Source organism: Amycolatopsis tolypomycina (genome assembly GCF_900105945.1).
Taxonomy (GTDB): domain Bacteria; phylum Actinomycetota; class Actinomycetes; order Mycobacteriales; family Pseudonocardiaceae; genus Amycolatopsis; species Amycolatopsis tolypomycina.
The window spans coordinates 8,058,647-8,169,269 of the sequence record NZ_FNSO01000004.1; the positions used below are offsets into that span (position 1 = coordinate 8,058,647).

113 protein-coding genes and 2 tRNA genes (1 of these 115 only partly in view) are annotated in these 110,623 nt (G+C 71.2%); 59 read left to right on the forward strand and 56 right to left on the reverse strand.

The window, feature by feature from the left end:
- Positions 1-590: 590 nt before the first annotated feature.
- The 3 genes from BLW76_RS46920 to BLW76_RS46930 all read right to left on the reverse strand — a co-directional run bounded on the left by BLW76_RS46920 (position 591) and on the right by BLW76_RS46930 (position 4,837).
- Positions 591-2,468, reverse strand: coding sequence for a glycosyltransferase family 39 protein (locus BLW76_RS46920; RefSeq protein ID WP_208613518.1), 1,878 nt, complete (start codon positions 2,466-2,468; stop codon positions 591-593).
- A 148-nt stretch (positions 2,469-2,616) separates the two neighbouring features.
- Positions 2,617-4,110 carry a sensor histidine kinase gene (locus tag BLW76_RS46925; protein WP_091319110.1) on the reverse strand — a complete coding sequence of 498 codons (1,494 nt, stop codon included), beginning with the start codon at positions 4,108-4,110 and terminating at the stop codon, positions 2,617-2,619.
- On the reverse strand, positions 4,088-4,837 hold the full coding sequence (locus tag BLW76_RS46930; protein ID WP_091319112.1) for a response regulator transcription factor: 750 nt from the start codon (positions 4,835-4,837) through the stop codon (positions 4,088-4,090). The genes BLW76_RS46925 and BLW76_RS46930 overlap by 23 nt, the downstream gene beginning before the upstream one ends.
- Positions 4,838-5,005: 168 nt before the next feature.
- Between BLW76_RS46930 and BLW76_RS46935 the strand changes: the two genes are divergently transcribed.
- The 4 genes from BLW76_RS46935 (at position 5,006) to BLW76_RS46950 (ending at position 7,907) form a co-directional block, all read left to right on the forward strand.
- Complete coding sequence (locus tag BLW76_RS46935; RefSeq protein WP_091319114.1) at positions 5,006-5,611, forward strand: hypothetical protein; 606 nt, start codon at positions 5,006-5,008, stop codon at positions 5,609-5,611.
- 260 nt (positions 5,612-5,871) lie between these two features.
- Positions 5,872-7,026: a sensor histidine kinase gene (locus BLW76_RS46940; protein ID WP_091320747.1), complete on the forward strand. Its 1,155-nt coding sequence runs from the start codon at positions 5,872-5,874 to the stop codon at positions 7,024-7,026.
- Positions 7,023-7,688, forward strand: coding sequence for a response regulator (locus BLW76_RS46945; RefSeq protein ID WP_091319116.1), 666 nt, complete (start codon positions 7,023-7,025; stop codon positions 7,686-7,688). The genes BLW76_RS46940 and BLW76_RS46945 overlap by 4 nt, the downstream gene beginning before the upstream one ends.
- 9 nt (positions 7,689-7,697) lie before the next feature.
- Complete coding sequence (locus BLW76_RS46950; RefSeq protein WP_091319118.1) at positions 7,698-7,907, forward strand: hypothetical protein; 210 nt, start codon at positions 7,698-7,700, stop codon at positions 7,905-7,907.
- On the opposite strand, the gene BLW76_RS46955 is transcribed toward BLW76_RS46950, so the two are convergent.
- Positions 7,897-8,343 (reverse strand): nitroreductase family deazaflavin-dependent oxidoreductase, encoded by a 447-nt coding sequence (locus BLW76_RS46955; RefSeq protein WP_091319120.1) that lies wholly within the window; start codon positions 8,341-8,343, stop codon positions 7,897-7,899. The genes BLW76_RS46950 and BLW76_RS46955 overlap by 11 nt on opposite strands.
- Positions 8,344-8,470: 127 nt before the next feature.
- Between BLW76_RS46955 and BLW76_RS46960 the strand changes: the two genes are divergently transcribed.
- The gene (locus BLW76_RS46960; RefSeq protein WP_091319121.1) at positions 8,471-9,139 is read left to right on the forward strand and encodes a TetR/AcrR family transcriptional regulator; all 669 of its coding nucleotides are present in this window, start codon (positions 8,471-8,473) and stop codon (positions 9,137-9,139) included.
- 37 nt (positions 9,140-9,176) lie between these two features.
- Positions 9,177-10,700, forward strand: coding sequence for a 3-hydroxyacyl-CoA dehydrogenase (locus tag BLW76_RS46965; RefSeq protein WP_091319123.1), 1,524 nt, complete (start codon positions 9,177-9,179; stop codon positions 10,698-10,700).
- A 15-nt stretch (positions 10,701-10,715) separates the two neighbouring features.
- On the opposite strand, the gene BLW76_RS46970 is transcribed toward BLW76_RS46965, so the two are convergent.
- From BLW76_RS46970 to BLW76_RS46980, 3 genes are all read right to left on the reverse strand, one after another.
- The gene (locus BLW76_RS46970; RefSeq protein WP_167384955.1) at positions 10,716-11,249 is read right to left on the reverse strand and encodes a L,D-transpeptidase; all 534 of its coding nucleotides are present in this window, start codon (positions 11,247-11,249) and stop codon (positions 10,716-10,718) included.
- 92 nt (positions 11,250-11,341) lie between these two features.
- Positions 11,342-14,494, reverse strand: a complete 3,153-nt coding sequence (locus BLW76_RS46975; protein WP_091319126.1) for a PQQ-dependent sugar dehydrogenase — start codon at positions 14,492-14,494, stop codon at positions 11,342-11,344.
- Between the two features lie 110 nt (positions 14,495-14,604).
- A complete protein-coding gene (locus tag BLW76_RS46980; protein WP_091319128.1) occupies positions 14,605-15,264 on the reverse strand; it encodes a L,D-transpeptidase in 660 nt (219 codons plus the stop codon).
- Between the two features lie 218 nt (positions 15,265-15,482).
- Between BLW76_RS46980 and BLW76_RS46985 the strand changes: the two genes are divergently transcribed.
- Positions 15,483-15,968, forward strand: coding sequence for a hypothetical protein (locus BLW76_RS46985; protein WP_091319130.1), 486 nt, complete (start codon positions 15,483-15,485; stop codon positions 15,966-15,968).
- On the opposite strand, the gene BLW76_RS46990 is transcribed toward BLW76_RS46985, so the two are convergent.
- Both BLW76_RS46990 and BLW76_RS46995 read right to left on the reverse strand, forming a co-directional pair.
- Positions 15,958-16,848 carry a serine/threonine-protein kinase gene (locus BLW76_RS46990; protein ID WP_091319132.1) on the reverse strand — a complete coding sequence of 297 codons (891 nt, stop codon included), beginning with the start codon at positions 16,846-16,848 and terminating at the stop codon, positions 15,958-15,960. The genes BLW76_RS46985 and BLW76_RS46990 overlap by 11 nt on opposite strands.
- Positions 16,849-16,856: 8 nt before the next feature.
- Positions 16,857-18,548 (reverse strand): HsdM family class I SAM-dependent methyltransferase, encoded by a 1,692-nt coding sequence (locus tag BLW76_RS46995; RefSeq protein WP_091319133.1) that lies wholly within the window; start codon positions 18,546-18,548, stop codon positions 16,857-16,859.
- A gap of 78 nt (positions 18,549-18,626) precedes the next feature.
- On the opposite strand from BLW76_RS46995, the gene BLW76_RS47000 reads away from it, so the two are divergent.
- From BLW76_RS47000 to BLW76_RS47030, 7 genes are all read left to right on the forward strand, one after another.
- Entirely contained in the window at positions 18,627-19,370 is a 744-nt protein-coding gene (locus BLW76_RS47000; RefSeq protein WP_208613519.1) for a PP2C family protein-serine/threonine phosphatase, read from the forward strand.
- Positions 19,371-19,414: 44 nt separating this feature from the next.
- Positions 19,415-19,499, forward strand: a tRNA-Ser gene (locus tag BLW76_RS47005).
- A gap of 152 nt (positions 19,500-19,651) precedes the next feature.
- Positions 19,652-20,350 carry a GAF and ANTAR domain-containing protein gene (locus BLW76_RS47010; RefSeq protein WP_091319137.1) on the forward strand — a complete coding sequence of 233 codons (699 nt, stop codon included), beginning with the start codon at positions 19,652-19,654 and terminating at the stop codon, positions 20,348-20,350.
- Between the two features lie 434 nt (positions 20,351-20,784).
- A complete protein-coding gene (locus BLW76_RS47015; RefSeq protein WP_003056176.1) occupies positions 20,785-21,045 on the forward strand; it encodes a hypothetical protein in 261 nt (86 codons plus the stop codon).
- A gap of 4 nt (positions 21,046-21,049) precedes the next feature.
- Positions 21,050-21,295 (forward strand): hypothetical protein, encoded by a 246-nt coding sequence (locus tag BLW76_RS47020; protein ID WP_086849216.1) that lies wholly within the window; start codon positions 21,050-21,052, stop codon positions 21,293-21,295.
- A 33-nt stretch (positions 21,296-21,328) separates the two neighbouring features.
- Entirely contained in the window at positions 21,329-24,058 is a 2,730-nt protein-coding gene (locus BLW76_RS47025; protein ID WP_091319139.1) for an FtsK/SpoIIIE domain-containing protein, read from the forward strand.
- Positions 24,055-24,459 (forward strand): hypothetical protein, encoded by a 405-nt coding sequence (locus BLW76_RS47030; RefSeq protein WP_091319141.1) that lies wholly within the window; start codon positions 24,055-24,057, stop codon positions 24,457-24,459. Before BLW76_RS47025 ends, BLW76_RS47030 begins: the two co-directional genes overlap by 4 nt.
- A 6-nt stretch (positions 24,460-24,465) precedes the next feature.
- On the opposite strand, the gene BLW76_RS47035 is transcribed toward BLW76_RS47030, so the two are convergent.
- The 6 genes from BLW76_RS47035 to BLW76_RS47060 form a co-directional block, all read right to left on the reverse strand.
- Positions 24,466-24,891, reverse strand: a complete 426-nt coding sequence (locus BLW76_RS47035) for a YbaB/EbfC family nucleoid-associated protein (RefSeq protein WP_091319143.1) — start codon at positions 24,889-24,891, stop codon at positions 24,466-24,468.
- A 411-nt stretch (positions 24,892-25,302) separates the two neighbouring features.
- On the reverse strand, positions 25,303-25,626 hold the full coding sequence (locus tag BLW76_RS47040; protein WP_091319145.1) for a hypothetical protein: 324 nt from the start codon (positions 25,624-25,626) through the stop codon (positions 25,303-25,305).
- Positions 25,623-26,198, reverse strand: a complete 576-nt coding sequence (locus BLW76_RS47045) for a hypothetical protein (protein WP_244170644.1) — start codon at positions 26,196-26,198, stop codon at positions 25,623-25,625. Before BLW76_RS47045 ends, BLW76_RS47040 begins: the two co-directional genes overlap by 4 nt.
- Complete coding sequence (locus BLW76_RS47050) at positions 26,198-27,400, reverse strand: putative T7SS-secreted protein (RefSeq protein ID WP_091319148.1); 1,203 nt, start codon at positions 27,398-27,400, stop codon at positions 26,198-26,200. Before BLW76_RS47050 ends, BLW76_RS47045 begins: the two co-directional genes overlap by 1 nt.
- Positions 27,397-27,948, reverse strand: a complete 552-nt coding sequence (locus tag BLW76_RS47055) for a hypothetical protein (protein ID WP_091319150.1) — start codon at positions 27,946-27,948, stop codon at positions 27,397-27,399. The genes BLW76_RS47050 and BLW76_RS47055 overlap by 4 nt, the downstream gene beginning before the upstream one ends.
- A 127-nt stretch (positions 27,949-28,075) precedes the next feature.
- Entirely contained in the window at positions 28,076-30,544 is a 2,469-nt protein-coding gene (locus tag BLW76_RS47060) for an endonuclease/exonuclease/phosphatase family protein (RefSeq protein ID WP_091319152.1), read from the reverse strand.
- 126 nt (positions 30,545-30,670) lie between these two features.
- On the opposite strand from BLW76_RS47060, the gene BLW76_RS47065 reads away from it, so the two are divergent.
- Positions 30,671-31,588: a CapA family protein gene (locus BLW76_RS47065; protein WP_091319154.1), complete on the forward strand. Its 918-nt coding sequence runs from the start codon at positions 30,671-30,673 to the stop codon at positions 31,586-31,588.
- Between the two features lie 292 nt (positions 31,589-31,880).
- On the opposite strand, the gene BLW76_RS47070 is transcribed toward BLW76_RS47065, so the two are convergent.
- The gene (locus tag BLW76_RS47070; protein WP_208613520.1) at positions 31,881-32,318 is read right to left on the reverse strand and encodes a limonene-1,2-epoxide hydrolase family protein; all 438 of its coding nucleotides are present in this window, start codon (positions 32,316-32,318) and stop codon (positions 31,881-31,883) included.
- A 16-nt stretch (positions 32,319-32,334) separates the two neighbouring features.
- Entirely contained in the window at positions 32,335-33,255 is a 921-nt protein-coding gene (locus BLW76_RS47075) for a TauD/TfdA dioxygenase family protein (RefSeq protein ID WP_091319157.1), read from the reverse strand.
- Positions 33,256-33,562: 307 nt separating this feature from the next.
- On the opposite strand from BLW76_RS47075, the gene BLW76_RS47080 reads away from it, so the two are divergent.
- Together BLW76_RS47080 and BLW76_RS47085 are read left to right on the forward strand one after the other, a co-directional pair.
- Entirely contained in the window at positions 33,563-33,874 is a 312-nt protein-coding gene (locus tag BLW76_RS47080) for a hypothetical protein (protein ID WP_244170645.1), read from the forward strand.
- A complete protein-coding gene (locus tag BLW76_RS47085; protein WP_091319161.1) occupies positions 33,871-34,443 on the forward strand; it encodes a hypothetical protein in 573 nt (190 codons plus the stop codon). Before BLW76_RS47080 ends, BLW76_RS47085 begins: the two co-directional genes overlap by 4 nt.
- Here BLW76_RS47085 and BLW76_RS47090 read toward each other — a convergent pair.
- The 6 genes from BLW76_RS47090 to BLW76_RS47115 form a co-directional block, all read right to left on the reverse strand.
- Entirely contained in the window at positions 34,436-35,218 is a 783-nt protein-coding gene (locus BLW76_RS47090) for an SDR family oxidoreductase (protein WP_091319163.1), read from the reverse strand. The genes BLW76_RS47085 and BLW76_RS47090 overlap by 8 nt on opposite strands.
- A gap of 17 nt (positions 35,219-35,235) precedes the next feature.
- Positions 35,236-35,715: a hypothetical protein gene (locus BLW76_RS47095; protein ID WP_143060808.1), complete on the reverse strand. Its 480-nt coding sequence runs from the start codon at positions 35,713-35,715 to the stop codon at positions 35,236-35,238.
- A gap of 56 nt (positions 35,716-35,771) precedes the next feature.
- Positions 35,772-35,859: transfer RNA gene (locus tag BLW76_RS47100), tRNA-Ser, on the reverse strand.
- Positions 35,860-35,892: 33 nt separating this feature from the next.
- On the reverse strand, positions 35,893-36,108 hold the full coding sequence (locus BLW76_RS47105; protein ID WP_091319167.1) for a CsbD family protein: 216 nt from the start codon (positions 36,106-36,108) through the stop codon (positions 35,893-35,895).
- A gap of 20 nt (positions 36,109-36,128) precedes the next feature.
- Positions 36,129-36,557 (reverse strand): nucleoside deaminase, encoded by a 429-nt coding sequence (locus tag BLW76_RS47110; protein WP_091319168.1) that lies wholly within the window; start codon positions 36,555-36,557, stop codon positions 36,129-36,131.
- A 23-nt stretch (positions 36,558-36,580) separates the two neighbouring features.
- Positions 36,581-37,063, reverse strand: coding sequence for a tRNA adenosine deaminase-associated protein (locus BLW76_RS47115; RefSeq protein ID WP_199198884.1), 483 nt, complete (start codon positions 37,061-37,063; stop codon positions 36,581-36,583).
- Positions 37,064-37,140: 77 nt separating this feature from the next.
- Between BLW76_RS47115 and BLW76_RS47120 the strand changes: the two genes are divergently transcribed.
- The gene (locus BLW76_RS47120) at positions 37,141-38,370 is read left to right on the forward strand and encodes a M20 metallopeptidase family protein (protein WP_091319170.1); all 1,230 of its coding nucleotides are present in this window, start codon (positions 37,141-37,143) and stop codon (positions 38,368-38,370) included.
- On the opposite strand, the gene BLW76_RS47125 is transcribed toward BLW76_RS47120, so the two are convergent.
- Positions 38,367-40,316 (reverse strand): phosphocholine-specific phospholipase C, encoded by a 1,950-nt coding sequence (locus BLW76_RS47125; RefSeq protein ID WP_091319171.1) that lies wholly within the window; start codon positions 40,314-40,316, stop codon positions 38,367-38,369. The genes BLW76_RS47120 and BLW76_RS47125 overlap by 4 nt on opposite strands.
- An 86-nt stretch (positions 40,317-40,402) precedes the next feature.
- Here BLW76_RS47125 and BLW76_RS47130 point away from each other — a divergent pair, with 86 nt between their 5' ends.
- Positions 40,403-40,870, forward strand: coding sequence for a heme-degrading domain-containing protein (locus BLW76_RS47130; protein WP_091319173.1), 468 nt, complete (start codon positions 40,403-40,405; stop codon positions 40,868-40,870).
- Between the two features lie 473 nt (positions 40,871-41,343).
- Entirely contained in the window at positions 41,344-42,555 is a 1,212-nt protein-coding gene (thrS, locus tag BLW76_RS47140) for a threonine--tRNA ligase (protein WP_279627732.1), read from the forward strand.
- A gap of 254 nt (positions 42,556-42,809) precedes the next feature.
- Here thrS and BLW76_RS47145 read toward each other — a convergent pair whose 3' ends face one another.
- From BLW76_RS47145 to BLW76_RS47165, 5 genes are all read right to left on the reverse strand, one after another.
- On the reverse strand, positions 42,810-43,652 hold the full coding sequence (locus BLW76_RS47145; protein ID WP_091319176.1) for a MerR family transcriptional regulator: 843 nt from the start codon (positions 43,650-43,652) through the stop codon (positions 42,810-42,812).
- A gap of 113 nt (positions 43,653-43,765) precedes the next feature.
- The gene (locus BLW76_RS47150; RefSeq protein WP_091319178.1) at positions 43,766-44,593 is read right to left on the reverse strand and encodes an ABC transporter permease; all 828 of its coding nucleotides are present in this window, start codon (positions 44,591-44,593) and stop codon (positions 43,766-43,768) included.
- Positions 44,590-45,483, reverse strand: coding sequence for an ABC transporter permease (locus tag BLW76_RS47155; RefSeq protein WP_091319179.1), 894 nt, complete (start codon positions 45,481-45,483; stop codon positions 44,590-44,592). Before BLW76_RS47155 ends, BLW76_RS47150 begins: the two co-directional genes overlap by 4 nt.
- A gap of 139 nt (positions 45,484-45,622) precedes the next feature.
- A complete protein-coding gene (locus BLW76_RS47160; RefSeq protein ID WP_091319181.1) occupies positions 45,623-46,666 on the reverse strand; it encodes an ABC transporter ATP-binding protein in 1,044 nt (347 codons plus the stop codon).
- Entirely contained in the window at positions 46,663-47,889 is a 1,227-nt protein-coding gene (locus BLW76_RS47165) for an extracellular solute-binding protein (RefSeq protein WP_208613521.1), read from the reverse strand. Before BLW76_RS47165 ends, BLW76_RS47160 begins: the two co-directional genes overlap by 4 nt.
- Positions 47,890-47,951: 62 nt before the next feature.
- On the opposite strand from BLW76_RS47165, the gene BLW76_RS47170 reads away from it, so the two are divergent.
- The 3 genes from BLW76_RS47170 (at position 47,952) to lysA (ending at position 51,043) form a co-directional block, all read left to right on the forward strand.
- Positions 47,952-48,656, forward strand: a complete 705-nt coding sequence (locus BLW76_RS47170; protein WP_091319184.1) for a GntR family transcriptional regulator — start codon at positions 47,952-47,954, stop codon at positions 48,654-48,656.
- Complete coding sequence (locus tag BLW76_RS47175) at positions 48,653-49,558, forward strand: dihydrodipicolinate synthase family protein (protein WP_091319185.1); 906 nt, start codon at positions 48,653-48,655, stop codon at positions 49,556-49,558. Before BLW76_RS47170 ends, BLW76_RS47175 begins: the two co-directional genes overlap by 4 nt.
- A gap of 141 nt (positions 49,559-49,699) precedes the next feature.
- Positions 49,700-51,043, forward strand: coding sequence for a diaminopimelate decarboxylase (gene lysA, locus BLW76_RS47180; RefSeq protein ID WP_091319188.1), 1,344 nt, complete (start codon positions 49,700-49,702; stop codon positions 51,041-51,043).
- On the opposite strand, the gene BLW76_RS47185 is transcribed toward lysA, so the two are convergent.
- A complete protein-coding gene (locus tag BLW76_RS47185) occupies positions 51,021-52,568 on the reverse strand; it encodes an APC family permease (protein ID WP_091319190.1) in 1,548 nt (515 codons plus the stop codon). The genes lysA and BLW76_RS47185 overlap by 23 nt on opposite strands.
- A 264-nt stretch (positions 52,569-52,832) precedes the next feature.
- Between BLW76_RS47185 and BLW76_RS47190 the strand changes: the two genes are divergently transcribed.
- Entirely contained in the window at positions 52,833-53,309 is a 477-nt protein-coding gene (locus tag BLW76_RS47190) for an Lrp/AsnC family transcriptional regulator (RefSeq protein ID WP_091319192.1), read from the forward strand.
- Positions 53,310-53,358: 49 nt separating this feature from the next.
- On the opposite strand, the gene helR is transcribed toward BLW76_RS47190, so the two are convergent.
- Positions 53,359-55,563 (reverse strand): RNA polymerase recycling motor ATPase HelR, encoded by a 2,205-nt coding sequence (gene helR, locus BLW76_RS47195; protein ID WP_091319194.1) that lies wholly within the window; start codon positions 55,561-55,563, stop codon positions 53,359-53,361.
- A gap of 100 nt (positions 55,564-55,663) precedes the next feature.
- Positions 55,664-57,481 (reverse strand): laminin G domain-containing metallophosphoesterase family protein, encoded by a 1,818-nt coding sequence (locus tag BLW76_RS47200; protein WP_091319196.1) that lies wholly within the window; start codon positions 57,479-57,481, stop codon positions 55,664-55,666.
- A gap of 80 nt (positions 57,482-57,561) precedes the next feature.
- Here BLW76_RS47200 and BLW76_RS47205 point away from each other — a divergent pair, with 80 nt between their 5' ends.
- Positions 57,562-57,945 (forward strand): VOC family protein, encoded by a 384-nt coding sequence (locus BLW76_RS47205; protein WP_244170646.1) that lies wholly within the window; start codon positions 57,562-57,564, stop codon positions 57,943-57,945.
- Here the strand turns inward: BLW76_RS47205 and BLW76_RS47210 are convergent.
- Complete coding sequence (locus BLW76_RS47210; RefSeq protein WP_091319200.1) at positions 57,921-58,409, reverse strand: DUF6328 family protein; 489 nt, start codon at positions 58,407-58,409, stop codon at positions 57,921-57,923. The two genes, BLW76_RS47205 and BLW76_RS47210, sit on opposite strands and share 25 nt — an antisense overlap.
- Positions 58,410-58,534: 125 nt before the next feature.
- Between BLW76_RS47210 and BLW76_RS47215 the strand changes: the two genes are divergently transcribed.
- Complete coding sequence (locus tag BLW76_RS47215; protein ID WP_091319201.1) at positions 58,535-59,098, forward strand: superoxide dismutase; 564 nt, start codon at positions 58,535-58,537, stop codon at positions 59,096-59,098.
- Here BLW76_RS47215 and BLW76_RS47220 read toward each other — a convergent pair whose 3' ends face one another.
- From BLW76_RS47220 to BLW76_RS47230, 3 genes are all read right to left on the reverse strand, one after another.
- Complete coding sequence (locus BLW76_RS47220) at positions 59,099-59,488, reverse strand: TIGR03667 family PPOX class F420-dependent oxidoreductase (protein ID WP_091319203.1); 390 nt, start codon at positions 59,486-59,488, stop codon at positions 59,099-59,101.
- Positions 59,489-59,556: 68 nt separating this feature from the next.
- Complete coding sequence (locus tag BLW76_RS47225) at positions 59,557-61,455, reverse strand: DUF2339 domain-containing protein (RefSeq protein WP_244170647.1); 1,899 nt, start codon at positions 61,453-61,455, stop codon at positions 59,557-59,559.
- A 59-nt stretch (positions 61,456-61,514) separates the two neighbouring features.
- Positions 61,515-62,480, reverse strand: coding sequence for a Gfo/Idh/MocA family protein (locus tag BLW76_RS47230; RefSeq protein WP_091319206.1), 966 nt, complete (start codon positions 62,478-62,480; stop codon positions 61,515-61,517).
- Between the two features lie 1,170 nt (positions 62,481-63,650).
- Between BLW76_RS47230 and dusB the strand changes: the two genes are divergently transcribed.
- Positions 63,651-64,790: a tRNA dihydrouridine synthase DusB gene (dusB, locus tag BLW76_RS47235; protein ID WP_091319207.1), complete on the forward strand. Its 1,140-nt coding sequence runs from the start codon at positions 63,651-63,653 to the stop codon at positions 64,788-64,790.
- On the opposite strand, the gene BLW76_RS47240 is transcribed toward dusB, so the two are convergent.
- Positions 64,711-65,112, reverse strand: a complete 402-nt coding sequence (locus BLW76_RS47240) for a hypothetical protein (RefSeq protein ID WP_091319209.1) — start codon at positions 65,110-65,112, stop codon at positions 64,711-64,713. The two genes, dusB and BLW76_RS47240, sit on opposite strands and share 80 nt — an antisense overlap.
- Positions 65,113-65,221: 109 nt before the next feature.
- Here BLW76_RS47240 and BLW76_RS47245 point away from each other — a divergent pair, with 109 nt between their 5' ends.
- The 11 genes from BLW76_RS47245 to phoU all read left to right on the forward strand — a co-directional run bounded on the left by BLW76_RS47245 (position 65,222) and on the right by phoU (position 76,302).
- Positions 65,222-65,875, forward strand: coding sequence for a VC0807 family protein (locus BLW76_RS47245; protein WP_091319210.1), 654 nt, complete (start codon positions 65,222-65,224; stop codon positions 65,873-65,875).
- Positions 65,876-65,907: 32 nt separating this feature from the next.
- Complete coding sequence (locus tag BLW76_RS47250) at positions 65,908-66,600, forward strand: GntR family transcriptional regulator (RefSeq protein ID WP_167384957.1); 693 nt, start codon at positions 65,908-65,910, stop codon at positions 66,598-66,600.
- Complete coding sequence (locus tag BLW76_RS47255) at positions 66,597-67,592, forward strand: ADP-ribosylglycohydrolase family protein (protein ID WP_091319214.1); 996 nt, start codon at positions 66,597-66,599, stop codon at positions 67,590-67,592. The genes BLW76_RS47250 and BLW76_RS47255 overlap by 4 nt, the downstream gene beginning before the upstream one ends.
- Positions 67,589-68,464: a PfkB family carbohydrate kinase gene (locus BLW76_RS47260; protein ID WP_091319216.1), complete on the forward strand. Its 876-nt coding sequence runs from the start codon at positions 67,589-67,591 to the stop codon at positions 68,462-68,464. Before BLW76_RS47255 ends, BLW76_RS47260 begins: the two co-directional genes overlap by 4 nt.
- Positions 68,461-69,894 carry a purine-cytosine permease family protein gene (locus tag BLW76_RS47265; protein ID WP_091319218.1) on the forward strand — a complete coding sequence of 478 codons (1,434 nt, stop codon included), beginning with the start codon at positions 68,461-68,463 and terminating at the stop codon, positions 69,892-69,894. The genes BLW76_RS47260 and BLW76_RS47265 overlap by 4 nt, the downstream gene beginning before the upstream one ends.
- A complete protein-coding gene (locus BLW76_RS47270; protein WP_091319220.1) occupies positions 69,891-70,421 on the forward strand; it encodes a cysteine hydrolase family protein in 531 nt (176 codons plus the stop codon). The genes BLW76_RS47265 and BLW76_RS47270 overlap by 4 nt, the downstream gene beginning before the upstream one ends.
- A 10-nt stretch (positions 70,422-70,431) precedes the next feature.
- The gene (locus tag BLW76_RS47275) at positions 70,432-71,265 is read left to right on the forward strand and encodes an alpha/beta fold hydrolase (RefSeq protein ID WP_091319222.1); all 834 of its coding nucleotides are present in this window, start codon (positions 70,432-70,434) and stop codon (positions 71,263-71,265) included.
- A gap of 86 nt (positions 71,266-71,351) precedes the next feature.
- Complete coding sequence (gene idi / locus BLW76_RS47280) at positions 71,352-71,915, forward strand: isopentenyl-diphosphate Delta-isomerase (RefSeq protein WP_091319224.1); 564 nt, start codon at positions 71,352-71,354, stop codon at positions 71,913-71,915.
- 120 nt (positions 71,916-72,035) lie between these two features.
- A complete protein-coding gene (locus BLW76_RS47285; protein ID WP_091320749.1) occupies positions 72,036-72,719 on the forward strand; it encodes a GGDEF domain-containing protein in 684 nt (227 codons plus the stop codon).
- A gap of 1,455 nt (positions 72,720-74,174) precedes the next feature.
- On the forward strand, positions 74,175-75,554 hold the full coding sequence (locus BLW76_RS47295) for an LCP family protein (protein WP_425266052.1): 1,380 nt from the start codon (positions 74,175-74,177) through the stop codon (positions 75,552-75,554).
- An 82-nt stretch (positions 75,555-75,636) separates the two neighbouring features.
- Positions 75,637-76,302 (forward strand): phosphate signaling complex protein PhoU, encoded by a 666-nt coding sequence (phoU, locus tag BLW76_RS47300; protein ID WP_091319227.1) that lies wholly within the window; start codon positions 75,637-75,639, stop codon positions 76,300-76,302.
- A gap of 63 nt (positions 76,303-76,365) precedes the next feature.
- Here phoU and pstB read toward each other — a convergent pair whose 3' ends face one another.
- The 6 genes from pstB to BLW76_RS47335 all read right to left on the reverse strand — a co-directional run bounded on the left by pstB (position 76,366) and on the right by BLW76_RS47335 (position 82,270).
- The gene (gene pstB / locus BLW76_RS47305) at positions 76,366-77,142 is read right to left on the reverse strand and encodes a phosphate ABC transporter ATP-binding protein PstB (protein ID WP_091319229.1); all 777 of its coding nucleotides are present in this window, start codon (positions 77,140-77,142) and stop codon (positions 76,366-76,368) included.
- 10 nt (positions 77,143-77,152) lie between these two features.
- On the reverse strand, positions 77,153-78,070 hold the full coding sequence (gene pstA / locus BLW76_RS47310; RefSeq protein WP_091319231.1) for a phosphate ABC transporter permease PstA: 918 nt from the start codon (positions 78,068-78,070) through the stop codon (positions 77,153-77,155).
- 2 nt (positions 78,071-78,072) lie between these two features.
- Positions 78,073-78,993 (reverse strand): phosphate ABC transporter permease subunit PstC, encoded by a 921-nt coding sequence (gene pstC / locus BLW76_RS47315; RefSeq protein WP_091319233.1) that lies wholly within the window; start codon positions 78,991-78,993, stop codon positions 78,073-78,075.
- Between the two features lie 194 nt (positions 78,994-79,187).
- Positions 79,188-80,318, reverse strand: coding sequence for a phosphate ABC transporter substrate-binding protein PstS (gene pstS, locus BLW76_RS47325; protein WP_091320751.1), 1,131 nt, complete (start codon positions 80,316-80,318; stop codon positions 79,188-79,190).
- Positions 80,319-80,546: 228 nt separating this feature from the next.
- On the reverse strand, positions 80,547-81,446 hold the full coding sequence (gene mshD / locus BLW76_RS47330; RefSeq protein ID WP_091319236.1) for a mycothiol synthase: 900 nt from the start codon (positions 81,444-81,446) through the stop codon (positions 80,547-80,549).
- 68 nt (positions 81,447-81,514) lie between these two features.
- Positions 81,515-82,270 (reverse strand): winged helix-turn-helix transcriptional regulator, encoded by a 756-nt coding sequence (locus tag BLW76_RS47335; protein WP_167384958.1) that lies wholly within the window; start codon positions 82,268-82,270, stop codon positions 81,515-81,517.
- Positions 82,271-82,422: 152 nt separating this feature from the next.
- On the opposite strand from BLW76_RS47335, the gene BLW76_RS47340 reads away from it, so the two are divergent.
- The 9 genes from BLW76_RS47340 to BLW76_RS47380 all read left to right on the forward strand — a co-directional run bounded on the left by BLW76_RS47340 (position 82,423) and on the right by BLW76_RS47380 (position 88,443).
- Complete coding sequence (locus BLW76_RS47340; RefSeq protein WP_091319239.1) at positions 82,423-83,322, forward strand: LmeA family phospholipid-binding protein; 900 nt, start codon at positions 82,423-82,425, stop codon at positions 83,320-83,322.
- A gap of 9 nt (positions 83,323-83,331) precedes the next feature.
- Positions 83,332-83,757 (forward strand): TlpA family protein disulfide reductase, encoded by a 426-nt coding sequence (locus tag BLW76_RS47345; protein ID WP_091319241.1) that lies wholly within the window; start codon positions 83,332-83,334, stop codon positions 83,755-83,757.
- Between the two features lie 261 nt (positions 83,758-84,018).
- Entirely contained in the window at positions 84,019-84,450 is a 432-nt protein-coding gene (locus tag BLW76_RS47350; protein WP_091319243.1) for a DUF4395 domain-containing protein, read from the forward strand.
- A 31-nt stretch (positions 84,451-84,481) separates the two neighbouring features.
- Positions 84,482-85,318 (forward strand): sulfurtransferase, encoded by an 837-nt coding sequence (locus BLW76_RS47355; protein WP_091319245.1) that lies wholly within the window; start codon positions 84,482-84,484, stop codon positions 85,316-85,318.
- Positions 85,318-85,629 carry a DUF1416 domain-containing protein gene (locus BLW76_RS47360; protein WP_167384959.1) on the forward strand — a complete coding sequence of 104 codons (312 nt, stop codon included), beginning with the start codon at positions 85,318-85,320 and terminating at the stop codon, positions 85,627-85,629. Before BLW76_RS47355 ends, BLW76_RS47360 begins: the two co-directional genes overlap by 1 nt.
- Before the next feature lie 231 nt (positions 85,630-85,860).
- Positions 85,861-86,475: a heme-binding beta-barrel domain-containing protein gene (locus BLW76_RS47365; protein ID WP_091319249.1), complete on the forward strand. Its 615-nt coding sequence runs from the start codon at positions 85,861-85,863 to the stop codon at positions 86,473-86,475.
- 5 nt (positions 86,476-86,480) lie between these two features.
- On the forward strand, positions 86,481-87,077 hold the full coding sequence (locus BLW76_RS47370) for a 5-oxoprolinase subunit B family protein (RefSeq protein ID WP_091319251.1): 597 nt from the start codon (positions 86,481-86,483) through the stop codon (positions 87,075-87,077).
- The gene (locus tag BLW76_RS47375) at positions 87,074-87,919 is read left to right on the forward strand and encodes a 5-oxoprolinase subunit C family protein (RefSeq protein WP_208613522.1); all 846 of its coding nucleotides are present in this window, start codon (positions 87,074-87,076) and stop codon (positions 87,917-87,919) included. Before BLW76_RS47370 ends, BLW76_RS47375 begins: the two co-directional genes overlap by 4 nt.
- Positions 87,920-88,017: 98 nt before the next feature.
- Positions 88,018-88,443, forward strand: a complete 426-nt coding sequence (locus BLW76_RS47380; protein WP_208613523.1) for a hypothetical protein — start codon at positions 88,018-88,020, stop codon at positions 88,441-88,443.
- Here the strand turns inward: BLW76_RS47380 and BLW76_RS47385 are convergent.
- A complete protein-coding gene (locus tag BLW76_RS47385; protein ID WP_091319254.1) occupies positions 88,422-89,270 on the reverse strand; it encodes an aminodeoxychorismate lyase in 849 nt (282 codons plus the stop codon). The two genes, BLW76_RS47380 and BLW76_RS47385, sit on opposite strands and share 22 nt — an antisense overlap.
- Before the next feature lie 31 nt (positions 89,271-89,301).
- On the opposite strand from BLW76_RS47385, the gene ygfZ reads away from it, so the two are divergent.
- From ygfZ to BLW76_RS47400, 3 genes are read left to right on the forward strand one after another with little or no spacing between them, the layout of a single operon-like run.
- The gene (gene ygfZ, locus BLW76_RS47390) at positions 89,302-90,432 is read left to right on the forward strand and encodes a CAF17-like 4Fe-4S cluster assembly/insertion protein YgfZ (RefSeq protein WP_091319256.1); all 1,131 of its coding nucleotides are present in this window, start codon (positions 89,302-89,304) and stop codon (positions 90,430-90,432) included.
- Positions 90,433-90,481: 49 nt separating this feature from the next.
- On the forward strand, positions 90,482-91,045 hold the full coding sequence (locus tag BLW76_RS47395) for an RsiG family protein (protein WP_091319258.1): 564 nt from the start codon (positions 90,482-90,484) through the stop codon (positions 91,043-91,045).
- The gene (locus BLW76_RS47400; protein ID WP_091319259.1) at positions 91,042-91,974 is read left to right on the forward strand and encodes an asparaginase; all 933 of its coding nucleotides are present in this window, start codon (positions 91,042-91,044) and stop codon (positions 91,972-91,974) included. The genes BLW76_RS47395 and BLW76_RS47400 overlap by 4 nt, the downstream gene beginning before the upstream one ends.
- A gap of 601 nt (positions 91,975-92,575) precedes the next feature.
- On the opposite strand, the gene BLW76_RS47405 is transcribed toward BLW76_RS47400, so the two are convergent.
- Positions 92,576-93,472, reverse strand: coding sequence for a DUF8083 family protein (locus BLW76_RS47405; protein WP_167384960.1), 897 nt, complete (start codon positions 93,470-93,472; stop codon positions 92,576-92,578).
- A 207-nt stretch (positions 93,473-93,679) separates the two neighbouring features.
- Between BLW76_RS47405 and BLW76_RS47410 the strand changes: the two genes are divergently transcribed.
- The 3 genes from BLW76_RS47410 to BLW76_RS47420 all read left to right on the forward strand — a co-directional run bounded on the left by BLW76_RS47410 (position 93,680) and on the right by BLW76_RS47420 (position 95,826).
- Positions 93,680-93,874, forward strand: coding sequence for a DUF3073 domain-containing protein (locus BLW76_RS47410; RefSeq protein WP_091319261.1), 195 nt, complete (start codon positions 93,680-93,682; stop codon positions 93,872-93,874).
- Positions 93,875-93,980: 106 nt separating this feature from the next.
- A complete protein-coding gene (locus tag BLW76_RS47415; protein ID WP_279627733.1) occupies positions 93,981-94,835 on the forward strand; it encodes a 3-hydroxybutyryl-CoA dehydrogenase in 855 nt (284 codons plus the stop codon).
- 172 nt (positions 94,836-95,007) lie between these two features.
- Complete coding sequence (locus tag BLW76_RS47420) at positions 95,008-95,826, forward strand: alpha/beta fold hydrolase (protein WP_091319265.1); 819 nt, start codon at positions 95,008-95,010, stop codon at positions 95,824-95,826.
- On the opposite strand, the gene BLW76_RS47425 is transcribed toward BLW76_RS47420, so the two are convergent.
- The 4 genes from BLW76_RS47425 to BLW76_RS47440 form a co-directional block, all read right to left on the reverse strand.
- Positions 95,808-96,638 (reverse strand): ECF transporter S component, encoded by an 831-nt coding sequence (locus BLW76_RS47425; RefSeq protein WP_091320756.1) that lies wholly within the window; start codon positions 96,636-96,638, stop codon positions 95,808-95,810. The genes BLW76_RS47420 and BLW76_RS47425 overlap by 19 nt on opposite strands.
- Before the next feature lie 283 nt (positions 96,639-96,921).
- A complete protein-coding gene (locus tag BLW76_RS47430) occupies positions 96,922-98,520 on the reverse strand; it encodes an ABC transporter ATP-binding protein (RefSeq protein WP_091319267.1) in 1,599 nt (532 codons plus the stop codon).
- On the reverse strand, positions 98,517-99,578 hold the full coding sequence (locus BLW76_RS47435) for a CbiQ family ECF transporter T component (RefSeq protein ID WP_167384961.1): 1,062 nt from the start codon (positions 99,576-99,578) through the stop codon (positions 98,517-98,519). The genes BLW76_RS47430 and BLW76_RS47435 overlap by 4 nt, the downstream gene beginning before the upstream one ends.
- A complete protein-coding gene (locus tag BLW76_RS47440) occupies positions 99,568-100,194 on the reverse strand; it encodes a hypothetical protein (protein WP_091319268.1) in 627 nt (208 codons plus the stop codon). Before BLW76_RS47440 ends, BLW76_RS47435 begins: the two co-directional genes overlap by 11 nt.
- A gap of 65 nt (positions 100,195-100,259) precedes the next feature.
- Between BLW76_RS47440 and BLW76_RS47445 the strand changes: the two genes are divergently transcribed.
- From BLW76_RS47445 to BLW76_RS47455, 3 genes are all read left to right on the forward strand, one after another.
- Complete coding sequence (locus BLW76_RS47445) at positions 100,260-101,168, forward strand: Gfo/Idh/MocA family protein (RefSeq protein WP_091319270.1); 909 nt, start codon at positions 100,260-100,262, stop codon at positions 101,166-101,168.
- A gap of 267 nt (positions 101,169-101,435) precedes the next feature.
- A complete protein-coding gene (locus tag BLW76_RS47450) occupies positions 101,436-102,092 on the forward strand; it encodes a VanZ family protein (RefSeq protein ID WP_091319272.1) in 657 nt (218 codons plus the stop codon).
- Positions 102,093-102,269: 177 nt separating this feature from the next.
- Positions 102,270-103,013 (forward strand): GNAT family N-acetyltransferase, encoded by a 744-nt coding sequence (locus tag BLW76_RS47455; RefSeq protein ID WP_091319273.1) that lies wholly within the window; start codon positions 102,270-102,272, stop codon positions 103,011-103,013.
- On the opposite strand, the gene arfB is transcribed toward BLW76_RS47455, so the two are convergent.
- The 6 genes from arfB to BLW76_RS47485 form a co-directional block, all read right to left on the reverse strand.
- On the reverse strand, positions 103,010-103,441 hold the full coding sequence (gene arfB, locus BLW76_RS47460) for an alternative ribosome rescue aminoacyl-tRNA hydrolase ArfB (protein ID WP_091319275.1): 432 nt from the start codon (positions 103,439-103,441) through the stop codon (positions 103,010-103,012). The two genes, BLW76_RS47455 and arfB, sit on opposite strands and share 4 nt — an antisense overlap.
- 2 nt (positions 103,442-103,443) lie before the next feature.
- A complete protein-coding gene (gene purM, locus BLW76_RS47465; RefSeq protein WP_091319276.1) occupies positions 103,444-104,514 on the reverse strand; it encodes a phosphoribosylformylglycinamidine cyclo-ligase in 1,071 nt (356 codons plus the stop codon).
- 28 nt (positions 104,515-104,542) lie between these two features.
- The gene (purF, locus tag BLW76_RS47470; protein ID WP_091304777.1) at positions 104,543-106,069 is read right to left on the reverse strand and encodes an amidophosphoribosyltransferase; all 1,527 of its coding nucleotides are present in this window, start codon (positions 106,067-106,069) and stop codon (positions 104,543-104,545) included.
- Between the two features lie 118 nt (positions 106,070-106,187).
- Positions 106,188-106,493 (reverse strand): hypothetical protein, encoded by a 306-nt coding sequence (locus BLW76_RS47475; RefSeq protein ID WP_091304778.1) that lies wholly within the window; start codon positions 106,491-106,493, stop codon positions 106,188-106,190.
- On the reverse strand, positions 106,480-106,719 hold the full coding sequence (locus tag BLW76_RS47480; protein WP_091304779.1) for a DUF397 domain-containing protein: 240 nt from the start codon (positions 106,717-106,719) through the stop codon (positions 106,480-106,482). The genes BLW76_RS47475 and BLW76_RS47480 overlap by 14 nt, the downstream gene beginning before the upstream one ends.
- Before the next feature lie 263 nt (positions 106,720-106,982).
- Positions 106,983-107,861, reverse strand: coding sequence for a helix-turn-helix domain-containing protein (locus BLW76_RS47485; protein ID WP_091319277.1), 879 nt, complete (start codon positions 107,859-107,861; stop codon positions 106,983-106,985).
- A gap of 200 nt (positions 107,862-108,061) precedes the next feature.
- Between BLW76_RS47485 and BLW76_RS47490 the strand changes: the two genes are divergently transcribed.
- Positions 108,062-108,859: an SAM-dependent methyltransferase gene (locus BLW76_RS47490; RefSeq protein WP_167384554.1), complete on the forward strand. Its 798-nt coding sequence runs from the start codon at positions 108,062-108,064 to the stop codon at positions 108,857-108,859.
- Positions 108,860-108,881: 22 nt separating this feature from the next.
- On the opposite strand, the gene BLW76_RS47495 is transcribed toward BLW76_RS47490, so the two are convergent.
- Positions 108,882-109,262: a sterol carrier family protein gene (locus BLW76_RS47495; RefSeq protein WP_167384481.1), complete on the reverse strand. Its 381-nt coding sequence runs from the start codon at positions 109,260-109,262 to the stop codon at positions 108,882-108,884.
- 56 nt (positions 109,263-109,318) lie between these two features.
- On the opposite strand from BLW76_RS47495, the gene BLW76_RS47500 reads away from it, so the two are divergent.
- Positions 109,319-110,026 (forward strand): type VII secretion system-associated protein, encoded by a 708-nt coding sequence (locus BLW76_RS47500; RefSeq protein ID WP_091304784.1) that lies wholly within the window; start codon positions 109,319-109,321, stop codon positions 110,024-110,026.
- A 104-nt stretch (positions 110,027-110,130) separates the two neighbouring features.
- A protein-coding gene (locus BLW76_RS47505) for a lysozyme (protein WP_091304785.1) crosses the window boundary here: on the forward strand, positions 110,131-110,623 show its 5' portion. Its footprint extends 308 nt past the window's final position; 493 of the gene's 801 nt are visible here — the first part of the coding sequence; it begins with the start codon at positions 110,131-110,133; its stop codon lies off the right edge, out of view.

The window sequence follows — 110,623 nt, forward strand, 5'->3', positions numbered from 1 at the left end:
CGGGGCTACAGGTGGTGACGACGGGGTGGTCGTTCGGGTGGAGCTGCGCTACCGCGCACGGTCATCGCTGCTCACTTCCGGCCGCACCTGATCGGGTCATCGCGAGAGAACGCGGACAGGAAGCACTTACACCAAGTGAAATACCAGCACTCACCGTACTGGCGCAGCCACCCCTGTCCCTCTCCCGGCGGAGAGCCTAGCGACTAGCACAAGATCCCCACAACGTCCGGGCTTTGCATCCAAACGAGTGACCGCCGCCCGGGTCAGCCTGCGACATCGATGTGTTCGAGGTCGCTTTACCCGTAATTTCGGTCGGCCGACCGGCCAATATTCCGGCGCGCGTGTGCGGGGAGCGCGTGCAAGTGCACGCCCCGAAGTCCCTAGTCGTTACGGCGACAGCGGGCGGTGCCGAGATCATCACCGAGAGCGAGTCGATGGCGCCGAACGGTCGTCCGGAATGAACCGGACACGCTCCGGAAATTCGAACACCTGTCCGAAACCGCCGTTATCGCATCGGGCCGGAACGAGCCGGATGATTCCCAGACTGTTAACACGCTCGAAACAATTCGAGCGGGCCTCTCTAATTTCTGTCAAACGACAGATTTAGTGAGGTCGTAAACGGTCGTGCCGCCGACGGACATCGGCGTGAAGTTCTGCTCGACCCAGGCCTGGATTTCCCCCGCGGTCCCCCGGCCGCCGCCGAAGCCGCCCCGGCCGCCGGCGACGTAGTAGCGGATGTCGCCGTCGGCGACGTACTGCCGGAACCGCGTCAGGGTCGGCGCCGGGTCGCTGCCGCTGAAGCCGCCGATCGCGAGCACCGGCCGTCCGCTGGCCAGCGCCAGGCCCGCCGACTGCATCGCGCCGCTCTGCGCCGCGGCCCACTTCGTCGTCGTGCCCTTCAGCAGGTCGATGACGGCGGTGTCCGGCTCCCCCGCGCCGAAGCCGCGCGGGCCGCCGAAGCCGCGTCCGCTCGCGACGGCCGGCCCGGACGACGGCTGCCCGCCCGAGTGCGCGGTCGCCGCCGTCGCCAGCGTGAAGGCCGTTGTCCCGAGCAGCGCGCCGCAGAGGCCGAGCACGGCGACGACCGGACTGAGCCGCCGGAACCGGTCGGCGCCGAAGAGCAGGCCCACGACGGCGGCGGCCCCGGACACCAGGAGCGCGTACCGGACCCACGGCTGCCAGTCCGGCGTCCGCGCGAGGAGGACGAAGGCCCAGACGGCGGTGACCGCGAGCATGACGGCGAGCACCGCGCGGGCGGTGAAGTTCGCCCTGCCGCGCCAGAGTTCGCGGGCGGAGATCGCCAGGGTGGCGACGATCCCGGGGGCCAGCGCGACCGTGTAGTACGGGTGGATGATGCCGCTCATGTAGCTGAGCACCAGCGCGGTGACCACCAGCCAGCCGCCCCACAGCAGCAGCGCCGCCCGCGTGCGGTCGGTGCGGGGCGCGCGGCGCGTGAACCAGAGACCGGCGACCAGCCCGACGAGCGCCGCGGGCAGCAGCCACGACGCCTCGCCGCCGAACTCGCCGCCGAACAGCCGGGTCAGGCCGGCCTGGCCGCCGAAGCCGCGGCCCCCGGCGGGCAGTTCCATCCCGGCGGGCGGCGTGAACGTCCGGCCGCCGCCACCGCGTCCTTCGCCGAAGATCCGGCCCAGACCGTTGTAGCCGAAGGCCAGCTCCAGCACGGTGTTGTCGGTCGAGCCGCTGATGTAGGGCCGGTCCGCGACCGGCCACAGCGCGACGGCGGCCACCCACCACCCGGCGGAGACGACCACCGCGCCGGCCGCGGCGCACAGCTGGCCGATCCGGCGGCGCAGCGACGTCGGCGCCGCGACGGCGTACACCAGCACGAAGGCGGGCAGCACGAGGAAGGCCTGCAGCATCTTGTCGAGGAAGCCGAAGCCGATCGCGACCCCGGCGAGCACCAGCCACTTCGTGCTCGCGTGCTCCAGCGCCCGCACCACGCAGTAGGCACCGGCGACGAGGAGGAGGACGAGGAAGGCGTCGGGGTTGTCGAACCGGAACATGAGCGCGGCGACCGGCGTCAGGGCGAGCCCGGCCCCGGCCAGCAACCCGGCACCGGGCCCGGAAAGCCGCCGCACGGCGAGGTAGAGCAGGCCGACCGACGCGACGCCGGCGAGCGCGTCCGGCACGAGCAGGCTCCAGCTGGAGAAGCCGAAGAGCCGGCCGGACAGTCCCATGACCCACAGGGAGAACGGCGGTTTGTCGACGGTGACGACGTTGCCCGGATCGAGCGAGCCGAAGAACAGCGCCTTCCAGCTCCACGTGCCGGCCTGCACGGCCATCGCGTAGAAGTCGTTGCCCCAGCCGTTCTTCGCCAGGTCCCACAGGTAGAGCACCCCGGTGCCGAGCAGCAACGCGGCGACGGAAGGGTTGACCCACCGCGGTTTCCGGGCGGGCGCGGGCGGCTGGGGCTGGGCGTGTTCGGGCGCCGACAACGTGGTCGTCATGAAGATCACCGTGTCCGCGGTGCATGTGGTGAACTTGTGGCGAACCTGTGCGCCGGCTGTGCATGCGCCCCAATGTGGCGTTGGTTGCGTCCAACGCACCGAACGCCACATTGGGTGCGTCTGACGCACCCAACGCCACATTGGGGCGCTAGGGCGTCGGCGCCTCGGGGAACGTGATCTCGAACTCCGTCCGCCCCGGCCGGCTCTGCACCCCGACCCGGCCGCCGTGCGCCCCGACCACCGCGGCCACGATCGCCAGCCCCAGGCCCGTGCTCCCCGCCGCGCGCGAGCGGGAATTGTCCCCGCGGGCGAAGCGCTCGAAGATGTTCGGCAGGACTTCCGGCGGGATGCCAGGGCCGTCGTCGGCCACCCGGAGCCGGACAATTCCGTCCGAAGTGGACAGTGTGGTCGTCACCGTGGTGCCCGGCGGCGTGTGCGTGCGCGCGTTGGCCAGCACGTTGATCACCACCTGGTGCAGCTGGCCCGCGTCGCCGAGGACGCCGATCGGCTCGCCGGGGACGTCCATCAGCCACTTGTGGTCCGGGCCCGCGACGTGCGCGTCCGCGACCGCGTCGGCCACCAGGCGGCACAGGTCCACCCACTCGGGCACCACCGGCCTGCCCGAATCGAGCCGGGCGAGCAGCAGCAGGTCCTCGACCAGCGTCGTCATCCGGCGGGACTCGGACTCGACGCGGCTCATCGCGAACGCCACGTCCGGGGGCACCTGCTCGCCGCCGCGGCGGGTCAGCTCGGCGTAGCCGCGGATCGCGGCGAGGGGCGTGCGCAGCTCGTGGCTGGCGTCCGCGACGAACTGGCGGACGCGGTTCTCGCTCGCGTGCCGCGCGGTCAGCGCGTTCGCGACGTGCTGCAGCATCCGGTTCAGCGCCGAACCGACCTTGCCGACCTCGGTGTTCGGGTCGGTGTCGGCTTCGGGGACGCGTTCGGACAGCGCGACCTCGCCGCGGTCCAGCGGCAGCTCGGAGACGCGGGTCGCGGTCGCCGCCAGCCGGTCGAGCGGCTGCATCGTGCGGCGGATCGTCGCCGCGCCGACCGCGCCCGCCACCACGATCCCGGCGAGCGCGACGCCGCCGAGGATGAAGCCGAGCTGCCAGAGCGTCTCGTTGAGGTCCTTCAGCGGCAGGCCGATGACCGTCTTGTCCCCGCGGGGCGACGTCGTCGAGACGACCCGGTACTCGCCGAGGTTGCCGCCGAGGTCGATGCTGTGGGCCCGGCCGTCGGCCGCGAGCCCGAGCAGCGCCTTCACCTGCTCCGCGGTGATCGGCTTGAGCGGCGGCTTCTTGCCCTGCCCGGTGGCCCCGCCGGCGAAGTCCAGGACGCTGGCCCGGACCACCGAGCCGGTCACCGTGACCGCGAGCGTGCCGTCACCCTGGCCGAGTACCCGCAGCGGATCGGGCGGCGGCGTGTCGCCGTACACCCACGGCGGCCGCTCGCCGGGGTGCTTGCCGCGTTCGCTCGCCGCGGCCAGGCGCTTGTCCTGCTGGCCGATGAGGAACTCGCTCAGCGCGAACTCCGTGACGACGCCGACGACCACGCACACCAGGGCGAGCAGCGCGGCGAGCTGGACGATCAGCCGTCGCCGCAGCGACCAGCGCTTGCGGTCAGCCGGCGGGTTTGAGGACATACCCGGCGCCCCGCATGGTGTGGATCATCGGCTCGCGGTCGGCGTCGATCTTCTTGCGCAGGTAGGAGATGTAGAGCTCGACGATGTTGGCCTGGCCGCCGAAGTCGTAGCTCCACACGCGGTCCAGGATCTGCGCCTTCGACAGCACGCGCTTGGGGTTGCGCATGAGGTAGCGCAGCAGCTCGAACTCGGTCGCGGTCAGCGGCACGAGGTCGCCGCCGCGGTGCACCTCGCGGCTGTCCTCGTCGAGGGTGAGGTCGCCGACGACCAGCGTCGACCCGCTCGCGCCGGTGACCCCGCCGGCCCGGCGCAGCAGCGCGCGCAGGCGCAGCGCGACCTCCTCGAGGCTGAACGGCTTGGTGACGTAGTCGTCGCCGCCCGCGGTGAGCCCGGCGATGCGGTCCTCGACCGCGTCCTTCGCCGTGAGGAAGAGGACGGGCAGGTTCGGCGCCTCGGCCCGCATCCGGCGCAGCACCTCGAGACCGTTGAAGTCGGGGAGCATGACGTCGAGGACGACGGCGTCGGGCCGGAAGTCGCGCGCGATCCGGACGGCCTCCGTGCCGTCGCCCGCGCTGCGCACCTCCCAGCCCTCCATCCGCAGGGCCATCGACACGAGCTCGGCCAGCGTCGCCTCGTCGTCGACGACGAGGACCCGCACCGGGCTCCCGTCGGCGCGGCGCAGGTCGGCCTTGCCAGGGCCGGGTGACGTGGCGTTCATAGCGGTCATAGTGCCACCTTCCCGGCCCGGCGTCGGTGTTCGCTGTGCGGCCGCTGTGCATTTGCTGTGAAGGTTCGCGCGTTCGAGGCACAGCGCCCGCTGACGCTCCGCACAGCTCAAACACAGCCGCGGCGGTGAACCTGAGCTGGACCAGTGTGGGCACCACCGGAGGACACGATGACGACCGAGCCGATGCCGAACACCCAGCCCGAGGGCGCCAACTGGGGCGACCCCGCCCCGGCCACCGCGCCGAAGAAGGGCTGGTCCGGCAAGAAGACGGCGATCGCGGCCGGCATCGCCGTGGTGATCGCGGCGGGCGGCGGCGCGGCGATCTGGGCGGGCACCAGCAGCGCGGACAACACGGCACAGGGCCCGGGCGGCTTCGGCGGTCCGGGCGGCGGTCCGGGCGGCGGCCAGTTCCGCGGCCAGGGCGGCTTCGGCGGCGGAATGGCGGCCCTGCGCGACGCCCTCCACGGCGACTTCGTGGTGTCGGACGGCAGCGGCGGCTACACGACCGAGCGCCTGCAGACGGGCGACGTGACGGAGCTGAACGCAACCTCGGTGACGCTGACCAGCAAGGACGGCTACAAGCAGACGTACACCCTCGACGGCTCGACCCAGAAGACGGGCGACGTGAAGCAGGGCGACACGAACGTGACGGTGGTGGCGAAGGTGTCGGGCCAGACGGCAACGGCGACATCCCTGGGCAAGGGCTTCGAGCCGGGCCAGCGCCAGCCGGGCCAGCGCCGCGGCGGCGACTACCCGGGCCGCCCGACGAACTGACCCCAGCGCCCCAATGTGGCGTTGGTTGCGTCCAACGCACCGAACGCCACATTGGGTGCGCTGGACGCACCGAACGCCACATTGGGTGCGTCCAATGCACCGAACGCCACATTGGGTGCGCTGGACGCACCGAACGCCACATTGGGGCGTTCGGCCGCCGTTACCCCCTGACTGGGAACGCCCCGGTGCCGCGCACCCCCCTCCGCCGCATCGGGGCGTTCCCTCCCTTTTCCGCGCCGCCTTAGGGCACAGTGGCGGGTGTGCAGGACGTCCGGGGGTCGCTGAGGCGGCAGTCGCTGCTGGTCGCGCTCGTCTGTGTCGTCTGCGACGCCGCCCTCTTCGTGCTGCGCGGTCCGCTCGGCGAGGCCGGGTGGCGGGCCTGGGTGATCCTGCTCGGCGGGGTCGCCGTCAACGCCGCGCTCGCCGGCGCCGCGCGGTACTCCGGGTGGGTCGCGCTCGCCCACGCCGTGCTGTTCGCCGGTGCCCCGCTCCTGCTCTGCACCTGCCAGGGGTACATCACCGGCAACAACGCCGGCATCCTCATCGCCGGCTACCGGGCCGGGGCGTGGCTGCGGACGAAACCCGCCGTGCTCACGCTCGGCGCCCTGCTCGCCGGCGTCACCCTCGGCTGTCTCGAAGGCGGCGGCCGGACCGCGAACGACTGGCGGCTCATCGCCATCAACGTCGGCGTCTCCGCGCTGCTGCCGTGGCTCGTCGGCCGGTACACCACCGCCCGGCGCGCCTACATCGCCGACCTCGAGCGCGAAGCCGACGAGCGCCGTCAGCACGAAGAAGAAGCCGTCCGGCGGGCCGTCCTCGAGGAACGCACGACGATCGCGCGCGACCTCCACGACGTCATCTCCCACCACGTCAGCGCCATCGGCGTGCACGCCGGCGCCGCCCGGCTCGGCCTCCCGGACGGTGCCGAACCGGCGCGGAAGTCGCTCGGCGCCGTCGAGTCGGCGAGCCGCTCGGCAATGGCCGACCTGCGCCGGCTGCTCGACCTGCTGCACGCCGAAACCCAGGCCGAACAGCCCGGCCTCGACAACCTCGACGAGCTGGTCGAGACCGTCCGCGCGGCCGGCCTGCCGACCCGGCTGACCCTGCGCGGCGAGTCCCGCGAACTGCCGGGCTCGCTCGACATCGCGCTCTACCGGATCGCCCAGGAAGCCCTCACCAACGCCCTGCGCCACGGCCAGGGCCCGGTCGAGGTCGAGCTGCACCACGGCCGCACCGAGGTCGTGCTCACGGTGACCAACGGCCTGCGTGCCGGCCGCACCCCGCAGAAGGAGCACGTCCACCGCGGCCTGGCCGGCATCCGGCAGCGCGTCACCCTGTTCGGCGGCCAGGTCTCCTACGGCGAGACCGGCGAACTCTGGCAGCTGCGCACGACCTTCCCGGTGGAGAGCACATGATCCGCGTCCTGCTGGCCGACGACCACGCGATGTTCCGTTCCGGGATGCGCGCGCTGCTCGACACCCAGCCCGACTTCACCTGCGTCGGCGAGGCGTCCGACGGCCGCGAAGCCGTCGCCGAGACCGCCCGCCTGCGCCCGGACGTCGCCGTCCTCGACGTCCGGATGCCGCGGCTCGACGGTCTCGCCGCGACCGAGGCGATCCTGGCCGCGCCGGGCAACGACACCCGCGTCATCGTGCTCACGACCTACGACGCCGACGAGTACGTCTACCGCGCGCTGCGCGCCGGGGCGAGCGGGTTCCTGCTGAAGAGCCTGGCGCCGGAGGAGCTGGTCGCGGCGATGCGGGTGGCCGCGCGCGGGGACGCCCTGATCGACCCCTCGGTGACGCGGCGGCTGGTGGCGAAGTTCGCGGCGGTCCTCGAACCGGCGGCCGCCGAACCCCCGGAGCTGGCCCGGCTGACCTCCCGCGAACGCGAGGTGCTGCTGCTGCTCGCCAACGCCTGCAGCAACGCCGAGATCGCGCGCCGGCTGCACGTCGGCGAGGAGACCGTCAAGACGCACGTGTCCCGGGTGCTGAGCAAGCTCGGGCTGCCGGACCGCGTGCACGCCGTCGTCTACGCCTACCGCCACAAGCTCGTGCCGGACGAGCGGCCCGCCTAAGCTGGGCGGATGAGGCGGTGGATCACCCTCGCGGTCGGGGTCGTGCTCGTGCTCGTCGGCGCCGTCTGGGTGCTGCAGGGCATCGGTGTCATCACCGGCAGCTTCATGACCGGGCAGAAGCTGTGGTTCCTCATCGGGCTGGTCGCGTTCCTGGCCGGCGTGGTGCTGGTCGCGGCCAACCTCACCCGGCGGAAACCTACGCGCAAACCTACTTCGTGAAGATCTCGAAGATCGGGTAGCCCGGGGCGATCTCGCGCAGCTTTTCGTCCGAGGCCTTGGCGTCGACGCCGTCGAAGAACACGCCGACCTCGAACTTCCAGCGCTTGAGGTAGGCACGGAGGATGCCCGGCTTCTCGTCGTGGGCCAGCTCGCGGAAGGTGAACGTCTCGACGCGGCGCCCGACCCGCAGCGTGCCCTGGCCGGCCGCGCGCAGGTTGCGCACCCACTGCGTCTCGCCGCGCGGGGCGACGAGGTACCGGACGCCGTCGACGGTCAGCAGGTTGACCGGCACCGAGCGCGGCTCGCCGCTCTTGCGGCCCACGACGGTCAGCACCCGGCTCCCCCAGACGCTCACGCCCAGCTTCGTCAGCTTCGCGACCACCTCGTTGAAGACGCTGGTCGACTTGCCGGGCTTGATGTAGCGGGTGTCCGTCATGGTGTCCTCCGAAGTTCAGGGAGAGCAGTGCTCTCGGTTAAGAGCAGTGAACACGAGAGCGCCGCACTCTGTCAAGAGCAGTGCTCTCAGTTTTGTGCACCGCTCTCGTCATGGCACACTGCTCACCATGACCGCGACCCGCTCCGCACGCGAACGTGCCCGCGCCGAACTGACCCAGGAGATCAAGGACGAGGCCCGCCGCCAGCTCGCCGAAGTCGGCGCGCAGGGGCTTTCGCTGCGCGCGGTGGCCCGCGAGCTGGGCATGGTGTCGTCCGCGATCTACCGCTACTTCCCGAGCCGCGACCGGCTGCTGACCGACCTGATCGTCGACGCCTACAACGCGATCGGCGAAGCGGCCGAGAAGGCGGACCCGGGCACCGGCGACCCCCGCGACCGGTGGCTGGCGATCTGGCAGGGCACCCGCGACTGGGCCCGCGCCCACCCCCACGAGTACGCGCTGATCTACGGCTCCCCGATCCCCGGGTACGCGGCGCCGCAGGACACCGTCGTCCCGGCCTCCCGCGTCGCGCTCGCCCTGGTCAAGGTGCTCACGAACACCAAGGTGCAAACCGAGGACGAGGTCGCGCCCGAGCTGCGCGCCCAAGCCGAGACGCTCACGAAGATGCTCGGGATCGCCGCCGGCCCCGAAACCGTGGCCCGGCTGATCATGGCGTGGACCCAGCTGTTCGGCGCGATCAGCTTCGACCTGTTCGGCCAGTACGTCGGCAGCGTCGACCCGGCCGACGCGTTCTTCGCCCACTCGGCGAAGCGGATGGCGGAGTTCGTCGGGCTCTAGGCTGGGGCGAGAGTCCAACGGCGGAAGGCGGCACGACGTGACGGGGTGGGCCGGGAAGGTCGGCAGGATCCGGGTGGTCGGCACCGGGGTGATGGGCCGCGGGATCGTCCAGCTGGCCGCGACCGCGGGGGTGACCGTCGAGCTGGCCGACGTCCGGCGCGAGGCCGTCGCCGAGGCGATCGAGTACGTCGGCGCGATGATCGACAAGGTCGCCGCCAAGGGCAAGCTGGGTGAAGACGCCCAGGCGGTGAAGGACAGGCTGGTCGCCGTCGACGCCCCCGACTCGCCCGCGGACGGCGTCGACCTCGTGGTCGAAGCCGTCCGGGAGGACCTCGAGACGAAGCGGGCCCTGTTCGCGTCCCTCGAGCGCGTCTGTCCACAGGAGACGATCTTCGCGACGAACACGAGCTCGCTGTCGGTCACCGAGATCGCCGCCGGGCTGGCCGACCCCGGCCGGCTCGTCGGCCTGCACTTCTTCAACCCGGTGCCGCTGATGCGGCTGGTCGAGGTCGTGCCCGGCGCCCGCACCCGCGACTGGCTGCCCGGCCAGGCGCTCGAGCTGGTCAGGAGCTGGGGCCACGAGCCGGTGCTCGCGAAGGACGCGCCCGGTTTCCTGGTCAACCACGCCGGCCGCGGCCTGAACACCGAGGCGCTGCAGATCCTCGCCGAGGCGCTGGCCGAGCCCGCCGACGTCGACCGCATCGCCCGTGACGTCCTCGGCCTGAAGCTCGGCCCGTTCGAGCTGCTCGACCTCACCGGCCTCGACGTCTCGCACGCCGTCCTGGAAAGCATCTGGAGCGGCTTCCACGGCGACCCGCGGCTGCGGCCGTCGTGGCTGACCCGGCCGCGCGTGGCCGCCGGGTTGTTCGGGCGGAAGAACGGCGAAGGCTTCTACGCCTACACCGACGGCAAGCAGCAGGTCGCCGGCGAACCCGCCGCGCCGCCGAAACCGTCCGCCCCGGTGTTCACCGCCGACGAGCACCTCGCCCGTGCGCTGTCGTCGGCGGGCGTCCACGTGGTTTCCGACGCCTACCCGGACGCGATCCTGCTCGTCCCGCTCTACGGCGAGTCCACAGTAGACGCCGGAACGCGCGCCGGGCTGCCGCTCGACCGCGTCGCCGGCGTCGATCCGCTGGGCGGTTACGAACGGCGGCTGACGATGTCGGTGCACCCCGGCCTCGACCCGGCGGCGGGCCGCGCCGCCTGGGGCGCGCTGGCCGCGACCGGCCACCCCGTGACGGTGGTCCGCGACGGGCCCGCCCCGATCGCGCAGCGGCTGCTGGCGTCGATCGTCAACACGGCCTGCTTCATCGCGGGCCAGCACCTGGCCACGCCGTCGGACATCGACACGGCCGTCCGCCTCGGCCTCGGCTACCCGCGTGGCCCGCTGGCCTGGGGCGACCTCGTCGGCGGCGACGTGGTGCTGCGCATCCTGCACGGTCTCGGCGCGGCCACCGGCGACCCGCGCTACCGGCCGAGCCCGTGGCTCACCGAGCGCGTCGCGCTCGGCCTGCCGCTGACGTCCGCCGGCACAACACCGGCGGACCTGCTTCCGTCCTGAGTGGACTGAGCGGGCTCACCGGACGACCTGGACTTCGTCGCCCTTCTCGAGGGTGGTGAAGAACTTCAGCGACGCCGCGCTCGAGAGGTGCACGCAGCCGGCCGAGTACCGGCTGAGGCTGCCCTCGTGGAACGCGATGCCGCCGGGGGCGAAGAACACCGAGTTCGGCATCTTCGCGTTGTCGAACTCCTTCGACAGGTGCATCTTTTCCTTGTACTCGACCCGCCACTTGCCCACCGGTGTCGGGTCGCTCTTCTTGCCGGGCAACATCTTCACCGGGCCGTACACGATCTTGCCCTCGTCGAGCAGCCAGGCCTGCTTGCCGGAAAGGGAAACACACGCCTTCGCCGTGATCGTGCACGGCACCCCGGCCGCCATGACCGGCTTCGCCTTCACCGGTGCAGGGGCGGGCGTGGCCGCGGACGTCGTCGAGGCGGGCGCCGACGGCGTTTCCGCCGCCAGCTTGACGTCCGCGGTCCCGCCCGCCGAGCAGGCCGTCAGCGCGGCCGCGGCGGCCAAAGTGGACAGAGCAGCCAGAACGCGCCGCACGCGCATGTGGTCCCCCAGAAGTTCGTCATTCCTGCTTTCTGCCACCCAAGACGTGCGGCGACCGGGAGAGGTTGAGCGTGCGGGGAAAATGGTTACCAGCGATAGTCGCGGGCCCCGGCGGACGTGTAGATGATGTACCCGCCCTCGAAGTCGCTGCGGTACCCACCGCTGATCGCGTACTCGTCCGACTTCGGGTAGCCCAGGTAGGACTGTTCCCACCCGAGTGCCGCCCAGCGCTTCCGGATCTCGCCCTTCACCACGCGGGCACCGGTCGTCGGCGTGAAGTAGATCGAGCTGCCGAGGCTGAAGTGGTTGTAGCGGCCGCGGCCGCCCGTCACGCCGAGCTCGTCGGTCGTCGGGTAGCCCAGACCGCGTTCGTAGCCCCACGCCGCCCACTTCTTGCGGATCTCGCCGTAGACGGTGTGCGCGCCGGTCGCGGTCGTGTAGTAGATCGAGCCGACGTTGCCGTCCTTGATGAAGTGGTTGTAGCGACCGACACCGTCGTTGACCCCGAGTTCGTCCGTCGTCGGATAGCCGAGACCGGCCTCGTAACCCGTGGCCGCCCACTTCTTCCGGATCTCCCCGTAGATCGTGTGCGCACCCGTCGCGGTCGTGTAGTAGATCGACCCGACGTTGCCACCCTTGATGAAATGGTTGTAGCGACCGACACCGTCGTTGACCCCCAGCTCATCCGTCGTCGGATAACCCAGGCCGGTCTCGTAGCCCGTCGCCGCCCACTTCTTCCGGATCTCCCCGTAGATCGTGTGCGCACCCGTCGCGGTCGTGTAGTAGATCGACCCGACGTTGCCACCCTTGATGAAATGGTTGTAGCGACCGACACCGTCGAACACACCGAGTTCGTCGGTCGTCGGGTAACCGAGACCGTTCTGGTAACCCGTGGCCGCCCACTTCTTCCGGATCTCGCCGTAGATCGTGTGCGCACCCGTCGCCGGGGTGAAGTAGATCGAACCCACGTTGCCGTTGGCGATGAAGTCGCTGTACTGGCCCACGCCGTCCGCGGTCGGCGCCGTGTCCGACGTCGGTGGCCCGAGCACGCTGTGCCCGCCGACGGCGACGTACTTCTCCAGCACCTGGCCGGTGACGTACCGGGTGCCGGTCGCGGCGCTCCAGTACAGCCGGCCGTTCGCGTAGACCCGGTAGTGGACCGGGCCGTCGGTGACCTCGGCCGCCGACGGCGCCCCGAGCATCGCCCGCAACGCCGGGTCGGCGTCGTAGCGCTGGTCGATCGGGGTCGCGTAGTTCGCCGTCAGCGTCAGGTCGGTCGTGCCGACGGTGACGAACCTCGGGTTTTCCGCAGGACCGTCCTGCCAGCCGGAGAACGTCGAGACGCCGTCGATGGCCAGCTGTGCGGCTTCGACGTCGAAGGTGGCGCCTTCGGTGACCATCGCCGTGCTGGCCCCGCCCGCCACCGAGATGCTCAGCGCCGCCGGCTGCGTGGCGCGCAGGGTGATCCGGTGCTGCCGCGGCATCGCCGTGTACGTCTTGGACGTGCTGACACCCGCGCTGTCGGTCACCGTCGCGGTGAACTCCATCCGGGAGGCCGGGTGCTCGGTGAACGGCTGCGAGAAGCTCGAGCCGGTCCCGCCGATCCCCGGGTGCGCGTGGCACGTCGCTTCGCTCGGGCAGTGCCGCACCGCCGTGGTCCAGGTGATCGGCAGCGCGCCGTCCTCGGCGTCGGTCGCGGTGGCACTCACGGTGACCGGCTCGGTGACCGCGAACGTGGTGGCCCCGGGCGAGGTCAGGGTGAGCTCCGGGGTGTGGTTGCCGGGCGCGACCGGGACGGTGACCTCGCCGGTGAGCCCGAGCGGGTCGCGGACCACCAGTTTCGCGGTGAACGACTCGGTGCCCGCCGCGTAGGTGTGCGTCACCTTCGGGCCCGCGTCGGCCGCGGTTGTCCCGTCGCCGAAGGTCCAGTCGTACTTCAGCGCGTCGTTGTCGTAGTCGACGGAAGCCGAGCCGTCGAACGACACCGTGCGGGTGTCCGGGTTCGTGGTCGTCGCGGCCTTGGCCACCGGCGCCGTGTTGCCCGCCGAGTAGCTCAGGCGGCGCAGCGCACCGGACAGGATGTCGGCGTAGACGATGTCGCCGTTGGGCGCCGCCCCGAACTTCGCCGGGCCGCCGATGCCGGTGAAGACCGGCGGGTTCTCCGGCGCCTGCGTGAGCCGGCCCTGGTCGTCGTACCGCAGCGTCCAGATCTTGTTGGCCACGTAGTCGCCGAAGAAGTACGAGCCGCGGTAGGCCTCGGGATAGCTGGATCCGTTGTAGACGATCCCGCCGGTGATGCTGTTGCCCGTCATGACGCCGTCGCCGTGCGGCAGCTCGAACAGCGGCGGCTGGTTCGGCACGCCGGCGCACCCCGCGAGGCCGCTGTAGCCCGGCGTCGGGTGGTTGCCCTCCCAGCACGGCCAGCCCTGGTTGGCGCCGCGCTGGACGACGTCGATCTCTTCCCAGCTGTTCCAGCCGACGTCGCCGACGACCGGCAGGCCGAGGGTCGGGTCGATGCTGAAGCGGAACGGGTTGCGGAACCCGCGCGCGAACACCTTGCTCGCGGTCGAGCCCGGGTTGGCCGCGTCGTAGTACGGGTTCCCCGGCACGCCGGCGCCGTCGGCAGTCAGGTGGAGGATCTTGCCGTAGGGCTGGTTGACGTCCTGGGCGCGCAGCGCGACCGGGTCCATCTGCCGGAAGTCGCTGTCGTCGCCGACGGACAGCCACAGCGTCCCGTCCGCGGCGGCGATGACGGTGTCGATGCTGTGGACGTTGAACCGGCCCGGCGCCTCGAAGATCGTCCGCTCGCCGGTGAGACCGGCCGGCGCGCCCGCCGCGTCCACGGTCACGGTGAACCGCGCCAGCCGCATGACGAAGCCGTTCGTGGTGGTGATCGCCCGGGTGAGGTAGATGGCGCGCGACGTCGCGTAGTCCGGCGCCACGGCCAGCCCGACGAGGCCGAGGTCCTCGTTGGTGCGGACCGGCAGCGTCGCGATCGTCCGGCCGGTCCCGGTGACCGGGAGCCAGCGGACGCGGCCGTCCTTGCCGGTGACCAGGACGGAGTTGTCCGGCAGGTAGGCGAAGTCCGTGAACTGGTACTGCCCGAGGCCGGAGTCGATGTCCCGGAGCACGAACCCGGCCGGCAGCGTCGCCGCCGCGGCCACCCCCGGCGCCACGGCGGGCAGCAACACCCCGATCAAGGCCGCAACCAGCAGCAAACGCAACTTCCGCACAACCATGTGAGCCCCCTTCTCGGCGATCCTTTATCGCCGGAGAAGGGGGCCCGGTTGCACCAAATCGGATTACTTCACCCGAACGTGACCTACGCCGCGTGACGGGCCGTAGCGACTTACGGGACGACCTGCACGACGTCGCCGATGTGCAGCGTGTTGAAGAACTTCAGGGACGCGCTCGGCGACAGGTGGATGCAGCCGTGCGAGTACACCGAGAGGCTGCCCGTGTGGAAGGCGTCACCCGGGTAGAAGAAGACCGAGTTCGGCATCTCCGCGTTGTCGAACTGCTTCGACAGGTGCATCTTCTCCTTCGAGAGCACGCGGAACTTGCCGGTCGGGGTCTCGTAGCCCTTGCGGCCCGGCAGCATCGGCACGGGCCCGTAGATGACCTTGCCGCCCTGGAGCAGCCACGCCTTGTGCGCGGAGATGTCGACGCAGGCGGCCGTGCCCGGGGCCGCGGCCGCCGCGGCGCACGGGACGCTGGGGTCCGGTGCGGGCTTCGGCGCCGGCTTCGGGGTCGGCTTGGGCTTCGGCTTGGCCGAGGTGCTGGTCGGCGCCGGCTTCGTGGACTCCGGGGTGGGCGTCGGCGTGGCGCTCGTCGACGGGGTGGCGCTCGTCGGGGTGGTGCTGGAGGTCGTCGGCGTCCCGCCGCCGGTGCCCGCCGCGGCGACGGCCCCGCCGCCCGCGTTCGAGACGCCGGCCGAGCCCCCGCCGGAGCAGGCGGTCAGGACGAACGCGGTGGCCAACGCGGCCGCTCCCGCCAGAAGCCTCTTCACGGTCCGGTACCCCCAGCTGTCTCGATCATCGCGTTTGGACACCGGTAAAGACGGTGTTCACCCGGTCGAGGTTCGTCCATGAAGGTCACGATTTGGGTAGCCACCTCTCAACCCGGGGGTGGAGGCCGTTTTCCACCCGGAACCGGCCCTCAGGCCGACGAATCCGCGCCGCCGTTCGCCGACGCTGGGGACGACCTTCGAACCCCGGGAGCCACGGAATGCCCAGTGTCCTGCTCTACGCGGCCATCGCCGCCCTCGTCCTGTACAAGCTCGTCTACCAGCAAGTCCGTGGCACGCTGCTCACCCTGCGGACGCTGGTGGTGGTGCCGCTGCTGCTCACGGCGGTGGGCGGGTACCTGACGCTGAAAGCGCTGCCCGGCGCGACCGCGGCCGAACTGGGCCTGCTCGCCGCCGACCTGGTCGTGCTCGCCGGGATCGGCGTGCTGCGCAGCACCACGACGACGCTCACCGAGCGCGACGGCACGACGTTCCAGCAGGGCTCGGCGGTCACGATCGGGCTCTGGGTGCTGACCGCGGCCGTGCGGATCGGCGTGGCCGCGCTCGGGGCAGGCGGGTCGCTGACCTCGACGTCGATCGCGCTCACCATCGGCGTGAGCATCGCGGCGCAGAACGCGACGACCTACCTGCGCATCCGGCGCCACGGCCTGCCGCTCGCCGACCGGCGGCCGGCGCTCAGCCGCTGACCCGGCCCAGCATCCGCGCGTACATCCGCCCCGGGCTGGGCACCGACGGCGGCACCAGGAACCCCGGCAGCGGCGGCAGCCCGCCGACGAACGCGCCGAGCCGCTCGTACAGCGCGGCCGCGCCGGACGGCCGGGCTTCCGGGTCCTTCGCCAGCACCTCGGCGAGCAGGGCGTTCAACGGTTTCGGCACGCCCGGCACCGGCGGCGGCAGTTCCTTGACCTGCCGCTCGAACACCGCGTACGCCGTGGGCCCGTCGAAGAGCCGCCGGCCGGTGAGCATCTCGTGCAGCACGCACCCCAGCGCGTAGAGGTCGCTGCGCGGCTCCGCGCCACCCCGCTGGATCTGCTCGGGCGCCATGTACGACGGCGTCCCCAGCAGCTGCCCGGCCCGCGTGAACTGCGCCGCGTCGGCTTCGCGGAGCACGGCCAGGCCGAAGTCCATCACCTTCACGCCGCCGTCGGGCCCGAGCATCAGGTTGGACGGCTTGAGGTCGCGGTGGCAGACCGCGAGCGCGTGGGCGGCGGTCAGCACCGCGCACGCCTGCGCCGCGATCGCCGCGGCCCACGGCACCGGCAGCGGCCCGTGTTCGGCGAGCAGGTCGGCCACCGTCACGCCGTCGACGAACTGCATGACCTGGAACAACCGGTCGTCATGGGTGCCGTAGTCGTACAGCGTCGGCACGCCGGGGTGGTCGAGCGTCGCCAGGATGCGGGCTTCGCGGGCGAAGCGGGCTTCGAGCTCTTCGTCGCGGCCCGGCAGCCTGAGCAGCTTGATCGCCACGCGGCGGCCCAGCCTGCGGTCGAACCCGCCGTGCACCGCGCCCATCCCGCCGCGGCCGAGCGGCAGCTCGTCGAGCTCGTAGCGGTCGGCGATCAGCATCCGTTTCCCTATCGGCCCGGCCTGAGCCGTCCTTCGACAAGTCCTGCGAAGCCTAGCCGGACCAGCTCACGCCCCGTTTCGGCCGCCTCGCGCAGCACGGCGTCGAACTCGGCGAGGTTCCGGAACACCCGGCCGTACTCGCGCTGGACACCGATCGGGACCCGCGGGATCCGCACGCGCCTGCCGTCGATCCGCGTGGACGCCGACGCGGCGGGCAGGTCGGCCGCGCGCAGGCAGCCGGCCAGGAAGTCCGCGTCCAGCCGCTCGGCGTCGAGGCGGTACACGGTCAGGCCGGCCCCCACCGGCTCCGGCGGTCCACTGTGGACGTACGCGATGCCGGTCACCGACGCGACGACGTCACCCCGCTGCGCCACCGGCGGTTCGGCGTCCGTGCGGGCCATGTGCCTGACCTCGACCACCCCGGCCTTGACCAGCTCGCCGATCGTGGTGAACGCCGGCTCGGCGTCCGCCGCCTCGAGCGGCGGCAGCTGCGGCGCCAGTTCGGCGAACCGCGCCCGCACGGCCTCGAACGCCTGCCCGGGATCCTCGTCCCTGGCGCGGCGGCGGGCCGGCGTGAGGTCGACGTCGTCGTCGAGCAGGTCGATGATCCGGACGCCGGATTCGGGGTGCGCGCGGAACTCCCGCCACATTTCGTCCACTGTGGACAACACGTCGCCCGCTTCACCGAGCAGCACGGTGGACGGCGCGCGCTCGCCGGGAGCGGGCCGCCGCAGCAGCCAGAGGTCGGGACCCGCCGGCGCCAGCGTGACGACCGCGCGGACCGCGCCCGCGCGCAGCAGGTTGCCCCGGATGCGCTTGCCGCTGCGGCGGCCGGCCGCCGCGCCCGGCATCAGGATCGCCACCGTGCCACCGGGTTCGACGTGCGCGAGGCAGTGCTGCACCCAGGCGAGCTCGGGCTCGCCGCGCGGGGGCAGGCCGTACTCCCAGCGCTCGTCGCCGACCAGCTCGTCGTGCCCCCAGGCGCGTTCGTTGAACGGCGGATCGCACAACACCGCTTCGGCGGTCCGGCCGGCGAAGGCGTCTTCGCGCAGCGCGTCGACCGCGTAGACCTCGGCCTCGATGCCCCGCAGCTTCAGCCGCAGCGCGGCGATCGACGCCGTCATCGGGTCGCTGTCCTGGCCCAGCACGGTTTTCGCGCCGCTCGCCAGCGCGAGGGCGCCGAAGCCGCACGCGGGGTCGAGGATCGTCGACACCGGGCCGGTGAGCCGGGCCATCAGCTCGGCGATCGGCTCCGGCGTCGCCGAAAGCCGCCGGGAGTGGGCCTCGAAGTACCTGCGGCACAACAGTTCGAACGCCTCGACCGGGCCGGACTGGTGCGTCATCTCGCTGAGCAGGGTGAGCAGCTCCGGGTCGTCGAGCTTGCTGTCGAAGGTGTCGAAGACCCCGGCCTGGAAGGCGAAGAAGACGCCCGCGCGGCTGACGCGCTCGGGGAGGTCGAGGTCGTCGCCGAGGGCGCGCAGGCGCTGCCACGCGCGTTCGCCGGCGCTCAGCTCGAACTTCTTGCCGCGGGCGCGGAACCAGCCGGCGACGGCGGAAAGGCCGAACAACGGGCTCGACGCCGTGCCGCCGACCGGCTGCGGGAAGTCCGGGTAGCGGCGGCGCCAGTTGCTGACCGCGGCCCGGCCGACCCCGGCGAGCCGCGCGATGTCGGCCGCGCTGACCGTGGCGTCGTCGTCCATGGCGAGGACTCTATCGGAGGATGCTCCATTCAGCCGAGACGCTTGTGAACTCAGTCAACCAATGCTTTCATGGGAGGCATGACACACGATCGGTACGTCCTGCGGTACGCCGCAGGGTCGGACGTCGGCAAGCGTCGCCGGGTCAACGAGGACGCGGTGTACGCGAGTTCCCGGCTCCTCGCCGTCGCCGACGGCATCGGCGGCCAGCCGCACGGCGAAGTCGCCAGCGCGACGGCGGTCGACGTGCTGCGCGAGCTCGAGGTCGACCTGCGCCGGCTCGACCTGACGAACGTGGACCTGGTGGCCACCCTGGCCGGCGTGGTCAAGTCGATCGACGCGCGGCTGCACGAAGTGGCTTCGCAGGAACCGACGACCGAAGGCATGGGCACCACGCTGACGGCCCTGCTCTTCGACGGAACCGAGTTCGCGGCGGCCCACATCGGCGACTCCCGCGGATACCTCCTGCGCGACGGCGGCCTGCGCCGGCTGACCCGCGACCACACCCTCGTACAGGCCCTGGTCGAAGACGGCCGCGTCGCCGCGGAGGACGCCGAGTCCCACCCCCGCCGATCACTGCTGATGAAGGCCCTGCAGACGGCAGGCTCCGGCGACCCGGACATCTGGACGTTCAAGGCCAAGCCCGGCGACCGCTACCTGCTCTGCTCGGACGGCCTCAGCGGCCCGGTCCCCGAGGCGAAGCTGCGCGACGTCCTGGACACCGGCGCGGAGCCGGCCGAGGTGATCCCGGAGCTGATCCGCCTGGCCAACGAAGCCGGTGGCCCGGACAACATCACCTGCGTGGTCGCCGACGTCACGGCCTGACCCACCTTCACGGGCGCGGGAGACCATCCGGTATCGTCTCCTGCGGAGGATTGGCCGAGCGGCCTAAGGCGCACGCTTGGAAAGCGTGTTGGGTTCACGCCCTCGCAGGTTCGAATCCTGTATCCTCCGCCGCAGTAACCAGGCAGAACGCCGGGTGCCCCGACTTCGGGACACCCGGCGTTTTCCATTTCACCCCGGCTTCTCGCCGAGATGAGCATCGCCCTCCTCCCCGGTAAACTGGGTAGCCCGAAAGGAGGAGCGGCAGGGCGAGGGGGCTACTCGTGCAGGACCATCCCGACCACCTGGACCCGAATCCCGGTGCGGCGCTGAGCTCGATCGCGCGGACGCTGCAGGCGGAACCCGATGTCGACTCCACCCTGGCCGCCATCGTCAAGGCCGCGGTCGACCACGTCGACGGCGCCGAGCAGGCCGGGATCTCGCTCGTCGAACGCGGGCGTGCCATCCGGACCGTCGCCCCGACCGACGACGCCGTCACCGCGATCGACGAAGTCCAGTACCGCACCGGCCAAAGCCCCTGCCTCGACGCCATCGCCGAGCACCAGGTCTTCAGCACCGGCGACCTCGCCGCCGAGGACCGCTGGCCGGCGTTCGCCCGCGCGGCCGCGGGGTTCGGCGTGCGCTCGATGCTGTCCTACCGGCTGTTCGTCACCGAGAACACGCTCGGCGCCCTGAACCTCTACTCGCGAACCCGCGACGCCTTCAGCAGGCAGACACAGGAGGACGGCAGGCTGTTCGCCACGCACGCGGCGATCGCGCTGGTCGGCGCCCAGACCGAGGCGCAGCTGACCGCCGCGATCGAATCGCGCGACGTCATCGGCATGGCCAAGGGCATCCTGATGCAACGCCACGACGTCGACGCCGTCGCGGCGTTCCGGATGCTCGTCGAGAGCTCGCAGCACTCCAACATGAAGCTGCACCAGGTCGCCGCGTGGCTCGTCGACCACCGCCAGGACCTCTGAGCGGCCCACCGTAGGTATGTCCGGGACACGGTTGCGCGGCACTTTCGGCGCAGTCGAACGTGAAATGCCTTCGGGGCTGCGGAATTCTGTGCCTGTACTCGGAGTTACGAACAGGGCTGACCGAAGGCGGTTACTCCGGTCGCGCTAGTCTCACCACCACCTCGCCCGCCCCCGTCGAGAAAGGCCAGCAGTGGCACGAAAACCGCTCTGACCTGGGGTAGCGCTGGCCAGCGACTTCAGTGTGCGGTACTGGTGCCGGGACGACCCCCGCACAGACCGTGATCGGCCCGGCCCCGGACGTTACACGTCCGGGGCCTTGCTGATTCCGGACCCGCGATCACTCGGCAAAGTCTGATGATCACGCTGAGTTGCTGGATCTGTTTCAATGGAATCCGTCCCCGTACGACACCCAGATTTCGAGGAGTAGAGGCCCGATGGCCGGAGTCGAAGAGATCCGCGCTGGCATCGCGCTCGCCAACGAGAAGGCGTCCGCGAGCATCGCCGCCCTGCAACAGGCAGCGCAGTCTCTCGAAGAAGCCCAGCAGTCGCTCGCACAGGCGACGCAGGGGAGCAGCCAGCACGAAGTGAGCCAGGCGCACGGACTCCTGGCGGAGGCCCTGCAAGGCATCAACGGCCTGCAGAGCACCGTCCAGGCAAGCATTTCCTCCGCCGACTCCTACTCGGCGCGTCTCTAGCCGGATGACGCTCGCCGAACTCCACCAGCTGCTCACCGCTGCCGTGACCGGGCTCGCTGACGCGCGCGCCCACTCCGAACGGGCCACAAGCCTGCTCGGAGAAGCCCGGCAAGCTCTCGTGGACGCCCAGGCCAAGGCCGATCCCTGGCTTCCTTTGCAGTACGCACAGGCCGGCGAGGGGCTGGACCAGCTCCTCGTCCGCCTGCACGCCGCCGAGGACCTGGTGAGCGGATACCGGTCGCGCCTGTAATCCTTTAGGGGACACCTTTTCTTGGGGACGCCGATGGCCAACAAAGCAGCCGAGCAACGCAACCGGGTCGAAACCGCACTGGACCGCGTCCGCCATCAGATCGGACTGGTGCTGGGCGCGGCGGCCGGGGCGCGCCAAGCCGCGGAGGCCGATCTCGCCAAGCTCCAGCTGGAGCAGGAGATCGTCAAGGTCGGCATGAACCACGCCAGTGCCGAGCAGCAGAACGAGTGGGCCAAGCACCCGGCCGCGCACGAAGTGTTCGGCGCGCTCGGCACCGTGCGAAGCGCTTTCTACACCGACTGGAGCCAGGGCCCGGCCACCCTCCGGGACCTGGTCGCGCAGAACGCACCCGGCCCGGCCGGGCTGCCGCCGGGCGACTGGCTCGGCACCGTCGGGCACAACGCCGGCCTGACGTCGCCGGGGCTGTGGCGCGTCGGCTCCGCCACGGCCGCCGGCGGCGACGCCACCCGGACGTTCGACGTCGCCGTCCCCCTGCTCGACGAGTCGCACCTGGCGATCACGTCGGCACCCAAGACGCGGCCCGCGATCGACGGCATCGTGCAGAACCTGCTCGTCCGCGTGCTTTCGACGTTCGAGCCCGGCACGGTCCGCGTGCACCTGTGGGACATCGGGCAGCTGACCGCGATCCTGCCCGACCTCTACCCGCTCAGCCACACCAGCGCGCTCTCCCTCTACGACCCGGGCCGGCTCGAGGACCTCCTCGACGAGCTGGCCGGGCACATCCGCCGCATCCACGCCAGCTGCATGTCCGCCGGGTTCACGTCGCTGCGGGAAATGCGGCAGAGGACCGGGCAGCGCGGCGAGCCGTTCCGGATCGTCGTGCTCTACGGCAACGGCGAGACCCTGGAACCCGAGCGCGCCCGCGACCTCAAGCGCGTCGCCAGCGGCGCGCTCGCCGCCGGCATCTGCCTGATCATGGTCGACGTGCCGACCGCGGTGAGCGCCCCGGTCGAGACGCTCAGCCTGCTCGACGACCGGCACGCGATCAGCAGCATGACCGGCACCGACCTGGTCGTCGACCTCGATCCGCCGATGCCGTCCGCGCAGGTGATCCGCGCGATCGACAAGATCGCCAAGGCGCTGATCGCCAAGCAGGGTGGGCCGCGGTCCTTCGACGACCTCCTGCCCGCGGAGCTCGGCCGGGAGAACTCGGCGCGCGAGCTGCGGGCCCCGGTCGGGTTCTTCGAAGGCGAGCCGGTCGAGGTCGTCATCGGCGACGCGAGCCCGCACGCCCTGATCGGCGGACCGTCCGGTTCGGGCAAGACGAACTTCCTGTACGCGCTGCTCGGCAGCCTCGCCGCGCGGTACGACCCCGGCGAGCTGGCGCTGTACCTGCTGGACTTCAAGGAAGGCGTCTCGTTCGCCGGGCTGGCGCCGGGCCGCAAGGACGCGAGCTGGCTGCCGCACGCGCGGCTCGTCGGGGTCAACGTCAACACCGACCGCGAGTTCGGCCTGGCGCTGCTGCGGTTCCTCGCCGACGAGCTGCGCCGCCGGTCCGCGGCCGCGAAGGAGCACGAGGTCACGAACCTCGCCGACCTCCGCGAAGCCGACCCGGGCGGGCACTGGCCGCGGATCGTCGCGGTGATCGACGAGTTCCAGTACCTGTTCGCCGGCCGCGACCAGGTGACGAACACGGCGACGCAGCTGCTCGAGGACATCGCGCGGCGCGGCCGTTCGCAGGGCATCCACATGGTGCTGGCCAGCCAGGACGTCGCCGGCATCGAGGCGTTCTGGGGCAAGCCGGCGGTGTTCGAGCAGTGCACGCTGCGGATCGCGATGCCTAAGGCGCGGCGCGTGCTGGCCGAGACGAACAACGCCGCGGTGTCGGCGCCGAAGTGGCACGCGGTGATCAACCACGACTCCGGCGTCGCGCACGGCAACCAGCTGGCCCACATCCCGGACGCGAGCAGCAAGAACGTGTTCGTCCGGCTGCAGCACCGGCTGTGGGAGGCGTACGCGGGCCACTTCCCGCGGCCGCGCCTGTTCGACGGCGCGCACCAGCCGGTGCTGGAACGGTTCCCGGCGTACCTCGACCTCAAGCCGAACTCGAAGCCGCGGGCCCTGCTGGGCCAGTCGATCGACGTCACCGAGACGGCGTGCGGCGTCGACCTGCCGCGGGCGCCGGGCCGCAACGTCGCGGTGCTCGGCTCGGCGACCGCCGAAGCACTGTCCATCATGGACTCGTCGGCACGGTCGCTGGCCCGCCAGTACGAACCCGGCGAAGTCGAGTTCATCCTGAGCTGCCCGATCGAGGCGTGCGCCCCGGCCGCGCTCGAGCTCACGGACCGGTTGCGGGAAGACGGTCACGCGGCGTCGCTGGTGGAGGACCTGACCGGCGTGCTGGAGTCGATGACGGGCTCGATGACCGGCGGCGCGAAGGTGCTGCTGCTGTACGGCGTCGACGCGGCGCTGCCGGCACTGGAGGCGAAGGCGGTCGGCCAGCTCAAGAGCGGCCTCGACCACCTGCGGGTGGTGCTCAAGCAGGGGCCGGGCCACGGCATCCACACGATCGGCTGGTGGCGCAGCATCGCCCGGCTCAAGGACACGCTGGGCTTCGGCGGCACCGACGACATCGGCACGTGGGCGGCGCTGGACGTCCAGGGCAACGAGCTGTCACCGTTCGCGGCGGGCCAGGTGGTGCACTGGTCGCCGCGCCCGGGCCGCGCGCTGTTCTTCGACCGCACCACCCACGGCGCACCCGAAGTGATCATCCCGTTCCAGCGTCCGGAGAACGACCGATGACCGACGACGCCACCGCGGCCATGCGGTACAAGGAGATCATCGCCCTTTCCCGCGGCTCGGCGGAGAACCTGCGCGCGTGGGAGCTCGCCCGCGCGGAGGCCCTGACCACGGAGATCGAGGAAGCCGAGGCGGCAATCGAGGCGGCGACCGAGCGCGAGACGAGGGCGGCCGAGCGGGCAACGCGCTGGTGGAAGATGGCGCTGCACAACATCCAGGGCCTGACGTGGCTCACCCCGGGCGACGACCCCCGCCCGGTCCCGACCGCGCGGGCGGCGTACCTGGAGCGGTACCTCGAGGAGGTCAAGCCGAGCTACCAGGAGCTGGTGCAGGCGGTGCTGGCGCTCGGGTGGCGGGCCAAGCGGGCGGCGGCGAAGCAGCGCGGGGAGCAGCCACCGGTTTAGCGGGTTTCAGACGTCGAAGACGGTGTCGTAGGGATCGTCGTCGTCCACGGGCGCCGGCCGCCGCTGCTGCTGTTGCTGTTGTTGCGGCGGAGGCACGCGCAGGGGTTGCGGCGCATGCCCGGCCAGCGGTGGCGCTTGCCCAGCCGGCTGCGGCACACCCAGCCGACCCCCGGCGGCAACGGCCTCCCGGATGGCGGCGGTGATCGTCCGGCTGAGCGTCCCGGCGTCGAACCGCATGGCTTCGGGCGCAAGCCGCACTTCGCTGACCACCCCACCAGGCCCGGCCAGCACGGTGACAACCCGATCCGGCGAGACGACGGTCGTGTGGCCGCTTCCCGCGATGCCCGCCAGGAGACGCTGGTTTTCGGCCTTGCGGTCTTCGATCTGCTTGAGCTGCCAGCGCATTTCCTCGATCAGCTGGTCGTTGTTCATGGCCTCCCCTGGTGCCGCATGAATGCGTAGAACTTCTGGTTCTGCTGGGCCTGCCGTCCAGATACGCCGCGACCTCCCGCAGGAGCGGATTCCCCGCGAACGCCGTCTGCGGCGCGCCGAGCGTGAACTCGTACCGCAGCGCCTGCCCGTTCGGGGTCATGGCGTAGCCGCGGGCCTGAGCCGTGCCGAGCACGTCCGGCACGGTCAACGGACAGTCGGCGTAGGGAACGTGGACGAGCGGACGGCCGTCGAGCTGCTGGACGAGTTGCTGGATGCGGGCGCGCCGCGTCTTCTCCAGCCTGTTCTTCACGAAGAGGAACACGCCGATGGCAGTAAGGGCGATGCCGACGAAGACCGCGAGTGTCCCGAAGTACTCCGCGTCGCTTCCGGTGAACTTCGAGCCGGCGATGATCACGCGTACCTCCCCGGCTGGTGCGGAGTGTGGACGAACTCGTAGTACTTCATGACCTGGTGGTCGATCAGCGAGTAACCCCGGCTGTGCGCAACCCGGAGCAGGTCCTCTCGCGACAACCCGATTTCCATCTTCCGGATGCACACCTGGCTCCGGCCGTCCAGTTGCGCGGCCAAGCGCGCCATTTGCTCCTCGCTCGACTTCGTCGAACGCACCGCGCGGACGATCGTCAACGTCAGACCGGCGACGACCACCATGCCCATCAGGACGAGGAAGATCACCCGGGTGCCCCCGTCCGAGTCGGCTGCCAGCGTGCCGATCACGACGGTTCCTCGCTGCGAAGGCTCCAGGCCACCTTGGCTGTGACCTCGGCGACCGCGGGCCAGGCGTCTTCCGACTCGGCCACCACCGACAGGATCACCACGGACCGGCCGTCCGGGAGCGGGATCTGGTATTCGGCCTTGATCTGGGTGCGCACGTCCCGTTCGGGCAGGTGGAACTCACCCCCGCTGATCGCGACGATCGCCGGCCCGATCGGCAGCCGCACCGGCTGGACGACCGCGCGCTTGTGGCGGCCGCGGTACTCCGCGGCCAGCGCCGCCACCAGGGCTTCGCGGCTGCCGGGCGCGGTGTCGGGCCACTGCGCCACGCCGAGCGTCAGGGTGGCGACATCACCCTTTCGAGTCCCGACGGCGAACTTGCCGAACACGCGGATGCCGTTGGCCTGCATGGTCGGCACGAGAGCCATGAGGTAGCTGCCGAACTCCTCGACGGACTTCCCGGCCCCGGCGGCCGTATTCTCGGCCACCATCCAGGCGTGACGGCGGTTCATCCTGTCGTCGCTGCCCACCGGCATGCCCGAGAACCCGGGCGGCAGGTCGATCTGCAGAGGCATCAGTTCCACACCTCGTCTTCCGCCCGCTCACGTCGGCGCTCCGGCGTGTTATCGGCCTGCATCCCTGCGTCGGCGGCGTTGGTCACCGCAACCACCGCCCACGGAGCAGGGCCCGCGACGAGCGTGCCGGCCACGACGGCCGCCTGGCCCATGTCCTTCGGCACCCAGTAGTTCTGGAAGTCGTCCCAAGGGCTCTCGAAGTCTTTACCACCCACCCCCTCACCAACCGCCTGGTCGGCGAGCAAGCCGTAGCTTGCCACCTTGATCGCGGCGTCGGGAACCAGCGGGATCAGCCCGGCCAGCGAGGTGCCCGCGCCTGCCAGGTCGAAGATCAACGTCTCCGATGCCACGTCGGCGCCTGCCGACTTGGCGAGGGCATGACCGCCGAGTGCACCGAGACCCAAACCAGTGGCGACGAGGCTCGCGACCTCGTCCGCCGGGGGTGGCAGGCAATCGCTCACGACGCCGAGGCCGTTGCCGATGTCGCCCACTACATCGGAGAGCTTCGAGATCAGCTCCGCGTGGTCCTGGACGAAGTTCCACGCCTGCTCAGCGCCATCGACCAGCGTGTCCGCCAAGCCACCGATGACCCCGACAACCGCTCCGGACAGCTTGTCGAGCAGGTCCGGCTCGTCCGGCGCCAGCTCCTTCGCCTTCCGCAGCTGGTCGGCGACCCGGCCCGCGGCCTCCGCGTGCTCCTGCTGAAGCTGCTTCGCCGCATCTTGGACGTTCTGGCAGCCATCGATGGCGGTCTGGAGCTGCTGACCGGCGTTGTCCAGCAGGCGCTGGGCGAGCTGCAGGGACTGCTGATCCGGGAACGTCCGGTTGGCCAGCGCCAGGTCCGGGTTCGCCCGCGCCTGCTCCGCCGCCTGGGCCGCCGCCTCGGCGCGGGCCTCCAGTTCCGCTGCGCGTTTCTGCAGGTCACCGAGGTCTTGGGCCCACTTCTCGAGCGCGTCGGCCGCCTCGCCCATCGACCTGGCCGCGCCCTCGAGGTACTGCGGCAATGGCCCTAGGCGGCGCGCGAACGCCTCGCTCGCCTCGCCCTGCCAGATGCCCTGCTTCCGGACGATCCGGCGCAGCGAATCATCCGCCTCGGTCAGGTCCTTGCTCACCGCGCGGTACTTGCCCGCCAGGTCGGTGATGCCGTCGAGGTCGCCGGGTGCCGGGTCGAAGCCCAGGGCCGGGAAGTCGCGGGCGCTCATCGGTCGAGGCCGTTCAGGATGTCGGTGATGCCGCCCGTCGCGCCGCCGCCGACCGGACCGTCACCCGGGTCGGCGCCCGCCGGGCCTTCGCGGCCGGCCGGCCGATCGATCCCCGGCACACCGCCGCCGGCCTGACCATCGCCCAGGTCGGCGCCCGGCGACGCGAGGTCGTCGATCCCGCGCACCCCGCCGGTGTACCCGCCACCCACCGGGCCGCCGGCCGGCTGCCCGATCCGCGGGTGGTCCCCCTTCACCCCGCCCGTCGGGTCCAGCTCGCCACTGAACTGGGCCTCGATCCGCTCGTACTTCTCCTTCGCCGCCTTCAGCCGCTCCGCCACCCCCGAAGCCGCCTCGCCCAGGCGTCCGATCCCGAAACCCCACGCCTCCTCGAACTCGACGCCGGCCTTGCCCAGCTCGGCCGTCCCCAAGGAGCCGAACGCCCCGCCGCCGCCGAGCTTCTTGTTGGCGTCGGCCATCCGGCCCGCCGCCGTGTCGAGTTCGCCGATGAGCTTGCCCAGCTCGTCGATCTTGACCGCGTATCCGTCCATCTCACCCTCCCCTGTCCAACCTAAGACGGCCGTCGACGCTCCGCGGTTCCATGGTCACCCATCGGAGTGGAGACGAGAAAGGCCACCACCGGGCGAAGCGCCCGAATGGTGGCCTGTCCGCCGAAAACTACTTCTTCCCGAACACCTGGTCCAGCCAGTCGAGGAAGTCGTTGAACCCGTCCTCGATCGGGTTCCCGGCACCCGGCCGGAACCGGATCACCTGCGGGTCGTGGTCGCTGGCCTGGTCCGCGAACTCCGCGTTGATGTGGACGACGTCGTAGTCCACCCCGCGCAGCGCCCGCGACGCCAGGATGTGGTCCAGCACCTGGGACTGTCCCTCGAACACGTAGCTGTACCGCTCGGCTTCGGGCACCGACGCGATCAGGTCCTTCAGCGCGCCACCCGCGGTGAGCGTCTGGACCGCCGGCGAGAACGGGTAGTCGTTCAGGTCGCCCGCCACGACGATGTTCGCGTTGCGGTCCGCCGCCAGCAACGCGTCCACGAACCCGCGCAGCACCGTCGCCTGCTTCGCCCGCTGCACCTCGGAGCTGCGCGCCGGCGGCTGGAACCGGCCGTGCGTCGGCTGGTCGCCGCCCTTGGAGTTGAAGTGGTTGGCGATGACGAACACCGTGCGGCCCTTGAAGACGAACTCGCCTGCCAGTGGCTTCCGGCTCGCCGTCCACGCCTCGTTCGCGGGGTCGACGCGGCCCGGCGACACCGTCAGGTGCGCCTTGCCGTGCTCGCGGACGACGCCGACGGCCGTCGTCGGCGTCCCACCCGGACGGTCCACAAAGGACACACGGGCCGGGTTGAACAGGAACGCCACCCGGATGTTGCCGCCCGGCTGGCCGCCGTCGGCGTCGTCGACCGGGTCGATCTCACGCCACTCGTAGCGCGGGCCGCCCTTCGCGACGATCGCGTCGGTGAACCGCTGCAGCGTCTGGTCGGCCGCGACGACGGTGTCGTTCGCCGGCCCGTTGTTGTCCTGGATCTCTTCCAGGTTCACGATGTCCGGCGTCGCGAGGTGGGTCACGATCGCGTCGGCGAGCCGGTCGAACTTCGCCTGGGTGTCCACAGGGGACAGATTTTCGACGTTGTACGTCGCGACGGCGAGCTCGCCGGTCCGCTGCTTGCGCGTGGTCTCCTGCGCGAGCCCGTTGTCCTTTTCGGTCCCGAGCACGCTCGCGAACAGCGTGTAGCCGCCGAAGTCGTCGTACTCGACCGGGCCCGACGTGGTGCCGGTCAGCACGTCACCGACGTTGAGCTTCGGGAACGGCCGCTCGGCGAACGGGATCAGCGACGACACCTTCATGACGCCGCTGTTGAGCTGGTCGTACCCGAGGTAGACGCTGCCGCCGCGCGCCGACTTGTGCTGGTCCGGCTTCGACGTCACGTACAGCTCGTTGAACGAGTTCGTCGGGCCGACCACCCGCGCGTCGCTGATCGACACGATCTCGCTCTCGTGCGCCTCCCAGAAGTCCAGCGCGTACTTCGACGGCTCCAGCGCCAGCGGTTCGATGTTCCCGCCGGGCGAAGGCGCGTACGTCGTCGGCACGGTGTCCGGGTTCAGCACAGTCGGCGCCGGCAGGGCGTTCCCCTGCGAGCCGACCGTCCACTGTGCACCGGTCAGCTCGGTCAGCGACTGGAAGTTCGACGTCGCCGGCGCGTCCGGGTAGAACTCGCGGACGGTACCGGTCGCGGTCACCGCGTCACCGACCGCGACGGCCGGGCTGGTGGAGCCGGTGAAGACGAACAGGCCCTCGCTGGTGCGCGGGTCGCTGTCCGGGTTCGGGTCGGTCAGCCAGAACCCGCGCTGCGAGCCGAACGTCCGGGTCGCGGTGACGACGCCGGTGACGTCGCCGACCTTCTTGTCCTTGAAGGGCGAAATCCGCGTGGTGCCCTGGATGTCGTGGATCTTCGCCGGGGTCGGCGCCGGGCCGGGGTCCCCGCCGGTCGACTCGCCCGCGGTGTTGGTCGGGGTCGGCTCGCCGACGGTGAAGTCGGCGGCGTTGTCGTCGGTGTCGGCGAGCGCCGTGCCGCGCGCGACGGACGTCGTGTTCGACGGCGCCGCGGTCGGGTTGCCCTCGCGCACGGTCGCGGTGCCGAAGCCGACGAGGTCCTTGATCCGGCTGTCGGCGGCGCAGTCGGCCGCGGTCTTGCAGGTCAACGCGGTGGTGCCGGAGACGAGGGCGATCGTGCCCGCGGTGGCCGACAGCGCGATCGCGCCGGTCGCGTCCGGCGTCGGCAGGGCGACGGTGCCGCCGGATCCCTTGCTCTCGGCGACGAGGTAGCGCCCGCCCGGCGCCACGCTGCCGGCCAGCGGCGTCACCTGCCAGGCGCTCGACGGGCTCGCCGAACCGGGCAGGTACTGGACGCTGAAGCCCGCCAGGCTCGCGGCGGCCGCGCCGCGGTTGGCGAGCTCGACGAAGTCGCTGGTGAGCGTCGCGCCGGAGTTGCCACCGCCGCCGTAGACCTCGGCGATGACCGCGTCGGCGCTGGGTGCGGCGAGCGCGGCCGGTGCGGCCACGCCGCCGAGCACCAGGCCCGACGCGACGGCCACCGTGAAGGCGGCCTTGGATCTGTGGGTCTTGGTCACCCTGAGTCCCCTTTGTGCTTGAACAGTCGTGGCATAGTCCCCCGAACAAGTGAGGAGGAGGAAGACAAAGATGCAACGATTCGTAACAACTACTTTCGTCGTCACTCACTCGGCAGAGCAGGTTTCGTGATCACGCTCGTTATCGGCGGAGATGTCCACATCCAGGGCCGCGCGGCCACCGCCTTCGTTCAGCTGGAGCCGCTCCTCAAGGGCGCCGACCTCCGGTTCGCCAACCTCGAAGGCCCGCTCGACGCCGCGTCGGCCGAAGCGCTGACGTCGGCCGGCATCGACGTCGTCTCGTGCGCCAACGACCTCCCCCTCCCGTCGGCGGGCCTCGGCGTCCTTGACCACGCCGGGATCGCGCACTGCGGCGCGGGTGCGAACCTCGACGCCGCGCACGCGCCGGCGGTGGTCGAGCGCTCCGGCGGGAAGATCGCCTTCCTCGCGTACACGTCCCTTCGTCACCCCCACGCCGCGCCGCCGGACTTCCCGGTGGTCGCGCAAGCGTTTGCGACGACGGCGTACCAGCCCGATCCGCACGTCACGGAGATCCCGGGCCGCCCGCCGCTCGTCCGCACCACGCCGGTGCCCGAACACCTCGACCGGCTGATCGCCGACATCAAGCGGGCCAAGAGCGCCCACGACCACGTGGTCGTCTCGATGCACTGGGGTCTCCCAGGCGCCGAACTCGCCGAGTACCAGGTCACCTACGGGCGCGCCGCGATCGACGCCGGCGCCGACCTGGTCGCCGGGCACGGGTCGCGCACCATCCAGGCCGTCGAGGTGTACCGCGGCCGGCCGATCCTCTACGGCCTGGGCAACCTCGCCGCCGACCGGCCGGACGGGCTGCTGGCCGGGTGCATGCTCGGCGAAGAACCGCGGCTCGAGCTGATCCCGGTGCGGCGCAACGCGGACAACGAGTGCGAGCCGCTCGCCGGGGACGAAGCCGACAAGGTGCTGCGGTACGTCGCGGAGGTGTCGGCCCTGCGTTCGGCGAAGGTGACCGTCCAGAGCGGAATCGCCTCGGTTGTCGTTGGTGCGTAACGGATTGCGCGCAGCGTGTGACAACGGTACACGAGCGTGTCACCCATCCGGCGCATCTGCCTTAAATGAAGGTCAAGGGTGGGAACAACCTGCGTGAAGCGGCGGTACGGTCTGCGTGAGCCGCCGGAAAAGTGGCACAGACCACTCCCCGACAGCTCGCAGTCGGCACGAACACGGGGGGAGGGAGAACGATCATGTGGGGGTTGATTGTTTTCAGCTGCGTGTTCGTGCTGGTGCTGGGGATAGCCGCGGTCGTGGACCTTCGGGACCACGACCGCGGCGAGCGCCGGGTCTAGCGCCTTCCCTTGTAACGGCCGAGCAGCGTGCGTGCACCGGCGAGGGCGACCCGGCCGGCACCCTTCGCGCTCGCGGCCAGCACCGTCGTCCAGTCGAAGTAGTCGCGCCAGAGCACGATCCGGCCCGCTTCGACCTCGAACGTGCCGCACACCCAGAACTCCGCTTCCCACGCGCCGCGGCGCAGCACGTCGGTGCGTTCGGTGAGCACGACGTTGCCGTCCGCGGCGATGTGGTGGGTCCGCGCCTCGAACCCGGAGCCGTACTTGGCCATGGCACGCAGCTGTTTCTCGAACGCCGCGACGCCGCGTGCGGGCGGCAACGGCACGTTCTGGTACACGATGTCGCTCGCCACGAACGTCAGCGCGCGGTCGACGTCGAGCTCTTCGAGGGCCTTGAGGAAACCGGTCACCACTACCTGGGGTTCTTCGGTCATGACGCCAGGCTACTGCTCAGTAAGGCCGATCGCCCGCGATCGCGACGCGCTCCGCGATCCGGACGTGCGGGTGGTAGTCGTTGACCGCGTAGTGCTGCGTCGCGCGGTTGTCCCAGAACGCGACCGAGTCCGGCCGCCAGCTGAACCGGACCTGGAACTCGGGCGTGTGAGCCTGCAGGAACAGGTACCGCAGCAGCCGGTCGCTCTCGGCCCGGTCCAGCCCGACGATGTGCGTGGTGAACGCCTGGTTGACGAACAGGGTGCGCCGCCCGGTCTCCGGGTGCGTCCGGACCACCGGGTGCTCGACCGGCGGGAAGCGGTCCTGCCACCGCGCCAGGAGCGCGGGATCGGAGAACCGGTCGAAACCGGGGAGGTAGTCGTGCACCGCGGTGAGCCCGTAGATGCGGGCGCGGACGTCTTCGGGCAGGTTGTCGTAGGCGGCGGCCATGTCGGCCCACATCGTGTCGCCGCCGACGGGCGGCACCTCGATCAGCCGCAGCACCGAGCCGAGCGCCGGTTCGGGCCGCCAGGTGACGTCGGTGTGCCAGATGTTCTCGTAGCCCGGCATGGCCGCGGTGCGCTCGAAGCGCGTGACGGCTTCGTCGTCGCCGCGCGCGATGAACGGGTTGGTCTCCAGCTCGCCCCAGTTCGCGGCGAATGCGCGCTGCTGCGCCGAGGTGATCCGCTGGTCGCGGAAGAAGATCACCTTCCACTCCAGCAGGGCGTGGTTGAGCTCTTCGCGCAGTTCGGGGGTTACCGGCGCGCCGAGGTCGACGCCGTCGATCTCGGCGCCGATCAGCCGGCCGAGCGGCCGGAGGGTGAACAGCTCGTACTGCTTCCGCTGCGGTTCCCGGAGGAGCCGGGGACCTTCGACGATGCCATCCGCGGGCGTGACGGCCTCACGCAGCTGAATCCGGGCAGGAACATCTACGGACATGGTTGTGCTCCAAGGGTTTTCGGGGAATGGACGCCGGGTTCGCCTCAGGCGGGCGGCGAACCCAGGCGGCCGCGGCGCAGCAGGAGCTCCACGACGCCCTCCCCGATCGACCGCGCGAAGGCCCGGATCGGCGTGCTTTCCGAGGTGGCGGGCATGCGTTCATGGTCGCTTTCTTCCCGCGTCGCGGTCAAGACGTCCACTGGGTGGAACGCGCTCAACGCCGCAGGTCACCGCGATGCGAGCGGCTCGGGAGCATGAGGCAAGATCTTCCCCGATCGGGTGAGCGCCCTTGATGACGGAGGTCCCCATGCCGGAAGGCAGAGGCTCGCGGATCGACAGTGACCGGTTGCGCGCCGCCGCAGACCTGCTGGACCAGGCGGCAGCGGCCGACGACAAGGCGGCGGGAAGGTTCGCCGAAGCCCGTGTCGATTCGACGCCGTTCGGCATCTCGCCGCAGGCCCGCGAGCTCGCGGCGCGCTGGGCCACCGCACTCGCGGCGCGCGAAGCGGACGCGCGAGTCCTCGGCGACGCGACGTCGGACCTGGCGGGCCGGCTGCGCATGGCGGCCGGGAGCACCCGGAGCACCGGCTTCCGGGGGCGGTTAGCGGTGGCGCCGTGACCGCTGAGGTCTTCGAGCACCCGGCGCTGTCGTCGGCCGCGGCCGAGCTGGCGGAGCTGCGCGCGGCGGCGGGCCGCCTCGGCGTCCCCGACCCGGTCGCGGCCCTGCGCCACCTCGACTGCGCCCCGGCGTCGATCCGCACGTCCGCCGCGGCGGTCGACACCGGCGCGCTGGCGGTGACCTCGGCACAGGCGGAGTTCCGCGCCGGCGTCGAGCGCGCGGAAAACGGCGGCAGCACCGAGGCATTCGGCACCTGGGCGGACACTGTGGACGGTCAGTACGCCGCGGCGGCCCGCGCGGCCGCCGAGACGGCGGCGCTGGGTGCCCGCATCGCCGACCGGCTGGACGAGCTGGCGACGGCCGCGGCGGCCGAGGTGTCCGCGCTGGCCTCCGCCGCCTCGGCGGCCGCCACCGCCGTGCTGGCCGGTGACCGCTCGGCCGAGGTGGTGAGCGAGGTCAGCACGGCCTGCACGGCGGTGGTCCGGGCGGTGTCCGCGAAGATCGCCTCGTTGCCTTCGCTGGCGGCGGAGCTGGAGCCGTTGACGGCGCCCGCGGTCGAGCTCAGCTGAAGTGCTCCCGCGCCCACTCCGCGAAGGGCCGCGCGGGGTGCCCGGTGACGCGCGGAACGTCCAGCGAGACGGGCTCCGGGTCCTCGACGAGTGACGCCCAGTAGTGCACCGCGCTCTCCGCGAATTCCGTCCCCAGCGCGGCGCCGAGCTGCGCCACCGCCTCCTCCGGCGGCTGTTCTTCCCAGGTGACGGGCGTGCCGAGCGCTTCTCCGATGAGCCGGACCTGTTCGGCCTGCGCCACGGCTTCCGGGCCCGTGACGAGGTAGATCTGCTTCGCGTGGTCCTCGGTCAGCGCCTTGACGGCCATGTCGGCGACGTCGCGTTCGTGGACGACCGACCGTTTCGCTTGCCCGTACGCCGCACGGACGACGCCGGCCCGGGCTTGCGGCGCCCAGGCGAGCGCGTTGGTCGCGAGGCCGGTGACGCGGAGGAAGGTCCAGTCGTCGGTGACGTGCCGGACGGCGGCCTCGACGTCACCCCAGACACCGCCGGCTTCGGCGGACATGGCGGAGAGGTAGACGATTTTCTTGCCCTCGAAGGGTTTCACGGCCGCCTCGATGCCGTCGGCGGTGAAGAAGGGCCAGAGCAGGTAGACGGCGTCGACCCCTTCGGCGGCTCGGGCGGGATCGGTGATGTCGCCGTGGACGGCATCGACGCCGTCCGGGGCTTTGCTCTTGTCCCGGACGAGAACTCTGGTGCGGACGCCGGCGGCCTTCAGGCCGGCGACGACGTGCCGTCCGGTGTGGCCGGTGGCCCCGGTGACGAGAGTGGTCATGCCGCCACGGTCACACTTCAAGAGCCCTTCAAGTCAAGCGGCCGGCTCAGTTCGTCCCGCGCAGCGTCGAGGAAGGCGACCTTCGGCCCCCGGAGGTAGTCCCACAGCGAACCGTCGTCGGTTTCCTGCCAGACGACATGATCGAGCGCCTTGACGTAGGCGCGGGCGAGCGAGTGCAGCGACGGAGCGAACAGGACATGGATCATCCGTTCACAAACCCAGAGCTCATCGACGACATCAAGAGCCTTCGCCTTCCAGGCCGGGCCCTTCTTCTTCAAGCGGTCCTCGGCGGCCCGTTCGGCCTGCTGGGCAACGCGGATGAACTGACGCAACAGGTCAAGCTGCTCTTCACGCCGCTTGTCGCCACGTTCGGCAACCAACCGCCGCCGCTCACTGCGCTCGTTGCGCCGCTGCACGGTGGTCTGCACCAGATACGACAGTCCCCCACCAAGCACCACGCCGACCAGGGACAGAACCGCGAGCCACACCTGCGTCATGCCGCACTTCATAGCAAAACGCCCGGCGCCTTCGAGAGGCACCGGGCGTTCAGGAGCGGTGGCGGTGGGATTTGAACCCACGGACGGGGATTAGCCGTCACACGATTTCGAGTCGTGCTCCTTCGGCCGCTCGGACACGCCACCGCGAAGAACAATACCGGAGGGCCGTTGCGGGTCTCACCTGGGGTCGGCAGGCCGCCCGCCGCGCAGCCTGACCTGCGCCTCCCGTACCGCGCGGGTGGCCCGGTGGCGGACGTCGGACGCCGCCGAACGGAGCTGGGCCGACCGCCGCTGGGCGCGGCCCGATGCCTCCAGACGGCGGTTGCCGGTCGCCAGGCCGGCCTTCTCGCGAGCGCTGCCCACTGCCTGCTGGATCCGGTGCTTCATCGTCATACCGGAGGAGTACCCAAAACTCAGCGGCGTGTAGCGAAGTACGTCTCCAGAAGCCCGGCGCACTCGTCGACGAGGACGCCTCCGTGCACTTCGGGGCGGTGGTTGAGACGGCGGTCACGCACGACGTCCCACAGTGATCCGACCGCGCCCGTCTTGGGCTCCCAGGCGCCGAACACCAGCCGTGAGATCCGCGCGAGCACGAGCGCGCCGGCGCACATCGTGCACGGCTCCAGCGTCACCGCCAGCGTGCAGCCCTCGAGCCGCCAGCCGTCGCCGACCTGGGCCGCCGCCGCTCTCAGCGCCAGGATCTCGGCGTGCGCGGTCGGGTCGCCCAGCTCGATGCGGGCGTTGCGCGCCGCGGCCAAGGGCACGCCGTCGGGGCCGAACACGACCGCCCCGATCGGCACGTCCGAGCCCGGGGCGCGCGCCGCTTCCAGCGCCGCCTCCACGGCCTCGGTGTCGGACGGGCGTCTCAGAGCTCGTCCAGGAGCTTGGCGAACTCACTGCCGAACCCGCAGCGCTGCGCGACCATCTGCAGCTGCTCGTCCGGGTACAGGTCGACCTCGCCGACGATGACCTCCAGCTCCGGCCCCGGCAGCCCGAGATCGGCGAGGATCTCCAGGTCGCCCTCGGGCCAGACGGAGTCGTCCTCCTCGTCGGGCGGGTCGACGCGCAGGACGTCGAGGACGTCGGCCGCGATGTCGTAGTCCAGCGCCGCCGCCGCGTCCGAGAGCAGCAACGACGGCCCCCGCGGGCTCGGCCGGACGATGACGAAGAACTCGTCGTCGACCGCCAGCAGCCCGAAGCTCGCGCCGGTGGACCGTAGTTTGCCCAGTTCAGTGATCGCTGCGTCCAGCTCGGTCAACGCCCCCGGGTCGAGCGCACTGCACCGCCACCGACCGTCTTCCCGGACCACAGCCACCGCGAAGCCCGTGACCGGCTCTTCCACCGCCATGCGCACACCGTATTCCGCCGGTCGGTCCGGCGCACGCACGGTGCGCCCGAAGCGCCGCATGGGGCACTATCGGGACCATGACCGGCCCCACTGACCTGCCCACCTTGCCCGGCACGCCGTTCGCCGGGCTCCTCGACGACGCGCGGGCGCTGCAGGACCGCACGGTCGCCCTCCGGCGGGCCGTGCACCGCCACCCGGAGCAGGGCCTCCACCTGCCGCGCACGCAGACGGCGATCCGGGAGGCCCTCGACGGCCTGCCGCTCGAGATCACCGAAGGCAAGGCCACGACGTCGCTCACGGCCGTCCTGCGGGGCGCGCGGCCCGGTCCGGCGGTGCTGCTGCGCGGCGACATGGACGCGCTGCCGCTGACCGAAGAGACCGGCCTCGACTTCGCGTCGGAGGACCCGGAGTCGATGCACGCGTGCGGGCACGACACGCACGTCGCGATGCTGGCGTCGGCGGCGCGGCTGCTCGCGGAGCGCCGCGACCAGCTGGCCGGGTCGGTCGTGTTCATGTTCCAGCCGGGTGAGGAGGGTCACCACGGCGCCCGGTTCATGATCCACGAGGGCGTGCTCGACGCGGCCGGGACGCGGGTCGAGCGCGCGTTCGGCGTGCACATCCTCGCCAACGCGCGCAGCGGGCTGCTGCAGCTGCGGCCCGGTCCGCTGATGGCGTCGGCGGACTCGTTCCACGTGCGCGTCACCGGCAAGGGCGGCCACGGCTCCGCGCCGCAGCACACGATCGACCCGGTGCCGGCGGCCGCGGCCATGGTCGGGGCGCTGCACACGATGATCACGCGCCGGGTCAGCGTGTTCGACCCCGCGGTGCTCTCGGTGACCCGGATCCAGGCCGGCACGACGTCGAACATCATCCCGGAGACCGCCGAGCTCGAGGGCACGATCCGCACGCTGTCCGAGCAGACGCGCGCGCTGGTGCGCGCCGAGCTGCCGAAGGTGTGCGAGCAGGTCGGCGCGGCCTACGGCTGCCGCGTGGTCGCCGACGTCGAGCCGGGCTACCCGGTGACGGTGAACGACGACCGGATCGCCGCCGAGGTACTGGCGCTCGGCGCGGAGGTGCTGGGTCCGGACAACGTCGAGCTGCTTTCCGACCCGCTGATGGGCGCCGAGGACTTTTCCTACGTCCTCCAGCGCGTTCCCGGCGCGTACGCGTTCCTGGGCGCCTGCCCGCCCGGCGTCGACCCGGCCGAAGCGGCGGCGAACCACTCCAACCGCGTGCTCTTCGACGAGGAGGCCATGCCGAACGGCGTCGCGATGCTGGCCGCCTTCGCGCTGGACGCCCTGCGCTAAGGCCCGGTCCGCGAAGGGCGGCCGTCTTCCAGGTGACCGGCGAAGCGGCGGCGCCACCCCGGCGTCTCGAACGTGACGTCGTACCAGCCGTGGCTCGTCGGCATCGGGAAGTCGTGCGCGCCACCCGGCGGGAGGGTGACGTCGTTCAGCGTGACCGGTGCCGTCCCGCGGTTGGTCACCGTGACCCGCAGCGCGGGCGTGCCTTCGAAGGTGACAACCGCGTCGAGGCCCAAGCCACCCGAGGCTTCGACGACGAAGCCGTTCGGACCGTGGATGGCGACGTCGTACGTGCCGCCGTGCGCGACTTCGCCGGTCAGCTCGCTCTTCGGGCCGACGTCGAAGCGTTGCGACGTCCCGCCCGCGTGGTAGGCGTACGCGGCCAGCTGCAGCGCCTGCGTCCCGTGGTTGGCCAGGTGCAGCTTCAAGACGCTCGCCTCGGCCGAAACCCAGGCGACCGGCTGGTACGGCAGCGGCCGCGCCTTCGCCGTGCCCGGGTCCTGCACCAGCGCGCCCGGGCCGAGCCCGGGCTTCGGCAGCCGCCGCTGCGTCCGGTCGGCTTCGGCGCGCAAAGCGTCGGCGTCCGGCAGCAGCGGGATGGTCGTGTCGGGCGCGCGGAAGTCGAAACAGCTGGTCAGGTCGCCGCAGATGGCCCGGCGCCAGGCCGAGATGTTCGGCTCGCGCACGCCGGTCCAGGTCTCCAGGAACCGCAGCACTGACGTGTGGTCGAAGACCTGCGAGTTCACCCAGCCGCCGCGGCTCCACGGCGAAACGACGGTCATCGGCACGCGCGGACCCAGCCCGATCGGCACCGGCGGCCCGGACGGCTCGCCCTTCTCCGGCCGGTTCCCCGGCAGGTATTCGCCGGGCGTGCCGGGTGGCGGCGTCGGCGGGAGGACGTGGTCGAAGAAGCCGTCGTTCTCGTCGTAGTTGATGAACACGACGGTCGATTCCCACAGTTCCGGCTTGTCCCACAACGCTTTCAGCATGCGGTGGATGTAGGCGGCGCCGTCGACGGGCCGTGCCGCCGGGTGCTCGCAGTAGCCGTACGGGGCGACGACCCAGGAGACCGCGGGCAGCGTCCCGGCCGCGCAGTCGGCGAGGAAGTCGGCCAGCACGTGGTCGAGGTCCTTCCCCTTGCCGGAGTCGGGCAGGAGCTTCTTGCGCAGGTTGCCGCGCTCGGCCAGCCGGCGTTCCAGCGGGTCCATCGAGTACAGCGAGTCGTGGAAGTTCTGGAACAGCCAGAGCGGGTTGTCGCCGTAGTCGCCGACGAAGTGCTCGGGGACGCCGCGTTCTTCGTCGTTCGCGTAGATCCGCCACGAGACGCCCGCGGCCTCGAGCCGTTCCGGGTAGGTCGTCCAGCGGAACGAAGGTTCGTAGTCCGGCGCGTTGCGGGTCACCGGGCCGCCGGCGAGACCGTCCGGGTCGATCGTGCCGGTCCAGTGGTAGAGCCGGTTCGGGTGGGTGGGGCCCTGCATCGAGCAGAAGTAGTGGTCGCACAGGGTGAACGCGCTCGCCAGGGCGTGCTGGAACGGGAGGTCGTCGCCCGTGAAGTAGCCCATCGTCATGGGGCTCTTCGCCGCGATCCAGCGGTCGTACGCGCCGCCGTTCCACGCGCGGTGGGTGCTGTTCCAGTCGTGCGGCAGCTCGCCGAGGTCCTGACCGTCCACAACGGACGTGTCGATCCGGAACGGCAGCACCGGACCGCCTCGGTCGCCGCGCTGGCGGAAGACGTCGCGCAGCGCCGCGCGGTCACCGAAGCCGCGGACGCCGGCCATGGTGCCGTAGTAGTGGTCGAACGACCGGTTCTCCTGCATCAGCACGACGACGTGCCGCACGTCTTCGATCGTGCCCTTCCGCGGCGCGGGGGCGCAGGCCACCGGCAGCGCGCCGGCGACCGTGGCCGCGGCGGCGCCGCCCAGCACCGTGCGACGGCGGATCCGGCCCATGCCCCACCTCCTCGCCTGTTGTACGGACGCCGAGGCCCTCCAGTTCACCACTGGCAATTACACAACAGTGTTGATTTAATGAATCCATGACCGAAGCCGACCGCCTCGCCCAGCTCGCCGAGCAGGAGGAACGCCTCCAGTTCACGAAGTTCGACAACGAGACCGCCCTCGCCCTCGGCCAGCAGCTGCTGACGGCCGCCCGTGAACGAGGGCTGCCGGTGACGATCTCGGTCCGGCGCAACGGCCAGCGGCTCTTCCACGCCGCACTGCCCGGAACGTCGGCCGACAACGACGCCTGGATCGACCGCAAGAGCCGGGTCGTCGACCGCTACGGCCACAGCTCCTTCCTGATCGGAACGCAGTTCCGCGCAAAGGGCGGCTCGTTCGAGGAGCACTCCCGCCTCGACCTGGACCTGTACGCCGCTCACGGCGGCGTCTTCCCGGTGCTGGTGCGCGGGGTCGGCCCGGTCGGCACGGTCGGCGTCTCGGGGCTCCCACAGGCCGACGACCACGCGTTCGTCGTCGAGCAGCTGGAGCTGTTCCTGAACTCCTGAAAATCCCCGGCGGGTTTGTCGAACCGGCACCCGGCGGCTTCGACCTCGGCGGCTGGGTGAAGCCCTTCTACGACGAGGACATGGCCCGGCTCGTCGCGGAGCGCTTCTCGGCGGCGGACGCGTCCTGCTCCACTGGCCGAAGGTCACCGACCCGGCCGACCCGGTCGCGTCCCGCCTCAACACCCTGCCGAAGTACGTGGCCTCGTGGACGAGTACCGGCTGCGGCTGTACCCGGTCGTGCTCGGCAAGGGGCCCCGAAACCCGGCAGACGGCGGCAGGCGTGACCGTGCTCGTGCTGCGGCCGGCCGGAAAGCCGCGGTTCGACACGTTCCGGCTGCCGGAGGACCTAAAGCAGTAGCGGCGGGCTGCTACCGTCGATTTCATGATGCGCGCTGGAAAGACGACGACGCCGGAGAGTGTCCCGGCGCGCTGAACGACGTTTCCAGCCCGGGGCGGGTGCCCCGGGCTGCGTCTTGTGGTCTCCCGCCTCGCCGTCCACGAGGGAGTCCACGATGCCCGACCACCGCAAGCTCGGCCGCGAGCTCGGCCTGTTCGACACCGACCCGCTGATCGGCGCCGGCCTGCCCTACTGGCTGCCCGACGGCGCCATCGTCCGCCACTGCCTGGAGGAGTACGTCCGCGACCTCGAGCGGCGCGCCGGGTACCGGCACGTCCATTCGCCGGTGCTGGCCAAGCGCGAGCTGTACGAGATCTCAGGACACTGGGCGCACTACCGCGACGACATGTACCCACCGATGGACGTCGGCGGCGAGCAGCTCGTGCTGCGGCCGAGCCTGTGCCCGCACCACGCGCTGATCTACCGGTCGCGCGGCCGCAGCCACCGCGAGCTGCCGCTGCGGATCGCCGAGCTCGGCGGGATGTACCGGGCCGAGCTGTCCGGCGTGCTCGGCGGGCTGGGCCGGGTGCGCGCGATCCAGCTCAACGACGCCCACGTCTTCTGCACCCTCGACCAGGTCGAAGCCGAGGCCGCCGCGGCACTGGCCCTGATCCGCCAGGCCCACGACGCACTCGGGATCAAAGCGGCCCGCTACCGCCTTTCCCTGCCCGGCCCCGGCGGCAAGTACGTACCGGGAAACTGGGACGAAGCCGTGGCAATCCTGCGCTCGGCCCTCGACGGCCTGCCGTACGACGAAGTCGAAGGCGAAGCCGCGTTCTACGGACCGAAGATCGACGTCCAGATAGCCGACAGCGCAGGGAGGGAATCGACCCTGTCCACCATCCAGGTCGACTTCCACCAGCCGCGGCAGTTCGGCCTCGAGTACGTCGGTGCAGACGGGGCGAAGCACCGCCCGGTCATGGTGCACAGGAGCATCATCGGCAGCATCGAGCGCGCGGTGGCCCAGCTGATCGAGATCCACGGCGGCGCCTTCCCGGCCTGGCTGGCGCCGGTGCAGCTCCGGCTGCTGCCGGTGTCCGCCGCGGAGATGCCCTACGCGCGGGAGATCCTGGACCGGTGCGGAGCCGTGCGGGCCGAGATCGCGTCGGAGGGCAGCCTCGGCGCCCGGATCCGGGACGGGCGCCTGGCGCCCTTCCAGGCCGTGCTCGGGCCGCGGGAGGTTGCCGCCGGGCAGCTTTCCCTGCGCCTGCGCGACGGCCGTCGGCTCGACGCCCAACCGGTGGAGGACGCCTTGGCGTGGATCGCCGCGGAGGCCAGGAGGCCGTAGCCGCGACACCCGGCCCCGGTCGCCGACGCTAGCCCGGTGCTCGCCGTCGGCGGCGGCCAGCCGCCGCGCCGCCGGGCGTCCGCAGCGCCCCTGGGCCGGACATCCGTAGCGCCACCGGCCGGACACCCGCATCACCACCAGGCCAGGCACCCCCACAGCACCGCCGGACCAGGCACCCACAGCACCGCCGGGCCGGACGCCCGCCGCGCCGCCGGGCCGGCACCCGGGGCGCGTCGGGCTTCGCCGGGAAGCTGTCAAGCTGCCATGGCCTCGGCCAGCCAGTCGAAGGTGGGAGCCAGGCTTTCCGGTGCCGCCCAGCCGTTGATCACCCCCAATAGCTCCAGATAGCGCTCGCGGCGCGGATCGTTGACGGCGCGGAGCCATTCCCGGAGCTCTCCGGGATCACGCCCCAGGCCGTCGACGATCGCCTTCGCCGCCGGCGACTTCGGCACGATCCCGGCCGCGACGGCCGGGGTGACCGCGTCCCGTACCTCGGCCGTCAGGTCCCGACGCAGACCGGCTTCGAGACCGTCTGCGAGCCGGCGCAGGTTTGCGCGGAACTCCGGGTCCCGCATCAGGGCGGCCAGCTCGATCCACGCCTCGGCTTGCTCGGGGCTGGGGTCCGCGGGCAGGTCCGGAGTGAGGGTGCGGGCAATCCCGGCCAGCTCGGGACGATCACCCAGGGCATCGGCGAGGAAGTCGCCGATCAGGCACTGCCGCTCCACCTCGGACAGCAGGGCCCGCTGGTGCGCGAGGCCCGCCTCCTCGGGGCGCGAGCCGCGGTTCGCCACCGCGTTCAGCACCGCACTTCGGCGCTGCAGGACGCCGATCTGCGCCGCCACCGCAGCACAGTGCTCCGCCGCCACCTCCGCGACCGTGGTCTCGCCGTCGATCACCCGCCGGATCGTGGCGAGGTCGATGCCGAGGTCGCGGAGGACGCGGATGACGTCGAGCCGGGCGAGCGCAGCGTCGTCGTAACGGCGCTGGCCCGCGGTGTTGCGCCCGGACGGCGGCACGAGGCCGCGATCCGAGTAGAACCGGACGGCCTTGACCGTCAGCCCGGTCCGGTGGGCGAGTTCGCCGATCGAATACTGCATGTCACAAGCCTGGCAGCTCCCCTCGGGGGAGGCGCAAGACCTGCGAGTTCGCTCGATCGTGTCGATCATGCGTTCGACTTTTCGCGATAGAATCGAACGCATGAGCGAACAGGTCAGGTCTCTTCCCGGATCCGGGTCACCAGCTGCGTCGGGTTCACGAACCGCAGCGCAACGAGAAGGAGCACGAGCATGGAAGCGGTGTAGATGGTCGCCATGGCGTCCACCGACTGGTTCGCGCGGATGCCCGCGGCGAACACGGAGTTGTAGAGCGCCACCACGAGGGTCGTCGAGTCCGGGCCGGCGGTGAGGAACGTCAGCTCGAACATGCCGACCGTGCGCACCAGCACCAGGATCGAGGCGGCCAGGATGCCCGGCAGCAGCAGCGGACCGAGGATGCGGGTGAACACCGAGACGGTCCGCGCGCCGGACATGCGGGCCGCGGCCTCGATCTTCGGGTCGATCTGCTCGATGAACGGCGTCATCGTAAGCACGACGAACGGCACCGAGGGCACGAGGTTGGCCAGGATGACGCCGGTGATCGTGCCGGCCAGGTGGAACTTGTACAGCACGGTGGCCAGCGGGATGCCGTAGGTGATGGGAGGGATCAGGATCGGCAGCACGAACAGCAGCATCACCAGGCGCTTGCCGGGGAACGAGCGGCGGGCCAGCGCGTAGGCGGCCGGGACGCCGACAGCCACCGACACGGCGATCACCACCAGTGCGACGACCGCCGTCGTGAGGAGGACGTCCGAAAGGCCGAACTCGCGCCAGGCGTCGGCGTACCAGTGGGTGGTGAAGCCGTCCGGGAGCCAGGTGCCGAACCACTGGGTACCGAACGAGTCGACGACCACCGAGAGCACCACGCCCGCGAGGTTGACGAAGAAGAACACCACGACGGCCCAGACGACCCAACGTCCGGGACGCGCGACCCAACCGGTCATCCCTTGCCTCCGGTCGCTCCGCGGTACAGCGTGCCGCGCCACGCCATGACCAGGCCGATCACGATCAGCATGACCACCGCCATGAGCATCGCGACGGCCGAACCCATCGAGTAGTCGTACTCCTCGAACGCGGCGTGGTAGGCGGCGATCGAGATGACGCGGGTCTCGTTCGCCGGGTCGCCGACGAGTTGCGCGCTCGGGAAGACCGAGAACGCCATCACGAACGAAAGGCAGAAGGTGATCGCCAGGCCGGGTGCCAGCAGCGGCAGCGTGATGCGGCGGAAGCGCTGGACGCCGTTCGCGCCGAGCGTCGCCGCGGCCTTCTCCAAGGAGGGGTCGATGCCCGAGAGATAGGACAACGTCAGCAGGAAGGAGAACGGGAAGCCGGTGATCACCAGGGAGAGCAGCACGCCGGTGTAATTGTGGATCAGCGGGAGCGGCTGGTCGGTGATCCCGAGGACGGTGAGCACCTTGTTCAGCCAGCCCGCCGGCCCGCCGTACATGATCAGGCCCTGCGCGGTGAGCACCGTGCCGAGCGTGATCGGCACGACGAGGATCGTCGTCAGGAGGCGCTTGCCACGGACGCGGCCGCGCATGACGTAGGCGATCGGGATGCTGGCGAGCGCGTTGACGAAGGTCGCCGGGAGCGCGATGCCGAGCGTCGTCCAGATGGTGTTGCGCAGGTAGGGGTCGCCGAAGAACCGCGCGTAGTTCGCGAAGACACCGCCCTTGCGCGGCGCGAACGACAGCTGGAGACCGTAGAGGAAGGGGTACAGGAACAGGCAGGCAGTGACGAGCAGACCGGGCACCAGGAGCAGCAGGGTGCGGTCGATCCCCCGTTCGGCAAGCCGGTGCCGCAAGGCAGGGCGAGCGCCGGCCACGGCGGTCACGACGCAACCTCCCCACCCCTGGCGGCGGCGATCGTCCCGGCGGCGCCAGCCACCACCCAGCCCCGGACAACACCGGCCCTCGGCACACCCACGGCGCAACCCCCGCGACACCCGGCACCTACCACCGCGACCCCGGCGCTCACGGCGCGAACACCAGCACCCGCTCGGCCGGAACACCGATCTTCGCGGTATCACCTGGCGCAAGGCGTTTGTCCGTGCGGAAGTACACCGGCACCCCGGTCCCCAGCCGGGCCGAGACCGACAGCTCGCGGCCGTGGTACTCGACGATCTCGACCGTCACGTCGAGGGCGTTCTCCGTGCCGTCGCCGACCACGAAGTCCTCGGGACGAATGGCCACCTTCGCCGGGCCCTCCGTGAGCGAGCCGCGGCCGGTGAGGCGGACTCCCTCGCCCTCCACCGTGACCGACGAAGCCGTCGTCGAGGTCACCGTCACGTCCAACAGGTTGCGATACCCCATGAAGGAGGCCACATAACTGTTCACCGGGTGGGCGTACACCTCCTCCGGCGTCCCGATCTGCTGGACGGCGCCCTCGCGCAGCACCACCAGGCGGTCGGCCAGTGACAGTGCCTCCTCCTGGTCGTGCGTGACGTACACCGTGGTCAGGCCGAGCGTCTGATGCAGGCGGCGGATCTCCATCCGCATCTCGAGCCGCAGCTTGGCGTCCAAATTGGACAGCGGCTCGTCCATCAGCACGACCGGCGGCTCCAGCACCACCGCGCGGGCGATGGCGACGCGCTGCTGCTGCCCGCCGGACAGCTGCGCGGGGAACTTCGCCGCGTGCTCGGTGAGCTGCACCAGACGGAGCGCTTCGTCGACGCGACGCCGGGCCTCGGCGCGGCCGACCTTGCGCATCTTGAGGCCGAAGCCGACGTTGGCGCGCACGGACATGTGCGGGAACAGGGCGTAGTTCTGGAAGACCATCCCGAACCCGCGTTGCTCCGGCGGCTGCCCGTCGATGCGGGCGTCGTCGAGCCAGATGCTGCCCTCGGTCAGGGGCAGCAGGCCGGCCAGGCAGTTCAACGCCGTCGACTTGCCGCAGCCGGACGGGCCGAGGAGGGCCACGAACTCGCCGCGGGTGATGGCGAGGTCGAGGCCGCGCAGGGCGTTCGCGGTGCCGAAACTCCGGGACACGCCGTCCAGCCGCAGCTGCCCGAACGTCACTTCTTGCCGACCTTCGAGCCGCCGACCAGCTGGTTCCACTTGTCGAACGCCTTGACCTGCTGCTCGGCGGGCAACGACGTCTCCTTGGGGTACTGCGCGATCCACTGGTCGTACTCCGGGCGCCCGAACTGCCGCAGCGTGTCCTGGCTCTTCTGCGGCGCCATCTGCAGGGTGACGTCCTTGACCGCCGGGCCCGGGTAGAAGTACCCGTCGTCGTAGGCGATCGCCTGCTGGTCCGGCTTGAGCATCCACGCGACCAGCTGCAGGATCGCCGACTCCTGGTCGGGCGAGAGGCCCTTGGGCATCAGGGCGTACTGGGCGTCGGTGACCCAGTGCATCGGCTGCATGATCGCGGTCTTGACCGTGTTGGGCACGGTGCCGAGCTTGCGCGGGTTGATGTCCCAGCCGGTGGTCGACATGATCATGTTCACCGAGCCGGACGCGAGGTTCTTCATCGTCTCCGTGGTGCCCGACGGGTAGTACTTCACGTACTTGCCGAGCTCCTGCAGGAACGCCCAGGTCTTGTCCCAGCCCTTGTCCGGGTCCTTCGGGTCCTTGTCGCCCAACAGGTAGGGCAGGCCCATCAGGAACGTCCGGCCCGGGCCGGAGTTCGACGGCTGGGCGTACTGGAACTTCTCCGGGTGCGCCTTCGCCCAGTCGAGCAGTTCCTGCGGCGACGCCGGGGCGGCCGGCACCGCGCCGGGGTTGAACTCCAGGAGCGGGCCCGACGGGTAGTAGACGACCTCGATGCCGTAGCCGTTGGCCAGCTCCTGCATCTTGGCCGCGGGCTCGAGGTAGTTCTGCATCAGGTTCGGGAACCGGCTCGAAAAGTCCGGCAGGACCTTCGCCAGGGTGCCGTTCGCGATGCCGGCCGAAAGACCGTCGGTGCCGCTCAGCACCAGGTGGGTCTGGGCGACGCCGCCGTCCTGCTCGGCCTTCAGCTTGCCCGCCATGCTCGGCGCGGGGGCTGTCGAATAGGTGACCTTCGCGAGCACTTCGGGGTGCGCGGCCTTGAAGTTCTCGATCATCTGCTTGGTGAGCTGCAGGTTGCCCGCGACGTCGAGGATGTTCAGCTCGACCGGTTTGCCCGGCTTGTCCGGCACAGCCTGGGGATCCGCTGCCTGGCCGCCGTCACCGCCGGGCGCGCCGCAGGCCGCCAGACCGGCGGCGAGGCTCACCGCCAGCAACACTCGTCGGAATCGGAAGCCGGTGCAACGCTGCATGGCTGCTCCCTAGGTCCGTGATAATGTTGCATGTCGCATCGTATATCAGATCGGACATGCCAGTGGCGAGCACTTCTTCGGCCCGAAGGCCGCCGCCGCCCGTGTCGCGGACGGATTTCGTGCGTGACGCGATCAAGGAAGCGATCTTGAGCGGGGAGTTCGGGCCGGGCGAAACGCTCGTCGAAGCCGAGGTCGGCGCCCTGCTGGGGGTGTCGAAGACGCCGGTGCGCGAGGCCTTGCGGATCCTGGCCGGTTCCGGTTTGGCCACGATGAGCACGTACAAGGGCGCCGCGGTCCGCGTCATGGACGCCGAGAGCGCGTACGCGGTGTACGACCTGCGCGCGCTGCTGGAACCCGAAGCCGTCCGGCGGGCCGTCGAGCGGGGTGCCGACTTCGAGGCGGCGCGGCAGGTGCTCGCCGGGGTCGAGACCGGCGCCGCGGCCGGCGACCGCGCGAAGGCGAGCCTCGCCAACCGGCTGTTCCACCGCGCGCTCTACGCCGGCTGCGGGAACCCGCTGCTGGTCGAGGTCCTCGACGGCCTGCGCGACCAGGCCGCGCTCATCACCGTCACCGGCTGGGGCATCAGCCCCACCTGGCAGGGCGAGGCGGCCGAACACCGGGCGATCCTGAACGCCGCCGAGAGCGGCAACGCCCGGCAGGCCGAACACCTGCTGCGCAAGCACATCACCGATTTCATCGATCGGGTCGCCTTCGGGCTGCCCGGCGAACGCACCACCGAGACCGGCGATCCGAAGGGGGCCCGATGACGTTCGAGGAGCAGAGGCGGCGGCTTTCCGGGGTGGTGGCCATCCCGGTCACGCCGTTCGACGCCGAGGGCGCCGTCGACGGCCAGACGTACGCGAAGCTGGTGGACCGGCTCATCACCGGCGGCATCGAGGTCGTGACGCCGAACGGGAACACCGGCGAGTTCTACGCGCTCGACGCGGCCGAAGCGCGGCAGTGCCTGGAGGTCACCGTCGAGGCCGCGGCGGGCCGGGCGAGCGTGCTCGCCGGGATCGGGCACGACGTCGCGTCGGCGACCCGGGCCGCCGTGCACGCCCGGGAGGCCGGCGCCGACATGATCATGATCCACCAGCCGGTGCACCCGTACATCTCCGGCGACGGCTGGGTCGACTACCACGCGTCGATCGCCGCCGCGGTGCCGGAGCTCGGTGTCGTGCTCTACGTCCGCAACCCGGCGATCGCGGGCGAGCAGCTGCACGCGCTCGGCGCGGTGGCCCCGAACGTCATCGGCGTGAAGTACGCGGTTCCGGACCCGGTCCGGTTCGGCTCGGTCGCCCGGGACGCGGGCTTCGACCGGTTCGTCTGGATCGCGGGGCTGGCGGAGCTTTCGGCCCCCGGCTACTTCGCGGTCGGCGCGACCGGCTTCACGTCCGGGCTGGTCAACGTCGACCCGGCGATCTCGCTGGAGATGTTCCACGCTCTGTCCACAGGGGACTACCCGGCGGCGATGACGGTCTGGGAGCGGATCCGCCCGTTCGAGGAGCTGCGGGCGGCCAACGGCAACGCCAACAACGTCAGCGTGGTCAAGGACGCGCTCGGCCAGCTGGGCCTGTGCCGCCCGGACGTCCGTCCCCCGAGCCGCCTGCTGACCGGGCCCGAGCGCGAGCAGCTCTTCGGCCTGCTGTCCTCGTGGGGCCTGTCGTAGGTGACTGAAGTTACTCGGACGTAAACAAGGAGTAAGCGGACAAACCAACGCCGTCAGGACGGCGTTCACGGGTGATCTCCGGGCCCGCCGGGCGGAGTGTCCTGGCGGCAGTCCGATCCGCCGTGATGCCCGGAGGCACCCGTGACGCTCAGCGAGCTTCTTCCCAGCCTCGGCTGCGAAGCCGCCGATCACCTCGAGCCAGGAGTCTGGCCGCGAAGCACCCGAGTCGGCGAAGACGGCGAGCTCCTCTTCGCCGGCGCCAAGGTCAGCCACCTCGCCGCCCGCTTCGGGACGCCGTCCTACCTCCTCGACGAACAGCAGGTCCGCGACACCGCGCGCGAGTACCGCGAAGCGCTGCCGGACGTCGAAGTCGCGTACGCGAGCAAGGCGCTCTGTACGCGCGCCGTGCTGCGTTGGGTCTCCGAAGCGGGGTTGTCGCTCGACACCTGCTCCGCCGGCGAGATCGCCGTCGCGCGCTCGGTCGGCTTTCCCGCCGACCGCATGCTGCTGCACGGCAACGCGAAGACGCCCGAGGACCTGAAGGCCGCGCTCGGGTACGGCGTCCGGCGGATCGTCGTCGACTCACTCGACGAAATCCAGCAGCTCGGCGCGCTCGCCCACGGCCCGCAGCAGGTCATGCTCCGGGTGACGCCGGGCGTTGCCGCCGGGGCGCACGCCGCCATCAGCACCGGCGCCGAAGGCCAGAAGTTCGGCTTCTCGCTCCTCGAGGGCGTTCCCGACAACGTCGACGCCGCCGTCGAGGCGATCAAAAACCAACCCGCGTTGCGCCTCCAAGGCCTGCACTGCCACATCGGCTCGCAGGTGTCCCGGGTCGACCGGTACGAGGCCGCCGCGCGGCGGATGGCCCAGGTGCTCGTCCGGATCCGCGACACCCACGGCGTCACGCTGCGGGAACTCGATCTCGGCGGCGGGCACGCGGTGCCGTACGTCGGCGGCGAGCCTGCCTTCGACCTCGGCGGCTACTCGCGACGCCTGCGCGTGGCCCTCGCCTTCGAGTGCGCGGCGCACGGCTTTCCCCTGCCGCGGCTGACGATCGAGCCCGGCCGGGCGCTCGTCGGGCCGGCCGGGATCACGGTCTACCGCGTGTGCGCGATCAAGCGCGGCAGCCGCACGTTCGTCGCGGTCGACGGCGGCATGAGCGACAACGCGCGGCCGTCCCTCTACGGCGCGCGGTACACGACGCGGCTGGTGGGACGGCGGTCCACCGCCACGCGCGTCCCGATGACCGTGGTCGGACGGCACTGCGAGGCCGGTGACGTCCTCGCCGAGGGCATCAGCCTGCCCGCCGACCTGCACGCCGGCGACCTGCTGGCCGTGCCGTGCACCGGCGCGTACCACCACTCGCTCGCCTCGAACTACAACCAGGTCGGCCGCCCGCCGCTGGTCGGCGTGCGTGACGGCGTCGCGACGCTGCTGGTGCGCCGCGAGACCGAGGAGGACCTCAGCCGACGCGATCTGGGGTGATGCGGTCGCCGCCGCGCAGCACGACCCCGCGCGGCAGGCGGCGGCCGGCGAAGAAGTCGCGGCAGGCCCGGTGGACGGCGAACATCAGCGGCACCCCGAGCACGATCGACACCACGCCGATCACCGCGACGCCGCCGATGCCGAACACCGTCGTCTCGCCCGCGTCCGGCCGCGCGTACTCGACCAGCGCGAACCCCAGCACGGCCAGGAAGAACACGCCACCGGTGAACGGCAGCAGCCCCCGCAGCACGAAGTTGCGCACGCTCGCGAAGAGCGTCCGGCGGAACACCCAGACGCAGGCCAGCGCCGTCATCGTGTACTCGATGGCGATGGTCAGCCCGACCGCGTCGACCGAGTCGGCCAGCACGTTGTCGCTGATCAGCGCCAGCAGCACGTACACCGCCAGCGACACCAGGCCGAACGCCCAGGTCGCCACGGTCGGCGTCCGGAACCGCGGGTGCACGCGCCCGAAGACCCGCGGCAGGGCGCCGTGGCTGGCCATCGACAACGTCGTGCGCGCGGCCGGCATGATCGTCGCCTGGCTGGTCGCCGCGCCGCTGGTCAGCACCGAGACGATCAGCAGCACGCCGAGCACCTTGCCGGTGGCGCCGTCACCGAACACCGCGCCGCCCAGGCCGGCCAGGACGTCCTCGGAGTTGGCCTCGTTGGCGAGGCCGATCCCGTCGGCGCCGACCCCGGCGAAGGCCAGCGCGGCGACCGTCACGAGCAGGTAGTTCAGCACCAGCAGCACCGTCGAAAGCACCGCCGCCCGGCCCGGCGCGTGCCGTGGATCGGCGGACTCCTCGTTGACCGACAGCGAGCTTTCCCAGCCCCAGTAGATGAACACGGCCAGCAGCACCGCCGACACCGCGGTACCGGCGGAAACCCCGCCCGGCCACAGCCAGTCCAGGTGCGGCGGCGACGCCTGCGGCCCGGCCGTGCCTTCGAAGACGCGGACCAGCGCGACGACCGAGAACAGCACCAGGACGGCGAGTTCCACGCCGAGCAGGATCCACTGCGTCCGCGCGGACACCTCGATCCCGCGGTGGCAGAGCCAGCACAGCGCGAGCAGCCAGCCGGCGCCGATCGCCGTCGTCAGCCACCGGCTATCCGCCGCGTCGGACGCGCCGAACAGCAGCAGCGTGTACCGGCCGGTGAGCGCGGACTGGCTGCTCATCACGAGCAGCTGCGCGACCGTGACGACCCAGCCGGTGAACCACCCGGCGTGCGGGCCGAACGCCCGGGCGGCCCAGGTGAAGTTGGTGCCGCAGTCGGGTTCCGCGGTGTTCAGCTCGCGGAAGGCGAACGCGACGAACAGCACGGGCACGAACGAGAGCAGCACGAACGCGGCCGCCTTGAAGCCGGTGCCGGCCAGCACGATCAGCCCGAGCGTGGCCGCGATGGAGTACGCCGGCGCGGTCGACGACATCCCGATGACCATCGATGACACCATGCCCAGCGCGCCGCCGCGCAGTCCCTTGGCGGGAACGGCGGGGGCGGCACCGAGCGCCACGGCCTCCGACATGCGTTGGTCCTCCTGGGGGTCACCGGTACGAAAGAGCCGTCGGACGGTACCCGGCGCGGCCCGGCGAGCGCGCCCGGCTGTGCGCGGGCGCACAAAACCGCCTCGGAAAGCCTCGTCGATTTCCCCTCTCGCCACCGATTCCTCGGCTGAGCGCGGCGTGCACGTCGAATCGCGCGAAGCTGGCGCGGAGGTCTCGCTTTCTCGGCAGGTCTCGATACGCTGCGCACTTGACAAATCACATGCCGAAACACAGGGAGGGACGGCATGGGTGACGAAACACGTGCGCGCGCGCTGGACAACACGGACAGATCACTGATCGCTCTGCTGCAGCAGGACGGCCGGGCCTCGTTCACCGCACTGGCCAAGGCGGTCGGCCTTTCGGAGGGTGCGGTCCGCCAGCGCGTCCAGCGGTTGCTGCGCGACGACCTGATGCAGATCGTCGCGGTGACCGACCCCGCCAACGTGGATCTGACGCGCCAGGCCATGGTCGGCATCAACGTCGACGGCGTGGATCCCCGTGAGGTCGCGGACAAGCTGTCCGAGCTGACGAACGTGCACTACGTCGTGCTGTGCGCCGGGCGTTACGACCTGCTGGCCGAACTGGTCTGCCGGGACGACGACCACATGCTCGACGTGCTCGGCGAAGAGATCCGGAAGATCCCGGGCGTGTCCGGGACCGAGCTCTTCGTGTACCTGAAGCTGGCCAAGCAGAACTACTCCTGGGGCCGGCTCACGGCGTAGCGGGTGCGGGGATGACGGGCACGCACCGCCGCCCGCCACCCCCGGACCGCTACAGGAATCGCCGGTGCCCGGACCTCGCGGGCACCCCGGCCTCGACGAGGCCGGTCAGCGCCGCCGGGAGCGGATCCCGGTGCAGCACCCCGAGGCGCTGCGTGGCGCGCGTGAGCGCGACGTAGAGCTCGGCCGCGCCGCGCGGGCCCGCGGCCAGGATCCGCTCCGGCTCGACAACGAGCACGGCGTCGAACTCCAGTCCTTTGGCCGCGGCGGCCGGGATCGTTCCCGGGACACCGAGCGGACCGATCACGACGCTGGTGCCTTCGCGGCCGGCCTCGTCGCGGACGAAGTCCTCGATGGCCTCGGGCAGGTCACCGTCGTCCACTCGTCTGGACCACGGCCGGACCCCGCACGCGCGCACCGATTCGGGCGGCCGCGCGGCCGGCGCGAAGCGGGCCAGCAGCGCGCCCGCGACCGTCATGATCTCCGCCGGGGTCCGGTAGTTCACGGTCAGCTCGCGGTACACCCAGCGGTCGCCGACGTACGGCGCGAACACCGGGCCCCACGCCGTCGCCCCGGCCGCCGAGCGGCGCTGGGCGAGGTCGCCGACGACCGTGAACGACCGGCTCGGGCACCGCCGCATCAGCACCCGCCAGTCCATTTCGGACAGTTCCTGCGCCTCGTCGACGACGACGTGCCCATACGTCCAGTCGCGGTCCGCGGCCGCCCGCTCGGCGAGGTCGCGCGTGTCGTGCTCGGTGAACCGCCCGGCCAGCTCGTCGGCGTGGAGCAGGTCCTCGGCGACCAGCGCGACGTCCTCGTCCAGCTCCTCGGCGTCCAGTTTCATGAGGTCCATGACGCCGGCGGCGTACTCGGCCTCGGCTTCGGCCCGCCGCCGCGCGGCCGCGCGTTCCCCGGCGTCGTCCCGGCCGAGCAGGTCGACCAGCTCGTCGAGCAACGGCACGTCGGACACGGTCCAGGCGGTGCCGTCCGCGCGGAACAACGCCGGATCGGCGCCGGCGGCCTCGAGCCGGCGCGGCGACATGTACAGCGGCGCCAGCAGCGTCTCCGGCGTCAGGTACGGCCACAGCCCGTCGAGCGCGGCGCCGAGCGCTTCGTGCTCCGCGAGCTCGTCGAGGACGTCGGCGCGCAGGTCCGCCCACAACCCGCGGTCCTCCCGCGTCAGCCAGCCTTCGCCGATCTTCGCCACCCCGCGCTCGGCGACGAGCGCCACGACGTGCTCGCGGAAGACCGCGCGGGCTTCGTTGTGCGGCAGCCCGGTCCCGCGCGCTGTGTGCCGGGCTTCGGCCACGAGGTCGGCGTCGAGCGCCACGGTGACGTCACCCAGGTCGATCGGCACCGGCTCGACCGGCACCTGCTGGCGATCGGCGACCGCGGCGGCCAGCACGTCGAGGATCTCCAGCGACCCCTTGAGCCGCGCTACCTCCGGCGCGTCCTCGGCGGTGACGCGCAGGCCGGGGACGAGTCCGCCGGTCGTCGTGAAGACGACGTCCGACTCGCCGAGCGACGGCAGCACGCGGCCGATGTGGTCGAGGAACAGCGGGCTCGGCCCGACGACGAGCACGCCGCTGCGCGACATCCGCTCGCGCCGGGTGTAGAGCAGGTACGCCACCCGGTGCAGGGCGACGGCCGTCTTGCCGGTGCCGGGGCCGCCTTCGACCACCAGCACGCCCGCGTGGCCCAGGCGGATGATCTCGTCCTGCTCGGCCTGGATCGTCGCGACGATGTCCCGCATGCCATCGCCGCGGGGCGCGTTGACGGCCGCGAGCAGGGCCGCGTCCCCGCGCTCGGTGTCGCCCGGACGCCCCAGGACCTCGTCGGTGAAATCGAGGACCCGGCGGCCCACCGTGTGGAATTGGCGACGGCGGCGCATGTTTTCCGGCGTCGCCGCGGTGGCGACGTAGAACGGCCGCGCCGCGGGTGCCCGCCAATCGAGCAGGAAGGGTTCGTAGTCGTTTTCCGCGTCGAAGAGCCCGATACGGCCGATGTAGCTGGTTTCGCCCGAAAGGGCGTCCAGCCGGCCGAAGCAGAGCCCGTTGTCGGCGACGTCCAGCCGGGCCGCCTCCCGCGACCGGAACCGGACGTCGTTGTCCCGTTCCCCCGGCTGCACACCGGTTTGCCCGAGTGCGCCGTGGTACCGGGCCTGCGCCGCCGCGCGCTCGCGGTCGAGCCGCTCGTACAGCGCGGCGACGTAGGCCCGTTCTTCCCGCAATTCCTCGTCGTACCCCTGGTTTGACAAGTTCCCCTCACAGCGGTTAGACTCTTATCAGGTTCGGCGAGTTCTTCTGTGGTTTCGAAGAGCGCGCCGATTTTTTATTGTCCACCCGCTGTCAAGAGCCTCAGCCCAGCATGAATTCACGCGGGTTCAGCGGCCGGTCCACCACCCGCACGTCGCCCAGCAACCCGGCGAAACTGCGGTCCACCTTCCCCTCGTAGGACGACGCGCCGACCAGCCACGGGCCACCCGGATCGGCGAGCCCGACGGCGGGCGTGGCCGGGTTCCGGACCACCGGGCAGCCGTCGACGTACATCGTCGTGCGCCGGCCGTCGTTGACCACGGCGACGTGCCACCACTTCTCCACCGGCAGCTCGTGACCCCAATTCGTCGAGGTCCGGTCCTGGTTCAGGGGGTACACCGCCCACTGCAGCTCGCCACCGTCCGAAAGGGACAGCGTGGCCGCCGATTCCTGCGGGTCGTCGCCGGTCTTGCCCGCGGCGGCGCCGCTGCCCTGCCGGGCGAACAGGCCGCACCAGCCGTGGTGGCCGTCCTTGAAGTCCGCCGGCAGCCAGAAGAACGCCTCGACGGTGTAGCCGCGCTCGAACTTCTGCTTGTTGATCGGCGCCGCGTCGACCGTGCGCAGGTAGGCACCCCGGCTCGGGTCGCGGCCGCCGTCGAACCGCAGGCTCGCCCGCGACGGCTGCCGCGGCGAGAACTCGTTCGAATACTTCAACGCCTCCGGCCCGCTCCCGGGCGCGGTCACGCGCGTGAGGTCGTTGCCGCGGCCGGTCTGGTCGCGCACGACGACGTCGTCCGGCACCACCTTGCCGTCCTGACCGCCCTCGAACCGCCAGTACGCGACGGTTCCCGGGATCAGCAGCTGCTTCGCGGGCCGTCCGGACGGGACCGGCACCGGCGCGAAGCCCTGGAAGCGCTCGGCGAAGTCGATCTCCAGGCTGAAGTAGTCGGCCGCACCACTGCGCTCGACCTCCACCTGCTGCAGCTCACTCAGGTGGTCCTGCGCGGCGAGCCACGGCGAGAGCGTCCGGACGTCGATCACGCCGCGCGCGAGGTCGAACTGGTAGAGCCGGATCATCGCGCTGCCGCCGTAGTAGCGGTCCTGGTAGTTGGCGATGTGGACGTGCACGTCGTGCCCGGCGGCGTTCTTCCGGACGGTGCGCCCGGTCGGCCAGTAGTGGCCGTTGAGCGTGAGGAAGATCTGGTCGTTGCCCTGCACCAGCTCCTGCCAGACGTGCTCGCCGAACGTCGAGAACTGGGCCTGGGCGTGGTCGTCGGCCCAGGCGAGTTCGTGGATGGTCAGGATCGCCGGCAACGTCGGGTGCTGCGCGAGGACCTGCTTCGCCCAGTTCAGGCCGCCCGCCGACGGCCGCCAGTCGAGGGCGAGCAGCAGCCACTCGCGGCCGCCGCCGCGGAAGATGTGGAAGGTGTTGTAGCCGTCCTTGGACGCGCCCTTGAAGGTCGGCGAGTTGCGCTGCCGCTGGGGGCCGAACGCGTCGAGGTACGGCGAAGGGCCGCGCTGGTCGTCCTTCGACCCGTCGATGTCGTGGTTGCCCGCGAGGGTGCTGTAGGGGAACCTGCAGCGGTCGAGGGCTTGGAACGACCGGCTGACTCGGGCGAACTCGTCCGCGCGGCCGTTCTGGGTGAGGTCGCCGAGGTGCGCGAGGAAGACAACGTTGTCGTCCCGCGCTTCGAGGACGTACCGCAGCGACGCGTCCAGCGGGGCCGCGTCGCCGCGGTCCTCGTCGAACAGGTACTGCGTGTCGGGCATGACCACGAGCGTGAAGCGCGGATCCTCGGTGTCCGGGCGGTGCCGGCCGGTGGCTCCGGCGGCCGGGGCGCCGAGGACGTTCGGCAGGGTCGCGGCGGCGGCGACGGCCGGGGCGCCGAGGAGGAAGGTCCGGCGAGAAGTGTCAGTCACGGGCGGGAAGCTACGGGCGGCTTCCGACCACCCCGGCAACGCCTGCCGAACACCGGATGAACAGCGGTAGTGTCCGCGGCATGAGGCTGTTCCGGCTGATCCAGCCCGTCGACGACATCGAGGTCGCGGTCGCGTTCTACGCCGCCGTCTTCGGCCACCCGGGCGAGCGGATCGCGGTCAACCGGCACTACTTCACCCTCGGCGAGGTGGTGCTGGCCTGCGTCGCGGCCCCGCTCGAACACCGGGAACCGCGCCCGCAGCGGGATCCGCGGATCGTCTACCTCGCCGTCGAGGACGTCGAGGAGACGTTCGAGCGGGTGCGGGCCGCCGGGCCGCGCTGGGCCGACGACGCCATCGAGACGCAGTTCTGGGGCGAACGCTCCTTCTACGCCGACGACCCGTTCGGCAACCCGCTCTGCTTCGTCCAGGAGGACACGCTCTACTTGGGCGGGCCCGTCGGCTGATCGCCGTTGGCCGGGTGCATCCGGATCGGCATGACGAACCAGAGGATCCCGAAGATCAGCACGCACAGCACGCCGAGGATCCCCATCGCGATCCAGCCGTAGACCACCTTGGCGATCAGCGCGACCGTCGACGTGATCGCCAGGGCCAGGCAGACCAGCCCGACCAGCACGAGCCGGTTGCCGACGGTCAGGATCCGTTCCCGGCTGCCGGTGCGGAACAGCAGCCGGTGCCACGCCGCCGGCGACGTCAGCAACGCCGTGGCCGCGACCGCGAGCGCCACCGCGGACAGGTGGAGCGACTTCTCGAACCCGCTGGCGTCGTGGAACCGGTCGGTGAACACGACCGACAGCAGGAAGCCGAAGAGGATCTGCACCCCGGCCTGCGCGACGCGTAGCTCCTGCAGGAGCTCGCCGACGTTGCGCGTGAGCTGCTCGTTGCGGGTTTCGCCGGTGTGTTCGGGCACCAGATGACCATAACCGGGCTCAGGACCGTCCACCGGATGGGAAATCCGTAACTTTTCCACCAAATCGGTCACTCGTCCGAGTGATGATCATGGCGGCTTCCCGGACGACTCGTTAAAGAGGGGAAATGCGCTTTCTTCCCGCTCTGGCCGCCGCGGCCGCCGTCGCCGTGCTCGCTCCCGGTACCGCCGCCGCGTCGCCGTCACCGGCGCGGTTCACGACCGCGTACGGCACGTTCACCGCGGCTGCCCCCGGCGCAACCGCGGTGACGTACCGCCCCGATCTCGTCCCGGCGGGCGCACGGGCGCACGTGTTCGGCCTTTCGGCCGAGCACACCGGCACGACCACCCTCCTGTTCGTCACCGGCCTGCGCCCGGACCGGGCCTACGGTGCCCACGCGCACACCCAGCCGTGCGGCGCCACGGGTGACGCCGCCGGACCGCACTTCCAGCACGTGCCCGACCCGGTGAAGCCGTCGGTCGACCCCGCGTACGCGAACCCCCGCAACGAGATCTGGCTCGACTTCACCACCGACGCGATCGGCACCGGCTTCGCCCGGTCCACAGTGGACTGGACGTTCGGCGGTCGACGGCCGAAGTCGGTGGTCGTCCACGAAACCCACGCGCACACCGATCCCGGCCACGCGGGCACGGCGGGCGCCCGGCTCGCCTGCCTGACCGTCGATTTCTAGTCAGAACCCCCAGGACCGCTCGGGCACCACGCGGATGCGGACGGAGTACTTGGCGTCGAACTCGTCCGCGGTCAGGCCGATCGCGGCGTAGTGCGAGCCGTACTTGTCGAGGTAGCCGGGCGCTTCCGACGCCTTGCCCGCTTCGACGTGCGCTTTCCCGTTGACGACCAGGACCGAGCCGCCGTGTTCGTCGCTGTTGAGGTGGAAGCTCACGTCGGGGTTCGCCTCGATGTGCCGGAGCTTCGCGGTGTCCGGCTCGCTGAACACCACGATGTCGTCGCCGTCGAGGACGAACCACACGGGCCGCGGCGCGGGCCTGCCCTTGGGCGTGACTGTCGTCAGCCAGGCGATCGGCTCGCCGGCGCGGTCGGCGAGTTTCGGTGCTGCCATGTCGGTGCCCCCTGGTCGTCGGGTCTGTGACCCAGGTAACCACGGGGCACCGACATTTTCTTCCCGCTCTAGCGCGACGCGACCCGCCGCGCGTACCGCGTCCCGGCCGCCAGCAGCACCAGGCCCGCGCCGAGGAAGGCACCGACCCTGGCCAGGCCGTCGAGCGCCGACAGGTCGAAGAGCACCAGCTTCAGCACCGCGGCGCCGACCAGGATCAGCCCGGTCACCCTCAGCCCGACGACGTCGATCCCGCGCAGGAGCAGCACGAGCGCGGCGATCGTCCAGGACACCGTGATCAGCGCGTGGCCGACGAGGAACCCAGTCCGGCCGGGGACCGCCAGCAGGGCGCCGCAGAGCACGATCCCGGCGGCGCCGTACAGCGCCGAAACCCCGGCGAGCAGCCAGATCGGCAGGTCTTCGGCCGGGCCGCGGAACACCGAAAGGCGCGCAGCGGCCCACGGCAGCGCGACCGACACGGCGAGGATCAGCGCGGCGACCGCGAGCGCGCCGGCCAGCTCGGCAACGGTGTGCGTGCGGGGCACGATCAGCAGCGCGGGCGTGACGTCGAAGGCCACGCCGAGCAGGCCGCCGATCGCCGCGAACCCGAGCGCGGCGGCGAGCGCACCCCGGTTGCGGCCGCCCACCGCGGCCACGACCAGCAGCAACGCCTCGCCGAGCAGCACCCCGGCGCGCGCCGGGCCGTCGAACTGGGTGACGGTCGCCTGCAGGACCGCGAGCAGCCCGGCCAGGCCGGCGACCTGCCCGGCGAACCCGGGCCACCAGCGGCGGGCCGCCCAGACGGCGAGCAGCACGACACCCGCCCCGGCCGTGATCGGCACCGCCTGCGCCTTCGGCAGCAGCACCGCGGCGACGAGCGTCGGCAGCACGGCGGTGGCCAGCAGCGAAAGCGCCGCGGGGTCGTTCTCACGACGGCGCAGCACGACGAGCGCCAGCACGACCGCGGTGACCCCGACACCGCCCGCCGCGGCGGTGTTGGCCCAGCTGCCGCCCCCGCCGAGCACGGCCGTGCTGATCACGGATGCGAACAGCGGCGGGATCCCGGCGGCGAGCGTCAGCGACGACCAGTCGCGGCGCAGCTGCACCGGCGCCGTCGCGAGCTGGACCATCAGCAGGAAGGTGACCAGTTCGGGGGTGAACCCCCCGACGATCATCGGCGCGCAGACGACACAGCCGACCACGACGGCCGACGCCAGCAGCGGCGACTCCCACCGCACGGCCACGAGCAACCCGCCGACGGCGACCGCCAGCCCGCCGGCGAGCCCGGCGAGCACGGGCAGGAACTCGTACAGGGCCGTCGCGGCGACGACGTCCAGGTAGAGCGTGGCGATACCGGTGGCGGCCAGCGCGAAGGCCCCGGTGCGGCCGGCGGGCTTGCGGTGCAGCCAGACACCGACGCCGGTGAGCGCGAGCCCGAACCCGGCACCGACGAGCACCCGCGGCAGCGGCCCGAGCCAGCCGCGCTGCACGGCGAGCACGAGCAGCAGGACGACGCCGAGCAGCGTGACGGCCCCGCCGACCCAGGCGAGCACGCGGCTGCCGGCGCCTTCCTTGCCGAGCTTTTCGCCGAGCGTCTGCCGCGGAGCGGGCGGGACGTACTGAGGTTGTGGCGGCGGAACGTACTGAGGCGGCGGCGGTGGCTGCCACTGGTACTGCGGCCACGGGACCGACTCGGGGCGCACCGGCCGGGGCGCGGCCTGAGGTTGCGGCTCAGGCTGTGGTTGCGGTTGTGGTTGTGGTTGTGGTTGCGGCGGGGCGGCCTGTTCGGGCTGCATGGCCGGCTGCGGCTGGTCGGCATGCCGGGCTTGTGCGGCCTGTCCGGCCTGCGCGGCCGGGTCCGGCTGCCCGGCCTGGACGGTCCGCAGTTCGGAACCCACCAGGGCGAGACGACGCCCCAGGTCGTCGATCTCGCCGGCGAGCCGGAGGAGCACATTCGCGTCGGTGGTCATACCGGACAGGGTCACCCACCGGCGTCACCTGCGGATCCGTAGCACTACTCAATCCCGGGTCACGTCCTGGTCGCGGCCAGCACCTGGTCCATGGTGGTCATGATCGAGACGGTCTCGGCGAGCGGCATGAGCGGGCTCTCGATCTCCCCGGCGGCCAGCCGCAGCGCGACCTCGTCGGCCTGATGCCGCAGGCCACGGCCCTCATCGACGTATTCGAAGCGGCTTCGCTCGCCTTCGCGCGGGATGAAGGTGAAGGAGGCGGGAGCGTAGAAGGAGCCGTCGACCTCGATGCGCCCGTCGGTGCCGACGATCGCCGCGGTGGTCGGCGAGATCGCACTCAAGGTGCAGTTCAGGACGGCTTGCGCGCCGCTCGCGTAGCCGAACAGCATCGACATCTGCGCGTCGACGCCGGTGAAGGCGGGGGTGGCCATGGCAACCACCCGCTCGGGCGGCCCGAGGACCATCGACGCGAACGAAACGGGATAGATCCCCAGGTCGAGCAGGGCGCCACCGCCGAGTTCGGGAGCGAACAGCCGGAAGGCGGGATCCGCGGCGAACCACTGCCCGTGATCGGCGGTGACGGTGACGACGTCCCCGAGCCGCGGCAGCAGCTCACGGATGTGCCGGATGTGCGGCAGGAACCGCGTCCACATGGCCTCCATCAGGAAGAGATCCTTGGCTCGCGCCAGGTCGACGAGGTCGCGGGCCTCCTCGGCGTTCATCGTGAACGGCTTCTCGACGAGCACGGGCTTCCCGGCTTCGAGCGCGAGCCGGGCGTTGGCGTGGTGCATGGGGTGCGGCGTCGCGACGTAGACGACGTCGACGTCCGGATCGCCGGCAAGGGCTTCGTAGCTGCCGTGGCGAGTGGGGATGCGGTGCCGGTCGGCAAACCGTTCGGCACCGCCGGCGGTCCGCGACCCGACCGCGGCGACCACCCCGGACTCGGTGAGCTGCAGGTCTTGGGCGAAGGCGCCGGCGATCCCGCCGGTACCCATGATTCCCCAGCGCAGGGGCGCGTTCGTCATGAGCCGCACCCTATGCCTGGCCAGAGTGAGGAGTCGATCACCGTGAGGGGCGGTGATGGGGGTGGTCGGCATCTACGGAGGCGTCACGGGCGACGCCACGGCCTGGGACAAGTAAGCGAGCCGCGCGGTGACGCGTCGGCTCGTGCGGGCGACTCCGGTGTTGACTTTGCCCGAGACGGCTTCCGGCCACCCCGGCCCGGGGAGACACGATCGTCACCACATCCGAAATTCCGCCATCCGGTTCCGCGCACCGCGCGCCCACCGCAGCCGTGTTCCTGCTGCTGATTCTGCTCGCCTTCAGCGACGAGTTCGTCAGCGCGCTCATGGACGCCGTCGAAGCCCGCCAAGACTTTCGCTGGTTGGTCGTCCCTCTCGACGTTGCCATCTTGGCCGTTTCGCTGTGGCAGAAGCGCCGGTTTCGACGGCAGACGCAAGGGAACCATCGCGCTCGACCTCCTCACGACTGTCGTCGTGAAGACCAAGCTGGCCTGGTCGACCTGGCGGTGACACCGGGGGTACGTGGCTGCGCTGGCCATGTTGCTCGCCGCGACCCTGGACGCCGGCCCGGCGCCGCTGCTCTTTCCCTGGCGGGAAAACAACCCCCGAAGAGTGGCTGCGGATCCAGGCGGCACCCCCGCTCCTCATCGGCGCGTTCGGCGCATACCTGGCCACCGCGTGGTCGGAGTATGCACTCGGCCGCGATATCGATCAGGAGTACTTCGCCCAGGTGAGCCAGGTGATCGCCCTGCTGATCGTGGCACCTCGCCAGACGACCGATGGCGATCATCTCGCTCGCCATCTTGGGCTTCGGCGAAATAATGGCCCTGCCGGCACTCATCCAAAAAGAGCTGCGCGGGATACGGTTGGCTGCAGTCCATTGTCAGGTGTTCACGGGACGGGTCTGACGCGTGGCCGTACGGCTCGATGAACCGTTGCAGTAATTCTCGGTGCCGACGGCGGTACTTTCCGCGGGCCGGCCGGTGGCCGAGGCGAATCGGAGTCGACCGCAGCCTGCCGGCCGTCCGGAGCGCCAGGTGGCCGCCGTCGCCGTGGCGGGCTTCGTCGTCGTGACCGTCGTGGCTCTCCGCGAGCGGCTTCGAGCACGCCGGCCGCGCGAGTGAGCACTCGGGGAACAGCCCCTGGTCGACGTGATCGACACCACAAGCGACAATGGAGGACGTGACCGCCACCCTGAGCAAGCCCGCCCTGAAGATCGGCCCCTACCAGGTCGATCCCCCGGTCGTGCTCGCCCCCATGGCCGGCATCACCAACGTCGCCTTCCGGCAGCTCTGCCAGGAGTACGGCGCCGGCATCTACGTGTGCGAGATGATCACCGCGCGCGCCGTCGTCGAACGGCACCCCGGCACCATGCACATGATGACCTTCGGGGCGAACGAAAAGCCCAGGTCGATGCAGCTCTACGGCGTCGACCCGAAGACCATGGCCGAAGCTGTGCGGATCATCGTCGGCGAAGGGCTCGCCGACCACGTCGACTCCAACTTCGGCTGCCCCGTCGCGAAGGTGACGCGCAAGGGCGGCGGGGCCGCGCTGCCGTTCAAGCGGAAGCTGTTCGAGGCCATCGTGCGCGAGTCCGTGCAGGCCGCCGGCGACACGCCGTTCACGGTGAAGTTCCGCATCGGCATCGACGACGACCACCGCACCTTCCTCGACGCCGGCCGCATCGCCGAAGCCGAGGGCGCCGCCGCCGTCAGCCTGCACGCCCGCACCGCGGCCCAGCGCTACTCCGGCCAGGCCGACTGGACGAAGATCGCGGAGCTGAAGGAAGCCGTCACCAGCATTCCCGTGCTCGGCAACGGTGACATCTTCTCCGCCGACGACGCCCTGCGCATGGTCGCCGAAACCGGCTGCGACGGCGTGGTCGTCGGCCGCGGCTGCCTCGGCCGGCCGTGGCTGTTCGGCGAGCTCGAAGCCGCATTCCAGGGCCGCGAAATCCCGACCCCGCCCAACCTCGGCGAGGTCGCGAAGGTGCTGCGGAGGCACACAGAGCTCCTCATCGAGCACGACGGCCACGACAAGGCCATGCGCGACATCCGCAAGCACATGGCCTGGTACCTGATGGGTTTCCCGGTCGGCTCGGAACTGCGTCGCGGCTTCGCGATGCTCTCGTCGATGGAGCAGCTCGACGACCTGATCGCCCAGCTCGACCACGACGCCCCGTTCCCCGAGGCGGCCACCGGCCCGCGCGGCCGTCAGGGCTCCCCGGGCAAGGTCACGCTGCCGCATGGCTGGCTCGACGATCCGGACGACGACTGCGTTCCCGAGGCCGAAGATATGCACTCGGGCGGCTGAGCTGCACCAGGCTCAGGCCGAACAGCAGCACCCCCAGCGGGACGTGCACGGCCGTGACGTGCGCGATCCCGAGGAACACCTGCGCGGTCACCAGCCCCAGGAACACGCCCGCGTAGAGGATCGCCCGTGGCGAGTTGCCGCCCGGCCGCCAAGCCAGCACGGCGGCAACCACCTGCACGACCGCGACGATCCACACCGTGTACGCCGAAGCGCTGTGGAGGATATGGCCGTTCGGGGTGGTCAGCAACAGCCCGGCGGTGACCGGGGCGAGGAAGACCGCGAGCGTCTGCAGCGCGATCGTGGCGCGCAAGAAGATCGTCATACCCAGTAGACGACGCAGCGGCGCGAAACGTGAGGTCGTGACATCTGTCAGGCCGAAGTCGTGGCGGACGGCATCCGTCCCGGGCCGCCCACCGCGACAAGCTCGGTGCATGACGACGAACCAGCCCGCAAGCTCCCTGGTCAAGACCCTCGCGATCGAGATCGCCGTCCCCACCGGCGTCTACTACGCGCTCCACTCGCTCGGCGCGAGCGACTTCACCGCGCTCGCCGCCGCCGGCGTCTTCCCGCTGGCCCGGACGCTCTTCCAGTTCGCCAAGGACCGCACGCTCAACGGCCTCGCCCTCGTCGTCCTCGTCACGAACGTCGTCGGCATGCTGCTCACCTTCGTCTCCGGCGACGCCCGGATGATGATCGCCAAGGACTCGCTCGGCAGCGGCATCACCGGCCTCGTCATCCTCGCCTCCGCGTTCACCGCGGCCCCGATCATGACCAAGACGATGCGGCCCTTCCTCACCCGCGGCAAGGCCGAGAACGAAGCCGCGTGGGAACGCCTCAGCGAAAACGCCACGTTCAACGCCATCCTGCTGCGCTGCAGCGTCATCTGGGGAATCGGCTTCGTGCTGGAAAGCTCCGTCCGCATCGCCGGCGCGTTCACGCTGCCCGTCCCGACCATGGTCTGGCTGAGCACGACGATCTTCGCGGCCTCCTTCGCGGTGATCATGGTCGTCTCCGGCAAGGTGGCCGAGAAGGCGGGCAAGATGATCGCCGCCGATGCGAAGGCACGCCCTCTCGTGGCCGCTTGACCTGCGACAACGCGGGGTGTACAGGTGTGGACATGTACAGCAAGCGGCAGCAGCTGGTCGGCGATCTCGCCGACCTGATCCGCTCCGGACGCCTTGCCCCCGGCGAACGCCTCCCCGGCGAGCACCAGCTCGCCCTGAAGTACCAAGTCAGCCGGGGTACCGTGCGCAGCGCGCTGTCCGAGCTCCAGCAGCTCGAGCTCATCTCCACCCAGGCCGGGGTCGGGTCGTTCGTCACCTTCGACGGCGTCCAGCTCGACCAGCGGATCGGCTGGGCCCGCGCCCTCGCCGACGCCGGCGCGCCGGTCACCACCGAGCTGCTCGGCATCGAAGCCGTGGAAGACCGTGTCCTCGACGAAGAGTTCGGCGAACTGACCTACGTCGCCGTGCGGCGGCTGCGGCGCGAGCACGAGCGCGGGATCTCCCTGGAGACCGCCACCGTGCCCGCCGTCGGACCGCTCGCCGCGCTCCCCGAAACCGGCCTGCGCGACGGCTCGCTGACCAAGACCCTCGAAGCCGCCGGCCGGATCGCCGTCGGCGGCGACCAGTGGCTCAGCACCGAACGCCTCGACGCCTGCGCCGCCGGACTCCTCGGCCGCAGCATCGGCGAGCTCTTCCTCCGCGCCGAACGCACGTCGGTCGACGGCGAAGGCCGTCTCGTCGAGCGGGTCGTCAGCCTGCTGGACCCGGACCGGTTCCAGTTCCACCTCACCTTCAGGCACCGGTGACCGCGCGGGACCGGGCGCTCGGCGCGTTCACCGGGCTGGCCGTCGGCGACGCGCTCGGCATGCCGACGCAGTCGATGTCCCGCGCCGCCATTGCCGCCACGTACGGGCCGGTCACCGGCCTGTTCGCCGCCGTCGCCGAGCAGCCGGTCGCGCCGTCGATGCCCGCCGGTTCAGTCACCGACGACACCGAGCAGGCCGTCATGCTGGCCCGGCTGCTCATCGACGGCCGCGGCATCGTGGAGCCGCACGTCCTCGCCGACGCCCTGCTGATCTGGGAGGCGGACATGGTCCGCCGCGGGTCCGCGGACCTGCTCGGGCCGTCCACCAAGCGCGCGCTCGCCCGGCTCCAGGACGGCGTCCCGGCCGACGAAGCCGGTCGCACCGGCACCACCAACGGCGCCGCCATGCGGGTCGCGCCGGTCGGCATCGCGACGCCGGCGGACGACCTGCACCGGCTGGTCGACACCGTCGTCGCGACCGCGCGGGTCACGCACAACACCAGCCTGGGCATCGCGTCGGCCGCCGCGGTCGCGGCCGCCGTCTCCGCCGGGGTCGACGGCGCGAGCCTGGCCGAAGCGCTCGACGCCGGGGAGCGCGCCGCCGTCGTCGGCGGGGAACGCGGGCACTGGGCACCGGGCGGGGAGATCGCCGCCCGGATCCGCTGGGCGCGTGACTGGGTGCGGGGGATGGCCCCGGCGGCCGTCGCCGACGCGGTCGCGCAGGTGATCGGCACCTCGGTCGCGTCGCAGGAGTCCGTCGTGGCCGCGTTCGCGCTGGCCGAGGCCATGGGCGACGACCCGCCGGCGGCGTTGCGCCTGGCCGCCGGGCTCGGCGGCGACACCGACACCGTCGCCTCCATCTGCGGCGCGATGCTCGGCGCGGCGCACGGCGTCGGCGCCTTCCGCCCCGATGTCGTCGAGACCGTGCTCGCCGTCAACCGGCTCGAATTCGGGCCGCTCGTCGACGAACTCCTGAAGCTGCGCCGCCGATGAGCGGGCGGCTGGTGCACACCGGGCAGGTCGTCGTCGACCTCGTCATGCGGGTGCCCGCGCTGCCACCGCACGGCGGCGACGTCCTCGCGTCGTCGACGAACCTGTTGCCCGGCGGCGGTTTCAACGTCATGGCCGCCGCCGCGCGGTCCGGCGCGGAGGTGCTTTACGCCGGCAGCCACGGAATCGGCGGCTTCGGCGATCTCGTCCGCAACGCGCTCGCGACCGAAGGGATTGCGCTGGCTCACGAACCAATGTCCGAAGTGGACACCGGCGTCGTCGTCGTGTTGGTGGACGCGACCGGCGAGCGCACCTTCGCGACCGGCACCGGCGCCGAAGGACGGCTGCACGCCGAATTGCTCGACCGAGTCACCCCAAAGAATGACGACGTCGTGTACGTGAGCGGATACAGTTGGTTGCACGAGATCAATCGCGGCGCCCTCATCGAGTGGCTGCCCCGGCTGCCCGGCTCGAAGATCCTGTTCGACCCCGGCCCGCTCATCACCGACATCGACCCTGGAGACCTCCATGCCTTGTTGTCCACAATAGACATACTGAGCTGCACCGCCCGCGAAGCCGAGGTGCTGGGCGAGCTGCCACCCGTCGCCGTTGTCCGCGAGGGCGCGCAAGGCTGTCGCGTCCACGAAAACGGCCGGATCACCGACGTCCCCGGTTTCCCGGTCGAGGTCGTGGACACCACCGGCGCCGGCGACACGCACTGCGGCGTGCTGGCCGCGGAGCTGTTGCGCGGCAGTACCGTCCTCGACGCCGCCGTGCGCGCCAACGCGGCGGCCGCGCTTTCGGTGACCCGGCGCGGCCCGGCGACCGCGCCGGGCCGGGAAGAGATCGACCAGCTGGTGGAGGCCATGCGATGACCGGTACCCGCAGACTCGAGGTGGAGACCAACGGCCTCGACGTGATCGACGACGCCGAGCGGCGCGGGCGCCCGCGGCAGCTGTTCTGGCCGTGGTTCGGCGCGAACGTGTCGGTGCTGGGGCTGAGCTACGGCTCGTTCACCCTCGGCTTCGGCATCTCGTTCGGGCAGGCGCTGGTCGCCGGTCTCGTCGGCATCCTGTTCTCGTTCCTGCTGTGCGGCTTCATCGCCATCGCGGGCAAGCGGGGGTCGGCGCCGACGATGCTGCTTTCGCGGGCGGCGTTCGGCGTGCGCGGCAACCGGCTGCCGTCGGCGATCTCGTGGCTGCTGACGGTCGGCTGGGAAACCGTGCTCGCCGCGCTGGCGACGCTGGCCACGGCGACGGTGTTCGAGCGCCTCGGCTGGGGCGGCGGAACGCCGACGAAGGTGGTCGCGCTCGTGGTGGTGGCGGCGCTGACCGTCGCCGCCGGCGTGCTCGGCTTCGACGCGATCATGAAGCTGCAGACGTGGATCACCTGGATCACCGGTGTGCTCACGGTCGTCTACGTTGTCCTCGTGGCCGGCGACGTCCACTGGGCGGCGGTGAGCGCGCTGCCGTCCGGGTCGGCGCAGCAGTGGGTGGGTGCGCTGGTGTTCCTGATGACCGGCTTCGGCCTCGGCTGGGTCAACGCGGCCGCGGACTACTCCCGCTACCTGCCGCGGTCGGCGTCGAGCCGGGGCGTGGTCGGCTGGACGACGTTCGGCGCGTCGGTGGCGCCGGTGGTGCTGCTGGTGTTCGGGTTGCTGCTGGCCGGGTCGTCGCCGGACCTCAACAAGGCGATCGCGGCCGACCCGATCGGCGCACTGACGTCGTTGCTGCCGCTGTGGTTCCTGGTGCCGTTCGCGATCGTCGCGGTGCTCGGCCTGGTCGGCGGCGCAGTCCTGGACATCTATTCGTCGGGGCTGGCGCTGCTCTCGGCGGGTGTGCGCATCCCCCGCCCGGCGGCTGCGCTCGTCGACGGCGTGATCATGATCCTGGGCACGGTCTACATCGTGTTCTTCGGTGGCGAGTTCCTCGGTCAGTTCCAGGGTTTCCTGGTGACGCTGGGCGTGCCGGTGGCGGCCTGGTGCGGCGTGATGCTCGCGGACGTCCTGCTGCGGCGCCGCGACTACGCCGAGCCCGACCTCTTCGACCCGGCCGGCCGCTACGGCGACGTCCGGGTCGGGCCGATCGCGCTGGTCCTGGTGGCGACGGCGCTCGGCTGGGGCCTGGTGACGAACTCGTCCGCGGCGTGGCTGCAGTGGCAGGGATACCTGCTGGAGCCGTTCGGCCTCGGCGGCCGCGAAGGCGCCTGGGCTTACGCGAACCTCGGCGTGCTGCTGGCGCTGGCCTTGGGCTTCCTGGTGACGTTGCTGACGCGGCGGCGGGTCCGCGAACAGGAGGCAGTATGAGGCGAATCCTGGCGGTCATCGACCTGCAGAACGTCTTCGCCGACCCGGCGAGCCCGTGGTTCACCCCGCGCTTCGCCGAGGTGGTCCCGCCGATCCACCGGCTGGTGACGGCGTTCGGCGACGACGTCGTGTTCACGCGGTTTGTCGCGCCAGCACGACCGGAAGGGGCGTGGCGCCGGTACTACGAGCAGTGGCCGTTCGCGCTCCAGCCACCGGACTCGCAGCTGTACCAAGTGGTCGACGCTTTCCAGCCCTCGTCCACTGTGGACGCGACGACGTTCGGGAAGTGGAACCCGCGCATGGCAACCCGGGTGGGTGGCGCGGGCCTGGTGCTCGCGGGCGTCTCGACGGACTGCTGCGTCCTGTCGACGGCCCTGGCGGCGGCAGACGCGGGCGTCGCGGTCACGGTGGTGTCCGACGCGTGCGCAGGCGCGGACGACGAGAGCCACGCCAAGGCCCTGGACATCATGCGGCTGTACGGCCCGCTCGTGCAGGTCGCCACCACCGAGGAGGTACTCGCGAAGTAGATTCGCCTGCGTGATCGACCACATCAGCATCCCCACCGAGGCCGGGTCCTTCGACGCCATCGCCGCCGGGCCCGAAGACGGGCGGCCCGTCCTCCTGCTGCACGGCTTCCCCGAAGCCGCGACCGAGTGGGAGCACCAGGTCGCGACCCTCGGGGTGCTCGGATTCCGGGCCGTCGCGCCGGATCAGCGTGGGTACTCGCCGAATGTCCGCCCCGAGCAGGCGAGCGACTACTCGATCGATCACCTTGTCGGGGACGTCGTCGCGATCACCGAAGCGCTGGGCTGGCTGAAGTTCGACCTCGTCGGGCACGACTGGGGTGGCGCCGTCGCCTGGTGGACCGCCGACGCGCACCCGGAACGGCTGCGGAGCCTCACCGTCGTCTCCACGCCGCACCCCGCCGCGCTCGCCGATGCCATGAAGACCGACGAAGACCAGCACCTGCGCACCCGCTACATGACGGAGTGGCGGCAGACCCGCGTCACCGAGCGGCGGATGCTGGAGAACGGCGGCCGCGCACTGCGGGAGATGTTCGATCGGCGCGTGTCGCCGTCCAAGGTCGACGACTACGTGCAGCGGCTGTCCGAGCCGGGCGCGCTCACCGCCGCCCTCAACTGGTACCGGGCCGGGCGGCCGGGCGGGAAGATCGGCAAGATCGCCGTGCCGACGCTGTACATCTGGAGCACCGAGGACGTCTCGTTCGGCTCGACCGCCGCGCTCGACACCGCGAACTGGGTCACCGGGCCCTACCACTTCGAAATGCTCGAAGACGTCTCGCACTGGGTGCCGGAGGAGGCACCGGAAGCCGTCACTTCGCTGCTCGTGGAGCACCTCAACGCACGGTGACGGCCCGTCACCGTGCCGGGCGGACCGCGGTAACCCACCCGCCTCGCGGTACGGCGCGCAGGCAGCCGTCGTGTTCACTGGGGCGCGTGGATACCGCGACCGAACCCGAGACCGAGCAGGTCGTCTTCGTCACCGAGGACGGCGTGCCCACCGGCGAAACCGGCCCCAAGCTGGCCAGCCACCACGAGCACACCCGGTTGCACCTGGCCTTCTCGTGCTACGTCCTGCGGCGCAGCGACAACGCCCTGCTGATCACCCAGCGCGCCGGTCACAAGAAGGTCTGGCCGGGGGTCTGGACCAACAGCGTCTGCGGCCACCCCGCGCCCGGCGAAGCGCTCGAGGACGCCGTCCGGCGCCGCGCCGCCTACGAGCTCGGGCTGCCTTCGCTGTCCGGGTTGCACTGCGTGCTGCCGAACTACCGCTACCGGACGCCGCCATTCCAGGGGATCGTCGAGAACGAGTTCTGCCCGGTGTTCGCCGCGTGGGCCGACGCCGAGCCGGCGCCGAACCCGGAGGAGGTCGGCGACTGGCGCTGGGTCGCCTGGAACGACTACACGTCGTTACTGAACGACACGACGGCTAATGTGAGTTACTGGGCTAAGGACCAGTACTCGCAGCTCAAGGGCATCGAGCCGTTCGTCGGACTCTGAACCGACCACTCCGCAGAGTCACCATCACAGTCCCGTTTGAGCGAAATTCACCTTCTTCCGGACCGGCATCTCAAGCGCGACCGCCCCCACGACGACAACCAAGGAGTGGTGGAGGTGGGGATGGTCGCCGAGGGCGAAGGCGCGGCGGGCCGGACAGCCAGCCCGCAGCCGCCGGACCTGCTCCGCCTCCACGAAGCCATCGCCAGCCTCTTCGCCACCCAGGGCGACTGGCAGCGCGCCTACCAGCACCTGCGTTCGGCGCTCGAAATCGCTCGCGACGGCAGTCTCCGCGACGCGCTGACCTCGAGTTACAACCGCCGCTACCTCGATGAGCGCCTGTATGGACCGTTCACCGATCGCCTGCCGCTGGGACTCGCGCTGATCGATCTCGACCGCTTCAAGAGCGTCAACGACACGTACGGTCACCTCGTCGGCGACCGCGTCCTGCGCCGGGTCGCCGACCTGCTCCAGGAGGACCTGCCCCCGGGCGGCTTCTGCGCCCGCTACGGCGGCGAGGAGTTCGTGCTGTGGCTGCCGGGGGTCGACCTCGGGCGCGCCGTTCGCGTCGTCGACGACGCCCGGTTGCGCGTCGCCCGTCATCCCTGGTCAGAACTTCAGCCGGGGTTGCGCGTGACCATCAGCGCCGGGCTCGCGCACGAGACGCCGGGGTCCGGGGCGCCGACGTCACCGGAGCGCCGGCTGCGGCACGCGGACGACCTGCTTTATGCGGCGAAACACGCGGGCCGCAACAAAGTCGCCTATCAAGACGCGCAAACGACACAGTTAATATCCCACTCTGAGTAACGCAAACACGGCATTACTCCGTCCGCCGACAAGGTGTATCACCCGTTTGTCGACGCACACCGGCCGTTCGTCGACTCAAGGTGAAGAAAATTCCGGGAGGGTGTCGTCACGAACGGGGGGTATCCGTACGATAACGAAAACCGCCGGGGGAACGATCACCTCCTGCGGGGGAAGACGGCCAAATCGAAGCCACCCTTCGATCGCGCGAAAGGAGACCGAGTGCCGGACGAGCTCGACAGCCCGGGAACCGGTCACCGCTCCGACGGTCCCGCGCGGCCCCGGCCCGGACGGCGCCGGTCGATGGAGGACCAGGGCGGGATCAGCGTCTCCGACGTCGTCGCCAAGACCACCGGCGTTCGCCCCCTGCCGGCCCGCGAGGAGCGACCCGACCAGCCGGGACGCCGTCTTCGCGCAGCCGAGCCGCGGTCTTCCCAGCCGCGCGCTCCGAGGTCGGACCAGGGGCCTGCACAGGACCCAGTACCCACGGACGCCACACGTCAACCGCGCACCCCCCGCCCCCGCCAGCCCCGCCGCACCACCGCGGCGGCGCCCCTGCCGGAAGCCCCCCTCCAGCGACGCCCCCCGGTGGCCAACCCGGGCCCGCAGCAGACGTCGGCGACCCCCCAGCCGCCGCGACGCCCCCGCCGCCCGTCGGCGGAGGCGCCTCAGGGCGAAGGTGTCCCGCCTCGCCGCGCACCCCGCGCGGAGCAGGCGCCGACCCCGGACAGCCCGGCCCCCCGCCGAGCGGCTGCCGCGCCCGACGGCCCCGCACCCCGCCGAGCGGCCGCCACACCCGACAGCCCCGCACCCCGCCGACCAGGGATTTCCGCCGAGGCGGCGGCACCGCCACGCGCGCCCGACGGCCCCGCACCCCGCCGAGCGGCCGGCCCCGAAGGGGTCGCGCCGCAGCGCCCCACCGGTGACGGTCCCGCAGGCCGTCGGGCGGCGATGTCGGCCGAGGCCGCGGTACCCCCGCGCGCCGCCGACCGCCGAGCGGCGGAAAGCCCCGCGGGCCGACGCCCGGCCGCTTCGACCGAGGCAGTGGCACCTCCGCGCGCCACGCCGGACAGCCCGGCGCCCCGGCGCACCGCCGCCGAAGGGGCCGCGCCTCCGCGGGCCGCGGCCGACGGCCGACGCCCCGCAGCCCCCACCGCTGCCGCCCCGATCCCGCCCGCCGTAGCCGATGGTCCGGTCGGCCGCCGTCCCGCGGCTCCCGCCGCGGCCCCGATTCCGCACGACGCGGCCGATGGGCCCGCCGGCCGACGCCCCGCAGCTCCGATCCCGCCCGCCGCGGATGGTTCGGGGCGCCGAGCTTCCGCCGAGGCCGCACGGGCTGCCGCCGATGGGCCCGCGGGTCGGCGTCCCGGTGGCCCGGCCGAGGCACCCTCGCGTTCCGTCGCCGGTGACGATGCTTCCGGGGGTGTGCCGCCTCGGGCCGCCCTTGATCCGCTCACCATGACCGACGAGATGGAAGCCATCGACGAGGCCACCCAGTACCGCCGCAGGATCGACCACACCCTCGCCCGGTTCTCCGCCGCGCACGATGAGATGGAAGCCGAAGAGGCCAAGCGGCGGGAACGCCGGGAACGGCTCTCGCCCGCCTCCATCCTCGAGAGCACCCGGACAGCCCTGCAGCGCGTTGTCACCGCTCCGCCGCCCGAAGACGACGCCGCCGAGGTGGCGCCACTCCCCGAAAAGGCGCCGAGGAAGAGCGTGCAGTTCGGGCGGATCGCCGCGGCCGTGGTGGCCGCGCTCGTCTTCCTCGGGATCGGGGGTGCCTGGGGCGCCCAGACCTACTTCGACGCCAAGTTCACCCAAGTCGCCGCGCTCGACGAGAACTCCGCCGACATCCAGGACGCCGCGGCGCAGGCCAACGACGAGAACTTCCTGATGGTCGGCTCCGACACCCGCGACGGGGCGTCCGCCGAAGAGGGCGTCGGCACCGCCGACAGCATCCCCGGTGCGCGGAGCGACACCGTGATGGTGGCGCACATCCCCGCCGACCGGAAGCGGGTCGTCGTCACGTCGTTCCCGCGTGACCTCGAGATCAACCGGCCCGAGTGCCAGCGCTGGGACCCCGTGCAGAGCAAGAACACCGACGAAAAGGTGCCCGCGCAGAAGATCGCCAAGCTCAACACCGCGTACGCGGTGGGCGGGCCGTCCTGCGTCACCAAGGTCATCCAGCAGATCACCGGGCTGCGGATCAACCACTTCGTCGGCATCGACTTCAACGGCTTCAAGGAGATGGTCGACGCGGTGCACGGCGTCACCATCCACAACGAGATCCCGATCGACGACACCATCCTCGGCAAGGTGCTGCTGCAGACCGGCGACGTCACGATCTCCGGCGACCAGGCACTGAACTTCGTCCGGGCGCGGCACGTCAAGGGCGACCCGACGTCCGACTACGGCCGGATCAAGCGGCAGCAGGAGTTCATCGGCGCGCTGCTGAAGAAGGTCATGTCCTCGGATGTCGTGCTCGACCCCGGCAAGCTCAGCGACTTCATCACTGCCTTCGCGAAGGCCACCTTCGGCGACAACCTCGGCGTCAAGCAGATGATGACGCTGGCGCAGTCGATGAAGGGCCTCGACCCGTCGAAGATCACGTTCCTCACCGTCCCGACGGTCGGCACGGCCAACAGCCGCGGCAACGAGGTGCTCGTCGTCAGCAAGACGAAGGCCCTCTTCGACGCGCTGCGCAACAACACGCCGCTGCCCGACCCGAACGCGCCGGTCCCCGTCAGCGAGCAGGCGCCGCCGAGCAGCACGTCGAAGTCGAAGTCCAGCGGCAGCTCGAAGTCGACCACCACCCGCAAGAGCACCGGCAACGGCTGAGCCGGAGGATCGTTAGTCCGGGTTCACGTGCGGTTCACCCGGCGATGCGGTATTTGGCCACAGTTGGCCGTAGGGTTGGGCCATGCGTGAGGCTTACCATGTCGAACTCGAACAGCTCGCCGACCACCTGGCCGCGATGTCGGTCCAGGTCGCCGACGCCATGGAGCGGGCCACGCGGGCACTGCTGGAGGTCGATCTCGGTCTCGCCGAGCAGGTGATCAGCGACGACGCCAAGGTCGACGACGCCCGCGCCCAGTGCGAGGAGCAGGCGTACGCCCTGCTGGCCCTGCAGGCGCCCGTGGCGACCGACCTGCGCACCGTCCTCGCGGCGATCCACGCCGCCGAGAGCCTGGAGCGGATGGGCGACCTGGCGCTGCACGTGGCGAAGGCCGCGCGGCGCCGCCACCCCGAGCCGGTGCTGCCGGACGCGGTGCGCCCGTACTTCGCCGAGATGGGCGAAGTCGCGGTCAAGCTGGCCCGCCAGACCGAACAGGTCATCAAGTCGAAGGACGTCGAGGCGGCGAAGACGCTCGAATCCGACGACGACCAGGTGGACGACATCCACCGCCACCTCTTCACCGTCATCATGGACCGCGAGTGGCCGCACGGCGTGGCCGCGGCCGTCGACGTGACGCTGCTCGGCCGCTTCTACGAGCGCTACGCCGACCACGCCGTCTCGGTCGCCAAGCGGATGATCTTCGTCGTCACCGGCAAGATGCCGGGCTACGGCTCCGACGACGACATCTGAGCCGCCCCAACGAAAAATGCCCCCGGCCGCGGCCGGGGGCATTTCCATTACTCCATTGTGGACTCAGCCGAAGCGGCCGGAAATGTAGTCTTCCGTGGCCTTTTCGTCCGGGTTGGAGAAGATCTTCTCCGTGTCGTTCAGTTCCACCAGCCGGCCCGGCTGGCCGACGCCGGCGAGGTTGAAGAACGCCGTCTGGTCGGAAACCCGGGCCGCCTGCTGCATGTTGTGCGTGACGATGACGATCGTGTAGTCCTTCTTCAGCTCGCCGATCAGGTCCTCGATCGCCAGCGTGGAGATCGGGTCCAGGGCCGAGCAGGGCTCGTCCATCAGCAGCACGTCCGGCTGGACCGCGATCGCGCGGGCGATGCACAGCCGCTGCTGCTGACCGCCCGAAAGCCCGCCGCCCGGCTTGTTCAGGCGGTCCTTGACCTCGTTCCACAGGTTCGCGCCGCGCAGGGCGCGCTCGGCGATGTCGTCGAGCGTCTTCTTGCCCTTGGTGCCGCCCAGCTTCAGGCCCGCCACGACGTTGTCGCGAATGGACATCGTCGGGAACGGGTTGGGACGCTGGAACACCATGCCGATCGTGCGGCGCACCTGCACCGGGTCGACCGACGACGCGTAGATGTCCTCGCCGTCGAGCAGCACCTGGCCGTCCACGCGGGCGCCGGGGATCACTTCGTGCATGCGGTTGAGCGTGCGCAGCACCGTCGACTTGCCACAGCCCGACGGGCCGATGAACGCGGTGACGTTGCGCGGCGGCACCGACAGGGTGACGCCGTCCACGGCGTGGAACTTGCCGTAGTAGATGTCCACGTCCTTGACGTCGATTCGCTTGGCCATCAGGAACAGCTCACTTCTTCTTCGGGGCGACGAGGCGCGCGAACACAGTGGCGAGGAGGTTGATCAGCGCGATGATGAGCACCAGGGTCAGGGCCGCGCCCCAGATCCGGTCGAAGCCGACCGTGCCCGGGTCCATCGGGTTGCTGACGCGCTCGTTGTTCATCAGCAGCGGCAGCGCGGCCTGCTCGCCGTGGAAGATGTCCCAGTTCGTGTAGGCCGAGTAGCCGACGAGGACCAGCAGCGGCGCGGTTTCGCCCATCACGCGGGCCAGCGCCATCATCACGCCGCCGACGATGCCGGACAGCGCCGTCGGCAGCACGATCTTCATGATCGTCTTCCACTTCGGCACGCCCAGCGCGTACGACGCCTCGCGCAGGTCGTCCGGGACGATCCGCAGCATCTCCTCCGACGAGCGGACGACGACCGGGATCATCAGCAGCACCAGGGCCAGCGAGACGGCGAAACCGCTGCGCGGCAGGCCGAGCGTGGTGATCCACAGCGCGTAGATGAACAGCGCGGCCACGATGGACGGAACGCCGGAGAGGATGTCCACCATGAACGTGGTGGCCTTCGCGAGCTTGCCGCGGCCGTACTCGACGAGGTAGATCGCGACGAGCATGCCGATCGGCACCGCGATGATCGCGCACACGAGGCCCTGCAGCAGGCTGCCGACGATGGCGTGCAGCACGCCGCCGCCGACCTCGTCGGACAGCACGTCGCCGAAGTCCTGGCCCCACCAGTTGCTGTACGGGATGCGCTTGATGCCGTTGGCGACCACCGTGTAGAGCACCCACACCAGCGGGACGACGGCGATCAGGAACGACAGCCACACCAGCGTGGTGGCAACGCCGTTCTTGACCTTGCGGGCCAGGCTGACCTGCTGGAACGCCGGGGTCGAAGCGGGCGCTTCGAGCGAGGTGACGGACATGCTCAGTCCCCCTTCTTGCCGATGACGGACCGCGCGGCGAAGTTCACGACGAAGGTGAGCACGAACAGCACCAGGCCGGCCGCGATGTACGCGCCGGCCGAGACCTCGTTGTTGAACTCGCTGTAGTTCGCGGCGATCTTCGACGCGAAGGTCGCGCCGCCGTCGAAGAGGCTCCAGTCGAAGTTCTTGCCCTGCGGGATCAGCAGGATGACGGCGAGCGCGATCGTCTCGCCCAGCGCGCGGCCGAGGCCGAGCATGGACGCGCCGACGTAGCCTGCCTTGCCGAACGGCAGCACCGTGGTGCGGATGACCTCCCAGCGGGTGGCGCCCAGCGCCAGCGCGCCCTCGATGTGCGGGGTCGGCGTCCGCTCGAACACCTCGCGCGAGAGCGAGGTGATGATCGGCAGGATCATCACGGCCAGCACGATGCCGGCGGTGAAGATCGTGCCGCGCACGCTCGGCGCGACGTTGCCGGGCGCCAGGATCGGGAACCACGAGAACGTCTCGTTGATCCACTGCGCGAACGGCTCGATCGCCGGCGCGAACACCAGGATGCCCCACAGGCCGAAGATGATCGACGGCACCGCGGCGAGCAGGTCGATGACGTAGGCGAACGGGCGCGCGAGGCGCGGCGGGGCGTACTGGGTCAGGAACAGCGCGATGCCGAGCGAAACCGGCATCGCGATGACCAGCGCCACCAGCGACGTCGCCACCGTGACCTCGAGCAGGTCGAGGATGCCGAACGACATGTTCGCCGGGTCGCTGGTCGACCAGCCGTGGTTGGTCAGGAAGTTGACCTTGTCGGCCTTCAGCGCCGGGATCGCCTGGATCAGCAGGAAGACCCCGATCAGGCCGATCAGGGCGACGACGAAGATCCCGGCCCCGGTGGTCAGGTTCTGGAAGATGCGGTCACCGGCCCGCACCTTCTTCGGCTTCTCGCCCGCGGGCGGCTCGGGTGCCGCCGGCGGGGCTGGTTGCTCCGAAATCGGGACCTCCGGGGGCGTCGTGACGGACGACGAACGCCCACCGGGGTCGCCGGTGGGCGTTCGCGTCGAGAATGACTCGCTCATCAGCTACTTCTGACCAGCCTCTATCACTCGGTTGCCAGTCGCAATGGTCAGCTGATCGCCTTGACGGCGGTCAGCACCTTGGTCTGCAGCGACTGCGGGATCGGCACGTAGCCCTTGGCGGACAGCGGCTGCTGGCCGTCGGTCGCGGCCACCGTCAGGAACGCCTTCACGGCCTTCGCGACGTCCGGGTTCGAGTACTTCGAGCAGACGATCTCGTAGGTCGTCAGCAGCAGCGGGTAGGCACCCGGGGTGTTGCTGGCGTAGATGCCGTTGAGGTCGAGCGCGAGGTCGTTCGAGCCGTCCTTGAGGAACTTCGCCGCGTCCAGGGACTTGGCCACGTTCGCCGAGGTGAGCTCGACGCCGCCGGAGCCGCTGTCGATCAGGGCCGGGGTCAGGCCGTCCTTGGCGAACGCGCCCTCGACGTAGGTGATGCCGCCGTCGGAGGCCTTCACCGCGGTCGCGACGCCGTTGGAGCCCTGGGCGCCGTTGCCGACACCGCCGTTGAACTTCTTGCCGGCACCCTTGGTCCAGTCGGCCTTCGCCGCCGCGGCCAGGTACTTCTGGAAGTTGTCGGTGGTGCCCGACTCGTCCGAACGGGACACGACCTGGATGGCCTTGTCCGGCAGGTTCAGGCTCTCGTTGCCCTTGACCGCCTTGATGGCCGGGTCGTTCCACTTGGTGATGGCGCCGCTGAAGATCTTGGCGGTGACCGACGGGGTCAGCACCAGCTTGTCCACACCGGACAGCTTGTAGGCGACGGCGATCGGGCCGACCACGAGCGGGATGTTCCAGGCCTCGCTGCCGCAGCGGGCCTTGGCGGCCTCGGCGTCGGCGTCCTTGATCGGCGAGTCCGAGCCGCCGAAGTCGATCTGGTTGGCGTTGAACTGCTTCACGCCCGCGCCCGAACCGCTGGGGTTGTAGTTGACCTGCTGACCGGAGCAGCGCTTGCCGTACTGCTGCGTGAAGATGTCGATCGCGTTCTTCTGCGCCGACGAACCTTCCGCGGACAGCGGGCTCTTGCCACCGCACTGGACGTCGGCCGTCTCGGTCGCGGCGGGGGCAGCAGCGGAGCTCGAGCCGCTGCTGTTGGACGCCGCGGGGTCAGTGCCACAGGCGGCGAGCACGAGAGCGGCGCTCGCCACGATGCCGACCGCGCTCAGGGGCCGCATGATCTTCACTGCTGTTTCCTCCATCAGGAGCTTCACCGGTTCGGCCGCGGCGGTGGTCGCCGTGCCGGATCCGGACATTAGGCAGCGCTGATGGACGGGCGGCCGTGAACAAATGAACGCAAAGTGAACAGACCCCCGGATGTGAGCAGGGCTACTAGCCTGAGAGGCTGCCGTGTCCGGGCCGTGACCTGCGCGTTTGCCGTCAGTGACGAGATGCTCGCGCGGCGTCGATCGTGGTCACCGACCGTACTGGACGTCGGTTTCGTGACGGGCGAACCCCAGCTTGGTGTAGACCGCCAGCGCCGGTGCGTTGTCGCCCTCGACGTACAGGATGATCTGCCGCAGCCCACGGCTCGCGAGGTACCGCAGCCCGGCGAGCGTCAGCGCCCGCCCGAGCCCGCCGCCCTGCGCCGCGGGGTCGACGCCGACGACGTACACCTCGCCGACGCGCTCGCCGCCGAACCGCCCCGGGGTCGGTTCGTGCACCTTCGTCCAGTGGAAGCCGATGACCTCGCCGTCTTGAACGGCGAGGAAGAAGCCGTCGGTGTCGAACCACGGCCGGGCTTCGTCGGCGCGGACGTCGTCGGCGGTCAGGGCGCCCTGCTCGGGGTGCCAGTCGAAGGCCCGCGCGTTGACCCGGACCACGGCGTCCTCGTCCTGGCCGGGCACGAACGTCCGCAGCGAGACGCCGTCGCGCAGCACCGGCTCCGGCCAGACCGCGCTGTCGACGTCGACGTGCAGGATCAGCAGCTCGCGCTTGCGCTCCAGGCCGGTCTTCACGGCCAGCTTCTGCGCGGCCGGGTGGTCGCCGTGCGCCCAGACGCGGAAGCCGACGGCGGCTCGCTCGTCGAGCGCCTGAAGCAGCTTCGCGCCGTAGCCGCGATCACGGTGGGCGGGGTGCACGAACAGCTCGGCGACCTGGTGCCCGAAGGAGTCGCCCGTGGTGTCGAGGTGCGCGTAGCCGACGACTTCGCCCTCGACGCAGGCGACGAGGTGCTCACCGCCGTCGAACTCACCGGGCAGCGGGCCCGCGGGCTCGACCTCGGGCCGCCCGTCCGCGTCGCGCACGGCCAGCAGCAGCCCGCGCACGTCCTCGAGCTGCTTCTCGTCCAGTTCCTGCCGCCACTCTCCGGTCACCCCTGCGACCGTACCCGTGGGAGAGGCAACGCGACGGTTGTCGCCGCGTCCAGGTGAAGGTGGGGACGTCAGTGGGTGAGTTCGGGAGCGTCGGCCGGGGCCTCGGCGCTCGCCTGCGCGGGCACGCCCGGCCGCGGGCCGCCGCTCTTGGCCGGCCGCTCGAACTTGTAGCCGACGTTGCGCACGGTGCCGATCATCTGCTCGTGCTCGGGGCCGAGCTTGGCGCGCAGCCGCCGGACGTGCACGTCGACCGTGCGGGTGCCACCGAAGAAGTCGTAGCCCCAGACCTCCTGCAGCAGCTGGGCGCGGGTGAACACCCGGCCGGCGTGCTGCGCGAGGTACTTGAGCAGCTCGAACTCCTTGTAGGTGAGTTCCAGGGTGCGCTTGCGCAGCCGCGCGGTGTAGGTCGCCTCGTCGATCACCAGCTCGCCGACCCGCAGCTCGGCGTCGACCTGCGCGGAGCCGCCGTCGCGGGTCGTCACCAGCCGCAGCCGGGCGTCCACCTCGGCCGGGCCGGCGGTGGGCAGCAGGATGTCGTCGGTGCGCCACTCGGCGCTCACGGCAACGAGCCCGCCTTCGCCGACGACGGCGATGATCGGGGTCGCGGCCTCGTCCTCGCCGGTGCCCTTGAGCAGGCGGCAGAGACTCTTCGCCGAGGCCAGGTCGCTGCGGGCGTCGAGGAGGATCACGTCGCGGTGACCCGCGTCGAGCAGGGCCGTCACCTCGGGAGCGCGGACGCGTACGGTGTGCGGCAGCAGGTCCAGTGCGGGAAGCACCGAGGTGGCGTCGGCCTCCGCAGTCAGTACCAGAAGGTCCAGGCTCATCAGCCGCACCGCCTTCTCGAGTCGTCGCCGCACAGCGGCGTTGGTCGGTGCTAAGTGAGAATAGCGGCTGAACGGCCGGGCACCTAACCCTTGCTGGATCGATCACACCTGGCGGAATCCGGGTGTCCCCGACGAACAGGAGTACGGAAGCGATGGTGAGCAGGCCCGTGACCCGGGACGACCGACCCGGACCGACGCCCGACGCCCGGCGCCGCGGCCGCCGGGCCCGCCGCTGGGTGATCGCGCTGATCGTCCTGGTCTTGCTGCTGGTGGGTGCCGATTTCGGAGCCGCCGCGTACGCCGAGCACATGATCTCGCAGAAGGCGCGCACGCAGCTGCAGCTGAGCGACGACCCGTCGGTGACGATCCACGGCTTCCCGTTCCTCACGCAGGCGCTGGGCGGTGACTACAGTCACATCAGCGTGTCCGCCGCCGGTGTCCCGGTCGCGGGCAAGCTCCAGGACGTCGCGGTGAACGCCGAGCTGGAGAACGTCACGGCGCCACTGTCCGACCTCGCCAACGGCAACACCAAGGCGATCACCATCGGCGAGCTGACCGGCTCGGTGACCATCAAGGCCGCCGACCTGGCCCGCCTCGCGCCGCTGGACAAGATCAAGGACCTGCGGATCGAGCCGTCGACCACCGAGTACGTCGAGAACGGCGACGCCGGGCAGAGCGAGCCGACGCCGACCCCGACGAAGACCACCGAGGGCCAGCCCGACCAGGACGAGTCGCGCACCGGCGTCCGCATTTCGGGACACCTTCAGTTCGCGGGCAAGGATCTGGAAATCTTCTGTTTCGCGATGATCGAGGCCGACGCCGCCAAGGGAACGATCAACTTCGTCCCCAAGCGGCTGCAGTTCGGGAACAACCAGGAGACCACCGTGGTCCCCGCGGCGGTGCAGAAGGCGCTGATGCCGAACTTCAACGCGTCGATCAGCACGAAGGACCTGCCGCTGTCGGTCACCCCGACCGGCGTGCAGGTGCAGAGCGGATCGGTGACGATCAGGGGCAAGGCGACGAACGTGTCCTTCGCGGACCTCAGCAAGTAGGAGCGGCCGGTGACGGGGGTGTGGGTGCTCGTGGCGACGCTGGTGGCCGCCACGGCCGCCGGTGCGCTGCTCAAGGCCCGCAACGGCCGGGTGCGGGACGCCAAGCCGGCCCGCGAGCTGCCCGCCCCCGTCACCGACGTGCTCGACCCGGCGTCCGCGGTGACGCTGGTCCAGATCTCCACCACCTTCTGCGCGCCCTGCCGGCACGCGAAGGCCGTGCTCGCGCCGCTGGCCGAGCGAACCGACGGCCTGCACCACGTCGAACTCGACGTCACGAACTCCCCGGAGGTCGCGCAGTCGCTGGCCGTGCTGCGGACGCCGACCACGATCGCGCTGACCCCGGACGGCCGGGAGCTCCTGCGCGTCGGCGGCGTCCCGAAGGGCCCCGAACTGCTGGACGCCCTGCGGCCGCATCTCACAACGCGGACGTCCTGACCAGGGATCGTCCCGCATTCCGGGAATCGTCCCAAGGTATGAACGTGGTTCCCACCCTCAGAGAGCTCTGGGTACCCTCGCACCCGTGACCGGGCTGACCACCTTCTTCTTGACGCAGCGGCGCGCAGTCGACCTCTGCCGCGTCCGCAGCAGCCTGTGTCGCGTTCAGTCCGACCGGCACTGAACCCTTCCGATCCGGTCCCCGCCAGCCCTGATGCCGCGTGCCGTTCGCACGCACCCCTTGCTCCAGCTGGAGGCACCATGTCCGCCGGACCGGCCGTCGACCCGCGAGGCCCGCGGTTCGCCGCCATCCTGACCACGATCGTGCTCGCGGTCGTGCTGGTCACCCAGTGGTGGCCGCTGCTGGCGATCCAGACCGTCGTCTTCGCCATCGGCGCGTTCGCCGGCCTGAAGCCGGCGCCGTACTCGATCGTCTACCGCGTGCTCGTGGCCCCGCGCCTCGGCCCGACCGACGAGCGGGAGGACGCGGCGCCGCTGCGGTTCGCCCAGGCCGTCGGGTTCGTGTTCGCCCTGGTCGGCACGATCGGCTTCGCCGCGGGGATCACCCCGCTCGGCATCGTCGCGACGGCGTTCGCGCTGTTCGCGGCCTTCCTCAACGCGGCCTTCAACTTCTGCCTCGGCTGCGAAATGTTCTTGCTCATCAAACGCTTCAGCCCCGCCCGCGCGTCCTGAAAAGTTCAACCCCAGAAAGAGAGTCCAGTCCATGAGCCGTGAAGACGTCCTGGTCACCACCCAGTGGGCCGAGGAGAACCTGGACACCCCCGGCGTCGTGTTCGCCGAGGTCGACGAGGACACCACCGCCTACGACGCCGGCCACATCCGGGGCGCGGTGAAGTTCGACTGGCGGAACGACCTGCAGGACGGGGTGCGCCGCGACTTCGTCTCCAAGGAGGGCTTCGAGAAGCTCCTCTCGGAGAAGGGCATCTCCAACGACGACCTCGTGATCCTCTACGGCGGCAACAACAACTGGTTCGCCGCGTACGCGTACTGGTACTTCAAGCTGTACGGCCACGAGAAGGTCAAGCTCCTCGACGGCGGCCGCAAGAAGTGGGAGCTCGACGGCCGTGAGCTGAACTCCGACGAGGTCAAGCGCGACCGCACCGAGTACCAGGCCCAGGACCAGGACCTGTCGCTGCGTGCCTTCCGCGACGAGGTCGTCCAGTCGATCGGCTCGAAGAACTTCGTCGACGTGCGTTCGCCCGACGAGTTCTCCGGCAAGCTGCTCGCCCCGGCGCACCTGCCGCAGGAGCAGTCCCAGGTGCCCGGCCACATCCCCGGCGCGCTGAACGTGCCGTGGGCGAAGGTCGCCAACGAGGACGGCACCTTCAAGACCGAGGAAGAGATCAAGGAGCTGTACAAGGACGAGGGCATCGACGAGGGCAAGGGCACCATCGCCTACTGCCGCATCGGCGAGCGCTCGTCGATCGCGTGGTTCGCGCTCCACGAGCTGCTGGGCTACGAGGACGTGAAGAACTACGACGGTTCATGGACGGAATACGGCTCGCTCGTCGGCGTGCCGGTCGAGTTGGGAGCCAAGTGATGGCGGTTGACGACAGCTGCGGCGCACCGGTCCAGGAGGCCACGCCGGCGGACTTCGACACGCGCGGGCAGGTTGTGCTCGCGGGCAAGGTGACCGGCGCGGACGGCCCGGTCGGCGGCGCGTTCGTCCGGCTCCTGGACGGCGGCGGCGACTTCACCGGCGAGGTCGTCTCGTCGGCCGAGGGCGACTTCCGCTTCTACGCGGCGCCGGGCGAGTGGACGGTGCGCGCGCTGCACCGCTCCGGCAACGGCGAAGCCTCGGTCACGGCCGAAGGCCCCGGCCTGCACCAGCTGGCCATCTCGGTCGGCTGAGTCTTTCTCCTTCGCGAAGGCCTTCCTGCTCCGGCAGGGAGGCCTTCGCCGTGTTCAGCCGGGTGACTGTGCTCACCGCGGCGACCCTGCGCAGGGCCGTTCCGGACCGGGCGGACTATTCTGCGGGGCGTGGAAGCCTTCTTTACGACTCTGCTGGTCCTCGCCGGCATCGCGATCACCTGGTTCGCCGTGTACGTCGTCTACCGGCTGTACGCGGACCAGCGCTGACCCATGACCGCCAGCGGCGACGAAGCCATCGCGGCAGCGGAGAGGCGCGCGGAGAGCACCCGCTCGCGCAACCTCCCGCTGTGGGACGACCTGCCCATCCCCAACGACACCGCGAACCTGCGCGAGGGGCCGAACCTCAACGACGCCTGCCTCGCGCTGCTGCCGCTCGTCGGCGTCTGGCGTGGTGAGGGCGAGGTCGACTACCCGACCATCGACGGCCCGCGCAAGTTCGCGCAGCAGCTGACGATCTCCCACGACGGCCGCCCGTTCCTCATCCACGAGTCCCGCGCGTGGCTGCTGGACGACGACGGCAACGTCATCCGCCCCGCCGCCCGCGAGTCCGGGTTCTGGCGGCCGCAGGCGGACGACACGATCGAGCTGCTGCTCACCCACAACACCGGCATCGTCGAGCTGTACTACGGCAAGCCGCGCAACCAGACGTCCTGGGAGCTCGGCACCGACGCCGTGATCCGCACGGCCACGGCCAAGGACGTCACCGCGGCCCAGCGCCTGTACGGCCTGATCGAGGGCTCCCTCGGCTACGTCGAGGAACGCGCGATGGTGGGCCAGGAGATGCAGCCGCACACCTCGGCGCTGCTGCACCGCGTCGTCGGCTGACGCCGGTGCGCTGGCGGCGGTGCGGCGAGGACGCCGCCCTGCTCGACTGCGACTCGCTCGACCAGATGCGGGCCGCCCACGCGACCGTGCTCGCCGCCCGGCCACCCGGGGTCGTCGACCTCGTGCCGGGCGCGCGCAGCCTGCTCGTCGTCGGCGGGGTCGCGGCCGTGCGCGCCCTGCTCGAAGCCGCCGATCTCGCGCACCCGCCCGTCGACGAGCCCCGCGAAGTGACCCTCGACGTCCGCTACGACGGCGAGGACCTGGCCCTGATCGCCGCCGACGCCGGAGTCTCGCCGGACACCGTCGTCGCGATGCACACCGAAGCCGTCTACACGGTCGCGTTCACCGGGTTCGCCCCCGGTTTCGGCTACCTGACCGGGCTTCCCGCTCCGCTCCGGCAGCCTCGGCTGGAGTCGCCGCGCACCCGCGTCCCGGCCGGGTCGGTCGGGCTCGCCGGCGAGTTCACCGGCGTCTACCCGCGCGAATCGCCCGGCGGCTGGCGGCTGCTCGGGCACACGTCGGCGACGCTGTTCGACCCGCGCGCGGACCCGCCCGCGTTGTTCGCGCCGGGTGACCGCGTCCGCTTCCGGAGCGTCCGATGAGGAGCCTGGAGGTGCTCGACCCCGGGCGGCTCGCGCTGGTCGAGGACCTGGGCCGGCCCGGATACGCCCACCTCGGCGTCGCGCCTTCGGGTGCGCTCGACACGGCGTCACTGCGGCTGGCGAACCGCCTGGTGGGCAACGCCGAGGCCGCCGCCGGGATCGAAACCCTGCTCGGCGGCCTCTCCGTGCGCTTCACGGCCGCGGTGACGGCGGCGGTCACCGGCCCGGCGGTCGACGTCCGCATCGACGGCCGTCCCGTCGGCTCCCACGCGCCGCTGGCGGTGCGCGCGGGTCAGACGCTGACGCTGGGCACGCCGCCGGTGGGCCTGCGCTGCTACCTGGCGGTGTCCGGAGGCATCGCCGTGGAGCCGGTGCTGGGCAGCCGGTCCCGGGACGTCCTGTCCGGCATCGGGCCGCCGCCGTTGGAGACCGGAGACGTGCTTCCCCTCGGCAACCCCGGGATCCCGATCGGCGCGGACGTCGTCGTGCCGGCTCCCGCGCCGGGGGAACTCGTGGTGCCGGTGACGCTCGGGCCCCGCGACGACTGGTTCGCCGACCCGGCGGGCGGGCTCGCGGCGGGGTGGACGGTCACGGCCGAGTCGAACCGCGTCGGCCTGCGCCTCGACGGGACGCCGCTGCGCCGGGCCGTCGAGGGCGAGCTGCCCAGCGAGGGCGTCGTCACCGGCGCGATCCAGGTGCCGCCGAGCGGGCTGCCGGTGGTGTTCCTCGCCGACCACCCGACGACCGGCGGCTATCCGGTCGCCGCCGTCGTGAAAACGGCCGCGCTGAGCGCCCTCGCGCAGGCTCGGCCGGGTACCCGAATCCGGTTCCGGCCTTCCTGAGCAAGGCGTACCGCCACGCGGGTGAGACCCGGGTCACGCGGTGCACCCGTCCGGGTAGGGGGCGGAACCATGTCGCGCCGTCGCCCGTCCTCATAAGCGTGGAACAGGTGACGATCAGCGGTGGCACGGGTTTCCTCGACGTGAACACGCGGGCGCGGGCGGAGCTGCCGCAGTCGCTGCGGATCGCGCTGGCCACCGGGCAGCTGCGCCGTCCGCTGGCCACCACGCTCGGGCCGGTCCTCGACCTGCTCGTCGACGGCGACTACCACGTCAGCGGCCCGGAACGGCTGCCGGAAGACCAGCTGCTCACGCCGACCGACGCCTGGCCGCCGTCGGACGAGGCCCGCGTCGGCTACTACCGCACGGCCATCCGCACCGGGCACCGGCCGGTCGCGGTGGTGCTGGCCGACGGCGAACGCGAGCTGATCATCGACGGCCACCACAAGATCGCCGCCTACCGCGCCGAAGAGGTCGCGCCCGCCGTCGTCCGGATCAGCCAGGGTCAGGCGTACTCGGCTTCGTAGGCCGCGACGAGCTCGGCGTACACCGCCGCGGAATCGGGCAGGCGCTCGCCGTCGAGGGTGTGCACGCGGGTCAGCTTGCGGACGCTGGAGGCCATGAACACGCCGTCGCCCTCCACGAGGTCGCGGACCGTGAGCGGCTCCACCTTGACCGCCCAGCCCGCCTTCTCGGCGCCGCGGAACAACGCGGCCTGGGTGGTCCCGGGCAGGATCCCGATGCTCGACGGCGGCGTGTAGAGCGTCCGGCCCTTCGCGAGCACCACGGTCGCCGTGGGGCCTTCGAAGACCGAACCGTCGGCCGCGGTGAAAATCACATCTTCGGCGCCGCGGCGGCCGGCCTCCCGCACCGCGGCCATGTTCACCGCGTACGAAAGCGGCTTGGCGCCGAGCAGCAGCCACGGCGCGCGCTCGGCGAGATCCGGCGGGAAACCGCGTTCGAGGGTGATCGCGGCGACGCCCTCGGCGCGGGCCTTGAGGACCGACGGCGCGATCTCCGAAGCCAGCGCGAAACCGGTCGGCGTCGCGGCCGGATCGCCGTCGGATCCGCGCGTGTACACCAGTTTCAGCACCATTTCCGGCCCGCCGGCCCACCTTTCGAGCACGAGCGAAACGACCCGTTCCCAGGCCGCCAGGTCGGGCTCGGGGAGGTCGAGCATGGCCGCCGAACGGGCCAGCCGCTCGAGGTGCGGGCGCAGCTCCCGTGGCTTGCCGCCGTCGACGAGGACGGTCTCGAAGACGCCGTCGCCGCGCATCAGCCCGAGGTCGTCGACCTTGATCTGGGCCACGTCGGGGTCGGCCGGGGTTCCGTCGAGGAAGACGAGCACGCGCATGCCGACACGGTACTCACCTAGGCTGGGCGGTATGCCGTACCGCTCGCCGCTGCTGGACGTGCCCGGATCGATCCCATCGCCTGACGACCACCCCGAAGCCGGCGTCCCCTGGCACTGGGGAGACCCGTTCGCGGAGCAGCGCACGGCCTCGCGCAGCGTGGTCGTGATCGACCGCTCGCACCGCGAGTTCCTCGCCGTCTCCGGCGAAGAGCGGCTGTCGTGGCTGCACCTGGTCATCTCGCAGCACGTGACCGGGCTGGCCGAGGGCTCCGGCACCGAGGCCCTCGTGCTCGACAGCCAGGGCCGCGTCGAGACGCACATGGTGCTCGCGCACCTCGACGGCACGGTGTACCTCGATTCCGACGCGGGCTCGCGCGTCACGAGCGCGTTGCCCAAGGGCGGCCCGCAGACGCTGCACGAGTACCTCGAGGCGATGAAGTTCTGGTCCAAGGTGGACATCCGGGACGCGACGGGCGAACTGGCGCTGCTCACCGTGCTCGGCCCGGACGCCGAGCGCGTGCTGAGCGCGGTCGGCGCCGAGGTCGGCCCGGAGCCGTACGCCGTGGCGGCGCTGCCGGGTGGCGGCTTCGCGCGGCGGATGCCGTGGCCGGGCCGGTGGAGCGTCGACCTGGCGGTGCCGCGCGCCGCGCTGGTGGACTGGTGGAAGAAGCTCACCGACGCGGGCGCGCGGGCGGCGGGCAGCTGGGTGTTCGACGCGTTGCGCGTCGAGTCGGTGCGCCCGCGGCTCGGCGTCGACACCGACGACCGCACGATCCCGCACGAGGTGGGCTGGGTCGGCTCGGCCGCGCACGTCGCGAAGGGCTGCTACCGCGGCCAGGAGACGGTGTCGAAGGTCCACAATGTGGGACGCCCGCCGCGGAACTTGTTGCTGCTGCACCTGGACGGCTCGCCCGAGGTCACCCCGGAGACCGGCGACCCGGTGCTGCTCGACGGCCGCACGGTCGGCCGGATCGGCACGGTGATCCAGCACCACGAGCTCGGCCCGATCGCATTGGCGCTGGTCAAGCGCTCGACACCGGTGGGCGCGGAGCTGCTGGCTGGCTCGGAGGACAACCTCGTCCAGGCGGCGATCGACCCCGACTCGGTGCCGGCCGAACAGCCTGCTCCGGGCCGTGCGGCGGCGGCCCAACTCCGTGGCTGATCAAAAGCCCCTGACAGCGAGATCACGCTCAACCGGGATAAACTGCGCTGTGATCGAAGTGCGGCCCGGCGGCAGGCGGCGGATCGACCGCGTGCTCGGCCCGGGGTACCTCAGCGGCCTGGGTGAACTGCCGCTGAAGGTGCTGCGCGAGCGGCGCGACGAAGCCGCGCAGGAAGAGACGGACCTGTCCTACCTGCGCCGTCTCCTGCACGCCCGGATCGACATCGTGCGCGCGGAGCAGGCCCGGCGCAGCTCCGGCGGCGAAGCGAGCATCGTCGACCAGCTGGCCACGATCCTGGCGGACAACGCGCTGGGCCCGGCGGCGGGATCGGGCCGGCACCAGCAGCTGGAGCCGTCTCGTGCGGGCGAGCACCGCAGGCACGCGGAGGCCCTGATCGGCGACACGGACCTGACCGACGTCGGGTCCCTGTCCGACGAGAAGCTCGCCTCCGCTTTGGACACGTACGCGCGCGAAGAGCTGTCGGTGTCGTCGTTCCGCCGAGAGGTCCAGGGCGTGATGGACACGTTGAACGCGGAGATCGCGAAGCGCTACCAGCAGGGATCGGCCACAGTGGACGAGCTGCTGGAGAACGAAGGCGGCCGCGGCGAGTGACCAACCCCGTCCTCGCGGAAGTGGTCCGGTCAGGTTTCGTCGAAAGCGTCCACAGAGGCGCCCTGGTGATCACGGGCCCGGAGGGCGCAGTCCGCCTAGCGCTGGGCGACGTGGTCTCGCCGGTGTACCCGAGGTCGTCGAACAAGCCGCTGCAGGCGGTGGGGATGCTGCAGGCCGGGCTGGACTTCACGGGCGAGGAGCTCGCGCTGGCGTGCGCATCCCATTCGGGCGAGCCCGGCCACGTGAAGCGGGTCCTGGAGCTCCTCACGGCGGCCGGCCTGAGCGAGACCGACTTGGCGTGCCCGCCGGACTTCCCGCTGCACATCCCGAGCATGCGCGACGCGGCCGAGCCGAGGCGCGTGATGATGAACTGTTCGGGCAAGCACACGGCCATGCTGACAACGTGCGTCCGCGCGGGCTGGCCGGTCTCGGGGTACGTCTCACCGGACCATCCGCTGCAGCGGGCGATCGCTGAGGCCGTTTCGTCGCTGACCGGCGAGCCGATCGCCCACACGGGTGTCGACGGGTGCGGAGCGCCGTTGTTCGCGTTCTCCCTGACGGGGCTGGCGCGCGCATTCGGCCGGATCGCCACCGCTGCTTCGGGCCCGGTGCTGGAGGTGGCGTCGGCCATGCGGGCCCACCCGTGGCTGGTGGCGGGAACGGGCCGCGAGGACACGGTTCTGATGTCCGGTGTGGAGGGTTTGGTCGCCAAGGCGGGCGCGGAGGGAGTCCAGGCATTCGCATTGCCGGACGGGTTCGCGGTAGCGATCAAGCTGGACGACGGCGCGAAGCGGGCCTGCGCACCGCTCGCGGTGGAGGCGTTGAGGTACCTCGGGGTCGACGTGTCGGGGCTGTCAGAACTGGCACACCCGGAGGTCTTGGGCGGCGGACAGCCGGTGGGTGAGATTCGGGTGCCGGAGCTGCGCTGAGGGGTGGAGTGCCGGGTCGACCTTCGGCCGGCGGCCGGCTTGGCTGCTCGCCGACCTGGGTCGGCTTGGCTGTTCGCCGACCTGGCCGGCTGCCTGCCTTGTCGACCTGGATGGCTGGCTGCTCGCCCTAGCTGGCCGGCTGCCTGCCTTGTCGACGGCGCGGCCCGCCGCATCCCCCGCTCCGCTCGCGCGCAGCTCATCGCGCGGTCGGCCGCACCAGTCGCCTGCCTGCCCCCAGCGAGCTCGCCACAGCAAGCCGCGCGGCCACCAGCCAGCCCGCCCGCCGCGGCCAGTCGCGTGGTCGCCCGCTCTGCCCGCCGGCGCTGCCCGCCGCAATCAGTCGCGCGGTCGCCCGCTCTGCCCGCCGGCGCTGCCCGCCGCAATCAGTCGCGCGGTCGCCCCTCAGCTGCGCCGCCGATTGCGTCGGCCGCCCCACCTGCGCACCGAACACGCCCGGCCGCAACTGCCGGCCGCGCCGGCCATTCCGCTGGTCAGCGAGCCGCGCGGCGCGGTTGCGTGGCTGAGCAGCCCCCGTTTTCCACGCTACCGGGAGGCACCGACAGTTTCGGGCTGGGAAGCCGCCGGGCCGTTCGGTTGTCCACTAGTTGGCGCGCTCGCGGGCGGCCACGTCGCCCCAGAACTCGCGGAGGTCCGAGAACAGCTCGGCCAGCTCCTCGACGTTGCCCGAGCGCAGGGCGTCCAGGATGTCGTGCACCTCGTCGGCCGTGTTGTCGGCCTCCAGGACCGGGTCCGTGAACAGCTGGACCAGGCCTCCGTAGTCGAGTTCGATCACCGAGTCCGCGTGGAAGTTGTCCAGCCAGCGGCGCGTCTCGAACAACACGCGGCCCGGGCCGGAGTCGCCGAACGTCTGCTCCAGGAGCTCGCCCGCCTCGCGGGCGCGGTGCTGCGCGTCCGCCAGGGTGGCTCGCCAGGACAGCTCGCGCTGCGGGTCGGCGCGGCCGTTGCCGAGCACCAGGCGGCGCTCCTCCGGCTCGATCAGCACGAACCACGGCAGGGGGACCGTCCAGGTCGTCGACAGCGTGTGCGCCGCCGACGTGCTCAGGTCCGCCATCGCCGCCTTCGTCCGGGCGCGGATCGTCTCCTGGGTGAAGCCGCCTTCGTCGAGGATGACGTTCTTCAGCGCCGGGTGGGCGTCGCCGAGGAACGTCACCAGCGCGGCGGCCGACCGGGCGCGCAGCTCCAGTGGACAGACGAGCGGGCCGTGCTCGGCCTTGCCGCCCGGGACCTCCGCGGGGTCGAGCACCAGGACGTCGGTCAGCAGGCTCGGCGCCGGACGGCCGTCGGCCAGCTCGGCGGGCAGCAGCCGCCTCGGGGCCGCCACCTGTGACTTGAGCCACATGGCCTGCTCGCGTGCTCCCGCGTCCGTCCTGCGCAGCTTGGCCGCCGCGACGGCGGCGCGCAGGCGCTCGTCCGGCGGATCGCCCAGGGCGAGCAGGGGTTCGTACACCCGCAGGTAAGCCACGAAGGGACGGAGCACGGGTAGATCGTGGCACGTCTACCTGCATCGATCGTCACCGACCGGCCGGTAACCGGTGTCCGGCGGACACTGTCACCACCGGCACACCGTGCCACGTCGCATCGAACCCCCCGGACACGGTACGGTGTGACCAGGAAAGAATTGTCGAGACGATGCGGGGCCGCCGATTCCCCCGGCCGCCCCGCCCCTGTGCGAGGGGGTCGAGCCATGGGGCGCGGCCGGGCTAAGGCCAAGCAGACGAAGGTGGCGCGTGAGCTCAAGTACAGCTCGCACGAGACCGACTTCGATGCTTTGCAGCGCGAGCTGTCGAGTAACTCCTCCAGTGACAACCACCATGAGGACTCTGCCGACAGCCGGTATGAAGACCCGTACGACGACGGGTACGACGAGTACCGTCGTTGAGCACGCGTAAACGCGCGAGGGTGGAGCCGGGCCACATCCGGCAACCGCCCTCGCGCGTCGCGTGCTGCCCAGAACCGGGGCTGCGAAGCGATGGAGGAGTGAACCGGTGATAAGTCGGGTTGGAGTCGTCGGAGCGGGCCTCATGGGGTCCGGTATCGCCGAGGTGCACGCGCGGTCCGGGGTGGACGTCGTGGTCACCGAGGTGAACCAGCCGGCGCTCGACGCGGGCAAGGCGCGCATCGAGAAGTCGCTGCAACGCGGCGTCAAGAACGGCAAGCTGACCGCCGAGGACGCCGATGCGGCGCTCGCCAGGCTCCGCTTCACCACGGACATCGCCGAGTTCGCCGACCGCGAACTGGTCATCGAGGCGATCCTCGAGCAGGAGCAGGCGAAGGTCGACGTCTTCCGCCAGCTCGACAAGATCGTCGAGGCCGAGGATGCGCTGTTCGCGTCCAACACGTCGTCGATCCCGATCATGAAGCTGGGCATGGCGACGAGCCGTCCGCAGCAGGTGGTCGGCATCCACTTCTTCAACCCGGTGCCCGTGCTGCCGCTGGTGGAGCTGGTGCCCTCGCTGCTGACCAGCGAGGAGACCGCCCGCCGCGCGGAGGAGCACGCGACGAAGGCGCTGGGCAAGACCGTGATCCGCTCGCAGGACCGCGCCGGGTTCATCGTGAACTCGCTGCTGGTGCCGTACCTGCTTTCGGCGATCCGCATGATCGAGTCGGGCTTCGCGTCGGCGGAGGACATCGACCGCGGCATGGAGCTGGGCACCGCCCACCCGATGGGCCCGCTGCGCCTGTCCGACCTGATCGGGCTGGACACCATCAAGGCCATCGCGGACTCGATGTACGCGGAGTTCAAGGAGCCGCTGTACTCGTCGCCGCCGCTGCTGCTGCGCATGGTGGACGCGGGCCTGCTCGGCAAGAAGACCGGCCGCGGCTTCTACTCCTACGGCTGATCGACTTTCGTTGCGGTCCGGGCCTCCGTTCGGTGGCCCGGACAGCGACTTCGTCGGCTGGGCGACGCCGTCCGGGCTCGCTTGACTGTCGGGTATGCCCGAACTGACCCGACGCACTCTTCTCCAAGCCGCTCCCGCTGCCGGCCTCCCGTGGCCGTCCCACGGTCACCGCGTGACCACGTTCGTCTTCGCCGCGGGCGCCAACGGCGTCTCGGCCGCGCCGGCCGAGCTGGTCCTGCGCGGCCACCGCGGCGTCGGGGTCGACCTGTCCAGGCACCAGTTCCGGCTCTCGTACCAGGCGCCCCAGGACCTGGCGGCGTTCGCGACGGAGCGGTCACCGCTGGCCGGGGTGACGGTTGCGGACCAGGTGGCGGCCACAGTGGACGTCGTCCGCCGCGCGGCCGCGCACGGCCCGGTGGTGCTGGTCGGCGCCAGCATCGGCGGCGCGGCGATCACCCTGGTCGCGGACGCGGTACCGCACCTGATCGACCTCCTCGTCTACGACGCGGCGTTCTGCTGCGTCGACCTCCCGACCCCGGACGAGTACCTGAAGACCCCCGAGGCGGCGTCGTCGGCGATCGGCGACCTCCTGGGTTTCGTCGCCGCCGACCCGGCGGTGGTCGGCGCGGTCCGCTGCAACTGGCGCACGGCCGACCGCGCCCTGCTCACGGCGGCGAAGAGCGCGTTCATGGCGGAGGCCACGGACGCGGAGTTCTTCACGTTCCTCAACGGCATGGCCCCGGACGAGCTCCCCGGCAAGGGCGCGACCCCGGCCCGCGGCAGCCGCGCCCGCTGGGGCCGGGTGCCCCGCGTCTACGTCCGGCACCTGCGTGACCGGGTCATCCCGCTCGCGCTGCAGAACCGCATGATCCGCGACGCGGACGCGGCCACGCCGGGCAACCGCTTCCGCGTGTTCGACCTCGACACGAGCCACGTCCCGGACACCCGGAACCTCGCCGAGCTGGTCGGCATCTACGACGCGCTGGCCTGATCGAACCGCACGGGCGCGTCGAAGGCGGCGCGCCGGGCCGCCCGCCGCAGGACGGCGAGCACGGCGGGCCCGAGCAGCACGATCGCGACGGTGTTGGTGATCGCGCGGCCGGTGTCCCAGCCGAGGGTCGACGTCAGGACGGTGTAGACGGCGAACCGGTGGAGGTTTTCCGTCAGTGGCGCGCCGGGCACGAAGCCGAGTTGCGCGCTGTCCCCGGCGAGGAACGGCCACGACCACAGGCTCATCAGCAGCCCGAAGAAGTAGGCCGCGAAGACGCCGTAGCCGACCAGCAGCACGATCTCGGCTTTGCCGCGCGGCTTGCGCGGCAGCAGGCCGGCCCCGAGCCCGATCAGCGACGAGGCGAGCATCTGGAACGGCAGCCACGGCCCGACGCCGGCGGTGAGCAGCGCGCTCGTGAACAGCGACGTCGAGCCGAGCACGAAGCCGAACCCGGGCCCGAAGACGCGACCGGCGAGGACGAGCAGGAAGAAGACCAGCTCGATACCGCCGGTCCCCGCGCTCAGCGGCCGGAGGCCGGCGTTGACGGCCGAGAGCACGCCGAGGAGGGCGAGCGCCTTGGCGTCGATGCCGCCGCGGGACAGCTCGCCGAGCACGACCAGGATGAGCACCGGCAGGGTGGCCATGAAGACGAAGGGCGCGTCGGCGGTGTGCGCGGCCGCGGTCGGCTGGGGATGGGTGAAGAGGGGCCAGCAGAACATGGCCAGCCCGAGGAGGCTCGCGACGGTGAGGATGATCGCGGGCCGGGGAGTCAGGCGGATGGTGCGGGGCGGTGGGCCGAGGAAGTCGGTCATGCCGGAGTCACCGCCGTCGTGAGCGCAGATGGGCGCGCCGACAGCGGCCGAGCGCGGATGCTGCGGGCGGACCGTTGCCTGCCGGCGCGCGGTTCGCGGGGCGTTGCCCACGCGCCCGGTCTGCCGGCGGTGCGGTTGCACCCCCGGCCGAACGCAGCCGACCGAACCCAGCAGACCGACGGCGCGCTTGGACACCGGCCAGACGCGGCCGTCCAGGGTCCGCAGGACGAGCGCCGGGTTGGGATCTCCCCCGCCCCCGCCCCACCCCTCCGCCTCCGCCGCCTCATGTCAGTGCTTCCGCTACCTCGTCGACCGTCAGCCAGGGCTCGGGCGCCAAGATCTTCGCCACCTGGGGGGCGAACGCCGGTGATGCCACGACCACCTCCTTGGTCGGGCCGTCCGCTACCAGCTCGCCCTCGGCCATCACTGCCACTCGGGTGGCCGCCGTGGCCACGAACTCGACGTCGTGGGTGGCCAGCACTATCGCGTGGCCCTGCGAGGCCAGCTCTCGCAGGGCCGCCGCGAAGCGCCTTTTTGCGTGGTAATCGAGGCCGCGTGTGGGCTCGTCGAGCAGGATCACCGGTGGGGCCGACGCCAGCTGGATCGCCAGCACCAACGACAGCCGCTGCCCTTCCGAAAGATCGCCGGGGTGCGCTTCACCGGCGATCCCGGGGGTGAGCCGGTCCAGCAGCTTGCGAGCCGTTCCTGCCGGTACCTGCGACTCGGTGTCCGCCTGTGCGCACTCGGCGTCCACCGAATCGAGGTACAGCAGGTCGGCCGGTGTCTGCGGGACCAGCCCGACGCGCTGACGGGCCACTCGTGGCTTGAGCGACGCAGGGTCCACTCCGCCGACGTCGACCTTCCCCGCCGACCTCGGCCCGCTGCCCTGCACCGCCCAGAGAAGCGACGACTTGCCGGAGCCGTTGCGTCCCATCAGCGCTACTACTTCCCCCGGCCCGACACGCAGGTCAACCCCGCGCACCGCCAGGACATCTCCGTATCGGACCACCACCTCTCTCACGTCCAGTGCCGAACCGGTCACCGAGAGACTACGACCCACCACCGACAATTTCCGGAGCCGCGAGCGCAGCGGCCCCGCGAGGCGCCGCGCGTCGCGGACCGACAGCGGCAACGGCGACCAGCCCGCCAGGCGGCCCAGCTCGGCGATCGGCGGGGCGATCGCCGACGTCTCGAAGATCTCCGCCGGCGGTCCCGACCGCACCGAGCCGTCGCCCGGCAGGTACAGCAACCGGTCCGCGTACTGCGCCACCCGCTCCATCCGGTGCTCCGCCACGATCACCGTCGTCCCCAGGTCGTGGACCAGCCGTGTGATCGCCGCGAGGACGTCCTCGGCGGCCGTCGGGTCCAGTGCCGACGTCGGCTCGTCCAGCACGACCACCGACGGGTGCGCCGTCAGCACCGAACCGATCGCCACGCGCTGCTGCTGGCCGCCCGACAGCGTCCGAAGTGGACGGTTGCGCAGGTCGGCGATGCCCAGCAGGTCCAGGGTTTCCTCGACGCGCTTGCGCATGACGTCCGGCGGCACCGCCAGCTGCTCCATCGCGTACGCGAGCTCCTCCTCGACGGTGTCCGTCACGAACCCGGACAGCGGGTCCTGCCCGACGACACCGACGATCGACGCCAGCTCTCGCGGCGGGTGCAAAGACGTGTCGAACCCCCCGACGACGACCCGCCCGGAAAGCCGGCCGCCGGTGAAGTGCGGGACGAGGCCGTTGAGCGCGCCGAGCAACGTCGACTTCCCCGCCCCCGTCGGCCCCGCGACCAGGCACAACTCGCCCTCTTCGACCACCAGGGACACGTCGGACAGCACCGGCCGCGCCGCGTCCGGGTAGGTCACCGTGACCTGGGAGAACTCGATCACCGGACAACCTCCGACACACGGGGCGCGACGAACGCCGGCAGCACCGCCACCAGCAGGGACAACACATGGGCCCAGGAAACCTCGGGCCAGCGCAACGGGCTCAGCGACGGGAACAGCCGGTCGGGGTCGATCCGCGCGGTGACGAACAGCAGCGCGCACGCCCCGACGCCGGCCGCGACGACCAGCGTCTCGGGCCACCGCCACGGATCCGGCCGGTACGCGGTCCGCCGCACTCGCCGCCCGCCGAGGACGAAACCGACGACCGCCACCGTCAGGCCCGCCGCCAGCAGCGGCACGCCGAGCCAGGACGACGTCCCGTCGAGCACGCCGTAGACGCCGACGCACACCCCGACCAGGCCGGCCAGGACACAGGCAGCGATCAGCGCCCGCAGCCGCGTCCCGAGGTACGCCCGGCGGCCGTAGCCGCGGGAGTCCATCGCGGCCGCCAGCCGCAGGGACCGGTCCATCGCGTCCGCCAGCACCGGCACCACGATGCCCTTGACCGCCCGCAGCCCGCGACTGCGCCCCGCCCGCAGCCGGCGGGCGCGCCGCACGCGCTGCACGCTCTCGACGAGCTGCGGGGCGACCGTCAACGCCACCGTCACCGCGGTGCCCACCTCGTACAACGCCCCTGGAACCGCCTTGAGCAGGCGTTTCGGGTTGGCCAGGGCGTTCGCCGCGCCGACGCAGACGACCATCGTCGCCAGCCGCAGGCCGTCGTAGAAGCCGCCGAGCAGCTCCTCCGCCGACGCCGGCCCGAACAGGGACAACCCGGCGGCGAGCGGGACCCGGGGCAGCGTGAACAGCACGTGCCCGCCGTCGTCGCCGCCGATCAGGATCCGGAACAGCACGCGTGAGGCGACGATCAGTGCGCCGACGTAGACGTACAGCCGGAACGCCAGCGCCCAGGGCGCGTCCGTCCGCCGGTTCGCGACGACGAACCCGGCGACGGCGATGATCAGGCCGAGCAGCAGCGGGTTCGTCGTCCGGCTGGCGGCGACGGCCAGCGCGAGCGCCCAGGCCCACCAGGCGCCGGGGTGCAGCGCCCTACTGCGCACGCCGGCGACGGGCGACGACGATCCCGGCGCCGCCGACCAGCACGATCACGAGCGCCCCGATCACCAGGCCCCACGGGAACGAACCTCCGTCGGAGGAGGCGGCGGGAGCGGGCGCGGGCGAGGACGTCTGGCGCACCGGCGGCACGCGCGGCGGCGTCGGCAGGTCGTTCGCCGACTTCGGCCGCGCGAACGCCCACCCCTCGAACCCACCGGACGCCGGCTTGGCCGTCTGCGCGCCTTCCTGGCTCGACGTCCAGCTGCCCCCGGCGGTGGCGTGCCAGTAGCTCCAGTACGCCGTCGCCGACGGCATCCCCGCGCACGACTCGACGGCGGGGCCGGGCTGCCCGTTGATCCGGCAGGCCACGGCGAGGCCGTACTTCTGCGAACCGGCCACCTCGATCCCGGCCTCCTGCAGGGCGGCGATGCCGTTCGCGGGCGTGCCGGCCGCGCAGCGGACCAGGGGCTGCGGGCCGAGGTCGCCGAAGTCGACGACCACCGTCACGCCGCCGCCTTCCGGGCAGGCCCCGTCCGTGCCCGCCGCCGACGCGGGTGCGGCACCCACGAAGGCGGCGCCGAACAGGAGCGCGCAGACAACGGCGAAGCGGGAGGCGATCATGCAAGAACCTTAACCAGGCCGGACGCGGTTCCGGAGCGACTCGGGACACACCTAGACTGCGGGCCGTGGGACAGCTCATCGCGGACGGACAGCTGCGCGTCGGCCTCATCGGCGCCGGCCCGTGGGCGACGACGATCCACGCACCCGGCCTCGCGGACCACCCGGGCACCGCGCTGACCGCCGTCTGGGCCCGCCGCCCGGAGGCGGCGCAAACGCTTGCGGAGACGCACTGCGCGAACGCTGCCGAGAGCGTCGAGGACCTGTTCGCGCAGGTCGACGCGGTGGCGTTCGCCGTGCCGCCGTCGATCCAGGCGGAGCTGGGCGTGCGCGCGGCCGAAGCCGGGAAGCACCTGATCCTCGAAAAGCCGATCGCCGCCGACCTCGACGGCGCGCGCCGGCTGGCCGACGCGGTCGCGGCCGCGGACGTCGCCGCGCTCGTCGTGCTGACCCTGCGCTACTCGGCGCAGACCCAGGAGTGGCTCGCGGGCCTCGCCCAGGCGGGCGGCTGGGCAGGCGGCGGTGCGCGCTGGCTGTCCGGCGCGCTGCTCGGCGGCCAGTACGCCGACTCGGCGTGGCGGCAGGACGACGGCGGCGCGCTGTTCGACATCGGCCCGCACGCGCTCGACATGCTCGACGCCGCGCTCGGCCCGATCACCGAGGTGGTGGCGGCCCGGCAGAGCCCCGGCGACCTCTGGCACCTGATGCTGGCGCACGAGGGTGGCGTGATCAGCACGGCCACGCTCTCGCTGCGGTTGCCGGTGCAGCCGACCGTCGTCGAGGTCGCGGTCTGGGGCGAGCACGGTTACCGGACGCTCGGGCGCAAACCGGGCTCGGCGCAGGAGTCCTACACCGCGCTGCTCGACGATTTCGCCGCGATGATCGCGAGCGGGACGACTTCGCACCCCTGCGACGTCCGGCGCGGCCTGCACCTGCAGGTCCTGCTCGACCAGGCGCGACAGCTCGCCGCCAAGTAGTACACAGGGCAGTTTCCCGCGTTTTCCTTGCACCACAACACTTTCCCACTTGTCCCCGGAATTCATCCACAGGGTTGTCCACAGTTTCCACTGTGGACAGTGCACCCCCTGACCGAACCACGGGAGAACAAACGGCGCCACCGGAAAGATCACCGAATAGTGCGGTCCGCTCGGAGTGCCGAGTCGATCTTGCGATGCGATGGTGATCTTGGGAGGGGTCGTTTCATCGCGCACCGGTGATCTTGAGGGGTTCGAGAAGGGAGGCGCATGGATGCTCTGCTGCGCGCCTTCTGGGGGATGATTCCGATTTCGGCCATCGCGCTGCCGTACGCGCTGCTCGCGTGGCCACTGCTCGCGGCGAGGCGCCGCCGAAGAATGCCCGCCCGCCGCGCGAGCGCGACGGCCGCCGTCGACTGTGCCGCGATCCTCGTCGCGTTCCTGGTGTTTTGCCTGGTCACGATGCCTGTCGGCGACTCCGCCGAGAGCACGCTCGACCTCGTGCCGGGTGCCGACATCGCCGCGGCGGTCAGCAGCGACGGATCACTCTGGCAGGTGATCGGCAACGTCCTGCTGCTCTGCCCGCTCGGGGCGTTGCTGCCGCTGCGGATCCGCCGGCTGCGCATGCTGCCGCGGATCGCGCTGGCCGCGCTGGTCGCGTCCGTACTGGTGGAGGGTACGCAATATCTGATCCACACCGGCCGGGTGACGTCGGCCGACGACATCCTGCTGAACACGGCGGGCGCGACGCTCGGTGCGGCGCTCAGCCGCCGGGGCTGGCGCTGGCTGGACGCGTCGCCGCCGGTGCCCGTGGCGATCCCGCTGCCGCGCCGCACCATTTGCGCAGCTCCGACGCTCACGCTGCGGGTGCCGAGGTCGGTGTGGGACACGCGCTACGCGGCCATCGCGCACCCGGAACGCCAGTAAACCGGTTGCCGTCCGTGCGATCATGGCCGTGAAGAAGTGCCCTTTCGACTCAAGGAATGACTGCCTATGCCTGGCGCCGCTTCCGGCGTCGGCCCCCGCTAGGCCCGACGCCCAGCGATCTGCCCGCATGCCCGCTGCGAGGGCTGCGGTTCCTTGACGTGCTTTCGAAAGGCTCACATGTCTGCCATCCAGACCTATGTCCGTACGACGGCGCCACGCGGCCGGGAGACCGAGCGGGTCGGCCCGTTCCTGGCCACCTACTCGTCGAACAAGCACCCGATGCTCAACTACGCGATCCCGGACGACGGCGCGCAGCCGACGGCGGCGGAGCTCGAGGCGCTGACCGGGGCGTACCGGCGGCGGGGCCTGCTGCCGCGGCTGGAGTACTTCACCGACGTCGCCCCCGACCTGGAGAAACTGCTGGTCGGAGCGGGGTATGAGCTCGAACGGCGGGTGCCGCTGATGACGTGCGCGCCGTCCGAGCGCGTCGACGTGCCGGCGCCGGCGGGCGTCCGGCTGCGCACGCCGGAGTCCGACGACGACCTGCGGCGCATGCGGGCGGCGCAGAACACCGCGTTCGGCGAACCCGCGGGGATCGGCGACGCCGAGGTCGAGCAACTGAAGGCCGGACTCGACGCCGGCGTGCGACACCTCCTCGCGGAAGCCGGCGGCGTGGTGGTCGGCGGCGGGCTCGCCCTCGAAATCGTCGACGGCACCACCGAGATCGCCGGGATCGCCGTGCTCGAGGAGTACCGCGGGCGCGGGATCGCCGCCGCGCTCACCGCACGCCTCACCCGCGAGGTCCACGAGGCCGGGGCGCACACGGCGTTCCTCACCCCCGGCGACCTGGGGATCGGGAACGTCTACGCCCGCGTCGGCTACCGGCCGGCGGGCGAGTGCGTGCACCTCTCGATGAGTTAGTCGTCGAAGCGGCCGGAGCGGCCCTTCTTCACGTCGCTCCGGCGCTTCTTCGACGCCAGGCGGCGCTCCTTCGAACCCCGCGAGGGTTTCGTGGGACGCCGCTTGGCGGGCGGCGGCGCCGAGGCGTCGAGCAGGAGGTTCGCGAGCCTGCCGCGGGCTGCCTCACGGTTCTGCAGCTGGGACCGGTGTTCGCTGGCCGCGATCGTCAGGACGCCGTCGACCAGCCGGGACGCCAGCCCGGCCAGCACGCGCTCACGCAGGTGCTCGGGGATCGACGGCGACCCGGCGACGTCGAACGACAGCTCGACCCGCGAGTCCGTCGTGTTGACGCCTTGACCGCCGGGGCCGGACGACCGCGAGAAGCGTTCGCTGAGCTCGGCTTCCGGGATGACGAACCGGGAGCCGACGACGACGTCCCCGGCGGCCACCGTCAGAACCGCGGGTGGTCGCCCGAGAGCACCGCGCGCGGGCCGTCGACGTCTTCGGCGGGCTGGACGTCGCCGAGCACCCATGCCGGGACATGCCGCGCGGTGAGCATGGCCAGCGCCCTGTCCACGTCTTCGGCGCCGACGATCGCGACCATGCCGACACCCATGTTGAACGTCTTCTCCAGCTCGGCGCGCTCGACCTTGCCGCGCTGGCCGATCAGCGCGAACACCGGCGCCGGCGTCCAGGTGCCGCGGTCGAGCCGGGCGACCAGGCCGCGCGGCATGACGCGCGCGAGGTTGGCCTCCAGGCCGCCGCCGGTGATGTGCGCGAACGTCCGGACCTCGGTCTCGGCGGCGAGCGCCAGGCAGTCCTTCGCGTAGATCCGCGTCGGCTCCAGCATCTCCTCGCCGAGGGTGCGGCCGAACTCCTCGACGTGCCCGCCGAGCGGCATCCGGGCGATGTCCAGCAGCACGTGGCGGGCCAGGGAGTACCCGTTCGAGTGCAATCCGGACGAGCCGAGCGCCAGCACGACGTCACCCGGGCGGACCTTCTCCGGCGAGAGCAGCTGGGCCGCCTCGACCACGCCGACGCCGGTGGCCGACATGTCGTAGTCGTGCTCGCCCATCAGGCCCGGGTGCTCGGCCGTCTCGCCGCCGAGCAGCGCGCAGCCGGCCTGGACGCAGCCCTCGGCGATGCCGCCGACCAGGGCGGCGATCTTCTCCGGGTGCACCTTGCCGACGGCGATGTAGTCCTGCAGGAACAGCGGCTCGGCGCCGGTCACGACCAGGTCGTCGACCACCATGGCGACCAGGTCGATGCCGACCGTGTCGTACTTGTCGAGCGCCTGCGCGACCGCGATCTTGGTGCCGACGCCGTCGGTCGAGGACGCGAGGATCGGCTCCTTCCACTTGTCGAGCTTGAGGGAGAAGAGCCCGGCGAAGCCGCCGACACCGCCCATGACCTCGGGCCGCGTGGCCCGCTCGGCGTGCGGCTTGAGCAGCTCGACGGCTTGGTCGCCGGCGTCGATGCTGACGCCGGCGGCGGCGTACGTGGCGCTCGTGGACTCGCTCACGGTGGACGGACTCCCTACTGGAAGGAACTCAGGGACGCCGGACGGCGTCCTCGGCACCGTACCCGGCGGGGCTGACGGGGGTCGCCGCGCCATTGACCGCGTCGAGGCTTTCGAGCAGGTGTTTCCCGATCAACGCGTCTTCCGGCAGCGGGATCGGGTACTCGCCCGAGAAGCACGCCGTGCACAGCCGCGACTTCGGCTGTTCCGTGGCCGCTACCAGGCCGTCCAGGGAAATGTAGCCCAGGGAGTCGGCCCCGATCGAGCGCCGGATGCCGTCGGTGTCGACGCCGTTCGCGACCAGCTCGGCCCGCGAAGCGAAGTCGATGCCGTAGAAGCACGGCCAGCGCACGGGCGGCGACGCGATCCGGACGTGCACCTCGAGCGCGCCGGCTTCCCGCAACATGCGGACGAGCGCGCGCTGGGTGTTGCCGCGGACGATCGAGTCGTCCACCACGACCAGGCGCTTGCCGCGGATGACGTCGCGCAGCGGGTTCAGCTTGAGCCGGATGCCCAGCTGGCGGATGGTCTGCGACGGCTGGATGAAGGTGCGCCCGACGTAGGCGTTCTTGACCAGGCCGGTGCCGTAGGGGATACCCGAGCCCTGCGCGTAGCCGATCGCGGCCGGGGTGCCCGACTCCGGTACCGGCATCACCAGGTCGGCCTCGACCGGCTGCTCGGCCGCGAGGCGGCGGCCGATCTCGACGCGGGTGGCGTGCACGCCGCGGCCGGCGATCGTGGTGTCGGGGCGGGCCAGGTAGACGTACTCGAACACGCAGCCCTTGGGGTCCGGGTTCGCGAACCGCGAGGACCGCAGGCCCTCGGCGTCGATGGCGATCAGCTCGCCCGGCTCGACCTCGCGGACGAACGACGCGCCGACGATGTCGAGGCCCGCCGTCTCGCTCGAGACGACCCAGCCGCGCTCGAGCCTGCCGAGCACCAGCGGGTGCACGCCGTGCGGGTCACGCGCCGCGTACAGCGTGTTTTCGTCGGAGAACACCAGGCAGAACGCGCCCTTCAGGGTGGGCAGCAGCTCCATGGCCGCGGCCTCGATGCCCTTGTCGGCGGCGTTCGCGGCGAGCAGGCCGCAGATCAGGTCGGAGTCGCTGGACGAGCCGGTGAGGCCCGCGTGCGGCTTCAGCCCCGCTTCGATGGTGCGTTCGCGCAGCTCGGCCGTGTTCACCAGGTTGCCGTTGTGCGCGAAGGAGAGGCCGCTGCCGGTCTCGGTGGTGCGGAAGATCGGCTGGGCGTTCTCCCAGATGGTCGCGCCGGTGGTCGAGTACCGGCAGTGACCGACGGCGATGTGGCCCTGCAGCGACTGCAGGATCTGCTCGTCGAACACCTGGCTGACCAGGCCGAGGTCCTTGAAGACCACGATCTGCGAGCCGTCGGAGACGGAGATGCCGGCGGCCTCCTGGCCCCGGTGCTGCAGGGCGTAGAGGCCGTAGTAGGTCAGCTTCGCGACTTCTTCCCCGGGAGCCCAGACGCCGAAGACGCCACACTCCTCACGGGGTTCCGGTTCGGGCTGGTCGGACACGAGCTGCGGGTCGGAAACCACCGAGGAGCTCCTGGGAAGACGTGGTCAGGCCGATTTCAGTGTAGACGGTGCGGGCATGAGTCAGGCCCCGCCCGGCGTGGTTCTGACCACTTCGGACGGGGCCCGCAAGCCTGTTCCGCTAACACGCGTCGGGCAACGAAAGGATCTCCGCCAGCACCTGCGCGCCTTCCCCGCGGCGGCGCCACAGCCACCGCTCCGGCTCGAAGATGTTCTCCTCCGAGCCGGGCATCCTGGTCGCCACGACGTCGTCCTCGGCGTTGAGCCGGACCACGTCCACCACGTCGTCGTGCACCCGCACGCCGACGACGGCGAGGACCTCGCCGCGCTCGTCGGCGGGGTGGACGAACTGGTAGCCGCGAGCCACCAGCTCCTGCAGACCGGTCTCGATGTCGAAGACGGGGGCGACGGCCTCAGCCGAGGACATCGTCGAATTCACCGTCCTTCGCGCCCGCCAGGAACGCCGCCATCTCGGCGCGCGTGTAGACGAGCGCCGGGCCGGTCGGGAAGCGCGAGTTGCGCATCGCGATCTCGCCGTTGGACAGCGGCGCGACCTCGACGCAGTTGCCGTTGAAGTTGCTGTAGCTCGCCTTGCGCCATGCGACACCGGTCAGCCGATCAGCCGGGACGCCGTTCTCGAATCGCTCAGCCATGATCCCACCTCTCGCAGCAGAAAAGCCTTCCGGACGATGCATCTGCATGTGCATTTGCCCGCGTGTCCGAGGCTAGCACGTGTGCTTGCAGCGGTAAATGCACGTGCAGAATTTCTTGCAAAGTTCTCGGACGGTAAAGAATCAGCTGGTCGAGCTTACCCTGTCGGGTGACAGATACTCGCCCTAACGGGTTAACCGCTACGCCAAGTTACCGGTCAGCGGGCAGCACCCGGCACCGCCGAATCGGGTACAGGCAAGGCTTTCTAGATCTCCTGGCGACGCTTCGCGAGCATCCCCCGGCTCCGCTCCGGAGTCTCCGCGTCGACGGCCAGCATGTCGAGCGCGCGGCTGTACTTTTCGATCTCTTCGCGCTTCTCGATGTAGTGCGCGCCCGTCAGGTACTCGACGTAGGCGATGTTCGGCAGTTCGGGCTCGCCGAACCGCAGCAGCGAAAAAGCGTGTTCCGCGGAGAGGCCGCTGCTCTCGTACGGCAGCACCTGGATCGACACGTGCGGCAACGCGCTCATTTCCAGCAGGTATTCGATCTGCTGCTTGAGGACCTTCGGGCCACCGATCGGGCGGTGCAGCACCGACTCGTCGAGCACCATCCACACGCGGGGCGCGTCCGGCCTGCTGAACATCTTCTGGCGGCGCATCCGCAGCGCGACGAGCTGGTCGACCCGCTCGTCGGCCATGTCCGGGCGGCCGTGGCTGAAGATCGCTCGTGCGTACGGCTCGACCTGCAGGAGGCCCGACACGTAGATCGGCTCCCAGATCTGGATTCGCGCGGCGGCTTCTTCGAGGCCGACCAGGTCGGTGAACCAGTTCGGCATGGTGTCGCCGAAGCGCCGCCACCAGCCCGGCTCGTTCGACTGCTTGACCATGTCGAGGAACGCCCGGCGCTCGGCCGGGTCGTCGACGCCGTACATCGTCAGCAGGTCGGTGACGTCGCGTTCCTTGAACCCGACCCGGCCCAGCTCCAGCCGGCTGATCTTGGACTCGGACCCACGGATGTTGTAACCGGCCTGCTGACGGGTGATGCCGGCCTCTTCGCGGAGACGGCGCAGTTGCGAGCCGAGGATCATGCGGCGCGCCGTCAGGCCGATGTTCTGTTCACCTGCGGACGCGTTCACCGCGTTCATTCCCGGCCCTTCCGCGCTCACGTCACCAGGGGGTTCTAGCCCGACTACCGAAAGTACACGTTGAGGCTTCTTGCGCAAAGGGGTGACCCGGTTTACCCCATGCGCGCGTCGTCCTACTGTACGTAGAGCACGAGACTTTCAACACAAAACTTGCGAGGTTCAAGATGCCCGACGCCGCGACCCGGACCGAACGAGTTCCCGTGGGGGTCGACCCGACCCGAGCGAGCATCGCGCGCGTGTACGACGCCTTCCTCCTCGGGAAGGACAACTACGAGATCGACCGGGAGGTCCTGCACAAGGTGCAGAAGGCCGCCCCGGAGGCACAGGACCTCGCGTTCGAAAACCGCGGCTTCCTGATCCGGGCCTGCCGCTTCCTCGCCAGCCAGACCGGCATCACGCAGTTCCTCGACTGCGGCTCCGGCCTGCCGACCGCCGAGAACACCCACCAGGTCGTCCAGCGGATCAACCCGGAGATCAAGGTCGTCTACGTCGACAACGACCCGGTCGTGCTCGCCCACGGCCGCGCGCTGCTCGAAGAGAACGAGAACACCCACTTCGTCGCCGAGGACATCTTCGAGCCGCAGCGGATCCTCGAGCACGAGGCCGTCCGGCAGCACATCGACTTCTCGCAGCCGGTCGCCTTCCTCCAGCTGGGCACGCTGCACCACTACAACGGCCCGCACGAGCGGCCGGCGGAGATCATGAAGGAGTACGTCGACGCGCTGCCGTCGGGCTCGTTCGTGGCGATCTCGCACTTCTTCGACCCCGAGGACGAGGACTCCGCCACCGCCCGCAAGATGGAGGACTTCTTCCTGCACAGCCCGATGGGCTCGGGCACCTTCCGGACGCAGAAGGAGATCGAGGACCTGTTCGCCGGCCTCGAGATGGTGCCCCCCGGCGTCGTCCGCTGCGCCGACTGGTGGCCGGACGGCCCGCGGCTCAAGGAGCTCAACGTGGCCCAGCGGACCATCGCGGGCGGGATCGGCCGCAAGCCGTAGCCCCTGTCCCCGGTCCCGTCCGTCAGAGCCGGACGAGGGGGAGCCAGTGGGACAGGTCGGCCCGGGTGCCCGACGCGGACACCCGGCCGGCCGCCACTGCCGTGGTCCAGTCCAGTTGCCCGGTGGCCAGTTCGAGCCACGTGCGCGGGTCGGTCTCGATCACGTTCGGCGGGGTGCCGCGGGTGTGCCGCGGGCCCTCGACGCACTGCACCGCGGCGAAGGGCGGCACCCGCACCTCGACCGTCCGGCCCGGCGCGTCCGCCGCCAGCGCGCGCAGCGACAACCGCACCGCCGCAGCCAGTTCCGGGCGCGCGGGAGCGGGCTCGCCGCCCTGCAACCACGGGGAAACCGCCAGCACCGCCGCACGTAACTGTCCGGGGTCGACCGAACGCGAAGAGGCCATGGGCAAACAGTAGAGTGGCGCACCAAGACTTGGCAGGCACACCCGAGAACGTGGGGATGACGATGGCGCAGCGGGACGAGGCGGATCGGATGGTTTCGCAGCAGCCCACCGGAAGCGGAGCCGATCGCCCCGGCGGCAGGCACGGCAAGCACGACCGCACCGCGCGTCGCGACGGCCGGCAGGCGCGCCGCTCCGGCAAGCAGGGCACGCCCGAGATCACCGAGGAGATGCGCGCGAACGCCCGCGCCAACCCGAACAGCTGGCTCTACGTCATCGACGAGGCCTTCGACCCGAACGGCCCGGTGCCGTCGTGGGCGGTCGTCGGCGCCTACCCGGTGAACGACGCCGGCGACGTCGTCGCCGACTTCCACCCCAACGACCGCTACCGACCCTCGCCCAAGGCGCTCGGCTTCCCGGAACCGGCGAACGACCTCGAGCACCTGCTGCAGCTCGTCCGCACCGAGCACCGCCCGCCGTCCGACCTGCCGAAGGTCGTCCTCGACGCGACGCTGTTCGTCTACGCGATGTCGCCGGTGCAGCGGACCGTCATCGGCTTCCACAACACCGACGGCCGGGTCATGGTGCCCGCCTACACGCGCAAGTCGCTCGTGCCGCGCGAGTGGCCGCACGCGCGGGCCGTGGTCGGGCGCGACATCGTCGACCTCCTCGGCGGGCACCCGGTCGCGATCAACCCGCACGACCTCATCACGGCCGTCGTGCCGGCTGAGCACCTGATGAAGGCCATCGCCGAAGAACGACGCTGACCTGCGGCTCCCACTCGATCGAGTGATCATCGACTCGCCGATCCGGCGACGCCGGTGCATGGTGAGGCTGAAGAAGTCTCACGAGATCGGTGGGGAGCCAGAGGGTGAAAAGACGTTCGCTGCCCTTCGCCGCCGTCCTCGCGGCCACCCTCCTCGTGGCCGGGCAGGCGACGGCGAAGGCCGACGACATCTACGCCGGCGCCCAGGACCACTTCGCGGGTTCGCAGATCGCCAAGGTCGAGGGCGTCGGCGAAGCGCCGGACGTGCTGTACGGCGGTGAAGACCAGGTGCTCGGCCACGACGTCAGCGGGCACCAGGGCCCGGTCGACTGGCGGGGCGCGGCCGGCTCGGGCGCCAAGTTCGTCTACGTCAAGGCGACCGAGGGCACCGGCTTCGTCAACCCGCAGTTCGCCCAGCAGTACAACGGCTCCTACAAGGCCGGCCTGATCCGCGGCGCCTACCACTTCGCCCGGCCGGACATCTCCGACGGCGCGGCGCAGGCGCGGTACTTCCTGGCCCACGGCGGCGGCTGGTCCGCCGACGGCAAGACCCTGCCCGGCGCGCTCGACGCGGAGTACAACCCGTACGGCGAAACCT

What these genes read in the sequence shown, in the direction of transcription:
- BLW76_RS46920 (WP_208613518.1), bottom strand. Translation starts at nt 2,468, where the DNA reads ATGACGACCACGTTGTCGGCGCCCGAACACGCCCAGCCCCAGCCGCCC.
- BLW76_RS46925 (WP_091319110.1), bottom strand. Translation starts at nt 4,110, where the DNA reads ATGTCCTCAAACCCGCCGGCTGACCGCAAGCGCTGGTCGCTGCGGCGA.
- BLW76_RS47455 (WP_091319273.1), top strand. Translation starts at nt 102,270, where the DNA reads ATGTCTGCCATCCAGACCTATGTCCGTACGACGGCGCCACGCGGCCGG.
- BLW76_RS47480 (WP_091304779.1), bottom strand. Translation starts at nt 106,719, where the DNA reads ATGGCTGAGCGATTCGAGAACGGCGTCCCGGCTGATCGGCTGACCGGT.
- BLW76_RS47125 (WP_091319171.1), bottom strand. Translation starts at nt 40,316, where the DNA reads ATGGGCCGGATCCGCCGTCGCACGGTGCTGGGCGGCGCCGCCGCGGCC.
- BLW76_RS47090 (WP_091319163.1), bottom strand. Translation starts at nt 35,218, where the DNA reads ATGACCACTCTCGTCACCGGGGCCACCGGCCACACCGGACGGCACGTC.
- BLW76_RS47130 (WP_091319173.1), top strand. Translation starts at nt 40,403, where the DNA reads ATGACCGAAGCCGACCGCCTCGCCCAGCTCGCCGAGCAGGAGGAACGC.
- BLW76_RS47355 (WP_091319245.1), top strand. Translation starts at nt 84,482, where the DNA reads ATGAGCCGTGAAGACGTCCTGGTCACCACCCAGTGGGCCGAGGAGAAC.
- BLW76_RS46995 (WP_091319133.1), bottom strand. Translation starts at nt 18,548, where the DNA reads ATGGACGACGACGCCACGGTCAGCGCGGCCGACATCGCGCGGCTCGCC.
- BLW76_RS47095 (WP_143060808.1), bottom strand. Translation starts at nt 35,715, where the DNA reads ATGACGCAGGTGTGGCTCGCGGTTCTGTCCCTGGTCGGCGTGGTGCTT.
- BLW76_RS47225 (WP_244170647.1), bottom strand. Translation starts at nt 61,455, where the DNA reads ATGACCACCGACGCGAATGTGCTCCTCCGGCTCGCCGGCGAGATCGAC.
- BLW76_RS46930 (WP_091319112.1), bottom strand. Translation starts at nt 4,837, where the DNA reads ATGACCGCTATGAACGCCACGTCACCCGGCCCTGGCAAGGCCGACCTG.
- BLW76_RS47075 (WP_091319157.1), bottom strand. Translation starts at nt 33,255, where the DNA reads ATGTCCGTAGATGTTCCTGCCCGGATTCAGCTGCGTGAGGCCGTCACG.
- BLW76_RS47175 (WP_091319185.1), top strand. Translation starts at nt 48,653, where the DNA reads ATGACGTTCGAGGAGCAGAGGCGGCGGCTTTCCGGGGTGGTGGCCATC.
- BLW76_RS46955 (WP_091319120.1), bottom strand. Translation starts at nt 8,343, where the DNA reads ATGACGGACACCCGCTACATCAAGCCCGGCAAGTCGACCAGCGTCTTC.
- BLW76_RS47485 (WP_091319277.1), bottom strand. Translation starts at nt 107,861, where the DNA reads ATGAACGCGGTGAACGCGTCCGCAGGTGAACAGAACATCGGCCTGACG.
- BLW76_RS47495 (WP_167384481.1), bottom strand. Translation starts at nt 109,262, where the DNA reads ATGGCCTCTTCGCGTTCGGTCGACCCCGGACAGTTACGTGCGGCGGTG.
- BLW76_RS47250 (WP_167384957.1), top strand. Translation starts at nt 65,908, where the DNA reads ATGTACAGCAAGCGGCAGCAGCTGGTCGGCGATCTCGCCGACCTGATC.
- BLW76_RS46935 (WP_091319114.1), top strand. Translation starts at nt 5,006, where the DNA reads ATGACGACCGAGCCGATGCCGAACACCCAGCCCGAGGGCGCCAACTGG.
- BLW76_RS47285 (WP_091320749.1), top strand. Translation starts at nt 72,036, where the DNA reads ATGGTCGCCGAGGGCGAAGGCGCGGCGGGCCGGACAGCCAGCCCGCAG.
- BLW76_RS47205 (WP_244170646.1), top strand. Translation starts at nt 57,562, where the DNA reads ATGAGGCTGTTCCGGCTGATCCAGCCCGTCGACGACATCGAGGTCGCG.
- BLW76_RS47245 (WP_091319210.1), top strand. Translation starts at nt 65,222, where the DNA reads ATGACGACGAACCAGCCCGCAAGCTCCCTGGTCAAGACCCTCGCGATC.
- BLW76_RS47375 (WP_208613522.1), top strand. Translation starts at nt 87,074, where the DNA reads ATGAGGAGCCTGGAGGTGCTCGACCCCGGGCGGCTCGCGCTGGTCGAG.
- BLW76_RS47030 (WP_091319141.1), top strand. Translation starts at nt 24,055, where the DNA reads ATGACCGACGACGCCACCGCGGCCATGCGGTACAAGGAGATCATCGCC.
- BLW76_RS47145 (WP_091319176.1), bottom strand. Translation starts at nt 43,652, where the DNA reads ATGCAGTATTCGATCGGCGAACTCGCCCACCGGACCGGGCTGACGGTC.
- BLW76_RS47440 (WP_091319268.1), bottom strand. Translation starts at nt 100,194, where the DNA reads ATGATCGCCTCCCGCTTCGCCGTTGTCTGCGCGCTCCTGTTCGGCGCC.
- BLW76_RS46960 (WP_091319121.1), top strand. Translation starts at nt 8,471, where the DNA reads ATGACCGCGACCCGCTCCGCACGCGAACGTGCCCGCGCCGAACTGACC.
- BLW76_RS47015 (WP_003056176.1), top strand. Translation starts at nt 20,785, where the DNA reads ATGGCCGGAGTCGAAGAGATCCGCGCTGGCATCGCGCTCGCCAACGAG.
- BLW76_RS46990 (WP_091319132.1), bottom strand. Translation starts at nt 16,848, where the DNA reads ATGCTGATCGCCGACCGCTACGAGCTCGACGAGCTGCCGCTCGGCCGC.
- BLW76_RS47410 (WP_091319261.1), top strand. Translation starts at nt 93,680, where the DNA reads ATGGGGCGCGGCCGGGCTAAGGCCAAGCAGACGAAGGTGGCGCGTGAG.
- BLW76_RS47045 (WP_244170644.1), bottom strand. Translation starts at nt 26,198, where the DNA reads ATGCCTCTGCAGATCGACCTGCCGCCCGGGTTCTCGGGCATGCCGGTG.
- BLW76_RS47335 (WP_167384958.1), bottom strand. Translation starts at nt 82,270, where the DNA reads ATGAGCCTGGACCTTCTGGTACTGACTGCGGAGGCCGACGCCACCTCG.
- BLW76_RS47000 (WP_208613519.1), top strand. Translation starts at nt 18,627, where the DNA reads ATGACACACGATCGGTACGTCCTGCGGTACGCCGCAGGGTCGGACGTC.
- BLW76_RS47260 (WP_091319216.1), top strand. Translation starts at nt 67,589, where the DNA reads ATGAGCGGGCGGCTGGTGCACACCGGGCAGGTCGTCGTCGACCTCGTC.
- BLW76_RS47035 (WP_091319143.1), bottom strand. Translation starts at nt 24,891, where the DNA reads ATGAACAACGACCAGCTGATCGAGGAAATGCGCTGGCAGCTCAAGCAG.
- BLW76_RS47385 (WP_091319254.1), bottom strand. Translation starts at nt 89,270, where the DNA reads ATGCGCGTGCTCGTCTTCCTCGACGGAACCCCGGCCGACCCCGACGTG.
- BLW76_RS47105 (WP_091319167.1), bottom strand. Translation starts at nt 36,108, where the DNA reads ATGACGATGAAGCACCGGATCCAGCAGGCAGTGGGCAGCGCTCGCGAG.
- BLW76_RS47240 (WP_091319209.1), bottom strand. Translation starts at nt 65,112, where the DNA reads ATGACGATCTTCTTGCGCGCCACGATCGCGCTGCAGACGCTCGCGGTC.
- BLW76_RS47230 (WP_091319206.1), bottom strand. Translation starts at nt 62,480, where the DNA reads ATGACGAACGCGCCCCTGCGCTGGGGAATCATGGGTACCGGCGGGATC.
- BLW76_RS47340 (WP_091319239.1), top strand. Translation starts at nt 82,423, where the DNA reads ATGGTGAGCAGGCCCGTGACCCGGGACGACCGACCCGGACCGACGCCC.
- BLW76_RS47475 (WP_091304778.1), bottom strand. Translation starts at nt 106,493, where the DNA reads ATGTCCTCGGCTGAGGCCGTCGCCCCCGTCTTCGACATCGAGACCGGT.
- BLW76_RS46950 (WP_091319118.1), top strand. Translation starts at nt 7,698, where the DNA reads ATGAGGCGGTGGATCACCCTCGCGGTCGGGGTCGTGCTCGTGCTCGTC.
- BLW76_RS47450 (WP_091319272.1), top strand. Translation starts at nt 101,436, where the DNA reads ATGGATGCTCTGCTGCGCGCCTTCTGGGGGATGATTCCGATTTCGGCC.
- phoU (WP_091319227.1), top strand. Translation starts at nt 75,637, where the DNA reads ATGCGTGAGGCTTACCATGTCGAACTCGAACAGCTCGCCGACCACCTG.
- BLW76_RS47025 (WP_091319139.1), top strand. Translation starts at nt 21,329, where the DNA reads ATGGCCAACAAAGCAGCCGAGCAACGCAACCGGGTCGAAACCGCACTG.
- BLW76_RS47350 (WP_091319243.1), top strand. Translation starts at nt 84,019, where the DNA reads ATGTCCGCCGGACCGGCCGTCGACCCGCGAGGCCCGCGGTTCGCCGCC.
- BLW76_RS47215 (WP_091319201.1), top strand. Translation starts at nt 58,535, where the DNA reads ATGCGCTTTCTTCCCGCTCTGGCCGCCGCGGCCGCCGTCGCCGTGCTC.
- BLW76_RS47050 (WP_091319148.1), bottom strand. Translation starts at nt 27,400, where the DNA reads ATGAGCGCCCGCGACTTCCCGGCCCTGGGCTTCGACCCGGCACCCGGC.
- BLW76_RS47080 (WP_244170645.1), top strand. Translation starts at nt 33,563, where the DNA reads ATGCCGGAAGGCAGAGGCTCGCGGATCGACAGTGACCGGTTGCGCGCC.
- pstB (WP_091319229.1), bottom strand. Translation starts at nt 77,142, where the DNA reads ATGGCCAAGCGAATCGACGTCAAGGACGTGGACATCTACTACGGCAAG.
- BLW76_RS47165 (WP_208613521.1), bottom strand. Translation starts at nt 47,889, where the DNA reads ATGCAGCGTTGCACCGGCTTCCGATTCCGACGAGTGTTGCTGGCGGTG.
- BLW76_RS47055 (WP_091319150.1), bottom strand. Translation starts at nt 27,948, where the DNA reads ATGGACGGATACGCGGTCAAGATCGACGAGCTGGGCAAGCTCATCGGC.
- BLW76_RS47270 (WP_091319220.1), top strand. Translation starts at nt 69,891, where the DNA reads ATGAGGCGAATCCTGGCGGTCATCGACCTGCAGAACGTCTTCGCCGAC.
- BLW76_RS46975 (WP_091319126.1), bottom strand. Translation starts at nt 14,494, where the DNA reads ATGGTTGTGCGGAAGTTGCGTTTGCTGCTGGTTGCGGCCTTGATCGGG.
- BLW76_RS47020 (WP_086849216.1), top strand. Translation starts at nt 21,050, where the DNA reads ATGACGCTCGCCGAACTCCACCAGCTGCTCACCGCTGCCGTGACCGGG.
- BLW76_RS46945 (WP_091319116.1), top strand. Translation starts at nt 7,023, where the DNA reads ATGATCCGCGTCCTGCTGGCCGACGACCACGCGATGTTCCGTTCCGGG.
- BLW76_RS47150 (WP_091319178.1), bottom strand. Translation starts at nt 44,593, where the DNA reads ATGACCGGTTGGGTCGCGCGTCCCGGACGTTGGGTCGTCTGGGCCGTC.
- BLW76_RS47070 (WP_208613520.1), bottom strand. Translation starts at nt 32,318, where the DNA reads ATGACCGAAGAACCCCAGGTAGTGGTGACCGGTTTCCTCAAGGCCCTC.
- BLW76_RS47365 (WP_091319249.1), top strand. Translation starts at nt 85,861, where the DNA reads ATGACCGCCAGCGGCGACGAAGCCATCGCGGCAGCGGAGAGGCGCGCG.
- BLW76_RS47190 (WP_091319192.1), top strand. Translation starts at nt 52,833, where the DNA reads ATGGGTGACGAAACACGTGCGCGCGCGCTGGACAACACGGACAGATCA.
- dusB (WP_091319207.1), top strand. Translation starts at nt 63,651, where the DNA reads ATGGAGGACGTGACCGCCACCCTGAGCAAGCCCGCCCTGAAGATCGGC.
- BLW76_RS46985 (WP_091319130.1), top strand. Translation starts at nt 15,483, where the DNA reads ATGCCCAGTGTCCTGCTCTACGCGGCCATCGCCGCCCTCGTCCTGTAC.
- BLW76_RS47220 (WP_091319203.1), bottom strand. Translation starts at nt 59,488, where the DNA reads ATGGCAGCACCGAAACTCGCCGACCGCGCCGGCGAGCCGATCGCCTGG.
- BLW76_RS47115 (WP_199198884.1), bottom strand. Translation starts at nt 37,063, where the DNA reads ATGGCGGTGGAAGAGCCGGTCACGGGCTTCGCGGTGGCTGTGGTCCGG.
- BLW76_RS47425 (WP_091320756.1), bottom strand. Translation starts at nt 96,638, where the DNA reads ATGACCGACTTCCTCGGCCCACCGCCCCGCACCATCCGCCTGACTCCC.
- BLW76_RS47295 (WP_425266052.1), top strand. Translation starts at nt 74,175, where the DNA reads ATGACCGACGAGATGGAAGCCATCGACGAGGCCACCCAGTACCGCCGC.
- BLW76_RS47185 (WP_091319190.1), bottom strand. Translation starts at nt 52,568, where the DNA reads ATGTCGGAGGCCGTGGCGCTCGGTGCCGCCCCCGCCGTTCCCGCCAAG.
- ygfZ (WP_091319256.1), top strand. Translation starts at nt 89,302, where the DNA reads ATGCCGTACCGCTCGCCGCTGCTGGACGTGCCCGGATCGATCCCATCG.
- BLW76_RS47265 (WP_091319218.1), top strand. Translation starts at nt 68,461, where the DNA reads ATGACCGGTACCCGCAGACTCGAGGTGGAGACCAACGGCCTCGACGTG.
- BLW76_RS47360 (WP_167384959.1), top strand. Translation starts at nt 85,318, where the DNA reads ATGGCGGTTGACGACAGCTGCGGCGCACCGGTCCAGGAGGCCACGCCG.
- BLW76_RS47120 (WP_091319170.1), top strand. Translation starts at nt 37,141, where the DNA reads ATGACCGGCCCCACTGACCTGCCCACCTTGCCCGGCACGCCGTTCGCC.
- pstA (WP_091319231.1), bottom strand. Translation starts at nt 78,070, where the DNA reads ATGTCCGTCACCTCGCTCGAAGCGCCCGCTTCGACCCCGGCGTTCCAG.
- BLW76_RS47500 (WP_091304784.1), top strand. Translation starts at nt 109,319, where the DNA reads ATGACGATGGCGCAGCGGGACGAGGCGGATCGGATGGTTTCGCAGCAG.